Below are 115343 nucleotides of genomic sequence, written 5' to 3' on the forward strand. Positions count from 1 at the left end.
AAAAGCAGCAGCTGACAAACGCAAAGCTGAAGAAGAAGCGCTTAAAAAAGCAGAAGCTGAGCGCAAAAAGCGTGAAGAGGAAGCAAAAGAGCGTGCTGCTGAGGCCGAACGTAAACGCCAGCAAGCAATGCAAGAGCAAATGTTACAAGAGCAACTTGCCAAAGAGCAGGCTGCCCGTAGTAAAATACGTCAGCAACAAGTGGTGAGCGAAGTTGATAAGTACCGTGCATTAATTATGGCGCGTATTCAGCAAAACTTACTGATTGATGAAAAAATGAAAAACCAACAGTGCCGAGTTAATATTCGTTTGGGCTTTAATGGTTTAGTAACGCAAGTTAAATCATTAGGTGGCGACAAGTTAGTATGTGAAGCTGCATTAAGAGCAGTGCGCATGGCTGACACATTACCGGTATCTAAAGATAAAGACGTATTCGAAAAACTTAAGAATATTAATTTAACAATCAAGCCAGAATTTTAAAGGAATGATATGTTCAACAAAATAAAAATAGCCTGTTTAGTTTTACTGTTTGGGTTTACGGGTGTTGCTAATGCAGCGCTTGAAATTGTAATAACAGAAGGTGTAGACGGTGCAAGGCCTATTGCCATTGTACCTTTTAAATACCAAGGTGTTGGTCCAATTCCTGAAAAGCTAAGTGGTGTTATTGCTGCCGATTTAATGCGCAGTGGTAAGTTTAAACCTGTTGATGTGGCGCAAATGCCGCAACAGCCAAGTAAAGATGGCGAAATTGATTATGCGTCTTGGGTTAATAAAGGTGTTGAAGCTGTTCTTGTTGGTGAGGTTGAACAACAAACTGATGGGCGTTATTTAGTTCGTTATGAGTTAGTTGATGTGATTCGCGGCCAAATTACCGGTGGCAATACGCAAATGATGAGTAACGGTAAGTTAGTTAAAAGCCAAGATCATATTTTAGAAGCGCGTGAAAGTGTTATTGGCGAGAGTGGTTTTCGTCGTTATTCACACCGCATTAGTGATGTTATTTATGAAAAGCTAACGGGTGAAAAGGGCGCGTTTTTAACTAAAATTGCATATGTAATAGTACGTGATAACGAGCCTAAACCTTATCAACTAGTCGTTGCTGATTACGATGGTTTTAACGAACAGGTATTACTTCGTTCAAAAGAACCATTAATGTCGCCAGCATGGTCACCAAATGGTACTAAACTAGCGTATGTAACGTTTGAAAACCGTCAAAGCCAAATTTACATTCAAGATATATACACAGGTAAGCGTGAAATAATAGCAAGCTACCGTGGTATTAATGGTGCACCGCAGTTTTCGCCAGATGGTAAAAAGCTATTATTAGTGCTTTCTAAGGATAAGACGGGTGCGACAGAAGTTTACATGCTTGACCTTGCTACACGTAAAGAAACACGCTTAACAAATCATCGTAGCATAGATACTGAGCCATCTTGGTACCCTAATGGCCAAGATATTGTGTTTACATCTGAAAGGGGTGGTAATGCTCAGATTTATAAGTTAAATTTAAAAACAGGTAGGTCACAACGACTCACCTTTGATGGTGATATGAACCTTGCTGGTTCTATAACACCAGATGGAAAAGAATTAGTGATGGTTAACCGTACCAACGGGCAGTACCATCTTGCTAAGAAAGAGCTGGCTACAGGTGCGTTTCAAGTATTAACGAGAACACGCCTAGATGAATCACCGAGCATAGCGCCAAATGGTTCGATGATTATATACAGCACGCTCCATAATAATAAACAGGTACTTGCGCTAGTATCGATGGACGGCCGCTTTAAAGCACGGTTACCTGTGCTAGACGGACAAGTAAAGGCACCAGCTTGGTCGCCATACTTACAGTAATATTACTGGTTTACTCAAAATAGGAATCTACTCAATGCAACTTAACAAAATACTTAAAGGCCTGCTAATTGCTGTGCCAGTAATGACATTAGCAGCTTGTAGCTCATCTTCTGATATTGATGAAGGTGCTGCAAACCAATCAAATCAAGGCGTTGTTGAGCAATCAACTAACACTGATACAGTTGAAGTAGCTACAATCTCTCCTGAGCAACAAGCAGAAGAGCAACTTCGTCAAAAGTACGAAGCACTACGTCAAGAGCAAGTAATTTACTTTGACTTTGATAAAGCGACTGTTGAAGGTAAGTACGCTGATTTACTTCGTGCACATGCTGAGTTTTTAGTTCAAAACCCATCAGTTAAAGTACTAATTGAAGGCCACGCAGATGAGCGCGGTACTCCAGAGTACAACATTGCACTAGGTGAGCACCGTGGCCAAGCAGTTGAAAAATACCTATTAAGCTTAGGTGTTTCAGCTAGCCAAATGTCAGTGGTAAGCTACGGTGAAGAGAAGCCAATGGTTAAATCTCGCACTGAATCAGCTTTCGCTAAAAACCGCCGTGCGGTACTAGTTTACTAAGATAAGAGATATTATGAAGCCGAAAATTATTTTGGCAGCCATGATATTGAGCGGGAGCACCCAGTTAATGGCTGCTCCCGCTCCTGTTTCAGAAGCTGCAAGTTCACAATCAAGTATTGAGAAGCGATTAGCGTCGCTTGAGAATATGATGCAGTCGCGTAACTTTTTACAAGTAGAGTTACAGCAACAACTTAACTTGTTACAAGACGAAGTAAGTCAAATTCGCGGTGTAACTGAAGAGCAAAGCTACAAACTTGAAAAAGTACTGCAGCGTCAGCGTGAGTTGTATCAAGAGATTGAAAACCGCGTGAGCCAGGCTTATACACAGCCAACAGCAGCTCCAGTAGTCGATCAGGCGCAGCCAAACGATGCACAGAGCTACAGCAGTGACTTATCTGAAAATGAAGCGTACGAGCGTGCTGTTGCGTTAATAATGAAAGATAAACGTTATGATCAAGCGATTCCTGAATTTCAAACGTTTTTGACTACCTATCCAAACTCTGTATATGCGTCTAACGCGCATTATTGGTTAGGGCAGTTGCTTACTATTAAAAATGATGGCGTAAAAGCGGTGGAGCATTTTAAAGTGGTTGTTAACGAATTTCCAAATTCTAATAAACGCCCTGATGCAATGCTAAAGTTAGGCACACTTTTACAAGATCAAGGTTCAGCGGCGCAAGCACAAAAAATATTGAGCGATCTTATCAATCAATACCCAAGTACTACCGCTGCAAAACTAGCAACTGATCGTTTGGGAAACTAAAGTTCACCAGCGATTAAATTTCTAGTTAAGGCGAGCAAACTACATGGAAACTCTCGAAGAATCTTGGATTTGCATGTAGTTTGAGCACAAACGGTTTAATTTTGTGCATCTAGACATAAAAACTTAAAAAAAGAGACAATTTCGGTTGCACTCATTTTATAAATAAGTATTATAAGCGCCCGCAGCAAACGAATGGTTACCCCACTCGAAATGCGACAAAAAGAGCGGGTTATTAGCTCAGTTGGTAGAGCAGTTGACTTTTAATCAATTGGTCGATGGTTCAAATCCATCATAACCCACCATTATTTGAATGGTCTTTTATCGGCGGATTTACGTACAATACTAAGTTGTTATAAAACGCAACGTCAGAGCGGGTCATTAGCTCAGTTGGTAGAGCAGTTGACTTTTAATCAATTGGTCGATGGTTCAAATCCATCATGACCCACCATTCTTTATTCCTTGTGAATACGGTTTGGCATCAATCGGCGGATTTACGTAAGCTTTAACTTAGTAATAAGTTAGCAACTGGAATGGGTTATTAGCTCAGTTGGTAGAGCAGTTGACTTTTAATCAATTGGTCGATGGTTCAAATCCATCATAACCCACCATTCTTTATTCCTTGTGAATAATGATTGGTTCCAATCGGCGGATTTACGCAAAGTAGTAAGTTGCATTTAAACGCAACAATAGAGCGGGTCATTAGCTCAGTTGGTAGAGCAGTTGACTTTTAATCAATTGGTCGATGGTTCAAATCCATCATGACCCACCATTCTTTATTCCTTGTGAATACGGTTTGGAATCAATCGGCGGATTTACGTAAGCTTCATTCATAATTGAATAAGTGCATAGAGCGGGTTATTAGCTCAGTTGGTAGAGCAGTTGACTTTTAATCAATTGGTCGATGGTTCAAATCCATCATAACCCACCATTCTATGAAAAGTTATATAAGAGCGGGTCATTAGCTCAGTTGGTAGAGCAGTTGACTTTTAATCAATTGGTCGATGGTTCAAATCCATCATGACCCACCATTTTTTATTCCTTGTGAATAGGGTTTGGCATTAGTCGGCGGATATACGTAAGCTTCATTCTTAATTGAATAAGTGCATAGAGCGGGTTATTAGCTCAGTTGGTAGAGCAGTTGACTTTTAATCAATTGGTCGATGGTTCAAATCCATCATAACCCACCATTCTATGACAGTTTAATCGGCGGATTTACGCAAGCTTTTTACAAAGCAGATTTATATTAGAGCGGGTCATTAGCTCAGTTGGTAGAGCAGTTGACTTTTAATCAATTGGTCGATGGTTCAAATCCATCATGACCCACCACTCTCTAATACTTTCCTTTATATTCTTTTTTAATTTCCCACTTTATTTTTTATAAACAGCCTTACTAGTTCGCTGTTATTTGCTTTCATATTCTCGTATAATTCGCCCTAATTAATGCACTGTAGATAAGTGGTCGAGAACATGAGTCTAGCTCAAACTATTATGCCTGAAGGTTATATTTTTCCCCCTAAGCCAGCACCGTTAACACAAGACGAGCAAGGCGAATATAAAGCGCGTATAAAACAATTACTAAAAGATAAAAATGCAGTACTTGTTGCCCATTATTATACCGATCCTGAAATTCAAGCACTTGCTGAAGAAACCGGCGGCTGCGTTGCCGACTCGCTAGAAATGGCGCGTTTTGGCGCACGTCACGATGCAGATATGATTATTGTTGCGGGCGTAAAATTTATGGGCGAAACAGCCAAAATTTTAACGCCAAATAAAACGGTTGTTATGCCAACGCTTGAAGCAACATGTTCGTTAGATATTGGTTGCCCGATAGACGAGTTCTCTGCGTTTTGCGATCAGCACCCTGATCGTAAAGTAGTTGTATATGCAAACACCTCTACGGCTGTTAAAGCACGTGCAGATTGGATTGTAACTTCATCATGTGCACTTGAAATAGTAGAGCACCTCGATGAGCAAGGCGAAAAAATCATTTGGGGCCCAGATAAGCACCTTGGTAGTTATATTCAAAAAAATACCGGTGCTGATATGCTTATGTGGAATGGCGCATGTATTGTACATGACGAGTTTAAAACAAAAGCACTTAAAGACATGAAAGCGCTACACCCAGATGCAGGCGTATTAGTTCATCCTGAGTCACCAGCAGAAATAGTTGCTCTTGCCGATTCGGTTGGATCTACGAGCCAATTAATCAAAGCAGCGCAAACAATGGACAACAAAAAGTTTATTGTAGCAACCGATCGCGGCATCTTTTATAAAATGCAGCAACTATGTCCAGATAAAGAGTTTTTTGCGGCTCCTACGGCAGGTGAGGGCGCTTCATGTAAAAGTTGCGCACACTGCCCTTGGATGGCAATGAATGGCTTAAAAGCGATTGAGGAAGCCCTCATAAGCCCTAAAGGTAAAGAAGTATTCGTTGATATGGATTTACGCGAAGGCGCACTTAAATCCTTAAATCGCATGCTTGAGTTTACTGCGAGCATGGCTAAGTAACTTTTAAAGTATAAATTAAAAACGGTTAAGTCTTAGATTTAGCCGTTTTTTTGTGCCTATAGGTAAGTGTTGCTTGATTAGTAAGCATTTGAAGGCCCAAATTTAAAAATGCCTTGCACCTTAAGGGTCTATTTCATACTATAGCGCGCTGTTGCATTACACAATTGCAGCACCGTGGAGGGATGGCTGAGTGGCTGAAGGCGCACGCCTGGAAAGTGTGTTTAGGTTTATCCCTAACGAGGGTTCGAATCCCTCTCCCTCCACCATTATTCTTAGAGCCCAGTTATTAATATCGAAAGGTAACAATAACTGGGTTTTTTAATGCCTTCAGAATGACTAATTATTTACTAAGCAAAGTGTCGATAACATGCCGACAAGTTCATGTTTCTCGATTGGTTTTGAAACGTAACCATCAAATAACCGCCTGTATATTTCTTTTTGTTCTGTAAAAACATTAGCAGTTAATGCAATAACAATTTGTTCGCTATTAAGCGTCTTAATTATTTTACATGCCTGAAGACCATCCATTTTTGGCATTTGAATGTCCATAAAAATAATGTCTGGTTTGTGTAACTCGTATAATGAAATCGCTTCTAAACCATTGTTGGCAATAATAATGGTGGCTTTAGTTGGTTCAAGCATCGCAGCTGCAACAAGCTGATTTATTTTATTATCTTCAGCTAATAAAATAATTTTTCCAGATAGGTCAGGAAGCTCAATATTTTTGGTTGTTAATGTGCTGTCATCCACCTGCGCTTGTTTTAATGGTAAGTACACATAAAACTGACTCCCTGAACCTAACTGGCTTGTTACTTTAATTTCGCCATTCATAAGGCCTATTAATGATTTAGTGATGGGTAAGCCAAGGCCCGTACCACCATATTCACGCGTGGTTGATTGCTCAGCTTGTTCAAAGCGCTCAAACAATCGATCAATTGCTTGCTCAGAGATTCCAATTCCGGTGTCTGATATACAACAACATATTTTTTTTTCGTCGGTTAGCCTAAACGTTACTGTAACGCCACCTTGAGATGTAAACTTAATCGCGTTAGATATTAAGTTTAAAAATACCTGTCTGAGTCTAACTGGGTCGCCCACCCAATGCTTGTGCTCAATATCAATCACAAATTTAAGGTAAATGTTTTTATCTGTTGCTTGCACACCTAAGTCTGACTCTAAGTGATGAATAAGTTCAAAAAAGTCAAAAGGCTTATTCTCTAATGAGAGCTTGCCGGCCTCTATTTTAGAAAAATCAAGAATATCGTTAATAATGGTGGTGAGTGCTCGAGTTGAATATAGTGATTTTTTTAAATACTCTTTTGATTTTTCATTAAGCGGTTGTTCTTGTAATAGTTGTAATGTGCCAAGTATACCGTTCATCGGGGTTCGTATTTCGTGGCTCATATTTGCTAAAAATTCAGACTTTGCTTGCGATGCTTGCTCAGCAAGTTCTTTTGAGTGACCAAGGGCTTGCTCGTGGTCAATTTGTTCTGTTAAATCGTAAGCAATACCTAAGTAGCCAACGGTGTCTCCTTCGTTATTTAACAACGAAGTGACACTTAAATTAACTTGTATTTGCTCGCCTGTAGAAGAAATGTATGTCCATTGATTAATATCTGGCTCTGTTGCTGTTGCTTTTAAGATAAATACTTCAAAACCAGGGGTGACGGGTTTATTTAATTCAGCACTAAGTAGTTTAGCCTTTTTTATAATTTCTTCTTTTAAATGAAATATGCCAGGGTTTTTAATGCCAATAACATCTTGCGCTTTGTAGCCTAATAACTTTTCTGAGGCGGGATTAAATAGAGTGATTAAGCCGTTTGTGTCGGTCGCAATAATTGAATAACTAGCACTGTTTAAAATACTTTGTTGGAGCATGCTCATATCGGCTATTTCTTGCGTACGTTGTTTAACTTCGCTTTCTAGTTTTAAATTTGCTTGCTGCAATGCGAGTTTATTTTTTTTAGCCTGAAGTGTTTTTCTCTTAATTCTTTGGTTTCTTCTAAAAATAAACAATTGCATTAAAAAAACTACAAACATACAGCCAATAGTGGCGAAAGAGCCATTAACAATGGCTTGATACCGACTAGGGAGATGAAGGTTATAAATAAAGGCGTCTGAGGCATCAATGGTAATTTTCCACGTTCTACCCATTAATTTTATAATTTTAGTTAATTGATAATCGTTAGTTTTGCTTTTTATGCCATAACTAAAAAAATCAGTCTCAGTATTGTTATTGATATCACTTATCGTTAGTTGATTTTCATCAAGGTGTGAAAGTGAGTCTAAAATTTTATCAATTAACAACGGCGAATATGCCCAACCTAAAAGCTCATTAAGGCGCTGTTTTTTATTATCAGAAATAGTAATGGTTTTATATATTGGCACTAATATTAAAAAGCCTTGTTGTGAGAGTTTATTCGCTTGTACTAAAGTCAGTGGCGCCGTTAATTGGGTTGTATTATTTATGGCAGCATTTAGTGCTGCCTGTTTGCGCATGCTCTCAGATCCAATATCTAATCCAATTGCTTGTAAGTTTTTTTGCTCAGGAAAAATATATTGAATTATAAAATGCTCATCACTAGTCGCTACGAGTGTATTCAAATTAAATGTCTGATCGGGTCTATCGTTTTTTGCATCATTCAAAAATTTATTTAATTGCTCAACGCCAACTTTTTTTATATAGCCAATACCATTAGCTCCAGGGAATTCTTTAGCGTAGTTACGGCTCCCAGAGTAGTTAGTTATGGCTTGATAGTTTAAGTTATTTGCACCTATCCCATGTACAAAGCCCTTTAAACCAAATAGCCCATATTGATACAAATCGAGCCTACTGTTAATACCTGTAGAAAGCGATGATAGGCGGTTATCAAGCGCATTGTTTATTTTATTTTTTATGGCTTCTTGGTGTTTAATATGAGCAAAGTAGGTAAGTATAATGCCCGCAACTAATAAAATGACGTGAGGAAGCAGTGAGATTAATAACCCTTTATTAACCGGTCGTGCTTGAATCATTAATTAATCCTTTTTCATGAGTCGCAGTAAGTGTGTTTCTATTTTAATAACGTGATAAATATAGCACCTATTATTCAAGACACAACTTTGTTATTAATTGGAATGTATATATTTTATAGAGGTTTAGAGTAGGGGGAGTCTAAAAAGTTGATTTTAAGCCTCAAGATAAAACTAAAGTGCATATAAATATAATAATTTATAAATTCTGCATCACTTTATAGATACCAACAAAAGTAGTAGCAAAAGGTGCTGGTTTTTGTACTTATTGATTTTAGAAGAAATCAGCAGCTCATAACTTTACTTAGGTAAGTTTAAATCAAGTAAAATTAAATTAATATTATGATGTTTTTTTAAATAAAATTAGCGACTTAGATACGAGTGAGCAAGAGGTAATCTTTACCAATTTTTACAATTCATCCGAAATAAAACAAACTCTTACTATTTTATAATATAAAAATTAAAACATTATAAATTTATATTGTTCTATATTTATTAGCATGAAAGAAAGGTAATTACTTGAAATGTAATTACCTTATGACATGTTTGCCGTGTAGGTCAAAAAGCATACACATCCCTATGTGCTGCACAGTAAAAACTTCAAAAACAAGGTAACGGAGATAACTATGGCTCACCGAGTATCTAAATTACTTGCGGCAACAGGCGCAGTATTAACATGCATTTCTATTCCTTCGTATGCTGCTGTTAATGGGCTGACAGAACAAGATGAATTTAATATAAAACTTAGATCAATTTATTTCGACCGTGACTACGATAACGACGCAAGTGACGATTCAACTTTTGCTCAAGGTATAGAGCTCAATTACACATCAGGTTATATAAATGATTTATTGAATGTGGGTGTATCGACTTACACCGTAATGAATATTAACTCTACAGGTTCAGCCGCAGGTAATATTTTACCAGCAGGTAATGAGAGTGGTGGAGTAGACGATAGCTTTTCTAAATTTGGTCAATATTTTTTAGATTTTAAATTGGGCAAAAACGGTCACGTTAAAGTAGGTGGGCAAAAAACCAAAAGCATGCTTTTAAAAAGCTCAGGCAGCCGTGCTATTCCTAATACTTTTCGAGGTGTTTTTGGCGACTATAAAATCGGCAACACTAAATTATATGGTTACGTATACGATAAATGGAGCCGTCGACATGATGATAGATGGGAAGACTTTTCTACCGACCAATCGGCACCTGGCGCCATTAGCGTAATTTGGGGCGTAGGTGCTACGCATAAAAAAGACGACATAACATTAGAGGCTGAATATTTAAATTCGCACAATTATCTAAGTAAAATGGGATTAAAAATCAGTTACGACATTAAACTTGAGCAAAGTAAGTTAACCCTTTCAACTGGCATATTTACCTCACAAGATGATGGTGATTTATTTGTAACAGGCGCAGAGGGCGGCGATTTAGATGATGAAGATGCAACTGGCGCATTAACAGGTTTAACTAAAAGTGAAAACGATGGATTTGCCTATTACTTAGATGCTGATTGGAAAAAAGATATTTGGAGTGTAGGTGCGGCATTTACTAAAGTAAGTGATGCTTGGATTGAAGATAACTTTAGTGGCGATCATGGTACAAACCCATTTCCAACTCGCTCATTGATTGGTGCCGATTTAACAAATCAAAACGAGGCAACGTGGCAGGCACGTTTTGGCATTGATTTAAAAGCAGTATCGCCAGGTTTAACAACAAAGTTTTACTACACAAGCGGTAGCGATGCGGAAAACTCTGCGCTGGGTAAGTTAGCTGGCACAGCTGATGAAAAATATTGGGCTGTAGATACGCGCTATAAAGTTGAGAAAATAAAAGGCTTAAGTTTGCGCTGGTTATTTGTAGATTATACAACCGAAAAATCAGGCAGCGTTGATGGTGTAAAAGGCGACAGAGCCGACCACCGAGTTTATGTAGATTACACTATTAAATTTTAAAATAACGTTTAATAAGCCAATGCAAATTTATACATTGGTTTTATTTCCTTTATTAATTACCACTATGATAAAACTAACAAATAGATAATAAAAATAAAGCTAATATATGTTTTCTCTTCAACAGTGGCAATCGCAGGGCCAATTCACTCATATTTCTGGCCATCAAATATTTACAAAAATAGCTGGTGATATAACTAAGCCTGCGCTGCTTTTAATACATGGCTTTCCAAGTGCTAGCTGGGATTGGGAAGGTATGTGGCAAACGCTTAGTGAACATTATTTTGTAATTACGCTCGATATGCTAGGTTTTGGTTTGTCAGATAAACCAATAAACGCTACCTATAAAATTACCGAACAATCCGACTTATATACCCAATTTTTAAAAACGTTAAATATTAATGATGTACATATTTTAGCTCATGACTATGGCGATACTGTGGCTCAAGAGTTATTAGCAAGGCAAGTGGTTAGCCAAAGTGACTTTAAAATAAACAGCGTGTGTTTTTTAAATGGTGGGTTATTTCCTGAGGTGCATAAACCATTATTTATACAAAAGCTTTTACTTTCAAAGCTAGGTTGGATAGTGCCAAAATTAATGAATAAACAAAAATTTGCCAATAATTTAGTTACTATTTTTAGTAAAAGTACACCGCCCTCAAAACAAGTGGTAGACACACTTTGGGAGTTGCTAATTTATAAAGATGGTTTAGCCGTTATGCCTAAACTCATTAGCTATATAAAGCAGAGGCAGCAAAACCGAGAACGCTGGGTTGGTGCCATCATAAATAGCAATATACCACTTACGTTTATAGCAGGCGCAGAAGATCCTATCTCTGGTAAGCACATGATTGAACATTATAAAAAGCTTATTCCGAATGCGCGCGTACAAGAGTTTGTAGAGCTTGGGCATTATCCGCAAGTAGAAAATCCAGATGCTATTACGCAGGCTTATTTGGATTTTAGAAATTGCCAATAAAAACGCGGCACTAAATTAAGTGCCGCGTTTATAAATTAATAACTCTGAGTATTTAGGCTTTGAACCTTAATATTTTTTCTTCGGTGCTTTTAATTGTTTTTCAAACTCGTCTGAAAACAATATCGTGCCGTCGTCTTCCTCTGTAGGAAAGGCTGCAATAAGTAGGTCATCTTCTTCAAGGCCTGGTGTCCAGCGACTAAACCAGTCAGCAAGTGGAATTGCTTTAGCGCTGCAGCCAGCCCATTCGCCAGTTGCCCATGCTTCTGCAAATTCGCGAGTTGGCCAAACTGGCACACAGTCGTCATCTTCGTTGGCAAGCATAACGCAGCCATCATCGTCGTTTAAAATCCATACTTGTTTAAATTGTTGTACGGTTTCGAACATATAGGCTAGGCGTTTTTTTGCCCCAAGCCCTAAAATTACAGCTTGTTCTTCGCTTAAATTTGGCGTTGTCATAATTAGCTCACTCTTAATTACTATATCTAAATTATATGCACACAAGTATATCGAGTTATATGACAGAGTGTTGAAAAGTTGCTATTTAATTTCAGCAATGCAGATCTAATTTGTATATTGAACAGTATAAGTCACAACTAATTTGAGCGATCATTCAAAATAAGCTTGAATGTTTGTAAAAAGGCCACATTGTAGTAAGCATATACTTAATGAAGGATTGAAAAATGACTACTGATCTACTTGCTCCGTTTAAACTAAATAATACGATTGAGCTTAAAAACCGCGTACTTATGGCACCATTAACGCGTTGTATGGCTGACGATAACTTAGTGCCAACACAAGATATGGTTGAATATTATGCTCGCCGTGCCGAAACCGGTTTAATTATTAGCGAAGCAACTATTATTCGTCCAGATGCGCAAGGTTACCCAAATACACCTGGTTTATTTACCAGTGAGCAAATTCAAGGTTGGAAAAAAGTAACTGATGCAGTGCACGCTAATGGCGGCAAAATGTTTGCACAGCTTTGGCATGTTGGCCGTGTTGCACATCCTCACTTTTTTGATGGCGATGTACTGGCACCATCGGCAATTGGCGTTGAAGGCTCTGTACCTCGTATGCGTGAGCTTACATACATCACACCAAAAGCAGCGACTATAGATGACATTAAGGGCCTAGTAGCTGATTACGCAAAAGCGGCAGAAAATGCGATTGAAGCGGGTTTTGACGGGGTAGAAATTCACGGTGCTAACGGGTATTTGATTGACCAGTTTTTACATTACGCTGCAAATACACGCAGCGACGAATACGGTCAAACGCCTGAAAATATGTCGCGTTTTGCACTAGAAGTAACCGATGCAGTTATCGCCGCTGTAGGTAATGAGCGTACTGCTTTACGTGTTACACCGGGTGCTTATTTTAATATGAGCGAAGATAGCCGTGATAAAGCGGTATTCGATTACTTATTACCAGAGCTTGAGAAGAGAGATTTAGCATACTTACACGGCGGTATTTTTGACGACAGTACAACGTTTGAATCGCTTGAAGGTAAAACGACGTCTGAATTTTTACGTGCAGGCTACAAAGGTACATTAGTAGGCGTAGGCAGCTATACTTTTGAGTCAGCAAAAGAGGCAATTAACGATGCTAAGTTTGATTTAATCGCTATTGGTCGCCCACTTATCGCAAACCCAGATTACATTAGCAAAATTGCAAACGGTGAAGAGTTAGTACCTTACAGCGATGAAATGCTAGCTGAATTGAAGTAACAGCTAAATATTATATTTAGTTATTAAGGCACCCAAAGTTAAATCTTTGAGTGTCTTTTTTTGTACATATTCCCGCCATAAATCTTCCATATTTGTTTAACCTTTATGTAAATAAAGTTCATCCTCGTTGTCATGTTTAAAATCCATACTGTGCTCGTTTTCATATTTCATAATTAAAACTAAACGGGACAACAATGTACGCTTTAAAAAACAAATCGCTATTGAGCATGGCTATTGCTATGGCGGTATCAACATCTACTTATGCTAACGACAACACCATAGAAGAAGTAACCGTGGTTGCTAAACCAACGAGCTACGCTAACAATGTTATTGAGCCTGCAATGCTTGAGCAACAAAGTTCGGTATCGAGCATATTATCGGTTATTGATAATTTACCAGGGATTAGCATAAACGAAGGTGATGCATTTGGTGGCGACGATTGGTCTACTACAATCACTATGCGTGGTTTTAGTATTGATGGGAACCAACAACAATTAGGTATGACCGTTGATGGCATTCCCAATGGTGGCTCTAATTACGGCGGTGGTGCTAAAGCTAACCGTTACTTGGAGAGTGAAAATTTAGCAACGGTAGAAGTAGGTCAAGGTACCTCTGATATTAAGTCGGCTTCACTTGAAGCACTAGGCGGGACATTTAACTTTGTAAGTAAAGACCCAAGCCTTGAAAAAGGCACTACCTTTGCTTATACATCAGGCAGCCACGATGCCACGCGTTATTATATTAAACACGAAACAGGCACTGTTTTTAATAACACACAAGCGTACGTAAGTTACTCGCAAACAGATACAAGCCGCTGGATTGGTTCAGGCAGTAATGGGGGCAAAGACAACCAACACGCTGAGCTTAAGTTTGTATCTAATTTTGACGATTTAACACTTACTGGTCGTTTATCTTACGATGATGTAAGCGAGACAAACTATAACAGCGTAAGCCTTGAGCAGTTTGAACAAACTCCAGACTGGGATCAGCTAACATGGAATTGGACGGGAGTTCCGCACTTTGACCAAATGTTTGCAGAAGGTTGGGGAACGCTTCGTGAAAATACCTTAGGCTATTTAAAATTTGAATACGCTATTTCACCAACTTCATTATTAACTGTTAGCCCTTATTATCATAAAAATTCAGGTCGCGGCGATTGGATCCCACCTTATTTAACAACACCTGTTGATGAAAATGGTGACCCAACAACCGAGGGTGGCACTAATGCAGGCTCTTATGGTTTTGCTGATAGTGAAGGCAACCCGCTTGCACCCAATGCCGATTGTACGCAAAGTTTGAGCTGGCCATGGGAGTCGGGTCCTGGTTTAAATCCTGCGTGTTACGATGCAACAGCAACGCCGGTTATGTCTTACCGCCATACGCATTACAACAAAGATCGTTTAGGTGTAACGGCAAATTACCAAGCTACATTTGGTGATCACGATATAGAAGCGGGCTTTTGGTATGAGCAAAGTGAGCGTGATGAATCGCGTGATTGGCACAAAGTAATTGACGCGCGTATTTATCATCACTTTGATAGCACGCCTTACTGGACACAATACAAAAACACTTTTGATACCGATACATTCAAATGGTACTTACAAGACTCGATTAATTTTGGTGACTTAACATTAAATATTGGTGCAAAACAGTATTTAGTTGAATTACAAAAGTATGACCACTTTGCTAACGAAAGATCAGATAAAGTAGATAGCGACTCAGACGTGTTATTTAGCGGTGGCGTATTGTATCAACTAAATAACAGCACAGAATTATTTGCTAGTTACAGCGAGAATTTTTCAGCAATAAAAGACGGTGTGCTTGAGCGAGATAGCTCAACACTTACAAACATAGAGCCAGAAACTGCCGACAACATCGACTTTGGTGTACGTTACCAAGCCGACAGATTAACCCTTACAGCAACGGCTTACAGTGTTAAGTTTGATAACCGCATTACCTTTATTGCCCCTGGTAGTGGCACAGACGGCATTGATTACACCATTGGTACAAATGGCTCGTACGTAAATGTAGGGGGGATTGACTCAAATGGGCTTGAGCTTGCAGCAAGCTATATGTTAACACCAAGCTGGAGTGTGTACTCGTCGTATACAAATAGCAGTTCTGAGTATTCATCCGATGATCCAAATGCATACGATTCACAGGGTGTAATATTAAGAGATGAAAGTGGTAATGAGGTAGCACCGAGCTTTAGAAAAGGCGACAGCATAATAGATTCATCAGAAAATTTATTTGTGGTATCTACCGATTACTTTAGCGATGGCTTTCGTGTTGGTTTATCCGCTAAATACACCGGTGAGCGCTTAGGTGCATGGCAAGACGAAGACACTCGCACCCGTAATAAAGTAGACGGCTACACTGTACTTGATTTTAATGCAGGTTATTCAACTGACGTAGATGCAGGTCCGTTTAAAGCCATTGACGTATCGTTTGTTGTTTATAACGTTACTGACAAAAGCTACTTAGCAGGTGGTACTGGTAACGGCGCTACTTATTACATTGGCGCGCCACGCACCGCAGCAGTTACATTTACCGCTGACTTTTAAGTTAAAGTTTAGGGTTAGTAACTAAATTAAAGCAAAGCCCATCACTGATGGGCTTTTTGACTGTTTAATGACTAACGTATTGATTTATTAGAACCAAATTCAGTGAATAGCTACCCCTAATATTGAAAATATCTTACACTGGTTTTATCTCAAGCAAGGCCAGTGTTATATGCTAAATATTATTCAATCAAACCGGATGGAAGCCCTGCAAGCGCAGTTCCACCAGCTGTTAAAAATAAACCCATTGCAAAGCCCGTTCGACAAAGAAGTGGTGCTAGTGCAATCGCCGGGTATGTCGCAGTGGTTAAAAATAGGTTTGAGCGAAAACTTAGGGGTTGCAGCGCAGGTAGATTTTCCGCTGCCGTCGAGCTTTATTTGGCAGTTGTATCAGCAATTACTGCCAAATGTCCCTAAAGAGTCGGCATTTAATAAGCCCAACCTTGCTTGGAAACTGTTTGCAATTTTACCAACCTGCATTGATGAACCGCTTTATTTGCCGCTAAAAACCTATTTAGAGGGCGATATTGACGGGCAAAAAACCTTTGCGCTATGCGAAAAAATAGCCGATGTGTACGACCAATATTTAATGTACCGACCGCACTGGATAGCCACATGGGATAGCGGCAAAGATGAGCTTGATGACGTAGATGTAGCCATTGCCCCATGGCAACCTGATTTATGGCGACGCATTGTAAAGCTAAGCCAAGAACTTGGGCAAAGCCAATTTCATCGCGCTAATATGCAAGGGCAATTACTTGCAGCGCTTGAGACTATGGATAATAGCTTACTGCCACAACGCATTAGCTTATTTGGTATATCGGCGATTGCCAGCTCCCAGCTTGAGGTGTTTGAAGCACTGAGTAAAAAAACAGAGGTTATATTATTCTTTTTTAACCCAAGTGAGCACTACTGGGGCGATATCATAGATGAAAAAACAGCAGCTAAAATAAGCGCTAAATACGCCAAAATGCCGCTGGTGGAAGCGCAACAAAAAAAACAAACCAATCCAGATGAAGAATACTACTTTATTGGTAATCCGTTGTTATCGTCGTGGGGTAAATTAGGCCGCGACTATTTTGAACAACTTGTACAGTTAGATGCCCGTTGGATTGATGGTTTTATTGATGTGTTTGACGACACCTTACTAGGGCAAGTACAAAGCGAGATTTATCAGCTTGCGTTTAAAGGCGAATCGCTGACCGATAACAAAGAGTGGTTTATAAACGACGAAGGTAAGTTACCAATCAGCGCAACCGATACCAGCATTACGCTCAGCGATTGCCATACACCGCTCAGAGAAGTTGAGCGCTTGCACGACTACTTACTTAACTTATTTAATCAAAACCCAACGCTTACCCCCAAAGACATAATTGTCATGATGCCCGATGTAGGCACTTACAGCCCTTACATTGAAGCCGTATTTGGCGGGGCACAAGGCAGCCGCTTTATTCCTTACGCATTGGCCGATTTAGCCATAGAGCAAGAAAAGCCCGTGCTTAGCTCATTTGCGAGTTTAGCTAACTTACCGTTTTCGCGCTTTGGTGTGTCGGATATTCTCGATTTATTACAAGTGACGCAAATAGCCGAAAAGTTTGGGCTTGAAGCGCACGAATACGAGCAAATTCAATATTGGCTTGAACGTGTAGGGGTAAAATGGGGTATAAACGCAGCGCATAAAAGCAGCTTTGATTTACCCGCTATCGATTTAAATACCTGGCAACATGGGCTCAACCGTTTACTGCTTGGTATAGCCATGCGCGACGAGCAATGCCCGTTTAATGGTATTTACAGCGCCGATGAAGTAGAAGGCATGGCGCTTGATACACTCAACAAGCTCGTGCACTTTATTGATGTACTGCAAAGCTTTAAAGAGCAGCTAACGCCCGACGATACGCTCACTAATAAAGCGCATATTTTAAGTGAGCTATTAAACGCTATATACGAAAGTGAAAGCGACGACAGCTGGGATTTATTAGTACTTCAAAACGTGCTTGAAGAGTTACAAAAGCACCACGACAACGGCGATTACAGTAAAGCGGTTTCGCAGCGTATTGTTAGTTACTTAATTAAACAAGGCATTCAAGAAAAAGGCGTGGGGCAGCGGTTTTTAGTAGGCCAAGTCAACTTTTGTACGCTTATGCCCATGCGCGCCGTGCCATTTAAAGTGGTGTGTATGCTGGGCTTAAATGATGCCGACTACCCGCGTAACGTACAGCCTATTGGTTTTGACTTAGTGCCTTATTCTAAAAAGCAAAAAGGTGACCGATCACGTAAATTAGATGACCGCTACTTATTTTTAGAAGCACTACTGAGTGCCCGCGACAACTTATACATGAGTTACATTGGTCGCTCGTGTTTTGATAACCAACCGCGTATGCCATCAACCCTTGTAAGCGAGCTGTTAGAATATATTGGGCGTAGCTTTGTATTAAGCGATAAAAGCGAAAAAGCACTGCCAGAATGTCTAATCAATCAGCAGCATTTACAGCCCTTTAATAGCCATTATTATTTAGCCGATGAGCAAGCCAATACTGTGCTGAGTAACCACAGTTACAATCCAATTTGGCTGCCAAGTGAGTCAATTAAACCACAGCCGGTTATTGCGCTTGATGTTGTTGTGCCAGAGCAGTTAGATCTTGATGTGTTTATTAAAAGTGTGTGCAGCGCACAAGAGAGCTTTTATCAACAAACATTGGGCTTACGCCTGCCACAATTTAACGAAGTAGCAAAAGACGAAGAGCCATTTAGTTTAGATGCACTGCGCCGTTATTTTTACCTTGATGAAATACTTAAAGCCAATATAAACGAGCAACCGCTGAGTACAGAGCAAATACTGCAGCGAGGTGAGTTACCTCAAGCCAATGTAGGCAGCCTCATATTTGAGAGTATGGAGCACCGAGTTGATGCGCTTGCAGGGCAAGTTAAAGAGCACATTAAAGGCGGGAAAAGTGAGCCGATAGAAGTTTTGCTTACCATTGAAGGCACCAAAATAGAAGGCTGGCTCAATCATGTTTATTTGCAAAAACAAGTGTTTTACCGCAGTGCGAGTATTAAAGCGAAAGATTTAATTAAAGGCTTTATTTATCACCTTGCAGCGCAAAGTATGGAGCATCACGTAGAAACATTGTTACTTGGGCTCGATAAGCAAATTACCTTTGCGCCCATAAACAAAGCCGATGCGGATGCACTATTGGCCGATTGGTTTGAGTTATACAAAGCACTCCGCGCAGAGCCTGTGCCATTTTTTCCGGTAAGTGGTTATGAGTACGTTAAAAGTGGCGGCGATATAACAAAAGCGATGAGCAAATTTAGCCCGCAATACATAGGGCGAGGAGAGGGCGAAAACCCGTATATCCGCTTAACGGTGCAATCGCTAAACGACTGCCAAGAAGAATTTATAAAATGGAGTGATAAATTGCTCACGCCTTTATTTGAACACGCAAAGGAGAGTGACCATGCAAGCGCTTAATCCTCTTACTATGCCGCTCATTGGTCAAAGTTTAATAGAAGCCAGTGCGGGTACTGGTAAAACTTATACAATTACGGGGCTGTATTTACGTTACTTACTAGGTATGCAAATAGAAGGTGAGTTAAATACGCCGCTCAGTGTTGAGCAAATTTTGGTAGTAACCTTTACCGACGCTGCCACTCAAGAAATTAAAGACCGCGTACGTAGCCGAATTATTGCTGCGCGCGACGCATTGCTTGGGCAAGACCCAAACGACGAACTCATTGAAGGCGTAATTGCCAAAATTGATGATAAGCACCGCGCGTTTGATTTGCTCGATGCAGCTGCTAAATCAATGGACGAAGCCGCTATTTTTACTATTCATGGCTTTTGTCAGCGGATGCTAAAACAACATGCGTTTGAGTCGGGAGTGGCGTTTAATCTCGAATTTATTTTAGATGAGCGCGACATACTGCTCGAAACCATTAAAGATTTTTGGCGTGCGTTTGTATACCCACTTAATAAAGAACGCACCGATGCTATTTTAGATGTATTTGCCGCACCAGAGTCTTTATTCGCTCAAGTGGCGAGCATTTTAAACAAAGCTAATGCACACATTACACCACAAATAAATTTAGATGATGTATGGAAAGCCCGTGACGAGTACATAACCCGTGTGCCTGCATTTAAAAAAGCGGTGTTAGAGCAAGAGTTTATCGGTGCTATTAAAAGCTCGGGTTTAAGCGGGTCTAAAACGCCAGCGCGAAAAGGCAGCCTTGGTGCGCTTGAAGCATTTTGTTTAGGGGGTGATTTGTTTTTTGAATTTGGCACTAGCAAGTATTCGTTTGAAGTGTGGAGTACAGAAAGCTTAAGCGATGTGAGCAATTATAAAAAAAATCAGCCATTATTTGTGCATCCATTACTGAGTCAGTTTGACGAGCTTGCCGCCCTTAACAACACCATAAACCAAGGGCTCAAAATAGCGGTTATACAACATGCAGCACGCTGGGTAAAAGCCGCAATAGTTAAGCGCAAGCAAGAGCAAAGCGTTATCACCCCAGATGACTTATTGACCAATTTACACAGTGCGCTTAATAACGAGCAAGGCGACGTACTAGCGCAAAAAATTGCACAGTTGTTTCCGGTTGCCATGATTGATGAATTCCAAGATACCGATCCGATTCAGTACGGTATTTTTAGTAAAATTTATGGGCAACAAAATACCACGCTTGCCATGATAGGCGACCCTAAACAAGCTATTTATGGCTTTAGGGGCGCAGATATTTTTACCTATATTGGCGCAAAAGAAGCTGTACAGACTGATCAGCAATTTACGCTGGGTACTAACTTTCGCTCAAGCACCGATATAGTCAATAGCGTTAATAGTTTATTTGGCAAACACGCTAACAGCTTTATTTATAACGATGCCATCCCCTTTAACGCAGTAGCTGCTAAAGGTAAAAAAGCGGAAGACTCTTTTTTAATTGATGGTAAACCCGCGACCGCATTCGAATTTAATGTATTTGTGGATGAAGCCGCAGACGAAAAAAACAAACCAACCAATAAAGGTATAGGGCAAGCGCATTTAGCCACTCACTTTGCTAATAAAATAGTCACCCTGCTTGAAAAAGCAAAACAAGGGGATGCGTGTATTGGCAGTACCCCTGTAAGCGCTGCCGATATTTGTATATTAGTGCGCGACCGTGTTGAAGCGCAAATAATGAAAAAAGCGCTAGATGATGCCAAAATAGCCAGTGTGTATTTATCGCGCGAGAGCGTTTTTAGCCAAGAGCTTAGCCATCACCTACTTAACTTTTTAACAGCGCTGCATGGACAATATGATGAGTCATTGCTGCGCGGTGTTTTAGCGGGTCCGCTATTTTGTTTAAGTTATAACGAAATACATGCACTCGCTGATGATGAAAATAAATGGCAAGACTACTTAAACTTTTTTGCACAACTTAGCCACATTTGGAACAAGCAAGGCGCTATGGCCATGCTTGAGCGCTTAATGAGCCATAACCAGCTTAGCGCTAAATGGCAAGGGTTAGGATATAACGTTGAGCGTTGGCTGACGGACTTTAGGCACTTGGGCGAAATACTTCAGCAAAAACAAATAGAGCTTGAAGGCACGCTGCGTTTACTGCGATGGTTTGCACAAAAGGTAAGCCAACAAGACGGTGAAACAGTTCAGGTACGCCTAGAAAGTGACGCCAACTTAGTTAAAATTGTCACTATGCATGCCTCAAAAGGGCTTGAATACCCTTTGGTATTTATGCCGTTTGCCAGTGGCTATCGCGAAACAAAAGAAGCGCTTTATCATGATAATGGCAAGCTAGTTTACGATTTAAGTAAAGACGAAGATGCCCTTCAAAAAGCAGAACAAGAACGCCTAGCTGAAGATTTACGCCTGCTTTATGTAGCACTTACTCGCGCCGTACATTTTTGTGCGCTTGGTGTTTATAACATAGGGCAAGGACAAAGTAGCCGCTTGGCTATGCAAAGTAGTGCACTTGGGCATGTTTTATTTGCAGGGCTTGAACTTGCCAGTAGCCAAACATGGCGCACGCATTTAAGTGAGTTTTGCGACGCTAACAGCGCGATGAGCTATCAGCAATTTACCTCACAAACATTATTAGAGCAGGGAACACTTTGTTTTAATAACAGTGAAAGTGCGCAGCAAGCGTTAAGTGTTAATAAAGTAACAGCAAATATTGAACGTAACTGGCGAGCAACCAGCTTTAGTGCGTTGAGCTTTAAAAAGCACAGCGACCAATTAGCCCCAGGGCGAAGTGATGAAGATCACGAAAAAGACGAGTTTGCAGTGCAAGAGGACGAACTACCATCACCTTATAGTTTTCCTAAAGGGGCAAAGCCTGGTAGCTGTTTACACGAAATATTTGAACAAATAGATTTTACTAGCCCAATAGTTCACCCAACTAATACCGAGCAAAACTTATCTGAAGTAGTTAAGCGCAGCCTTGAAAAGTACCACATAGGTGATCAATGGCGAGAAGTGGCTGAAAAGTGGGTACTTGATGTTCTTGCGTGCCCCCTAGATAACAGTTCTTTAGAAAAAAGCCTTCTTTCATTGGGTGTGCTTACACCCAGAGATTGCCTAGTCGAAATGGAATTTAATTTACCTCTTGAGAGCTTAAGTGCACCAAAGCTAAACGAAATGCTGGTTAAACATTTTGGTTTTACACAAAGTAAGCTTGAATTTTCGCACGTAAAGGGCTTGTTAAAAGGCTTTGTCGATTTAATATTTTGCTACCAAGGCAAATATTATATTTTAGATTATAAGTCTAATTATTTAGGCAGCACGCCAGCTGATTACGAGAGCGACATGCTTGAGCAAGCGATGAGCAGTCATCAGTATCATTTACAGTATTTAATCTACACGGTAGCGCTGCATCGTTTATTAAAACAACGTATAGCTGATTACTCAATAGAAACCCATTTAGGCGGCGTGTATTACACGTTTTTACGTGGGATGCCGGCAGGGCAAGGCGTGTACTTTAAAAAGCTAACTGAAGAACAAGTGATTATTTTAGATGGCTTATTTAGCCAAGGAGCCATGCTATGAGCGATTTAAATGAGCAACCTGGCTTGTTTGACGATATAGACGAGACACTTAATAATGAAGCCGTAGAGCCTCTTACTTCAAAAAATGTAGCACATGATGTCCCATTAGAGGACATTGTGTTAAATAATACTATTATCGAAGTCCCGTTACTTGAATATTTATTAGCGCAAAATAGACTACGTGTGGTTGATGTTAAACTCGCTGAATTACTGTGTGCTAATGACATTGAGCAAACACATAATGAGCTGTTTTATATTATTTTATTACTGTGCTTATCGCAGCAAAGTCAGCATAGCTGCCTAACTTTAAATGAGGTTGACTGGAGCAATCCTTTTAACTTGCGCAAAAGCGACTTTAATAAACTAGATGGCAATGTACCCAGTACGCTAAGCCCGTTTAGTGATGACTTTAATGTACATACAGCGCTCAGTTATTTACAAAACCATGAAAGCGTGGGCGAGAGTAAACCACTGCAACTGTTTAAAGAGCGACTTTATTTTGCGCGCCTTGCCGGTTATGAGCAAACACTCGCTGACAGATTATTAAGTATGAGCGAGCGAAAGCTCAATATTAATAATGAAATATTGGCAGAACTTTTAAATACCTATTTTCCTGCTGATTCTGCAATTGAAACTGATTGGCAAAAAGTGGCGTGTGCGATTGCTGCCACCAAAGGCTTTAGCGTGATCACGGGTGGTCCAGGTACCGGTAAAACTACCACAGTGACTAAGTTGTTGGCTATTTTGCAGTCACTTTATAAAACCGCGCCGCTTAGCATTAAGCTGGTGGCACCGACAGGTAAAGCCGCTGCACGTTTAAGTGAGTCTATTTTAGGCGCTAAAAATAAGCTCACAACGATTCCTGATGTTATAAAAACGCTGATACCGCAAAACGCTCAGACTATTCATCGCTTATTGGGCGTAAAACCGTTTACTAATAAATTCAGACATAACAAAAGCAATCCACTGCATTTAGATGTGCTGATTATTGACGAAGCCAGTATGGTCGATTTATCGCTGATGGCTAAATTAATAGAAGCACTGCCTGCGCATGCGAGATTAATACTCCTAGGTGACAAAGACCAGCTGGCCTCGGTAGATACTGGCAGCGTAATGAGCGATTTATGCCAAGGTTTAACACTTGGGCAAACGCCACGCTACTCGCAAGCACGTTGTGATGAGCTAAATAGCTTATGTTTTAATAATGAGCCTAAGCTCGTAGCGCAAAGCGTGAGTGAATTTAAACTCGCAGATTGCGTTGCCTTTTTACAGCACAGTTATCGATTTGATGCACAAAGCGGCATTGGTCAACTCGCACTTGCGGTAAACACAAATAACACCGGTATTTTAAATTACGTTGAGCAAGAAAGTACCGAAGGGCGTTTTAACGATGTAATTTTAGATTACGACTTTGTAGCGAAACCAATTGAAAAGCTTGTTAAAAGTGCAGCAAGTCATTATGCAAAATACCTTAACTTAATTGCCCAAGGTGCAGATGTTGCTCAGGTGCATGCTGCTTTTGCTAGTTATCAGCTTTTAGCTGCGGTACGAGAGGGCGATTACGGCGTGCATAGCTTAAATCAGCGAATAGAGCGCGTATTGCAACAGCAAGGTTTAATAACAGTTAGCCCTAATACTCATCATTATACAGGCATGCCCATTATGGTGAGCCAAAACGATTACCAGCTTAAGTTATTTAACGGCGATATTGGTATTTTAATGCCCGATGAAAGCAATCAGCTCAAAGCCATATTTATTGACGAGCAAGGTAATCAACGAGCATTTTCGCCAGCACGACTCCCTGCACACGATAAAGTATACGTAATGACTATTCATAAATCACAAGGTTCAGAGTTTAGTTACACCGCTATGGTACTGCCACCGCTAAAACAAGCGCGCATGGGTATTAACAGGCAATTAGTGTATACGGGAATAACCCGCGCTAAAAATAAGTTTGAGCTGGTGGCTGACAAAAAAGTACTGCAACTAGCAATGAATAAAAGCGTATCAAGAGCATCTGGTTTATATGAAAGGTTACAATTTTAAGCTTAATTTGAATTTTTTATTAATAATTTAGCTTCAAACTGCTTGTTATTTATCGCGTTATTATAAATGTCTTCTATACTAAAGTTAATTTTATATTGAATGTATTCGGGCGTGTTGATCTTTGGTGGGTGAATTTGCAGTAGTGTGTTTGGTTTTTAGGCAAGGCAGAGCCTATGTAGTGTGGTATTTCCCATAAATAGGCGATAACGTAGTATAAATACCAAACATACGCTGCCCTTTGGGTTCTTTCTAGGGACGATTAACTCTTTGTTGCCTACATGGATGTAGGTAAGGGGCGTGAGCAGGACGCGGAAGCTTTGCTCGGTTTTTACTTATTCTTACATGGATGTAAGCCATTAGAATAACGCAGGAGCAGTTATCGAGCCCACTAGGTTACAAACCTCGCGCCGTGATTTAATCGCCCCTAGATTGAACAAATTTCAATCCACAAAGGTCAACACGCCCAATTAAGGATATTAATGTTTTTTTCTAAAAATAAGCAAAATGAAATAGCCTCTTTAAAAGCAGAACTCTATCCGTTACAACAAGTGTGGGAAGGGCTTTACCGAGAGATGTTAGTTGTTAATATTCTTTATGATGGGCGTATTTCGCACGCCAATGATAGGTTTTTAGAAAACTTAGGCTACAACGAAGACGATCTTACTAATAACTCTTTTGATGATTTTATTACTGAGTCATCTCGTCAATCTTCAGAATTTAAAAGCCTACAGCAAGCTATAAAAAAAGAAGGACATTGGGGCGGTGCATTACAAATTGCGCGCGGTGATGGTAAAGCTGAATGGTTACGTTTAATAGTACATCCTGTAAAAGGGGAGCAAGATCAGTTGCTCTACTTTTCTATATTCGGGAGTGTGCTTACAAAAACAATTACGGCTTCCCGCGAGCAAAGCGACACTATCAAAGCGATATATCGCTCTATGGCAGTAATTGAATTTGATTTAGAAGGCCATGTTTTAAAAGCAAATGAGCAGTTTTTATCAGCAATGGGTTATCAAGAAAGTGAATTAATAGGAAAACACCATCGCACATTTTGTGAAGCTTCAGAGTATAATTCCCAAGAGTATCAACAGTTTTGGGCTAAATTAAGAGAAGGACAGTTTATAGCGGAGCGCTTTAAGCGTGTTGATAAATACGGCAATGTTGTATGGTTAGAAGCGTCATATAACCCAATCTCAAATGACGCAAATGAGCTTTATAAAGTGATGAAGTTTGCCACAGTTATTACTGAACAAGTAAATCAAGAAATTGCAATCTCACAAGCGGCCGAGATTGCTTATAGCACCTCAACCCAAACGGATAAAAAAGCAGAACAGGGCGCGAGCGTTATACAAGATACGGTTACAGTAATGACCGAGCTTGCTATTAACATGGAGCAAGCTGCAAGTGAAATTTCAGCGCTTGATCAGCAGTCGCAACAAATAGCGAGTATTGTACAAAGTATTAGTAGTATTGCAGAACAAACTAATTTATTAGCATTAAATGCCGCAATTGAAGCGGCTAGAGCTGGCGAGCAAGGTCGAGGCTTTGCTGTGGTTGCAGACGAGGTTCGACTGCTTGCATCTCGTACATCAAAAGCAACAGAAGAAATAGTAGAAGTAGTACAGCGTAACCAATCACAAACCCAAAATACGGTGGCTGTAATAGAAAAAGGTAAAGAAAAAGCAGAGCAAGGTTTAGCACTATCTAAAGAGTCGGGTGATGTGATGCAGGAAATTCAGCAAGGCGCACAAGAAGTTGTAAATGCGATTGGGCAATTTACCAGTGAACTCAAAGCTAACGGCTAGATTAGTTACGTCCTTATTCTAAAGCGGGCACCTTTACCGGTACCCGCTCAACCTAACCCCCCTCAATATTACTCTCGAAACATCCCTGATAATTTTAAATTTAACAACTATTCTTTATTAACCCATTAAATAACAAGTAATAAGTTTCTTCATCCCTATAAATGATAATAAATTGTTGCATTTTTGTTCTTTGTTCCTAATACTGATGAACGCCAAGGCTGACAAGCCCTAGTATGAATACCTTAAATGATAATAAAATATTACGTACACAACATTAAGGAATTGTATGAACAACACTAAGCGCACACACACATTAATTAAACCAAGTCACCTAATTGGTGCTGGGCTTGCTATGCTAATGAGCTTTTCTGCTGCGAGTAAAGACTACAAAATTATATTAATTCACGGGTTACAAACTTCGCAAATAACCAATAAGTCGGGTAGTGATGTAATTAATGACGGTGAAACATATTGGCAATCGTACTGGAATAATCGTGCAGATGAGCGAATTGATTGGCCTGCTTATGAGCGAATTGAAGGTAAAATTGCTACCGATTGGGTGTGGCCAAAGTTAAAGCAAATTTCACGCTCTAATTTATGCAGTGATGGCTGTGTATTTGTAACACATTCAACAGGCGACTTAGTTGCACGCCATATTATTGATAACCAAGAAAACTGGTTAGAAAACGCAGGCTTACAGCCGCTTAATATTGTTGCGACGTTTGATTTAGCAGGCGCGGGTGGTGGAAGTGAGCTTGCAGATGTAGCCGTTAGTGCTTTAACTGGCGCATCATGGAACTTTGCGGTCGATGCAGCACTCAAATGGTGGCTAGGGAGCGATGTAACCGAAGCTGTTGGTGTATTACACGATTTAAAAGTGAATAATGCCCGTAAAATATCGCCATTTCCTGATGCACGTACACCTAGATTACGCTTTGTGGCAGATGGTAATGCGTATTTAGGTTTAACAGGTGGATTTTTAAAAGGTAATGATGATTCGGTTGTAGCATCGCACTCTTCATGTGGTGCAAGTTCGGCTGGCTCGTTTGGAAGTTGTAGCAGCAGTATTGATACAGATGGCCATTTAAAATCGCAAGGTGATGCTGTTAGTAGCTTTATGCCAAATCATTATCCAATGATGATGAGTGACAGTTATAGCCATAACGAAATACATAACGCGCAGCGTAAAGGTAATGTCACAATAGCCATGAATAACGTAAATGTTGAAGGTAATAACGTAGGGTTTAATACGTTTGATAAAACTACAGGTAGTTGGTTTTGGAAAAAACAATATCGTTATATTAAGGATTCAAATAATTTAAGTGCATCAGCACTTATTTATAATGTGATTCCATAACATAGAAGGCGTGTAGTTATACCAATCTGCATAAATCTTTGATCAATTTAACGAATTAAATTCCACTATAACGTCGTTAAAAATTTTTTATTTACGACTGCATGGATGCAGGAGGTAGAGCAATGCAGGGAGCAATTGCCGAGAACAACTAGATACAAAAATTTTTGCCTAGTTCTAGCGTAATTTTCTTGACGTTAAATAGACCCATATATAAGCAGATTGGTATTAAAAACTATACGCCTTATAAAAGATTGAAATATAAAAATGAAAAAATTTTATGTCGTTGCTTTAATTATTAGCACTATTTTATTCTCGCTATGGTTTACTGGTAAAAATGATGCTCATAAAGTTGCTGAGCCAATAAAACCACAGATTAAACACAGCGCGAACGCACCTGACTTATCGCCTGTAAAAGTGATCCCTATAGATGTGCCTAAAGCTAAAAAACCACAATCAAAAAAGCAAATTGCGTTTAATGAAGACCTAACAAAAGCAGCGCAGCAAGTGGTGATGCAATACGAAAGTGCACTTAAGTTTCCTCCTTATTCTCAACCTTTGAGTCCTTTAGATGAAGATCGATTAAAGCCAAATCAGTTTTATCCTGTGTCGAGCCCCATAGGTGAAAGCGGCGATGCTTTAACGGTAAGCCTCAAACAATATCGTTTTGTATATCCAGAAGAAATAACAATAAAGGTAAGCGCTCAAGGGCTTGGTAAAGTGGTCGTTGAACTTGCAAATACTGATACAAAGGAAGTATTAAATACCCATACGGGCAATGCGCGTGAAGGTGAGGCAATTATTACATTTAAAGAAGATGAAGATTACCCTCGTAGTTTGCAAGTGTATGTGCAGGGCGATGTTGACGGCAAAAAAGTACCCGTAGTTGCGCAAATTCAATATATGCCGCCAAGTGCTACTTTGACAGGTTTTGAAATTGCTTATGCTCAAAATGAAAACATGATTATGCCAGCTAATTTAACGGTGATAAAAAGTGGTTTGTATCGTGTTAGGGCGAATTTATATAGTGGTGATACACCACTTGCTCATTTGGTATCTAAGGAACGCTTAACACAAGGGAGCCAAACCGTAGACTTAAAAGCTCATTGGTCAGTATTACCTAAGGGCGTTACCGATATGCGCTTAAGTGACTTTGTAATAGAAAGAATGTCGCCAAGCCCAGGTGAGCGTAACAGCTTTGGGAATAGTGAAATAAGCCATTTTGATATAAACGATTTCTCGTACGACAGTTTACAGCAGTTGCCGTATCAGACTAATGCACAAGAAAAGTTAAGTTTAGAGTTTTTACAAGGCCTAGCTGAGAGTTAAAAAGACAACGTAAGGCTGAATTGGTAAATTTAAGGGGGTTGTACATAAATACAACCCCTTAAATTTGTTAGCCTAGATATGTTAGCTTAGATTTATAGTAACTACACTTGGCGCTTCTTGTTCATCAAGCTCATTAGTAACAGGCACTATAGGAATGTCTGGCTTATCAAGAGCTATATCGCCACCATCAATGACTTCACCGGTTTGTAAGTTTTTAAAATCAAACAAATCAGCATCAGCTAAGTGTGAAGGCACGACGTTTTGCATTGCTGTAAAAATACTCTCAATACGACCTGGATGCTCAGCATCCCATTTAGCGAGCATTACTTTTGTATGTTTACGCTGTAGGTTTTCTTGCGAACCACATAGGTTACACGGAATAATTGGATAACCTTGTGCAAATGCGTATTGGCTTATATCGCTTTCTTTACAGTATGCAAGTGGGCGAATAACCATGTGCTCGCCGTTATCACTCATTAATTTAGCCGGCATACTTTTTAGTTTTCCACCGTAAAACATATTTAAAAACAACGTTTCAATCATGTCGTCACGATGGTGGCCAAGGGCTATTTTAGTTGCGCCTAACTCATTTGCTGTGCGGTATAAAATACCACGACGCAGTCGTGAGCAAAGTGAACAGGTTGTTTTACCTTCAGGAATAATGTCAGTAACAATGCTGTAGGTATCTTCTTCTACAATTTTGTATTCTACATTTAATTTATCAAGATACTGGGGTAAAACGTGCTCAGGAAACCCTGGTTGTTTTTGATCTAGGTTTACAACAACGAGATCAAACTTTATAGGTGCTACACGTTTTAAATGTTGAAGCATTTCAAGCATTGTGTAGCTGTCTTTACCACCTGATAAACACACCATTATACGGTCACCTTCTTCAATCATATTGAAGTCCATAACGGCTTGACCAGTTTGGCGACGTAAACGCTTTTGTAGCTTATTTAAGTTAAATTGAGCTTTAGCTTGATCTGAGTGTGACAATTACGCCCCCTAGTAAAACAATACAGCAAAGTTATTTGCTAAAAATAAAGGGGCGTATTATACCCAAACCACCTGAATATGCGAGTTTAGGATGTAATTAAACACGGTATTTTTAGCAAGTAACAAACTGGATGTTACTTGCTAAATTTTTAATTAATCTAGTTTCTTTGCCATCGGGCTTACGTAACCATCGGGCTTAAGTGCTAGTACATCGCAGTCAAGGCTATCAATTACATGCTCTGCTGTATTACCTACTAAAGCGGCACTTAAGCCTGTACGACCAACGGTACCAATAACAACTAATTCGCTATTTAACCGCTTAGCTACATCAGGGATTACATCCTCAGGTAGGCCTTCTTCAATAAAACATTGCTCTTGGCTTAAATTAAACTCAGCAGCAAGTGCATTGGTTGATTCAATGTGGTGTTTTTTAACTGATTCGTTATAAAGTCCAGGGTTAAACTCAGGAATTTCGATTGCTATATTTATGGGCGTTGCAGGATAAGCATTAACTAAATTAAGTTTTGCGTTGGCAAGTTCACATAAAAATTGTGCGTCTTTAATTACCCGTTTATTAAGTGCTACATGTTCTTCGTTTTCACTAACCGCATTCACAGCAGCTAAAATATTACCGTTTTCTGGCCATGCCATTTCTTTAACAAACAACACAGGGGCAGGGCATTTTCGTACTAAATGCCAGTCGGTAGGGGTGAAAATAACGGATTTAAGTGCACCATGTTGATGTGTGCCTTTAATTACTAAATCGTACTTTTGATCAAATACAGTATCGATTATGGCTTCATAAGGACGGTTATGCCAAACCACTTGGGTGTCAATATTTATATCTTTGTAAGGTGAAACCAAATCGTTAAGCCATAGCTGGCGATCTTTTAGTACGGCATCACGCATTGCTTCGCGTTCATCGCCAGATAGCATCGTTGTCATTTCATAAGAGAAGTCGTAAACCGTCATAAAGGCGGTAATACTTGCGCCAGATTTTTTGGCTAAGTCTATTGAACGTGATAAACCGTGTTGATCGTCTTTGGTAGGGTCAATAACCGCAATAATGCGTTTAATAGTGTTCATATGCTACTCCATTTGCCTAACGGGTGTACAATTAGTGTAACGCAAATATAAAACAGTTAAAGGGGTAGCATATAAATTGTTGTTCTAAATCAAACTATTTAATTTAGCGAGGCTTAACGATTGCTGCCGTTTTAGCTAAGGCATCATTATCTAAAATTGTAATAAATTTACCTTCTACTTTTATTAAGTCGGCTTTTTGAAAACGGCTTAATAAACGGCTAATGGTCTCTACGGTAAGGCCTAAGTAGTTACCTATTTCACCGCGAGTCATGGTAAATCTAAATTCTTTGCGTGAAAAACCACGTTCACCAAAACGCTCTGATAAGTTATAAATAAAACTAGCTAAGCGTTCTTCTGCTGATTTTTTATTGAGTAATAACAGCATTTCTTGATCGTATGTAATTTCGCTGCTCATCAAGCGCATTATTTGTTGACGAAGTTTTGGTAATTTACCAGCAAGTTCGTCAAGGGTATCGAATGGTATTTCGCACACCATTGACGTTTCAAGTGCTTGTGAAAAACTCTGGTGCGCCATTTTACTTATCGCGTCAAAGCCTACTAAGTCACCCGCTAAATGAAACCCGGTTATTTGCTCATCACCTTGCTCTGATAATGTGTACGATTTAAATGAGCCAGAGCGTACAGCATAAATAGCCTGTAAAGGTGCGCCTGATTCAAATAGATAATCGCCTTTATGGAGTGGTTTTTTTCGCTCAATAATTTCGTCTAGCTTATCCATTTCTTGGCCATTGAGAGAAAATGGCAAGCACAATTGACTAATACTGCAGTTATTACAGCTAATAGCACAATTACCTTTAGCGCGACTTTGAGAGAAATCCATAATTTAATCCGTTTAAATTTTTATACACACGACTGCAAAATAACCATAAAAGGTTAATACTGCGAATAGGTTATTGTATCAGCTTGTCAGTTGCAATTATCAATAAGTAGATACCATACCAGATTATAACACTGCCCAATACAATTCGGGTCCAAGGGTGGTTAATAATACTATTTAGTTTTTGTGCGGTAACGCCTAACGTGATCATTGCGGGGAAAGTACCCAAAGCAAAACAAAGCATCACTAAAGCACCGTCTAGGGCACTTGGGCTAGTCATCGCCCATGTAAGTGCTGAGTAAACAAGTCCACATGGAAGCCATCCCCACAAAGCACCGTAACCTAGGGCTTTAAATGGTGAGTTAATAGGTATTAAGTATTTATTTAGCTTAACAATGTGTTGCCACACTAAGGTTTTACCAATTTTTTCTAACCATTGCAACGTAGGGCCTAAGCGCATTATATACACGCCGACAAGGAGCATAAAAATAGCTGCAATGAATGAAAGTGCTAAAGAAAAAGATGTGTTTTGCCTAGCAAATTGGCTGCTAATACCAGCAACAAGTGCACCTGCTGCCATGTAGCTCAGTGCACGTCCGGTATTATAGGCAAATGAATAGGTGAATGCTTTGCGTTTATCACTTGCCAGTTGTAATGAGCTTGCAATACCGCCGCACATCGCAATGCAATGACCGCTACCTATTAGCCCCATTAAAAATGCGCTGGTGTAAAGAGGGTCAATCATTACTTTTGTTATGTTGCTCTTTGTCGTCTTCAAACAAAATACTATGACCTTGCTTATTTAAATCAGAAAACTGCTCACTTTTTACGGCCCAAAAGAAAACGCCTATAGCAATAATGACAAACAAAATGGCAATGGGGATCAAAATGTAAATTATGCTCATAACTTTAATAGCCTTAGTGAATTACTAATCACAATAATTGAGCTGGCAGACATACCGATAACGGCCATCCACGGGTCAACAAGCCCAAGCGCTGCAAGCGGTAAAATAGAGGCATTATACAACAAAGACAGCGCCAGGTTTTGCTTAATGATTCGCCTAGTTTGCTTAGCAACATTGAGTAGGTGCGCAATAGAGGCTAAATCACTGTTTAACAGCACTACATCGGCACTGTTTTTAGAAATGTCGGCACCGGTTTCCATTGCAATGGATAAATGGGCACTGGCAAATACAGGGCTGTCGTTTACGCCATCGCCGACCATTGCAACTACTTCGTTTTGTGACGCCCATTGTTCAACAGCTGTTTGTTTATCTTGTGGCGAACACCCAGATTGCACACTTTCAAGGTTAAGTTGTTTAGCTACTTTTTGCCCAGCATCTGACGCGTCACCGGTTAACATATGACACGTTAAGTTTTGCGATTGAAGTGAGTCTATAAGCTTTTTAGCATCGTTTTTTACTTTATCAATAAAGTAAAAACGTGCAACAACCTGCTTATTTATATACAAGCTTGCTTGTGCATTTGATTTTTTGCTATCAAACCAACCACTTTTACCAATTGCATAATGATTAGTTGCATCTTGTGCGCTAATTCCCAGACCTGGATGCACTTCAACGTTATTAAGATTGTGGTGAGCAGGAGTAATTTCATCAAATGCGCTGGCGATAGGGTGCTCAGAATAACGCTCTAACATAGCTGCCATATCTAGCACTTGCGCTTTTGTGTATTGCTTATCGAGTATATCTACTTCATCTAGGCTAAATTTACCTTGAGTAAGTGTGCCTGTTTTATCAAAGGCAAATAACGTAATTTGTGAGAGTGTTTCGAGCACATGCGCTTGTTTTATTAATACGCCTTTACGGGTCAAGGTTGCAACCGCGCATGTAAGTGCGGTTGGTATGGCTAAACTCAGGGCACATGGGCAGGTAGCAACTAAAACCGAAATGGTGATCCAAAATGCGTGTTCAGGGTCAATTTGGTACCAGCCAATAGCTGTAAGTGAAGCAAATATAAGCAGGCACGCTATAAACCATTGCGCAACTTTATCTGTAATTTCAACCAGTTTAGGGCGTTTAGTTAATGCGTTGTGTTGCAAGCGGATAATTTGATTTAAAAGCGTATTTTGGCCAATTTTATTGATTTTTATTTCAATAACACCGTCATGGTTAACGCAACCGGCGTAGACATTGTGGCCGATAAATTTTGTAACGGGTTGGTGTTCGCCCGTCATCATTGATTCATCAACCGTAGTTTTACCCTTTATAAGTTCGCCGTCGGCAGGGATTGTTTCACCCGCTTTAATGAGTACTACGTCATTAAGTTTTAGTTTTTTGGCTGCAATTATAAGTTCTTCACCACTTTCGTTAATGGTGCGGGCTGTTAATGGCAATAATTTTTGTAAGTTGGCAGTAAATTCGCTCGCTTTTAAACGCGCTCTAAATTCAAGGTACTTACCTAATAAAAGTAAAAAGGTAAACATGCACACAGACTCAAAATATACTTCGCCGACTTGCATAAATGTGGCGTAACAACTTGCGCCAAACGCACCAAAAATAGCCAGCGATACCGGTAAATCCATATTGAGCTGTTTTGCTTTTAAGCCATTTATGGCGTTGGTTAAAAAGGGCAGTGCGCTATATAAAATAACCGGAGAGGCAAGTACTAAGCTGATCCATCTAAAATACTGCTCAAAATTGCTGTCCATCCCGGAGAACATGCCAAAGTACATGGCAAACGCAAACATCATAACTTGCATGGTCATTAAGCCTGCAACACCTAAGCGGCGAATATAGGCTTTGGCAGTTTGTTGCTTTTGTTGAGCTTCAATATCTGATTGAAATGGGTAGGCTTTATAACCAATTTTGGCAAGTGCGGTAATAATTTCACTCAATGGGGTGTTGGTTTTATCCCATTGGATCATCGCGCGGTTGGTGGATGTATTTACATCAACCCGTTTTACAGTCTTTAAGTTTAAGAGTTGTTTTTCGATAAGCCATGCACACGCTGCGCAGGTTATACCTTCAACACTCAACAATACCTCTGAGATATTGTCGTTAGTGGCTATAAATTCGTCTTGAATGTCTTCGTTGTCATAACTTTTTATAAATGCGAGTTGCTCAGGTACCAGTTGCTCAACCTTGCCTGCGCGAACAGTTCGGTATTTATAATAATCAGTCATACCTTGATCAACAATATTTTGCGCAACTGCTTGGCAGCCAATGCAACACATTGGCTGGGCAATATCGTCAATTATAACGTTTGCGCTAAATCCGTTTGGCACACTTTCAAGGCAATGAAAGCAAGAGTGAGACATAGTAATGATTACTTATAGTTAGGAGTAACTAAAACGGTTTCAGCCGTCGGTAGAACAATGTTTTCTTTTAGTTTCCAGCTGCCATCAATTGGCTCAATAAATACAGAATATGCACCTGGCGTATACTTATCAAGTAATGCAGTAAATTCTTGATTGGCATTAGGCGTAAGTGTTGCCTCAAAGTCATGCGCTTTAATAGTACGGTGGTAAAACGAAAGTTTTAAAACATGTACGTTGCTACTGTCACCTTTTGTAAACTTAAAGCTTACACGCTCGTTGGTTACATTTAATTCGCCATGTAAGTAAAGTGCTTTTGCTTTTTCAAACTTAGTCAGTTCTAAGTTTATTGCTTTACCTTTTTTGTAGTAGTCGTCAACAACCATATCTGGGCCGTTACCTATTGCCGTAATAAATAAGCTAATACAGCCAATAATGGCAACTAACGGAAAAAAGATTAAAAACCAAGGCCAAAAATTTTTATACCACGGAGTAGGTTGCATAGTGTCTCTAAAATTAGTTTAGGAAGCGTTATTTTATAGGAATTATACGTAAAAGACTAAAAAAAAGCCTCCGACTGGAGGCTTTTTTGATCTGGATTAATCTATTGAATTAAATAAATTAATTTATAAACATTTTATTAACCGCGTGCTTATTTATCTTGCGATAAACTGTAAACGTAGGCTGTTAATAAGTGAATTTTATCTTCACCTAAAATGTCTTTCCAAGCAGGCATTACACCAGCACGGCCGTGGTTAAGTGTTTCTTCAACAGCACGTTGAGAACCACCGTATAACCAAATGTTATCAGTCAGGTTAGGCGCGCCAAATGGTAGGTTATGTGCAACCGACCCTTTACCGTCAGCACCGTGACATGCGGCGCACATTGCAAACTTAGCTTTACCTGCGGCAGCATCTTTTTGGTTAACAGTACGACCAGAAAGGCTCAGTACATGCGCTGTCATTTCTTTAACGCCTTGCTCACCAAGAGCATCGCCCCAAGCTGGCATTGCAGCTATACGACCATTAAGCAGTGTTTCTCTAATTTTGTCTGGTGTACCGCCATATAACCAATCTTTATCAGTTAGGTTAGGGAAGCCTGTTCCACCACGTGCATCAGAGCCGTGACATTGCGCACAGTTTTGTGAGAATAAACGCTGACCAATTTCGATGGCTAGTTGACCATCTGTTTGTTCATGTTTGTCACCATTTTCAAGAGCAACTTGCTGCGCTGCGTCACCTTCAAACTTAGAATTAACTAAATCTAAAACCGGCACTTGTGCAAGTCGATTAAAAATAGGACCAAAGCGTTCTTCTGCAGTTTCATACTCTTTATCAAGTTTAACAAAACGACCTTCTGCTTTGGCCTCTGCAACTGCTTTTTTAGATTCAGCTAAAGACGTAATACCTTGGTTAGAACTAGTCCATTTACCTAAACCTTCCCAGTTGCCTAAACCTGGGTAAGCTGCAAGGTAATATACTGACCAAATAAAAGTTGCGAAAAACATGTAGGTCCACCATTTTGGTAGTGGATTATTTAGCTCTTCAATGCCGTCAAATTCATGTCCACAGCTTTCACCTTCTTTTACGCCAGCATAGTTTTTTAAGTTCCAAACTAATAGGCCAAAGATGATGCATAAGCATGCAAGGGTTAATACAATAACCCAAATACTCCAAAAGCTAGTCATTTTTCAGACTCCTTTTCCTCGTTAGAGAGTGTGTTGTTATGTTTTTTTTCATCTTCAAAAATGGCATTAGCAGCGCTGTCAAAACGATTTTTGCTACGCTTGCTGTATGCCCATACAACAATCACAATAAACAATACTAAAATTACCAGAGTCAAAATGCCTCTGTATGTTCCGTAATCCATAATAATTTACTTCAAGTGGGTACCAAGTTGCTGTAAATACGCGATTAGAGCTTGGATTTCTGTTGCGCCTTCGCCGTTATTCATAGCGTTAACTTTTTCAACATCAGCTTTAAGTTCTTCGTCGCTGCCATAACCTAGGCCCGGGTGTTTAGGGTTTTCTGGGTTAATAGCAAAAGTATCACGGAAAATTTGTAGTTTTTTCAGAGTCAGGCTTGTGTCTACCTTATCCTCTGCTAACCAAGGAAAACCTGGCATATTCGACTCAGGAACCACAGCACGTGGGTCAACTAAGTGAGCATAATGCCAATCGTCCGAGTAACGTTTACCAACGCGAGCAAGGTCAGGACCAGTACGTTTAGAACCCCATTGGAAAGGGTGATCCCATACTGACTCTCCTGCTACAGAGTAGTGACCGTAACGCTCAACTTCATCACGAAAAGGGCGGATCATTTGTGAGTGACAGTTATAACAACCTTCACGTACATATATGTCACGGCCTTCCATTTCTAAAGCATTAAGAGGGCGTAGGCCTTCTACTGGTTTAGTTGTGTCGTCTTGGAACATTAGCGGAGTAATTTCAACTAATGCACCAAAGCTGATAGCAAAAACAGTCAGAATAGCCATAAGGCCAACGTTCTTTTCTACTATTTCATGTTTGTTTTGTGAATTTTTATTGCTCATCATCTCACTCCGTTATGCTAATTGTGCTTGCGCGTCTAACTTCAGAGATTCTTTCTCAGCTGAAATTGTACGGAAAACGTTATAAGCCATAACTAACATGCCTGTTACGATGAATACACCGCCTACAAAACGCATAATGTAGAAAGGATGCGACGCTTCTAAAGACTGCACAAAGCTGTACATTAATGTACCGTCGGCATTTACCGCACGCCACATAAGACCTTGCATTACACCAGAGATCCACATTGCAACAATGTATAAAACAACACCTACAGTGTGTAACCAGAAGTGGGTATTAACTAATTTAACGCTATACATACGACCTTGCGCAAATAACGCAGGAATTAAGTGGTAAATAGCACCAATTGAAATCATAGCAACCCAACCTAGTGCACCTGAGTGTACGTGGCCGATTGTCCAATCTGTGTAGTGAGATAACGCATTTACAGATTTAATTGCCATCATAGGGCCTTCGAACGTAGACATACCGTAGAAAGACAATGAAACAACTAAGAAGCGTAGTACTGGATCAGTACGCAGTTTATGCCATGCGCCTGATAGGGTCATAATACCGTTAATCATACCACCCCAAGACGGTACGAATAGGATAATAGACATAACCATACCTAAACTTTGCGTCCAATCAGGAAGCGCAGTGTAGTGAAGGTGGTGAGGACCTGCCCAGATGTATAATGAAATTAATGCCCAAAAGTGAACTACCGATAAACGGTATGAGTAAACTGGGCGACCTGCTTGTTTTGGTACAAAGTAATACATCATACCCAAGAAACCAGCAGTTAATAGGAAACCTACAGCGTTATGACCGTACCACCACTGAACCATAGCATCTACCGCACCTGCGTAGATTGAGTATGATTTAGTTAACGACACAGGCACTGCCATGCTGTTTACAATGTGTAGTACTGCAACAGTAATAATAAAGCCAGCATAGAACCAGTTAGCAACATAAATGTGCGACACTTTACGCTTGATTAAAGTACCAAAGAATACAATAGCGTAAACAATCCAAACCACAGCGATTAAAATATCGATTGGCCATTCAAGTTCTGCGTATTCTTTTGAGCTAGTAATACCAAGTGGTAATGTAATTACTGCTAATACAATAACTAGCTGCCAGCCCCAAAATGAAAAGGCGGCGAGTTTGTCTGAGAAAAGACGCGTTTGGCAAGTACGTTGTACGACGTAATAAGACGTCGCAAACAGTGCACTAGTACCAAATGCGAAAATTACTGCGTTCGTGTGTAACGGACGTAGTCGAGAGTAAGTTAACCATGGTGTATCAAAGTTAAGTGCTGGCCAAGCTAATTGGGCAGCAATCAGAACCCCAATACTCATGCCAACGATGCCCCAAATCACTGTCATAATAGCGAATTGGCGTACAACCTTATAGTTATACTCAGTTTGTGATGCTACTGTTTGGCTCATTTTCTGGCTTCCGCTGCAATAAATGCGTTTAGAAATGAATTACCCACTATTAAAAGTGGGGCCTACTATTTTTCTCAAGCGTGTTACCTAAAACTTTCAATACATGAAAACTTCAGAAAAAAACTTGAGAAACCCTTATTTTTTGCGGGTGAAATGATAAATTTTTTGGCCTAAAAAAGATAGGTCAATTACATAAAATTATGACATCAATCAAACTTTGTGAGCTTGTTGTTTATTTTTTGATACAGTTTGTGCCTAATTTGGCCTAATAGTAACACTCGCACTTGTTATTTACAGTCACGATTATTAGTATTTGCTTTTCTTTAGTGCGAAATTGTTATGCTTATATATAGGTTAAGTTTATTCACTGTGGTGTTTTTTTTATTAACAGCGTGTGATTTTTCTAAAAATACAGATGAAAAATTTCTTAAAAATGCCCAGTGCGAAGCCAATTTGCCTTGTACTTTTTCAAATGATGTTAAAGTATGGTTAAGCGAGAAAACCCTTTCCCCCGAAACCCCATTTACTATCTTTAGTGACTTACCTGCAAACGTTACAATTGAAGATGCCAAGCTTAAAGGCATCACTATGTACATGGGTTACATTCCCCAAAAATTTAAAAAACATAATGATCTTTGGCAAAGTAATACTATGGTTGGTATTTGTTCAGAGCAAAATATGCTTTGGAATTTAGAACTAACCGTTAAAGATAATGCCACCTCTGTAATACAAACACTCAATTACTCTTTTTACGTAACGTATTAAAGTTGCGACTACAAACTCTTGTATACAGCTTACATTTTTGATGTGAGTTCGTTTTCTTATACATACGATTATTTGAGTGACAAGATCAATAAAATTGCCTTTTTAGGTTTTAATACTGACAAAACTTCAATAGTGAATAAGTGCTCTCAAAAAGTTCAACTTTAATTACGACTGAATAAAAAAATCTAATCAAAAAACCTTCCAAAGAGGCTAAATAAGACTATTTAAGCATCAAGTATGCATAAATATGGTTATTAATTAACATTTAGTTTTGCGGTTTTAATAATGTGCTGTGATTAAGTTGTTAATTTGTCTGTTTTTGGTACGTAGCTCAGTTAATTACATTTGATTACAAAGTGAATCACTTTGGTTTCAGGTGTGTTTCTAATGTTTCCTTGTCTTTTCAAGGTATTGTTTTTAAAGTGTATTTATTAATTAACACTGAAACATAATGTAACCTATGTACCTACTATGGTTATTCCATTTTATTTCTTGATATAAATTGAGCTGCCATTAAGTTTTCGTTCAGTTAAAAGCGCCTAAGTTGCCCACCTGACTCACTATTCTAATAAAAAGTGAGCATTACCAATAAAGGTAAATTTCCAACAAGTAGGGTTCTTTCATGAAAAAATCAACTCTTGGTTTAGCTGTAATCGCAGCAATACCAATGTTCTCAAGTGTGCAAGTTTTAGCGGCTGACGAAGCAGCTACATCAATTGAAAAAATTCAGGTAACTGGCTCTCGCATTAATCGTACTGATATGGAAACATCAAGCCCAATCACAGTTATCGGTGATGACTTCATTGCAAAAAGTGGTTTCACATCGGTTGCTGACATACTTTCTACTCAGCCATCAGCTGCTGGTATTAGCTTAGGCGCTTCAAGTAATAATGGTTCAGGTGGTTCTGCGACAGTCAACCTACGTGGTATGGGCTCGCAACGTACACTGGTATTATTAAATGGTCGTCGTATGGTTTCTTCAGGAACCGGCGCAGATTCTTCTGTTGATTTAAATACCATTCCTGTAGCAATGATCAAATCTATAGAAATCTTAAAAGACGGCGCGTCTGCAGTATATGGCTCTGATGCTATTGCTGGTGTTGTTAACATCATAACAAAGAAAGATTTTGAAGGTTCAGAGCTTAACGTTGAAGGCAGCCGCACTACAAAAGGTGATGGCAATAATTACGGTGTTAGTTTATTACACGGAATGAATATTGCCGATGGCAACTTAGTTGTTGGTGCTCAATACTCAAACCGTGGTGAAGTAATTCAGTCGGATCGTCGTTTTGTAGAGCCTGGCGAGTCTTCATTTATCCCTGAAGGAACACTGGGCGGCAGAACTTACCAGGGTAATGGTGTTTTTGCAGATAGAACTACTTCATACGATTTCACAACATCAAGCTATGCTCAAACACCTAATGAGCTATACAGCTTATTTACTAGTTTTGACAAAGAGCTAGACTCAGACACTACATTTAATGTTGATTTGATGTATACACGTCGTGAATCTAACCAACAACTTGCACCACAACCAGCAAGTATTGATTTAAGTACTTCTAGCTTGGATTCAACTTACACAGATAGCTTCCGTGACGCAGATACAGGCGATCTTGCTGACTCTTTAGAGTACAGAAGAAGAATGGTTGATGCTGGTCCTCGTATTTATGAGCAAGAAACTGACACTTACCGTGTATCTGTTGCATTACAAGGTTTATTAGATAACGATGCAAGCTGGGATGTAAGTGCAACTTACGGTCGTAATGACTCAAAAGATAAAGTTCAAAACTCAATTAATGCAAGTCGAGTTGAAGAAAGCATTTATGCAAACCAAGCTCTTTGGTTTAGCGGTGATTCTTTAGATCGTAGCTTATTAACATCTAACGATTCAATTTATACTGAGTCAAACGAAGGTGGTAACGAGCAATTTATTCTTTCAGCTGGTTATAGTGCAGTAACAGAAAGTGATATTGGTTACGCAATCGGTGTAGAAAACCGCTTTGAAAGTGGTTACTACACACCAGATCTAATTACTCAGCTTGGTGAGAGCACAGCTGCACAACAAGATCCAACTGAAGGTGATTTCTCAGTACAGTCTATCTACTTTGAAACATCTATGCCGGTATTAGAGACTGTTACCCTTGAAGGTGCTGCTCGCTACGATAACTACTCTACCTTTGGTGGCGAAACAACGTGGAAACTTGGTGCAACGTGGAATGTAACTGAAGAGTTTATGGTTCGTTCTGTATTAGCTACTGGCTTTAGAGCACCAAACGTATCAGAACTGTTTGGTGGTAACTCAGGTTCGTACGATTACCTAGCTGATCCATGGGGCAACGAACAAGATGCTCAAATACTTGTAAACTACACAAGTGATAACGATCTTAAAGCCGAAGAAAGTCGCTCTTTCACTTTTGGTATGGTTTGGGAAGTAGCTGACGGCTTATCAACAACTCTAGATTACTGGAAGTTTGATATTACTAATGCGATTACTCGCTTAGATGTTCAAAACGAAATGAATAGCTGTTTTGCAGGTGACTCAGAATCATGTTCATCAGTAAACATCACACAATCTGGTGACTTATCTAACCTAAGTTCAGCACTAACTAACGTAGGTTCTCAAGAAACATCAGGTGTTGATTGGAATATTAGCTACTCTGCAGATAACTATCGTATAAACCTTGATACAACTTATTTAATCAAGTTTGAAGAAGATGACATTAATTACACTGGCACTATTGATGGCAACATCGGTGGATACTCTAAAATTAAATCTAATCTATCTGTAAGCTACGATATAACTGATGCATTTAATGTGCTTTATAATGCACGTTTTCTCCGTGGTATGGACGGCGATTACTACGGTGAGTCGTTTAGCACAGATAACGTTATTTACCATGATATTTCTATGAGCTATAACATCAATGATGCACTTCGTGTTACCGGTGGTATGAACAATATCTTTGATAAAGAGCCAGAAGAAGTTCTAGGCGGCAATGATATGGGCACTGTTCCAGAAATTTACGATGTAGTTGGTTCTCGCGTGTTTGCAAGTGTAAACTACAAGTTTTAACTAGCACATTAATCTTATTAAGGCTCAGTATTTACTGAGCCTTTTTTATTGAACAAAATAAAGGAGACAAGTACACTAAAACGATATTTTAGAAGGAGAACTGATTGTTAAAACAAGATGAAAACTTATCTTTTGTCATTGAACCAGAACTAACACCTCGTTCTGAACAGCGCATAGATCTGTATTTTTCAATCCCTAATGAAATGGGGATCAATCCGCAAACACTTACCGAAGAATCTTATTTTAATAACCACTTTAAATCACACTTAGCGTATAACGCTAATAATATACACTTGCCTTTAGTGCGAAGCCGTTTTGTTAGTAAAAACAAAGGTGAGCAACAAGATTACCGGCAAAACCTTAATTTATTTTGTTACCAAGTACGTTTAGCCCTTGATGCCGATATAAAAGACGCGTTAAAAATTGATGAAGCAGAAGATTTTTATAAACGTGCTAACGAGGTATATGAGCAAAGCGAAGGGCTTTTAAAAAAGCTGCGTCGCTACACACCAGATGACGAAAAGCTACTGCCATTTTTTACCAATGCTGATAACTATTTAAGTTGGCATGTTGAGCAATCTTTTTTAAAGCTTTTAGATGAAGGCCCACGTAGTAGCGATTATGCAAAAGAGCGTAACGATTTACTGCAGTTTTGTAAAAGCGAAAATACGTATCGAGCAGAGAAAAGCTACAACTCTGAAACAACCATGCAAGACGCAAATCGAATAACAAATAAAATGCGCTTGTTACAACGCTTAATTGAGCACGGCGTAATATTACAGCGTCAAACGCGGTTTCTTAACAGCTACCTTAAGCGATTAGTTAAAGGCACTGTTACAGCCGTTATCATGGCATTTGTGATGGTTGTAATACTCAATGCTCGCTCAACGTTTACTGAAGTCACCGCGACACTTATTTTAATTTTAGGTGTTATATACGGGCTACGTGAAATATTTAAAGAAGATATTACACGTATGATTTGGCGAGCCATTGTACAAGGGCGACCTAAGTGGCGATTTAGTTTTAAAAATAGTATTACCAAAGACAAAGTAGCGAGTCAGCTAATTTGGCTTGAATACATGCGCTTTAAGAAAATACCTAAAGAAGTGAAATCTATTTTTTCAAAACGTCGTCAACAAAATAAACAAGCTGCGCAGTGGTTACACTTTGCAAGTGAGACACGTGTTAGTGCGAAAGAATTTTTGCCCGGCTACGATACGCTACAGCACACGCTACAATTTAATCTTGCACCATTTGCACGTTATTTAAAACGTGGTGAAGGGAAGCTATATCATTTAGACAGTAATAAAATTTCTAAGCAGGCTGTAGAAAGGCGTTATCAATTAAACATGGTACTTGTGCTAACTGAGGAAGATAAAACACTTTATCAACGCTATAAAATAACGTTAAATCGCAGTAAAATCGTTAATATTGAGCTTATCTACTCCAAAAAATGAGTTTAATTAATTTTAAAAGGGGCTGATACAATCAGCCCCTAATATTTGGTCACTTTATTTATTAGCTAAGCCATGTTTGCTATATAAAGTTACTTTGTCTGATACTAGCGTGATCTCGATATTTTTTGCTTCATCGCCCCATACACAGTTTGTATGTAGTGTTTTTTCAACACAGTTATCAGCACTGCCTAAAATAGTTTCAACTTCAGTCTTATCCATGCCTACTTTAATTTTTTCATAATTTTCAAGACTTACCTTAGAACAAGCCGCAAGGCTTAATGTAGCTGCGATGATAAGGAGTTTTTTCATTGTTATATCCTACTTAATATTAATGTTTGAATTTTCTGATCTGGACAATCATGCCCATTCGTGGATGGTCAAAGTAATGTACTTCACCACTAATTACACGTCTAAACTGAGAAAAACGGGCTGACTCTATATCGCCGTTTTCTAGCTTTTGGCTAATATCAAAATTAGCTGTTATGTATAAATAATGTCGTAAATGTATTTTAAATAAACCGTCTAGTTCCCATTCTGCTTTTGATTGATCTGGGTCGTTAAATAGCGCCGGTTGTGAATTCAATAAACTTACAAAATCAGGGTTTGAATAGCTAGGTGTTACATTGGGTTCATTTTTAAGATGCTTACCCGCCATTAAATGCATGCTTGGGGCGCGTGACTTGCTTGCACCTTCAAAGCGCCAGCCAGTATGTAGAATAGGTGTTAAGCCTTTGCGGTCCAGTTGCCTATATTGCGCTTTAAATTGCAGCTGTTGCGGCGCTAATAAATAGGTTTGCTGCATATCATCTTTAGCGGGTGCTAAAGGCGTTACAGGTAGCTCATCGTAGCTTTGTAGGTAGTCAATACTGTTGTCACATACACCTGATTGCGGGTTTGAATTAACTAATGAATCAGTAAAAGTGCGTTTTTGAAAACGCTCATCGCCATCTATGCAGGCCTGCATTGCTTGTTCAGTGTAAAGAGGGGTCAGTAAGTCTAGCGTATTTTTATCTTCAATAGCTTTGTGCTTAAGGCTAAAGTCTTCTTGTAAATACGGGGCAGGGCGCTGTTTAAATACAAGCACCTCAACCTCAAACCAGCGTTCTGCAAATGCAGTGCTGCTAAATAAGCAGCATAAAACAATAAGCGATTTTTTTAGCAACATTAATGGCTAACCTTTTTTTCGAAATCTGCAATCATTGCAGTGACCATTTTTAAGCGTTCGCGGGCATTTGCCTCACTAATTGCAAAGCGCAGTTTATTTGCGCCATCCATTTTGTACACCTTAGGTGCACTTTGTATCAAGCCAATGATGAAGCTAGGGTTAACCTTGGTATCTTGGCTAAACTCAAAGTAACCACCTTTTGGGTTTGCCTCAATTTTAGTTATACCTAAACTACTAGCTTTCATTTTTAATAATTGTAGGCTAAATAGGTTTTTAGCAGCATCAGGTAGTAAACCAAAGCGGTCTATTAGTTCCACCTGTAGTTCATCCATATCATCAAGGTTAGCACAACTTGCAATTCGCTTATACATACCCAAGCGTGCATTAACATCGTGTATGTAGTCATCAGGTAATAATGCAGCCAGCTTTAAATCTACTTCGGTTTGTTTTTGAAGTAGGTTTTCAAGCGTTGGCTCTTTACCTTCGCGCAGCGCATTTACGGCTTGTTCGAGCATTTCCATATATAAACTAAAGCCAATGGTTTGCATTTGGCCTGATTGATCATCGCCAAGTAGCTCACCCGCACCACGAATTTCTAAATCGTGTGTAGCGAGGGCAAAACCTGCACCTAAATCCTCTAATGATTCAATTGCTTGTAAGCGTTTACTCGCATCTTTAGAAAGCGCTTTAGGATCACCTGTTAGTAAGTAGGCATACGCTTGATGGTGGCTTCGCCCAACTCGTCCACGTAATTGGTGTAACTGGGCAAGGCCGAGTTTATCTGCTCTGTCCATGATAATGGTATTAGCCGTAGGCACATCAATACCGGTTTCGATAATCGTGGTACATACCAGCACGTTGTATTTTTGATGGTAAAAGTCAGTCATTATTTGCTCAAGCTCTTGCTCGCGCATTTGGCCATGGGCTGTTGTCACACTGGCTTCAGGTACCCATTCACTAATTTCTTGTGCAACACGCTCGATAGTTTCTACGTTGTTATGTAAAAAGTAAACTTGGCCACCGCGTTTAATTTCTCGCAGTACCGCTTCGCGTATTAGTTCTACATCGCGTTGGCGTACAAAGGTTTTTACCGCTAAACGTTTAGCCGGTGGCGTTGCGATTATCGATAAATCGCGCATGCCGCTCATGGCCATGTTGAGTGTACGAGGTATTGGTGTTGCAGTCAGTGTGAGTATGTCTACATCGGCGCGCAGTGCTTTAATTTTCTCTTTTTGGCGAACACCAAAGCGATGCTCTTCATCAACAATTAACAAGCCTAAATCGTTAAATTTAATGTCTTGTTGAATAAGTTTATGCGTGCCAATAACTATATCGAGCTTACCGTTGGCCATTTTTTCAAGTGTGTCTTTTTGCTCTTTAGTGGAGTTAAAGCGCGAAAGTACACCTACTTCAATAGGAAAATCAGCAAAACGGTCTTTAAAGTTTTCAAAGTGTTGTTGAGCGAGCAAGGTGGTGGGCACTAAAATGGCTACCTGTTTATCATCGTTAACTGCTACAAAAGCAGCGCGCATGGCCACTTCTGTTTTACCAAAGCCTACGTCACCACACACTAAACGATCCATCGCTTGTTTTGATTGCATATCACCTAATACGGCTTCTATGGCGTTGCGCTGATCGTCAGTTTCTTCAAACGGAAAGCTATCGCTAAATTGTCGATATGCGGGGGCATCTAGAGTAAATTTATTACCAGGTTTTGCTTGGCGCTGAGCATAAATGTCGAGTAACTCTGCGGCGACATCGCGAACTTTTTCAGCAGCACGTTTTTTTGCTTTTTCCCATGCATCTGAGCCAAGCTTATGCAGCGGGGCGCTGGCTTCTTCACCACCAGAGTAACGACTCAGCATATGCAATGCAGACACTGGCACGTACAATTTAGCTTCACTTGCATAAGTAATTGTTACAAATTCAGTAACTACACCTGCAGCATCAATTGTTTGCAGCCCCTGATAACGGCCAACACCGTGATCAAGATGCACAACAGGTTGACCTTCTTTAAGCTCGGCTAAATTACGGATTAGCGCATCTTGGCTGGCTTCGTACTTGTGCTTGCGGCGTCTGCGCTGAGATACTTTTATACCTAGCAGTTCTTGCTCGGTAATAATAGATAGGCTTGGTTTAGTGCCAAGTACGACACTTTGTTCAAGCGGGCTTACTATTAAACCTACATCACTCGCGCTTTTTGTAAATTGTTCGAGTGTTTCAAATTCTTTAAATTTTAAACCGCTTGGTTTTAAAATGCTCAGTAATGATTCGCGACGACCGTCCGATTCAACACTGAGTAATATGCGGCCTTTTTTCTTTTTTTGCTCTGCTACATAATTTATAAACGCGCCATAAGGTTCATGCTGCTTATGATCAATTCGAATAGCAGGCAGCTCGCTAACGCTTAAGTTTTTATTGCCCGCTTTAGTACCAAGCTTTGCAAGCGATAAACGAATACGTGCAAAATTGCCTAAATTAGAAAACAGCTCTTCAATAGGCTGATAAAGCGCATTGGGTTCTAGTAATGGGCGAAGTGGGTCAACTCTGCGGTTCTCATAGCGTACATTTACATCGTGCCAAAAGTTATCTGCCGCGTGCTCTAAATCGCCCAGTTGCATAACGGTAGTTGTTTCTGGCAGGTAGTCAAAAATAGTCGCGAGCTTTTCAAAAAACAACGGCATGTAGTATTCAATACCGGCAGGCCAGTTACCTTTGCTTACTTGCATGTATACAGAGTCTTGCTGCGAGCTTGCACCAAATTTTTCACGGTAGCTTATTCTAAAACGTTCAATATCAGCGTCGTTAGTAGGAAATTCATGTGCTGGAAGTAGCTCAATTTTATCTACTTTTTCATCAGAGCGCTGTGTTTCTACATCAAATAAGCGAATGGTATCGAGTTCGTCATCAAAAAAGTCGAGTCTAAATGGGTGTGGGCTACCCATTGGGTATAAGTCAACGATAGAGCCGCGTATAGCGTATTCGCCGTGCTCCATTACTTGTTGAACATTTAAATAACCAGCTTGCTCTAAGTTGTCACGAAAGTTATGAGTGTCTAGTTTGTCGCCCACTTTAAAGTTTATTGTTGAACCGTAAATAAATGAGGCCGGGGCTGTGCGCAACATTAAAGTAGATACAGGCACAATTAACACACTTTGTTGTTCTTTTTTTAAGGTGTTTAAAGTGGCCAAACGGGCTGAAATAATATCTTGATGGGGAGAAAAATGATCGTATGGCAGAGTTTCCCAATCAGGAAATACCATGACTGGGTTATCGGGTAATAAATATTCTAATTCTGTTTCAAGGCGCAGTGCACTTGGTGTATCCGGCGTAACAATTAAGACTAAGTTATCTTGTTGTTTAACGCCTTCAGCAATAGCAATACTTAAACCACTTCCGCTTAGCTGGCCCCATTGAATTTTATCTTTATGAGATTTTACCCAAGGCAAGGCTGCCCATTGCTCAAACGCCATTGATTACTCCATTTATAGTTGGCTCTTAGCAAGTAAGAGCCATCTTGAGTTAAGGTTACTTAGTCTCGGTATATTTTTGTTAGGTCTTTATAGTGATCAATTCGTCTATCACGTAAGAAAGGCCAAATACGTCTTACGTTTTCTGAGCGTTTTTGATCAATTTCTACTACTAAAATTTGCTCATCAGTATTATTAGCCTCTGCTAATAGTTCACCTTGTGGGCCTGCAATAAACGAATTGCCCCAAAACGAAATACCATCGCTTTGCGCACTAGGGTCACTTTCATGGCCAACGCGGTTACAGCTAATTACCGGCACGCCATTGGCAACAGCATGGGCACGCTGGCTAATAACCCACGCATCTTTTTGACGAGTTTGCTCAGCAATGTCGTCGTTAGGATCCCAACCGATAGCGGTTGGGTAAATTAATACCTCAGCGCCAGCCATTGCCATCAAACGTGCAGCTTCAGGAAACCATTGATCCCAACATACTAGCACGCCTAATTTACCCACCGAGGTTTGAATAGGCTCAAAACCGATATCACCTGGGGTAAAGTAAAATTTTTCGTAAAAACCTGGATCATCAGGAATATGCATTTTGCGGTATTTACCTGCAATACTGCCGTCTTGCTCTAATACAACCGCAGTATTGTGATAAAGGCCCGTAGCGCGCTTTTCAAATAAAGACGCGACAATAACAATGCTTAGCTCTTTAGCAAGCTCACCTAAGGCATTACTGCTAGGGCCTGGAATGGTTTCGGCTAAATCAAATACGTCAACATTTTCGGTTTGGCAAAAATAGAGGCTTCGGTGTAGCTCTTGGAGTACAACCAGTTTTGCACCTTTTTGAGCGGCTTCACGAATGGCACTTATTGATTTTGCCATATTGTCCTTTGCGTTATCGGTATTGCTTTGTTGCACTAACGCAACGGTTAATTTTGCAGGGCTTGTCATTGTGCTGCTCCAGCTAAAAATCCACGAGGTAATTGCATTGTAATACAGTGCAGGCTGCCAAATTGTTCAATGATTGGTTGGCAATTTACGCCAATAATAGTGTGTTGTGGGTATGCTTTTTGAACTTGTGCAAGAGCACGTTCATCATTGGCATCATTATACGTTGGCACAAGCACAGCATTATTAATAATTAAGTAGTTAGCGTAGGTAGCCGGTAAGCGTGTTTGCTCATCGTCATAAGCGGCTTTTGGCCACGGTAACTCAATTAAGTTATATGGGGTGTTATCGGCAGTTTTAAAGGTTTTTAGTTGTTTTTCCATCGCATCAAGTGCGCTAAAATGCTCATCAGTTTTATCGTCACACTGCACATATACAAGGGTATTATTTGGTGCAAAACGCACTAAGGTATCAATGTGGCTGTCGGTGTCATCGCCCGCTAAATAGCCATGTTCAACCCATAAAAAACTCGTCGCGCCTAAGTGCTCTTTTAAAAGTGCTTCAATATCATTTGGGTTTAAATCAGGGTTACGGTTTTTATTAAGCAAACACTCACTGGTTGTTAGCAACACACCGTGCTCGTTTATTTCAATACCGCCACCTTCAAGTACCATATCGAGCGCTTGATATTGGTTGTTTGTGCTACTTAGCTCTTTTACCAAAGTACGATTAATTTGATTGTCTAATGTGCTTTCAAACTTATTGCCCCAACCATTAAAAGTAAAATCATATACTTTTAATTGTTCTGTTGAATCAATAGCGGCGCAAGTAAGCGGACCATGATCGCGCGCCCAGGTATCGTTAGTAGGCGTTACTACAAAATGAACACGATTAAGAGAGACGTTAGCACTATTTAGTAATGCTGTAATATGCACTTTTAAGGCACTGTTATGCGCCACAATAACAAGCTGTTGCTGCGTTGTTATGTGTTTAGCAAGTTCAATATATACAGGTTCTACACGCGCTAAGTTGTCGGCCCAATCGGTGTCTTTGTGAGGCCATGTAAGCATAACAGCGTCTTGCTCGGCCCATTCTGGTAAAAGTCTAAAGTTCATGAATTTTATATACTAATTAAGATGGCGCTAGTTTAGCATTTTACATAAAGATGTCAGCTAATTATCACTGTTTAGGTCGCCTTGGTTTTGATCAAGTTCTTGACGTTTTTTAAGTTGGCGGGTTTGAGCATGTAAACTCGCTCTAACAATAAGTTCTTGGTCAGTGGTTCTAATTGCGGTAAAGAGCATAGTGTATTGGTAGTGTTCGCTATCTTGTTTTTCTACTGCCACAACTTCGGTGTAACAATAAACCGCAGAGGCCTCGTGGTGCAAAAACAGTTTGGTTCTAAATGCTTGGCCAATTGAGTGTACTTCAGGTGATGTAAAACGAATACCGCCACCGCCGTAGCTATCACATTGTATTGCGTTATCTTGGGCTTGTTCTGAGGCCAAAATATGGCTCATTATTAAATCTATTTTACGTGACTGCGCTTGTAAAAAAGTAGCTAGCTCTTGTGCTATATCGCCTAAGTTACGCAGTGGGCGTAACGAGCTTTGCTCAAGCTCACTTACTTCATTTGCTAATCTAAATAGTGGGGGAATGTCGTCTTCAAGCTCAAGCTGCGATTTAGGAACTTGTCCGTTTGATACGGGAAATAAATTTACTCTTATACTTTCATTAATTTGAAAGTACTGCTCAAACTCACCTAATCTTTCACTATTCATTATGTTCTCCACCACGTATTTATTTAATAGTAGCGTTGTGAGTACTAAATTGCTAGCAGATAAAATAACGCATAGCGGGCTAAATGCTTTGTTTACATTCAATTTTTAACATACTAATTATGATAATAAATACACTAAGAGATATTTAGGGGTAGTTACAAAAAAGCGGCCAATGTCATCCTAACATTGGCCGCTTGGGTATTGATTCATCAGCGTGTACTTATTTAAGTAGATCGGCTAATTCATGTAAATCTTTCACAACGTGATCTGGTTTTTTAGCTAATGGGTAAAGTGCTTTACCTGGGCGTGCTATAAAAGTGGTTTGTAAGCCTGCTTCTTTTGCACCAGCAACATCCCAGCCATGGGCTGCAATCATCATTGCTTCATTTGGTGCTACGTTTAGCTTTTTAAGTACCCACTCATACGCACGTAAGTCTGGTTTGTAAATTTTAATATCTTCAATGCTGTAACGCGCATCAAAGTAAGACATTAAACCAGCGCTTTCAAATTGTGCCTTTACACCTTTGTTTGAAGAATTTGTAAGGCTTACTAACTTATAGCCCTGTGCTTTGAGTTTTGCCAGTCCTTCTTTAACATCGCTGTGGGGAGGAAGCGTTAAAAGAGGCGTAACAATAGCTGTTTTAGCTTGTTCACTTGTAATATCAATGTTGTTGTTTTGAGCAACCATAAGAAGTGACGCCACACCGATTTGCCCAAAGTCGTGGTAACTACCGCTTACTGTATCTACTAATGAATGATGCAGCATAGTTGAAAACCACAGTGGTAATAAATCTTCACGTCCGCCTAGCGCTTTACCAATAGAGGTACGCATTGACGTTAAATCAAGTAGGGTTTCGTTTACATCAAAAATAAGCACTTTAGGTTTTGCTTGTTCTTTTGGTTCATCAGCGACTGCATAACCAGATACAAGGCTTGTGCCCAGAAGTAGTGAAAGAGTAAGTGTTTTTAACGATTTTAAAATAGACATTAATTATTCTCCGATTCAAGTGCTGTCATAACATCAATAGGTTCTGCGCGTAGGGTGTAATCTTCGCTTAAAAATGCGTATGTAATAACACCTTCTTGGTTTATCACATAGGTGGCCGGTAGCGGTAATTTAAAGCTTTTATCGCCGTAGTAGTGTTCAAAATCAATACCAAATTGTGTATATAACGCTTGAATACGCTCATCAAGTGTAAACAATAAACCAAATTGCTCAGCTACTTTATTGCTCACATCGCAAAGCACGTCAAATTCAAGGTCGTTTTTTTGTGCAGTTGAGAGAGTTTCATCAGGTAGTTGTGGTGATATTGCGACTAACTGAGCACTTTGAGTTTTAAATTGTGGTAAGTAGTCGTTAAGTGCTTTTAGTTCTAAATTACAATATGGGCACCAGCCACCACGGTAAAAGCTAATAATTACCGGGCCTTTTTTTAATAAATCTGCAAGCTCAATGTTTTCGCCGTTATGGTTGGCTAAGCTAAAGTTTTCTACTTTTTGACCAATTTGCAATGCATTGTCTTTTATATGCTGTGCAATTAGCTCTTCGTTTGTAGTGTTCATTAGTGCCAAAACGTCAGCTGGCAATTTGGCATCTTTTTGTACGTTATAGGCATCTATTTGCGCTTTTAAACTCATGATTGAACCTCAATAATTAGACTATTTGCAATTATAGTGTTTTACATATTTAAATAAACATTGCAATACTGAAAGCTTCATTCGAAAATATTAAACATTGAAAAGTGCACAATGGCATCTTTATGTATAATTTAAGCGACCTAGAAACATTTATAGCTGTAGTTGAAAACAAGGGCGTACTTGCTGCTGCCCGCGAGCAGCGTTTATCGCCTGCAACGGTGAGCCATCGCTTAAGTAAACTAGAGCGTGAGCTTGCTACAGTACTTGTTTTTAGAGATAGCAGGCGAGTACGGTTATCTCCCGCAGGTGAAATATTTTATACGCGTGTGGGGGCTATAATAGAAGCTCTACACGATGCTGAACATAGTATTGGCGCGCGTAGCTCATCGGTGAGTGGTTTACTACGCGTGACCATGCCGCCTTGGGTTTTTTCAAAATACGTAATGCCTAAACTCAATGAGTTTGAGCAAGCTTACCCTGAACTAAAGCTTGATTTTTTAATAACGGATCATTTTGTAAATGTAGTTGATGACGCGCAAGATGTTGCAATTAGGGTGGGAAAGTTAAATGACTCAGGATTACTTTCTCGTAAAATCGTAAACAATAGTCGCATACTTTGTGCAGCCCCTAGCTATATAGAAAAGTACGGCATGCCTGAAAATTTAACGCAATTGAGTGAGCATTATTGGGTTTGCCTGCCGTGGCAACGCCAGTTAAAGCTTTATGACGAACACAAAAAAATACATACCTTTAATGCTAAAACCCGTTTTACTATTTCAAACTCCGATAATATGACACAAGCTGCTATTGCAGGTCATGGTATTGCTATTAAATCAAAAATAGCGATTAATGAAGATCTTAAAAACGGTATTTTGGTTGAAGTTATGCCAGGGGTAATGGCACAAGATGATGCACCGGTTTGGTTTTTACGTCCGCAAAATAGTTTAACAACCCGCAAAACCGATGTATTTTATGATTTTATGAAATCACTATTTTTGAGCTGCGAATAAGCGTTTAAATGAGCGTTTTACTCCAATTAAAAACAAATAACCAGTAAGCTCTGCAAGCAAGGCAACAATTATGGCTGCAACAATGGCGGCTATAATAGAGTCTTTTTTCAAAATGATTTGACCTTCAAAGCGTTGCCATACTTGTTGCTTTATATCGCTCATGCCACTGATCATAGTAAATATATACGGAGATTTCTCAAACCTATTTACGGCTATCTGTAAATCTTGCTGTCGCTCGTAAAGAGTACTGATATTACTTGCCCCTTTGTTCACAATTTCATCATCAATATTTTGATAGTGTTTTATTAGCTTAGTTAAATCATTATTGAAATACTTAGCTGCATCGCTTTTAAAAGGCGCAACGGCATTATTAGCTTCAATTAACTGGGCTGATAATGCTTGGCCAAAGTCACTTACAAATGCAGGTATTTGCACTCCAAGTAGTAAACCGAATGCAAAGAAACTAAGTCGTATATAATCTAAAAGTTTACTCATTTATCTTCCTATGCATTTAAATAACCCAGAATTAACATTTGAGCTTGTTTTTATGTCAAAAACTCGTAATCTATTGGGGCGTGTTAACCTTTGTGGATTGAACCCAAAGGGCAGCGCATGTTTGGCATTTATGCTGCGTTATCACTTATTTATGGGGAGTAACCACACTACATAGGCTCTGCCTTGCCTAAATACCAAACGTACTGCTGCAAATTCAACCACGAAAGGCCAACACGCCCTAATAATAAAAATAACAACAGGTGGATGTTAAGGATGACGAAAAAAGTAAAGTTCACGTCAACATTTGTTGATATTTCTAAACAGCTCAAACGTTTTGTATCGCGCATTGTTCAACCCGACGATGTAGAAGACATTGTGCAAGAAACTTTTGTAAAAAGCTATGAAGCTGATTTAAAACAAGACATCCAGTTTACCCGCAGTTATATGCTAAAAACAGCAAAACATCTAGCACTCAACCATATAGCTAAGTGGGACAATAAATTTAATGATTCGTTAGAAAACGATAACGAATTGCCCGTATTACTCAAATCAATGAAGCTCGAAGACGAATACACATCTAAAGAGCGTTTTTTACTTTTTTGTAGAGCTACTGAGCAACTAAGCTCATCGATTCGTAAATGCTTTATATTAAAAAAAGTTTACGGTATGAGCCAAAAAGAGATTGCAGACCAAATGCAGTTAAGCCAAAGCACTGTTGAAAAACACATTGCCAAAGGATTGTTACAAACCATGTTATACATGCGTGAACATGAGCAAAGCCCTCAAACGAACCTTAAAGCTCAAGCACATCCTATATCAGTTAAGAGGGTCGCAGAATGAGTAATGTTCATCAATTTAATTCAAAAGATTTAATCTTAGAAAAGTCATGTGATTGGATAAGCGCGATTGATCGTGGTTTAACTGATGATGAAAAAGAGCAATTTAAATTATGGATGATGCAAAGCACCGCACATCAAGACTCTATATACGAGCTTGCTCAGCTTTGGGATGAGCTTTCAGTATTAAACGAATTAAGTCATTTATTTCCTCAGCGCAACAATACTAAAACATCAAAAAACAAGTGGATGTTTTCTTACTCAATTGCAGCGAGTTTGTTTGCAGCGTTAATGGTATGCAGCTACTTATTAATTAACTTAGAAAATGGCTACAACCAAGAGCTTGCTAAAGTTAATTACACTAAAATTTACAAAACAAAAGTAGGCGAGCAAGCAACGTATGTATTGCCAGACGGCACCATAGTGCAGCTTAATACTAATAGCTTACTAGAAGTTGCTTATAGTAAAGGCCGCAGGCAGTTATTACTTAGTCGTGGAGAAGGGCGCTTTAATGTAGCAAAAGATGCCACGCGTCCGTTTAGTGTTATGGCTGGTGATAAAAGTTTTACCGCGTTAGGCACGGTATTTAATGTACAACGCAATACTTCATCAGATTTAGAACTGGTGGTTACTGAAGGCAAAGTGATGATCACCGATCCAAGTGTAGCGGTTGATGCGAATGACTTTAAAGATTATCAACTTGCAGATAATAGCACGAAAAAAATTCGTCAAATTAATGCCAATATTGTTACCTCAGGCGAAAAAGCAGTTATTGAGCAAAGTGTTACAAAACCAATTACGCAGCTTTCAATGAACGACGTACAACGCGATTTGGCATGGCAAAACGGGATGCTTATTTTTAATGGAGAAGAGCTAAGCGATGCTTTAAATGAAGTAAGCCGCTATACAGCCACACGTTTTGAGCTTTCATCAGCTGAGCTTGCCAGTATTAAAGTCGCTGGAGTATTTAAAGCCGGTGACGTTGAAGGTTTACTAGAAAGTTTACAAACTAACTTTTCGATTGATCATGAGCGTTTAGGTGAGCATGTAGTAACGCTAAAACACCATACAGAATCATAAGTAGACGTTATGCAAATCAAACTAATGTTAGGTAAAGTTACATCAATAAAGATTGAACGTAAAAAAAACATTAAAAAAAAGAAACAAACCCATAGAGGATTTTTGTTTGTCAGCTGTTTATATAAGTTGCGCAGTAACCAAACGCATTTATTGAGTGGATTTAGTGTGCTTGCACCGGCTATTTTTAGTTTAAGTGTACAAGCAGCAACACAAACCACTGGGCAAATGGTGCAATTTGATATAAAAGCGCAGCGAGCAGACAAAGCCTTAATTGAATATGCTAAACAAACAGAGCAAACCGTGGTGTTTTCTTATGAGTTGGCAAAGCAGTATGACGCAAATTCAGTTTATGGATTTTACACTCAGCTAGATGCTCTAGAGGCATTATTAGGTGGGACTGAGCTCGATGCGGTTGTTGATCAAAATGGTTTACTGAGTATAAAACTCAAACAAATCAACAGGAATGATAACAACATGATGAAGCTTTCAGCGGTCAGTGCAGCAGTATTACCAGCTTTACTTGCAGTAAATTCGCAAGGTGTAAACGCAGCAGAAGAAGTCGCTCAAGAAAAAATTGAAAAAATCGCTATTGTAGGTAGCCGTGTAGCAGGACGTTCAGTTGAAGATTTACCCGTTCCAGTAGATATCCTAAGTGCAGAAGCGCTTGAAAATACAGGCCAAACAGAAGTTGGTCGTATGCTACAGTCTATCGCCCCTTCATTTAACTTTTCAAGCTCTGCAATTAGTGACGGTACTGATGCTTTAAGACCTGCGACACTTCGCGGTTTGGGCCCCGATCAAACATTGGTGTTAATTAACGGCAAACGTCGTCACCAAGCAAGTATTATTCATATTAATGGCTCTGTTGGGCGTGGTACCGCAGGTACTGACATGAATGCAATTCCAGCCTCTGCAATTAAACGCATTGAAGTATTACGTGATGGCGCTGCTGCTCAGTATGGTTCTGATGCAATTGCAGGTGTTATTAATATTGTACTTAAAGATGGTAGCGAAGGTGGCAAAGCGGCTATTAACTACGGTCAATATTCTGAAGGCGATGGCGAAACCATTAACCTTGATTTTAATAAAGGCTTTGCGCTAGGTGATGACGGTTATTTAAATACAACTATTAATTACCGTGACCGTGCACCGACTAACCGTGCAGGTTTACATGGCTCTTGTCAGTTTTATGGTTGTACAGAACTAAGTGACGGCACTTTACTTGCTGGCGATCCGCGTGAGCTGACAGCCGATCGTGATACCTTTAGAATTGGTGATGCTGATTCTCAGCAGTTTGGTTTAACAATTAATACCGGTTACGAGTTAGGTGATGGCGAGCTTTACGGCTTTATTACTTACTCAACACGTGAAAATGAGTCGGCTGCATTTTTCCGTCATAATGCAAATGCAGGTGGTAACCCAGTACTACAAGATAACGATGCGACGATTCCGCTAGGTTTCTTACCAAAAATCAACACAACTATCGATGATATCTCGTACAACTTTGGTTATAAAACTGAATTTGATAACGATGCAAGCCTTGATTTATCTTACACCTATGGCGAGAACAGCATTGATTACACTACAAGTGACACTATCAATGCCTCATACGCTAACTTTTTACGTTATGACCAAGGTTTAAGTGCAGCTGATATTCGTACAACTATTCCACGTGAAGCGTACGCTTACGGCATGGAATTATCACTGCAAACAATCAATATTGATTTTACACAAAATTTTGATGATTATTCGTTAGCGATGGGTGCTGAAATACGTACTGACGAATACCGTATTTTAGAAGGTAATGAATATGCGTACCGCGATTACGATACATTAAATGGTGTAAGTATTTACAGCGGTTTAAGTGGCGGTGTTGGCTCTGAAGATGCATCAGGTGGTTCACAAGGTTTTGGTGGTTCCTCACCTGCGTCTTCAGTGGATGAGTCACGTGATGTAATTTCATTTTACGTAGATGCAGAATCTTATGTAATTGAAGATGTGATTTTATCTGGTGCACTTCGCTACGATAACTACAAAGGTTTTGGCGATACAGTAAACTTTAAACTTGCAGGTAACTGGTCTATTACCGACGATATTTCATTACGTGGTGCATTAAGCTCAGGATTTAGAGCGCCTTCAATGCAGCAGCTTTACTTTAATAACGTAAGCACACAATTTGTTGTTGATACTAATGGTAATTTAGTTGCAGAAGAAGTTGGTACATTTAGAAATGATTCAACACTTGCGCAAAGTTTAGGTATTCCAAAACTTAAAGAAGAAAAATCACAAAACCGTAGTTTAGGTATTGTGTATAACGTTACCGATAATATTAATGTAACCGTTGATTACTACTCGATTGATATTGACGACCGTATTGTAATTAGTGATCGCTTAGGTAAAGGGTTATCTACAAGCCTTGATGCAGCACTAAATAGTGCAGGTGCTGGCGTAGGGCAGTTTTTCTTAAATGGTGCTGATACAGAAACTCGTGGTGTTGATTTTGTAGCAACGTGGAACACTGAAGGTTTAGGCGGCACGCTTGATTTTACACTTGCAGCTAACTTTACCAAAACAGATGTTGTATCGTTGTTCTCTCCTGCTGGCTCAAGCCTTGAGACGGTAAAAGTAGAAGATATATTCTCAGCTGAAGACATCTCTATTATAGAAGAGTGGCAACCAGAGGACCGTATTAACTTAAGTGCGCTTTATCAACGTGATGATTGGACTGTTAACCTGTCACTTAATCGTTTTGGTGAATACACAGTAGAAGATGGCGGTCGTCAAACGTATGGCGCAGAAATTTTAACTGACGTTAAAGTTAACTACTTCGTTACTGAAGATTTATCAGTAAATATTGGTGCAAATAACTTGTTCGATGTTTACCCAGATAAAAATGAAATAGGTAACTCTCGCTCAGGTACTATTGTGGATGCTAGTGGCAACACAGTAATAAGTAGCTCAGGTGTGTTTGACTACTCACGTCGTTCGGCTCCATTTGGATTTAACGGTGCTTACTACTACGTAGGTGCAGAATACCGTTTTTAATTAATAACCTCCCTTTTGTTATTTAACTCAAAGGGCCGTAAGGCCCTTTTTTTGGTTTTAGCTTGGGCTGATTTTATTTAGAAATCAAACTTATTGGATAATCATCGTATTGCTTAATATTATTCATTACATTCATTAAAGTATTATGTGTACTGTTTTCATCTGCGGTTATAAGTACCGAACTTATTTCATATTTAGCCGCGAACATAGCTAAGTTAGTCGCAACTTGCTCTAAATCAATTAACCTCCCAGAAAAATATACTCCGTTACTTTCATCAATTCTAAATAAAGCATTTTTAACAGGCTTATCTATTTGAGGGCTGTCGAGTGGTCGGTTTAATTCAATACCCACAGGTTTTACAAAAGATGTAGTTACAATAAAGAAAATTAGTAATATGAACACTATGTCTAACATCGGGGTCATATCTACATCAGCATTATTTTGTAGTTTGGTTAGTTTACTTTTCATATTGGACCTTATTTTTAATTAAATGCTGCGGCGCCACAGCAAGGTTTTAGGTACCTATTAACAAAATTAGCACAGCAAAAATAAAGCGTGGTTAAATAAATATTCTAATAATATTAAATATTTGTACTAATTATGTATTTAAAATGTGGCGAAATAAGGTGGTGTTTATACCGATCTGCTTAAAAATGGGTCTATTTAGCATCGTTATAATGTAATGCAATTTGTTAAATTGCTTAAAAAAATATGTAGATTGGTATTAGGGGCAATAAAAAACCCAGCTCGAGGCTGGGTTCTAGTTATGCGCTATGTAAGCTTAATGCTTTTGCATACGGCTCATTTCTGCATGGCAGCTTTGCATTGTTAATAATGTTTTAGCCAGTGCAGCTTCGCAGTCAGCTGGTTGCGGTTTATCCATTGCTGCTTTAATTTCTTCAAGGGTTTTATCTTCTACCTCTTCAAGCTCTTTTACATACGTGCTGTCGTTGTGTGAGGTGAAAGTAGTCAATAGGGCTGTGTACGCACGTCGTGCTTCAACTGCGAAAGATGAGCCATCTTCGCGTTCGCCTTTTTCATTAATTGCATATGGCTGCAAGCGCTCAACACTCACTTTTCGGGCATCTATCATACGCTGAAAAAGTGCACCAATAGCAGGGTCTTCAACTTTTTCCTGTGCTTTTTGATAAAAATCGATGCCGCTGTTCATAACTTGAATGATGTCAGTAATATGATTTACTTCTGATCCTTGATGGGTGTTCATAATGACCTCTTTAATTAAATGAATGTATAGTTCAATTTAATAAAAGCAATGTATGTTCCACGTTTCAATTATTATGTAGTCATTTGATTTTATTGGATTAATTTTATTTCAGCAGGGTGCTAAGCTAACAGGCAGAAAATTAACCTAGCAATTTTTACATTATATTGTGTAATAAAGTTATTTTAGCTCTTCAGCTACTTCAGCTACTTTTTGACGTAACCAAATGTGACTCGCATCGCGATGCAACAGTGGGCTCCAAATCATATCAAGCTCAAAAGGAGGAATTGGAAATGGTGGCTCTAAAATTTTAAGCCCCGGATCATCCAAATATATGTTCGCGGCTTTTGAAGGAAGGGTCGCAATCAAATTTTTCTCTTTAGCTAAATGAATTGCTACATGGTAGTTACGCGTAAAAGTGGCAATATTACGATGCTTACCAAAGTGAGCAAGTGCTTCGTCAACCCAGCCAAGTTTTTGCACATCTTTAGGGTCCATGCCCACACCTACACCAAAACCTGTTTTACTCACCCATATATGGCGTGCTTTTAAATAGCTGTCGAGGCTAAAGTTTTCAATTATAGGGTTATCGGCTTTTACTAAGCAGCAAAAACTATCTTTCCAAATACGTTTATGATGAAAAGACTGCGGTAAGTTTTCAAAACGGTTGATTGCCATATCTACTTTACCGTTTTCTACATCATGAAAGGTGACATCACTTGGTGTGAGTATATCTAAAGTAGTATCGGGGGCTTCTTCGTGCAATTTACTTAAAAGCTTTGGTGCTAATGTACTTGCAGCGTAATCACTGGCCATTATTCTAAACACACGCTTACTTTGGCTTGCCTCAAATTCTCGATTAGGTGCTAGAGTTTCTTCAAGGGTCATTAAAATGCCACGAATAACGGGTTGTAACTCCAAAGCACGCTCGGTAGGTACCATACCATCGCTGGTACGAACTAAAATAGGGTCGTTAAATAAGTTACGAAGACGTTTAAGGCCATTACTCATTGCAGGTTGCGTTATACTCAATTGATTAGCAGCGCGTGTTACGTTGCATTCTCGCAGCAATGTATCGAGGTAAACGAGTAAATTTAAATCTATTTTGCTTATATTCATTGTGTGTGTCCTTTAGCGCTTACCAGTGGTGAATAAAGCGCTGTGCTGTCGGGTATGGGTAAATATGACTTACCTGACCATTTTTTATATTTTGTTGTGCCTGCTTCCAAAAGCTAACATCTATAAGCTCTGGGTGAGTGCTGAGTAAAAACTTTTTATACATAGGGTTTGGCATTACAAATGTACAAAGTTGCTCAGGAAATACGTCCTGTGGTGCAACAGAGTAACTTTGTTCATCCATTAAATAGTCGTCATAGCTCTTTGCTTTTGGTAATGTTCTAAAGTTCATATCGGTTAGATATTGGACTTCATCGTAATCGTAAAAAATAATACGTTTGTGCTTACTTACACCAAAGTTTTTTAAGAGCATATCACCAGGGAATATATTAACAGCAATCATTTCTTTTAGGGCTTGCCCATATTCTTCAATTGCGTCGGCGACACTTTCTTCATCAGCATTTTCTAAAAACAAGTTAAGAGGTGTCATGCGCCGTTCAATATACAAATGCTTGATGATCAACCAATCGCCCTCAATTATCATTGATGAGCCAATTGTTTTATGTAATTGCGCAAGTAAATTACTATCAAAACGCGCTAAAGGAAATACGACGTTAGAATACTCGATGGTATCGGCCATTCTGCCAACGCGATCATGATTTTTTACCAGTTGATAACGCTTTAATACGGTATCACGGCCAAAGGGTTTACTCTCACCAAATTTGTCTTTTATTACTTTAAAAACATAGCCAAATGAGGGGAGGGTAAATACCATCATCACCATACCGGGAGTCCCCGGTGCAATTGTAAACTCATCACTAGAGTGAGATAAATGATTTAAAAACTCTCGGTAAAACTCAGTTTTACCCTGCTTATGAAAACCCACTGCGTTATAGAGCTCAGCAAGTGTTTTGTTTGGCATAAGTTGATTTAAAAACCGAACAAGTGCTGAAGGTGCGTGAGTCTCTACCATAAAGTAGGCGCGGGCAAAGCCAAAAATAACACGCATTTGAGATGACTTAGTTAAAAGTGCATCTAAATATAATCCGTTATCTTCATCGTGTAATACAGCGATTATAAAGGGCTGAACCCCACTTTTTGAAACAACACGACCAACAATATAGGCTGCTTTATTACGATAAAAAGGTGTGTGTAAAATATCAAAGCGCATTTGCCAAGGTTGGTGATGTGTATCGGGGGCTTGTTTATAAAAAGCTTTAACAAGGAGGCGGATATCACGCTCTAAATTTACAAATGGGGCTTTAAAATCAAAATGACTAATAATGCGTTTTATTGTTGGTTTGAGGCCATCAACTACAGGAAAGTATGTTCTATATTCTGCTTCTACAGGCACTGAAGGAGCATCTTTTAAGGTTGCTTCTACAAATATAAAGTCATTATGAAAATAGCGCCTATGGTACAGCCGGCAAAATACAGAGTTATAAAAAGTTTCTGCGAGCTCTGCTTGGGGATGAAAACATAAAAAATGCTGATATACCTTTTTAACTTCAAGCCATAGGCTTTCATCGAGTTGTTCGGTTGGGGTTTCTTTTTTTAGCGCTTGCGTGGTTTCGTTAACACGATCATCATAATAGCTGATACGCAAACGGCTGATATCATTAATTGCTTGCCAATCTTTTTTTGCAAAGGCAAGAGGGGCTTTGGCTGTTGTTTTTTGAAATAACTGATAGTGCCTTTTAAAACCCGTTAAAATTAATTCAGCAATATGGCGAGGTTGCATTTGCACTCCTTAAAAGTCCCTAGAGTTTATACTCTATTGTGTTAAGGGTATGTTATTTTAAGTTTAAAACCAAGATAAATGTTACTTACTAACTAAGAGTAACTTATTGGAATTGAGCTATCTTTTTTTCGAGAATTTTAATTTGTTTAGTCACAGCCGATACGTTTTTCTTATATGTTTTATTAATTATTTTTAGTTTTTTAGTAATGTCTTTAGTAATACGCTTTTTATCATCAATGGCTAAGATATGATTTAACCGCTCTTGTTGTTTGTATTCAGCACGCTCTTTATTACGATCAAGTATTGTTAGTTTATGGTTATTACTGCGAAGCTCTGCCTGTAAGCCAGATAGAAGCCTTTCACGCTCAAGTTCGTTTAGTTGTTTAGTGTAGTCAACCTTAGGACCAGAATACTGATTACCCGTTGTGTTAACTTTATAAGTCGTTGCTTCGTCGTCACAGGGGAGTTGAGAAAAGACAGTGCCTTTTTCTGTTACACATTTGTAGTAAGTGGTATCGCTAAAGCTAAAAAAACTGATAAGTAAAAAGCTAGAATGGAGAATATAACGAGAAGTTTTAAACATACATGTCATCCTTGTTTTTTATATCTAACAACAATATAAAACTATAACCTAGCTTGGTGGTATATCAAGCTAGGTTAGGATAACTGTTATTGGGTAAAGGTTTTGAGCTTTTTAATACTCTGTACTAAAAATGGTATATCTAAACCTTGTTCAATAGAAAAACCTTCAGCGGCGGAAATGTTTTTAAAGTTACCATCTGAATCTATTAAGGTAATCCTATCTTTTTTATAGGCTATAACAACACCCTGAGAGTAGTTCACGCCCATATCGTCTTTTTTCTTGTATAGATTAACGCCTAGCATTGTTTGCTTGGCAATAGCTTTGCAATTTAAATATTGCCCAACGCTTGTTGCAATTAAATCGCTAGGTTGAATTAGCCCATCTACCTTAGAAATACGTTTGTCAGAGCTGTATAAAGTTGAGGTGGTTACTACTTCTTGCTTGTTATTGGCAAGACTAAAAGCAAAAACCTGTGTTTCATCATCTCGAACAGTAGGGGTATCACTCGCTTTAATTACTCGAATAGCACTAGAGCTATGTGCTTGATCATTAATAAAGCTTAGTTCTTCAATGCCAGTTACTTCAATGCTACGGCGCTGACTTTGCCAAACTGGAAGTGTCTGCTCGGTTAAAATTGCTGCTTTATAAAAAGCGGGTAAACCATACACTAAGCTAAATAACGTATCGTCATGATTTGTTGGCTGTAAAAACTGCTCTGTTTTGTTCATGTTTTTATTCTCGGCAACAAACTTTTCGAGTTGTTGTTGAGTTTCAAATACAAATATATCTACATTGGCTTGTGTGTAGTCCTCGCATTTTTCAAGCTGGCTTGGCATTTGATAACTAATATTTTGGTTATTAATTTTTACGTTGTGTGCTTGCTCGTAGCTTTCTATATCTAGCAGATCATTTTTAGCTAACAAGCTTTTAGCAGTAGTAGGGTATGAAAGTGGCAAAACATTATCTTGTTTTGTTACATCAAAGTTTAAATTGGCGTCAGCCCAAATATGAATACTGTGGCTAAGCGAAAAACACACGATTAAAAAAGAAATTGCGTAACGTGCAAATTTATATTGCTTTAAACGCTCAAGGTGGTGCCATGTGTAATTACTAACAAGTAGCTGAAAGCCTAAAATAACAACAACAATACCACTGGCTAAAATGGTTGTTAAAGCAGGAGAGCTTGTTAAACGATGCCACAACAATGAAATGATCTCAGGTAAGGCAGATATACTTAGGTGATAACCTAAATTAACATACACATAAGCATCAAGAGTAAGCAATGATGCGCCTACAGTGGCTATTACAGCGGCCATGCCACGAATGTGTCGTGGGTAGGGGAATATTAAACTAAGCGGAAATACCGTCAGCACAAACGCTAAAAAGGCTATAAAACTAGTGTGGCTTAGCCAAGTAACTAGCATATAGGTAATGCCTAAAAAGCTTGTAGGTGGCGAGTCTGCAAATAAATAGCTTAAGCTAATAAGTAGGGCTAAGCCGATATTGGCAAAGGTAAACCAATGCCCCCAACTTAGCAGCTGACTCGCTTTTGATGAAAATTGATTGTGCTGCGATAAATTCATAAATTTTATTTAACCGACTGCGCGAGCGCTTTTGCAAAGTTCTCGGTTACAGCTTGTCTTTTCCCTGTTGGTACATGCTCTTTTAAGATATGCGTGATAGAATTTCCTAAACACATAAGACTTAAATCAACCGGCGCATTGTGTTTAGTTAGCACATCAATAAGCTGATCGACGATTTGTTCTACTTCTTCATTAGAGTATTTTGATAAGATTGGCATTAGTTGGTTCAATAAAATAGTTATATTCTCGTATTTTAACACTAGAGGCGTGAAAAACAAAGATGACAACAGACGTTAAAAAATTAGTCGTTCACTATGTAGACAAAAAAGACGACGATACGCAAATTCACCTTCGAAATGATGAGATGGTAATTAACGATAAAGTAGCCGTTTTTATCGAACAATTACATCATGCATACAATGGTAAACCTGGTAAAGGTTATTGTGCTTTCAGTGGTGACAAAAACAGTGTTGTAGCATCTGCAATGCAAAGTTACCGTAATGATGAGTTAGGCTTTTGGCATATGACCGAGCAAGCCTCAACGGTTTTAAAAGAAGAGCTTGATAAGTATGCATTTAGTGAAACAGGCTATTTAGTATTTTGTCATTACCAGTACGTTGCAACTGATTACATGCTAATTGCGATGATTAACATCAAAGAGCATTATTCTATGACCTCAGAGCTTGATTTAGCCGCTTCTCGTCATTTAGACATATCACGCATGCAACTTGCTGCTCGTATCGATTTAACAGCGTGGGATACACAAGCTGACGACAACCGTTATATTTCATTTATCAAAGGGCGAGCTGGACGTAAAGTTGCTGACTTTTTCTTAGACTTTTTAGGTTGTGAAGAGGGTATTGATTCAAAACAGCAAAGCCAAGTAATGCTTAGCGCAGTAGAGGATTATTTATCTGAGCAACAATTTGATAAATCAGAAAAAGACGATTTACGTAAACAAGTTTTTGACTACTGTAATGACTGTGTGACAACTGGTGAAGATGCCAGCGTAAGCGAGCTATCTGCAACACTTACAAAAGGCGATGACAGCCCGTTTGATAGTTTTTGTAAAGAACAAAGCTATGACTTAGAAGAAACTTTCCCTGTTGATAAGAAAACCGTAACCAGCATGGTTAAGTTCTCAGGTCTTGGTGGTGGTGTGAGTGTAAGCTTTGAACGTAAACACTTAGGTGAGCGCGTAACTTACAACGAGGCAACGGACACGCTTGTAATTAAAGGTATTCCACCAAACTTAAAAGATCAGTTACAACGTTTTATGGAAAGTGAAAGCGAGTAAATTTCACAAGTAAAAAGCTGATTTAAGAGTGCGGTATTTATATCGCGCTTTTTTGTATCGGTATATAAATTCGTTGCATCGGAAAAAAAACCTTAAAGATTTATTTCACATAGAGAAGTGAAAGAGGAGTAAATGAGAAACACAAGCTAATCTTATTCACGGTGTTAAATTTCGGCTGTAGGCGTAAAGCTTGCTTACGCGAGAAGCAACGCTTCTGTTTATTTAATTTCTTTGCTAACAAAACCACTAAAAGATCTATTGCACAAAGAGAAGTGAAAGAGGAGTAAATGAGAAACACAAGCGATGGTTTGCTAGCGGGGCTTATTTAAGTTAGCAAGACTTAGACTTAGACTTATTACTACCTCTAAAAGCGCAGCGTCTCTTTACCTCTTTGTGAAAAAATTACTTTTTACGGGCGTGAAGTCATTTTTCTGATTATTCAAATTATATAAACAAAAAAGCCCCGCTATTTATTAAATAGCGGGGCTTTTAAATGAATGTTAGTTATTAATCAACACTCATTGTTTTAGTCATTGCAGAGCTTGCACGACCAGCAGGTTTGATTGAACCTGCACGTAAACCACTGTCTGGAACTAGTTCACGTTTATCGTGAGCCATTGCTACAGACGTATGTTTCACTTCGCTATCAGCTACAGGAGTAGGTTGTGCCATTGGCGCACTTGCTGACCCTTGAGTAACCGCTGTTTTAACATGCGGTGCTGATTTTTCAGTTTTCACTTTTGCTTCAACTTTAGCAGGCTCTTCAGTTGCTACTGGTGTTTCAACTTTAACTGGCTCTTCAGTGGCTACTGGCGTTTCAGCTTTAGCCGTTTCTTTAGCTTTTACTGGCTCTTCTACAGCTTCAACTTTTGCTAAGTCTTCAACCGCAACGGCTTGTTCAACTTGTTGCGACGCATCTACCGGTGTTTCTTCTGATTTCGCTTTAAGTTCTGCTTCGTATTCTGCAGCAGCTTGATCAGCAACTGGAATAAATGCAGGGGCTTCATCAGATTTAACTTCTGCTTCACCTTCAGGGCGACGACGACGTTGACCAGATGCACGAAGATGACGAGGAGAACGACGTGAACGTGTACGTGTTTGCTCTTGTTCGTCTTCAGTAGTTGCTGTTTCATCGTTAGAATCAACAACATCAACTTTCTCTTCTTTAATGTGAGCTGTTTTTTCTGCCGGAGCTTGCTTTTGCTTTTCTACAGCAGGAGCTTGCTCTTGAACTTGTGAAGTTTCAATTACAGCCGTTTGCTCAGGTGCTTGCTCTGTTGAGTTAGCTTGCTCAGCTTTTTCATCTTGCAGACGTACTTTTTTACGTATGTTACGACGTTGACGGCGAACTTTAGGCTTCTGTTCTTTAGGCTCTGCAGCTTGTGCTGGCTTAGAATCAGTTTCTACTTCCGCCTTTGCAGGGGCTTCAGTTTTAACTTGATCTTTTTCTTGGTTTTTATGCTCTGGGCGCTTACGAGAGTTAGGGTTACGACGGCGCTTGTTGCGGTTCTCGCTTCTCTCTTGAGTCTCGGTGCTTGCTGCTGAGTCAGTTTTAGCTTCCTCTTCAGCGGCTGGACGCTCATTGCGCGGCTTGTTAGTGCGTGGGTTATTATTACGACGACGTTGATTGTTATTACGACGACGATTATCGTTACCACGACGCGCATTATTGCGCGTTTCTTGCTGCTCTTTTTCTACAGCTTCTTTTTTCTCTTCTTCAGATTCACTTGCAAATAACGACTTAAACCAATTACCAATAGCAGCTAGTAAGCCACCTTCAGTTTTAGTTTGTGCTACCGCAGCAGGCTCTACGGCTTTAGCTGGCGCTGCTTGTGGAGCAGGAGTAGAAGGCATTACCACGCCTTTTAGCATCGGCTCTTCACGGACTGGCGTACTTGGAGATTTTGACATCTCGAATACTTCAGGCTCTGGTGCAACAACTTGTCCGTAACTTACAGTTTCAAGTGTTTCGTCTTTACGTAAGCGCATAACTTCATAATGTGGTGTTTCCATATGTTGATTTGGAATAATCACTACGTCACATTTATGATGTTTTTCAATGCGATGAACACTACGACGTTGCTCATTTAATAAATAAGCGGCAACAGCAACAGGCACTTGTGCATTTACTTGTGCTGTATTGTCTTTAATTGCTTCTTCTTCAATTAAGCGAAGAATTGAAAGTGCTATTGATTCGTTTGAACGAATAGTACCTTGGCCACTACAACGTGGACATGGGCCTTGGCTTGCTTCACCTAATGAAGGACGCAAACGCTGGCGCGACATTTCAAGTAAACCAAAGCGTGAGATTTTACCAATTTGAACGCGCGCACGGTCTGGGCGCGCTGCATCTTTTAAACGATTCTCTACTTCACGTTGATGGCGTGGAGGAGTCATATCGATAAAGTCGATTACAATTAAACCACCTAGGTCACGAAGACGTAATTGACGTGCAATTTCATCGGCCGCTTCTAAGTTTGTATTAAGTGCTGTCTCTTCAATATCGCCGCCTTTAGTTGCCTTAGACGAGTTGATATCAATAGATGTCAGTGCTTCAGTAGGGTCAATTACAATTGAACCACCAGAAGGAAGACGTACTTCACGCTGGAATGCAGACTCAATTTGGCTTTCAATTTGGTAATGTGTAAATAAAGGCGTGTCACCTTGATAAAGCTTAACACGGCTCATAAAGTCAGGACGAAAACGCTCAATGTGCGCTTTAGCTTCTTCAAAAACACGTGGTTTATCAATTAAAATTTCGCCAATGTCACGACGTAAATAATCGCGTATTGCGCGGAAAATCACGTTGCTTTCTTGGTGAATCAAAAACGGTGCTTTAGCACTATCGGCTGCTTGTTTAATTGCATCCCAATGTACTAATAGTGCTTTTAAATCGTAGTTAAGTTCTTCAAATGATTTACCAACACCCGCTGTACGAACAATTAAGCCCATACCTTTAGGTAGTTCTAAACGACCTAATGCTTCTTTAAGTTCAGTTCGCTCATCACCTTCAATACGACGAGAAATACCGCCAGCACGAGGGTTATTAGGCATAAGAACTAAATAGCTACCAGCAACACTGATAAAAGTAGTTAACGCTGCGCCTTTTTGGCCGCGTTCTTCTTTATCAACTTGTACTATTACTTCTTGACCTTCTTTTATTACGTCGCGAATGTTAGGGCGACCATGAAAAGTGTAACCTGCAGGGAAGTAAGTACGTGCAATTTCTTTTAAAGGAAGGAAACCATGGCGGTCAGCACCGTAATCAACAAATGCTGCTTCAAGAGATGGTTCAATGCGAGTGATTTTGCCTTTATAAATATTGGCTTTTTTCTGTTCGTGACCTGGGCTTTCGATATCTAAATCATAAAGGCGCTGGCCATCAACCAGTGCTACGCGCATTTCTTCTTGCTGCGTTGCATTGATTAGCATACGTTTCATATTGTTACTCTACTTATTTATGTCGCTGACATGACGATGTTTTTCTCGCCTGTTCAGTTGTCCCTATTTTTAGAATGTGCAGCCTCACGACTGGGTCTTTAACGGAACGGCTCTGTATCTCGTATGCAGTATTTTAAATGCTGGCAAACAATAGCGATTATTACCGCTATTAAATTCTTAATGGTGCTAAAACTGTCGGCTTTTCAGCTACGTTTACAAGTTTTACCCAGAAGTCGGCCTGTCATATTAATCTTACTAAATATCATTCATATTAGGCGCGTAGGGCTCATTAAGTTGGTGAGCAATACATACTGATGTATCGCTAATATCCGTTTTAAGAGCAAAAATCGCTGCCGATGTTAATGAACGCTTATTTATTAGATTTTTTTAATTCTAAATAAGCTGCTGTACGGTACTACAATAATTGAGCTAGTGCTGAACGACGTTTTTTACGTCGTCACTATCAGACAAATTATCTGTTCATTGCTTTCTCTAGCACATTAAAAATCGCTTCATGTTCAAACTTAACCAGCAATATATTACGCGCATTGCCGTTAATTGATCGCACGTGTTAACTGAGGAGGCATAAAAGCTTTGGAAAACTTAACTCGGATCTGTATGATCGGCTACCCAGAATGTGCATCACGAATGTTTTAATGTGTTAAAAAGCACCGTTGTTATTTGCAAATACTAAATATTTGCGCTGCTGATTATCCCACTATTATTACAGTGTTAGCAACTAAATTATTTTACTTAAATTAGTGATTAGGCAATGTCAGAAAAAAACGACTTACAAGTAACTTATGTCACGATCAATGAAGACCATTTAGGTCAGCGTATTGATAACTTTCTTATTACCCATTTAAAAGGGGTGCCTAAAAGCGCTATTTATAAACTTTTGCGCAAAGGTGAGGTACGCGTTAATAAAAAGCGTATTAAGCCTGTATATAAACTACAGCTTGACGATGTACTACGTATTGCACCTATCAGAGTTGCTGAGCGTGAAGAGTTTGTACCATCAAAGTTAGACAAAGTAACTCGCCTAGAAAACGATATTTTATTTGAAGATAAATACCTTATCGTCATAAATAAACCTTCAGGTATGGCTGTTCATGGTGGCAGTGGTTTAAGTTATGGTTTAATTGAAGCGCTGCGCGCGCTTCGCCCAGAAGAGCGCAATCTTGAGCTAGTTCACAGGCTTGACCGTGATACATCGGGCTGTTTACTTATTGCAAAGCGCCGTTCGGTGTTAACAGCATTGCATGAACAGCTTCGTGAAAAAACCATGGAAAAAAATTACTGGGCACTTGTAGAAGGGCAGTGGGACTCTAAAACTAAAAACGTTACCGAAGGGCTGCGTAAAAATACACTTAAATCGGGTGAACGCGTAGTACGTGTAGATAACACTGAGGGCAAGCCTTCGCATACGCGTTTTAAAGTACTTGAACGTTTTAACGATTGCTCACTTGTACAAGCATCACCTGTTACAGGTCGTACGCACCAAATTCGTGTACATACGCAATGTAAAGGTCATCCTATCGCGTGCGATGATAAATACGGTGACCAAGGGTTTGATGAATCTATGCGTAAAGTTGGGTTAAACCGATTATTTTTACATGCACACGATTTAAGTTTTTATCATCCTAAAAACGAAACAACGATGCGTATTGAAGCGCCCCTTGATAAAACGCTTAAAAATACATTACTAAAATTACGAGACGCAAAACAGTGATTGCAGTGACGCTGATTAAAAAATATAAGCTCGTCATTTTTGATTGGGATGGCACCGTTATGGATTCAGTCACTAAAATAGTTAACTGTATTCGTAGTAGTGCTGAGTCACTTAATTTAGTGGCGCCAAGTGATTTAGCAATTAAAAATATTATTGGTATGTCGCTTGAAAAAGCAATTGATGTTTTATTTCCCGATAATGTCGCGCAGCATCAAGCGCTAATTAAAGGGTATAAACACCAATATAGTGTTGATACCACGCCAACTCCTGTATTTGATAATGTTGTCAGCGTTTTAGGTGCCTTAAAAGAGCAGGGCATTGTTTTAGCGGTTGCAACAGGTAAAGGTCGAGATGGATTAGAGCGTTTGCTTGATCAAAGCCAACTTAGACATTTTTTTAGTGCAACACGTACAAGCGACGAAGCGCAATCAAAGCCGTCTGCGGATATGCTGTATCAATTACTTGAAGAGCTTGGAATAAGTGCTCAAGACGCTGTAATGATTGGTGATACCCAAATAGACATGACAATGGCAAAAGCTGCAGGCATGGATAGAATTGGCGTAACAATGGGTGTACATAACGCACAGCAGCTAAATAAGCTTAGCCCTGTTGCAACGGTAGATAATTATCTGCAATTGCAACAGGTTTTGCTTGGCTAATTTATTTAACTAGAACTTGTTTTGAGCAGTAAGTACATCAATACCATACTCAGCCAGTAATTGGCTGAGTTTAATTAATGGTAATCCAATTAAGCTATTAGGATCGTCTCCGCTTAGTTTTTCAAATAAACAGATACCCAACCCTTCACTTTTAAAGCTGCCAGCACAGTTATAAGGCTGCTCTGCGTCGCAATAAGCACTAATTTGTGCATCACTGAGTGTTTTAAACGTCACATTAAAAGGTTCTACGCAGGTTTTTTTTGTTCCAGTTACAATATCGTAAACACAAAGCCCAGTTAAAAATGTTACAGTATTACCGCTAAATAAATTTAGTTGTTTTAGAGCATTTTGTTTATTGTGCGGTTTACCTAAAATTTGATTGTTAAACACAGCGACTTGGTCTGATCCAATTGCTAACCCTTTTTTAAAGTGTTTATTAGCTGCTGAGGCTTTTAACTCACTTAAACGCTTAACCAGTTCAGTAGGTGTTTCGCATTCAAGTGCTGATTCGTCAACGTCGGGTGAAAACGTATCAAAGGGTAAATTAAATTTTTGTAATAAAGACTGCCTAAAAGGTGAGCTTGACGCTAAAATGAGTGGAAGCTTCATGGACTGTTTTCCTACGATAATTCAGATTGAGTTAGGATAAATCAGATCCGAGAGTAAAACACGTTAAAAACCAAGTAAAAATGGTTTTTTACTTTGACTAACAAACTAACTATCTATATGATGCAGCCCCTATGCAAAAGGTGAAAATTCCCATCACTCTTCATCCAGGCAAAGCAGCGCAGCACCGTTTAAAGTATGACGGAATTGTACCGCTTGAAAAACTTACTCGTTTAGAGAAAGTTGTGCAGGAAGAAGTAGGTGAAATAGCGGTAAAAATACATTGCAAAAACGATGATCAAGGTTTCGCTGTGATTAGAGGCAATTTGTCCACACATGTTACTGTCATTTGTCAACGTTGTAATGGTGATTTAGGGTTGGATTTGGTTCAAGACTTTGCATATTCACCAGTAGGTGAAGATACAGAGTTAGATATTTTTCCTGAAGACTACGACGAAGTAGCACTTGATGAAAATGGTGAAGTTAACGTTTTTGATTTAATTGAAGACGAACTAATTTTAGCAATTCCATTAGTGGCTACCCACAACGAAGCTTCATGCAGTTATTCAGCAAAGCCTGCCAGCTTTGGTGTATTAAAGGCGGAAGATGATAAACCTAATCCATTTGATATTTTGAAACAACTTAAGAAAGATTCTTAGGAGAAGACTATGGCTGTACAAAAAAGCAAAAAGTCTCGTGCAAGACGCGGCATGCGCCGTTCACACGATGCGATCAGTGGTCCAACTTTAACTGTAGATCAAACATCTGGTGAGACTCATCGTCGTCACCATGTGACTGCAGATGGTTACTACAAAGGCGTTCAAGTAATTTCTAAATAAGAGATTACTTATATGCTGAAAGATCTAACCATAGCGTTAGATATGATGGGGGGCGATTACGGCCCCCGTTCATCTATTCCTGCTGCCGTTCATGCGGTAAACGCTCATGCCAATTTAAGTCTCATTTTATGTGGCAATGAAGACGTTATATCTAAAGAACTCGAATCACTCGATTCTTTATCTCATCCGAGACTCATAATTCGTCACTGTAGTGAAATAGTCACTAACGCCTGCGAACCTGCAATTGCTGTACGTTCAAAAAAAGATTCATCTATGCGTGTTGCCCTTGATTTAGTTAAATCGGGCGAAGCACAAGCGTGTGTTAGCTCAGGTAATACCGGCGCTTTATTTTTTATGGCTCACTACGTATTAAAAATGCTGCCAGGTGTTAAACGTGCCGCACTCATTTCATCTGTTCCTACAGAAAGCCAAAACCCAGTATATTTACTCGACTTAGGTGCTAATGTGCATTGCGATGCGCAAATGCTCTATCAGTTTGGCATTATGGGCTCTGTAGTTGCTGGTCAAGCACTTGGCTGCGATAACCCTCGCGTTAGCTTATTAAATATTGGCGCTGAGGACATTAAAGGCCACGACGACATTAAACAAGCTGCACAATTGATGCAGCAAAGCTCACATATTAATTACATTGGTTATAGCGAAGGAAGTGATATTTTTTCTGGCAAAGCTGATGTTATTGTATGCGAAGGGTTTGTGGGTAACGTGGCGCTTAAAACATGCGAAGGCATTGCCAAGCTTATTATGAATAAGTTTACAGCTGCGCTCGAAAAGCACCTTTTGTATAAATGTATGGCGTTTATATTGCGTCCAATAATAAAAAAACTCTATAAAAGGGTGAACCCCGACCAGTATAACGGTGCTTCTCTGGTAGGATTGCGCGGTATTGTCGTTAAAAGTCATGGAAATGCGTCAGCTAAAGCATTTCAAGCAGCAATTGATGAAGCGGTAAAAGAGGTTGAACGTCAACTTCCTGATAAAATAGCCGCTATTTTCGAAAAAACACATTCTAAAGACACGGCGGTTAATCAATAATTGATGTGCCGTGTATTTCATTATTTATTTGTTTAATTAAAAAGAGCAAAGTATGGCACAAAAAATTGCACTTCTATTCCCAGGTCAAGGCTCGCAAAGCGTTGGTATGTTACAAGAGCTACTAGAGAGTTCTGACATTGTTAAAGCAACATTTGCAGAAGCATCAGATGCACTGGGTTACGACTTAGCAGAGCTAGTTCTTAATGGCCCAGAAGAAAAATTAAATCAAACTCATCGTACACAACCTGCATTATTAACTGCAAGTGTTGCTATTTACCGTGATTGGCTTGCAGCAAACCCAGATGCAGACGTTGTTATGGCCGGTCACAGCTTAGGTGAATATTCAGCACTAGTATGTAGCGACGTAGTAAGCTTGAGTGAAGCTGTTAAGCTTGTTGAAAACCGTGGTTTATACATGCAAGAAGCTGTACCTGCAGGCGTAGGTTCAATGGCTGCGATTATTGGCTTAGGCGATGAAGAAATAAAAGCGGCATGTGCTGCCTCAGCGCAAGGTGAGGTTGTATCTCCAGTTAACTACAATTCTCCTGGTCAAGTTGTTATTGCAGGGCATAAAGCGGCAGTAGATAGAGCATCACAAGCATGTAAAGATGCTGGTGCTAAACGCGCATTACCACTTTCGGTTAGCGTACCTTCACATTGTGAACTAATGAAGCCAGCAGCTGATAAGCTAGCGGTAGACTTGGCCGCTTTAACATTTAATACACCTAAGTGTGATGTAATTAATAATGTTGATGTAAAAGCTGAATCGACCGCTGATGCAATTAAAGATGCACTAGTACGCCAGCTTTATAGCCCAGTTCGCTGGACAGAAACAGTACAAGCCTTGGTTGCACAAGATGTAACGCAAAGCTACGAATTTGGTCCTGGTAAAGTATTAACAGGGCTTGCGAAAAGAATTGATAAAGCAATGGTTTGTGGCTCAGTAAACGATGCCGCTTCAATCGCTGCAGCTAAATAAGAGTATATAAAATGTCTAATTTATTTTCTTTAGAGGGCAAAATTGTCCTAATTACTGGCGCTAGCCGTGGTATTGGTAAAGCAATTGCAACAACATTAGTTGCGCAAGGTGCAAAAGTTGCAGGCACAGCTACAAGCGAGTCAGGCGCTGCTAAAATCAGCGAGTACTTAGGTGACAATGGTAAAGGTTATGCATTAAACGTAACGGATCCTGCATCTATTGAAGCGACACTTGCCGCAATAAAAGCTGATTTTGGCGATATTGACGTACTTGTTAATAACGCAGGTATCACACGTGACAACCTATTAATGCGTATGAAAGAGACTGAGTGGGACGATATAATCGACACTAACTTAAGCTCGATTTTCCGTTTATCTAAAGCGGTACTTCGTCCAATGATGAAGAAAAAGAAAGGTCGTATTATCAATATTGGCTCAGTAGTGGGCACTATGGGTAATGCAGGACAAGCTAACTATGCAGCGGCTAAAGCAGGCGTAATTGGTTTTTCTAAGTCACTTGCACGCGAAGTGGCATCACGTGGTATTACAGTAAACGTAGTGGCACCTGGTTTTATTCAAACTGATATGACTGATGATTTAACTGACGAGCAAAAAGCAGCAACACTTGCAAATGTTCCAGCAGGGCGTTTAGGTCAACCAGACGAAATTGCAGCTGCGGTATGTTATTTAGCATCTGACGCGGCTGCGTACGTATCAGGTGAAACTTTGCATGTAAATGGCGCGATGTACATGGTTTAATAACCATTGTACCCACATTGTTACTTAATAAAGTTAAGTAAGTTACCTCAAAAACATTGAATTATTTGTGAACTTGCTTTAAACATACTTGAAATCGCTGCGAAAATAAGCGATAAAAGACAAAACACACACTCAGAGGTTTGACCAGACAATTATTTATGGTCAAATCATTGAATCAGAGAATTATGCCGCGTAAACTACGCGGCAATCTGAAAATAACGCATCGGCGTTTTTAATAAAGGAAAGAAGAATGAGCGATATCCAAGAACGCGTAAAGAAAATTATCATTGAACAACTAGGTGTTAAAGAAGAAGAAGTTAAAAATGAATCTTCTTTCGTAGATGACCTAGGTGCAGATTCTCTTGATACTGTTGAACTAGTAATGGCTCTTGAAGAAGAGTTTGATACTGAGATCCCAGATGAAGAAGCTGAGAAGATCACTACAGTACAAACTGCTATCGATTACGTAACAGCACACGCTGAGTAATTAATCGCACGTTAAAGGCAGCATCCGCTGCCTTTAATTTTTTATATCCAAACCACCTCAAAGTTCGTGATTCAAAACTTAAGCCTCAATGCTCAATTTTAGCTAAAAATTAATTTTGATTGTGTTATGCGTTTTTAATCTATTTTGGGACTAGCACTTTGAGGTAGCTTGGGTATGATCATCCCCTTGTAAATATCCCTTATTGGAGGCAAACCGTGGCTAAACGTCGAGTCGTCGTAACTGGCTTAGGAATGTTGACGCCGCTAGGTAATGATGTTCAATCAACCTGGCAAGGCTTATTAGATGGCAAAAGTGGCATTCAAACAATAACCCACTTTGATACATCAAAATTTGGTACTAAATTCGCTGGTTTAATAAATGACTTTGATGCAACTGCATACATGTCAGCGAAAGATACTAAAAAAATGGACTTGTTTATTCAGTACGGCATTGCAGCGGGTGTTCAAGCCTTTAAAGATTCAGGCCTTGAAATTACTGAGCAAAACGCAACACGTATAGGTGTCGCTGTGGGCTCTGGTATTGGTGGCTTAACGCTTATCGAAGAAAACCACATTAAGTTATTAAATAGTGGTCCGCGCAAGTTATCGCCATTTTATGTGCCGTCTACCATTATTAATATGATCTCAGGTCACTTATCAATGATGCATGGACTTCGTGGTCCAAATATTTCAATTGTAACTGCCTGTACTACTGGTTTGCATAATATTGGCCATGCCGCGCGCATGATTGCCTACGGTGATGCAGATGCAATGGTTGCTGGCGGTGCAGAAAAAGCCTGTACCCCAATTGGTATGGGTGGCTTTAATGCTGCACGTGCACTTTCAACCCGCAATGACGACCCACAAGCGGCTTCTCGCCCTTGGGATAAAGACCGCGATGGCTTTGTGCTTTCTGACGGTGCTGGTGTTGTTGTAGTTGAAGAGTACGAACATGCTAAAGCACGTGGCGCTAAAATTTATGCTGAGCTTGTTGGCTTTGGTATGAGCGGCGATGCGTACCACATGACATCACCACCAGAAGATGGTGCAGGTGCTGCCCTTGCAATGCAAAACGCACTAAATGATGCGCAAGTAAACGCTGAGCAAATTGGTTACATTAACGCACACGGTACATCTACAAATGCAGGCGATAAAGCAGAAACTGCCGCTGTTAAGTCTATTTTTGGTAATGCAGCTAAAGATGTAATGGTAGGCTCGTCTAAATCGATGATGGGTCACTTGTTAGGTGCTGCAGGCTCGGTTGAATCGATTATTTCGATTTTATCACTGACAGATCAAAAAGTGTCGCCAACTATCAACCTTGATAACCCAGACGAAGGGTGTGACTTAGATTATATTGCTCACACTGCACGTGATGCAAAGTTAGACTTTGCACTGTGTAACTCGTTCGGTTTTGGTGGTACTAATGGCTCGTTGCTATTTAAAAAGGTATAATCTTTTTTAACAACGAATCAAATTATAAGAGCTCAGTTGTTTAACTGGGCTTTTTTTATATGCCAAATAAAATGCAAACAATAATAGCAGTAGATCAAAACAGCACTTTAAGCACGCGTGACAGAGGCTTAAATTACGGTGACGGCTTTTTTACAACGGCTAAAGTTGTTAATGGGCAAGTACAGTATTGGGCTCATCATAAAGCGCGTTTGATTGAATGCGCACAGCGTTTGGGTTTTCCTGAGCTAGATTTTAATCGTCTTGAAAACCAAATTGCTTTGCATATAAAAGCTGCACCACTCAACGTGCTTAAAATACTTGTAACGCGAGGCGAAGGCGGACGTGGTTATGGGCTGCCAAGTGAGTGTAATATTACTATTTTATTGAGCATATTAGATTACCCTAGTAATTACGAAGCGCTTGTTAAAAAGGGTGTAAATCTCGAAGTAAGCCCAATTAAATTAGCAGCACAGCCTTATTTAGCGGGTCTTAAAACACTAAACCGGCTAGAGCAAGTACTAGTTAAAAAAGCAATGCAAACGCAAAACTGCGACGATGTGTTAGTGCTTGATTACAATAACAATGTAATTGAAGCTTCTGCAGCTAATATTTTTGCGATTGAAAATAAGCGTGTGTTTACGCCATTGCTTGATGAGTGCGGAATTAAGGGCGTTTATCTACAATCGTTATGTGATAAATTGCCTGTTGAATTTAAACGCGTGAAAGTAGAAGACTTAACCCAAGCAGACGCCGTATTTGTGTGTAATAGCTTAATGGGAGCAGTACCTGTAAAACGTATTGAGCAACAGGTATTTAATACAGACGAAAGCCACGCATTACTAACTAAATTATTAGCCAAGGAGGCTGAGTGTTAAAAGTTATTTTATCGGTACTTTTTTTAGCTGTTATAACCACTGCTGTTGGTTACCAGCAATTACAAGCAACAATAAATAGCCCGTTAAAGGTAGCACAAAACACACAATTTGAAGTTAAGCATGGCACTGGCTTTAATAAGTTATGCCAGCAATGGCAAGCTAAAAACTGGGTAGAAAGTTGTTGGCGTTATCAGGTAATTGCCAAGTTAGATCCCACTCTTACCGACTTAAAAGCGGGGCTTTACGAGCTAACAGCCGATAGCGTTATTAATAACGTAAAAAAAATTAACCAAGGTCAGCAAATTAGTTTTAGTTTTACCATAATTGAAGGGCAAAACTTACGTGAAGTACTAAGTGCTATTAAAAAAGCTGATAATTTACAAAACGATTTAAAAACTGACGAACTAAGTACTCAAATACTGGGTAATAACACGCACTTAGAAGGCTGGTTATTCCCCGACACTTACCATTATCATAATAACGATACTGCAAGCAGTGTATTAAAACGTGCAGCACAAAAAATGCAGCAAACGTTAGATGATGCTTGGCAGCAGCGCGCCGCTAATCTACCCTATAAAACAGCATACGAAGCACTAATAATGGCTTCAATTATTGAAAAAGAAACAGGCCTTGCCAGCGAGCGTCCGTTAATTGCATCAGCGTTTGTTAATCGATTAAACACCAATATGCGCCTGCAAACCGATCCAACCGTAATATACGGGCTAGGCGCTGACTTTGATGGTGATATTAAACGTAAAGATTTGCGCGATTATACGCCTTACAATACGTATCGTATTAATGGTTTACCGCCAACACCGATTGCAATGCCATCAAAAGCCGCTATTTTAGCTGCAGTTAATCCGCCGCAAAGTGAATATGTTTACTTTGTATCAAAAGGCGATGGTAGCCACCAATTTTCAACCACGTTAAAACAGCATAACGCAGCAGTTAAAACGTATATATTAAATAAAAAGAATTAATATTTTATGAAACCAAAATTTATAGTAATAGAAGGGCTAGAAGGCGCGGGTAAATCAACCGCTATTTCGTTATGCCAAGACTTTTTAAACAAACAAAAAATAGACTTCATTAACGTCCGCGAACCTGGCGGCACGCCACTGGCTGAATCGCTTCGTACGCTTGTAAAAGCAGAGCACGAAGAAGAAATTGCCTTTGAAACCGAATTGCTTATTATGTACGCAGCTCGCTCGCAGCTAATGCACAATGTTATTACCCCAGCGCTTGATAAAGGCCAATGGGTACTTGCCGATCGTCATGATTTATCGTCTCAGGCGTATCAAGGTGGTGGGCGTGGTATTAGCTCAAATACATTAGCTTCACTTTCGTCAATGGTGTTAAAAGGCTTAAAGCCAGATTTAACTATTTACCTTGATATTGACCCAGTAATAGGCCTTGAACGTGCAAAAGGGCGTGGTGAGCTTGACCGTATTGAACAAGAAGCCATTGAGTTTTTTCAGCGTACACGTATGCGTTATGTTGAACTTGCTAATGACGACAACACAATTAAAACCGTTGATGCAAACCAAAGTATTGATAAAGTACATCGCGATATTACCAATGTACTGCATTCATTTTTTGAAGGTCTAAAATAATATGCCATTGCCTTGGCTACATGATACTCAAGCACGTTTAGCGAAAAGTTATCGCGCAGAGCGTTTTCATCATGCGCAATTATTTTGTGGGCCTGTTGGCGTAGGTAAGTTTGAGCTAAGTGATGAGCTTGGGAATGCTTTGTTATGCCAAAATATAGCTAAGCAGGTAGCTGTGCAAAACAGTATGCTAAAACCTTGCGGACAGTGTAAAAGCTGTTTACTTAACCTAGCTGGCACTCACCCCGACAAACGTTTAACGCAAGTTGATGGGCAAAGTATTGGTGTAGATGATATTCGTGGTATTAGTGATTTTATGAATCACTCTGCAGCGCAAAATGGCAATAAAGTCGCGATAATCGAAAATTGCGAAAAAATGACCACAGCAGCAGCTAACGCATTATTAAAAACACTTGAAGAGCCAACTAATAGCCGCTTTTTAATATTAACCACAAGCCAACCACAGCAGCTCCCTGCAACTATTTTAAGTCGATGCGCTAAAAGTGACGTAAAAATAACTAATACAGCACTTGCTCAGCAATGGCTAGAGACATTAGATATTCCTAACTATAGTTGGTTAGCACTTTTTTATAACCAACCGCTGCAAGTAAAGCATTGGCAACAGCAAGACCAGCTAAAAAATATTGATACACTTTATAAGTTTGCAACTGAGTTTAAACAAAGCCATAATTTCAAAGCGTTAGTCGATATAATAAATAAACAGCCTGAGCTTGTTCGAATATTTACTTTATTTTTAAGCGTGCAACTAAAGCAGAAATTACTGCAAGGTATGAGTTTTGACGCTTATCAAAGTGCGCAAAATGCATTAGGCGAGTTTTTACAAAATAACACACAAGTACTTGGCCTTAATTTACCGCTTGCTGTATCACGATTAGCATACACATTGCGAAATTCTTAAAAGGATTAATCATGCAAGAACTACTAGTAGACATAGACGATTTAGACGAGTTATACCGTTGTTATATGCCTTACTTAAAAAAAGGTGGCTTATTTGTACGTACTAATATGCGTTACGAAGCAGGGCATTCATTAGCGCTTAGAGTCACTTTGCCCGATGCCTTAGAAGATGACGTAGTGACAGGTAAAGTGTCGTGGATCACGCCACAAGGTGCACAAAGCTCTAATCCTCCAGGTATTGGTATTAGTTTTTTAGATGATAAAACAAACCTAAACGCTAAAATCGAAAAGCTGCTTGGGACTATGTTAAACTCAGGCGATCAAACATATACCATGTAGTTATAGGGTCGGTTTTTCATTGAGATTAACGCCGCCCTATATTGGGTTCTTTTAATTGCTAAGATAATAAATTAAACGAACAAATTTAAACCCTGAACATAATACAGGCCTTATAGTGATTGTAGATTCTCATTGCCATTTAGACCGTCTTGATTTTGATAAACTAGACTTAAACCTTGACCAAGTTCTTGATAAAGCGCGTGCAAAGCAAATAGAGCACTTTTTATGTGTAAGCGTAACGCTTGATCAGTTTCCAAGCATGCTTGATAAAATTAAGCATTACGACGATGTATCAGCCTCATGCGGTGTACATCCACTTGATCAAAAAGACGCCCTTAATAAACAGCAACTAATCGACTTAGCTTCACACGACAAAGTCGTTGCTATTGGCGAAACGGGTCTTGATTACTACTATTCAAAAGATACTCATGCAGTGCAGCAAGCAAGCTTTGTTGGGCATATTGAAGTGGCTAACGAATTACAAAAACCGTTAATTATTCATACACGTGATGCCCGCAGCGATACCATTAATTTAATGCGTGAGCACAAGGCCGAAAACTGCGGTGGTGTATTACATTGCTTTACCGAAGATTGGGATATGGCAAAAAAAGCCATAGACATGGGCTTTTATATTTCTATTTCGGGCATTGTTACCTTTAAAAATGCTATTGAGCTAAAAGAAGTAGCAAAGCAAATACCGCTAGATAGATTATTAATAGAAACCGACTCGCCTTATTTAGCACCGGTACCGTATCGTGGGCAAACAAACCAGCCAGCATACGTAGAAGATGTAGCTTATTACATTAGCGAACTTAAAGGCATTAGCTTTAATGAACTTGCTAAAGCGACTACCGAAAACTTTTATTCTTTATTTAAATTAGCAGCTAAAGGCTAAATACATGATTACTCACACGGCAAACCTTCCTATTTTACTAATGGGGCCAATGGTGCGCCGTGCAGAGCAAACTGGAGTTTGTATTCAGTTTGCTACCTCCAAGCCTGCAAACTGCCAAATAAACTTATTAAATGTTGAGTGTTATAGCGATCAACATACTGTTTCTTTGGGCGAACATTTATACCTGCATTTCGTTATTATAAAGCCAATAGACAACAAACTCCCTCTAGATAGCTTATTAAGCTATGAGCTTGTAATTGACGACACAGCAATCGATTTATCGCCTTGGTGCTATAGCAATCAAACAACGCCTGCATTTGTAATCCCCGATAAACTGAGTGATATTTTGCATGGCTCGTGTCGTAATGCACATCATCCAGCAAAAGACAGCTTAGTGTCTGCAAGTCACTGGCAAAATACTCAGCGCGGTAATAATAATCAAGGCGCACAATTGCTATTACTGAGCGGTGACCAGGTTTATGCCGATGATGTAGCAGGCCCCATGTTATTAGCTATTCATCAGTTAATTAAAGCCTTAGGTATCTATAAAGAGCAACCACTTGCCATTGAGCTACCTGATGATATAAATGAGCAACTTTATAATCGCCATTTGTTTTTACCAAAAACGCCTTGGCAAAAACGCTCAAAGTTAGGTGTAGGTTACTGGCTAAAAAAAGATGAACCTCATTTTTCAAGCGTAAAAGCCTACAATCACCTTATCCATTTTGAAGAATACATAGCACTTTATTTATTAAATTTTAGTGCTGCTGCTTGGCAATGCGTTGATATACAAAACACAACGTATTCAGGTCAAAACAAGCAAAACAAAACTATTTTTGACGCTGAAAAAACAGCACTGATTGATTATGCAAAAGGCTTAAGTGAAGTAGAGCGATTGTTTGCCAATGTATCGACATTAATGATGTTTGACGATCACGATGTAACCGATGATTGGAACCTCACCGCTGGGTGGGAGCAAGCTATAAATGAAAACCCAAGTAGTAAACGGATCATCAATAACGGCTTAATTAGTTATTGGCTTTTTCAGGGAATGGGGAACGATGCGCTAAATAAAACAGGCGAGTTACTAACACCTTTTAAGCAAAGCCGTACTGCTAATAATTTATGGCAGTTTAAAGCTTTTGATAAACCACTAAACGATTTTAGTTTTTGGCATTATGAGTTAACTACAACCCCAAAAGTAGTGGTGCTAGATACACGTACGCACCGTTGGCGAAATGAGCAAAACTTTAATGAGCCTTCAGGTCTACTTGATTGGGAGCGCCTCACAGAGCTTGAAGAAAGCCTACTAAGCCACGATCAGGTTATTATTGTATCGCCAGCCCCCGTATTTGGTGTTAAATCAATAGAAGCCATTCAAGCCATGTTTAATATTTGCGGGCAACCGCTTATGGTTGACGTAGAAAACTGGATGGCGCACGAAGGATCAGCCAAAAAGCTACTCGATACCTTTAGACGAACCGACACCCCAAACGAGACCCTTATTTTATCGGGAGACGTACATTACTCATTTTGCTTTTCGGTGCAAAAACGTTTTGGCGATCATCCCAATCGAATTTGGCAACTTACCGCCAGTGGTATTAAAAACGAGTTCCCGCGTAAGTTAATAAACATACTCGATAAGCTCGACTCAATTTTATACGGCCCAAAAAGTCCTTTAAACTTTTTTACCAAACGTTGGCATATGGAAGTAGATAAACACCAAACCATAGGTGAAGGGCAAAAATACTTAGTAAGTGACTCAGCTATTAGTTTAATAACACTAGAGCAGGGGAATTTAGCCCGCTACCAACTTATACACGGTGAAGGGCATTTGACCGAGTTCGATTTAGAACATAAGTAATAAGTTACTCATAAACGTAAAAGCGAAGTTTCTTATTACTTAAAAATGGATCCCACCACTGAGAGCACAGAGGCGCTTTGCGCTACACAGAGGAAATACTAGTAATGATTGGTCAGTACTCCTTTTCTTCTCAGTGTTCTCTGTGGTGATTTAATCAGTTGTTTACTAATGAATTCAAATGTTAAAGCGCAGTTTCTTATTACTTATAAATGGATCCCACCACTGAGAGCATAGAGGCGCTTTGCGCTACACAGAGGAAATACTAGTAATGGTTGGTCACTACTCCTTTTCTTCTCGGTGCTCTCTGTGGTGATTTAATTTCTTATATATTTTATTACTTATATTTTGTATTTAACCATGCTCTTTTCTGCTTCGTTTAGACGCAGGTAACTTACTACTCAATATTGCCAAGCATAAAATAGTTATAAACAACATTGAATTTGCTCCAGCTTGTAAAGAATAATCTACCAACGAATGCAGCAGCATATCTATAATTGCAATGGCACAGCCAAAAGCAACGCCCTGAAACAGCGCTGTTTTACGCTTTCGCATAGTCGCTATACATAACCATAAACAATAAAGTATAAGTGAGCCTAGTGCGGCTGTAGTGGGTATACCCAGCTCTACTGCAAACTGTATGTAATCGTTATGGGCATTATCGTAGTAACCAGAATACGGCTCAGACTGATACGCAGGAAACGCAGTATAAAATGTCCCCCCACCAGAGCCCAACAAAGGTTTATCTAAAATAAGGGGTATTGAATCACGTACAACTTCGTCACGGGTTTCTGATGAAATACTGGTTTCGCTTATACGCTGTTTAACTTTTTCTACATCAAATATAGCGCCAATAATAATTAAATCTATTATAAAAAAACTAACTATAAGTAGTTTAAACGCTTTAGGTTTTTGCCTGTAAATAAAAAACGCGAGTAAGCTAACAACCATTAATGCAATAAAAAACGCCGAGTTACCCATACGGCTACGGGTTAAAATTAACGCAACAATAATAATAATTAACGAAATACGTAAAATTATTTTTGAGCTTAAAAGTATCTCAGTCCACGCACGAAGCGTTTGTTTTAATGTTTGTTTATAATCGCTAGTAGAGCGCTTTAATTCGCTAACTAAAACACCAATACCCAAACATAAACATAAAGCTAAAAAGTTAGCCAAAAAATTAGAGTAAGTAAACGTACCAATAGCACGGTCGGTATGCTTATAACCAAATAGTGGGCTAATAATATCGGGCGACAAATTTAAATAAGTGGCATATAAAGCCTGAAACACACCTGCACTTATAATTGCATACATTAAATTTTTAATACGCTTTTCAGTATTACAATAAATAAATAATAGCCAACAAAATAAAACCATAAAACTTGTTTTTATAAGCATTTGTTTTGTTTGAAACGGGTCAAGGCTAATGCTAAATATTTGTATAAAGCAAATTAAAACAACAACACCAAGAGCAACAAATAAAGGCCAGGAGTATAAAGGAGGGTAGAGGGGCTGCTTATTGTTTATAGCGCTATTAATTAAATGAATTAAAAAAGTGGCACCAATTAACAAACCAATAGCTAAAATAGCCCAAGGGCGGTAGCTACCTAAGGGAATAGGCAGCAAAAAAAGTATTGCACATAGCAAAATAAATATAAAACGGTTCAATTTAAACTCATAAAGTAAAAACGCAGCCAAAGGCTGCGTTTGTATTATATTTGAGGAGGGTGCTTAGTTACCAACTTCTGATATACCAGCATCACCACCAGTACCACCAGTACCTTGAGGTACAGTAGTTGTTGGTAAAACAACAACAGAAGGAGCTGCAGTTGGGGTATCATCAGTAGGACCCGAAGCAGTAGCTTCAGATGCAACTGTGGCATCTATACCAGCAGTAATTGCAGCAATAGTTACCGCATCACTATCAGAACCAGCAGTTACTAAGGCTGCTAAAAAGTCAGAAATTAACGCATTATCGGCACCTAAAGAAGCAACAACTGCGTTAATTAATATATCAAGTTGTTCAGCGCTACACGAACCGTTTGCAATAGGAGAATCGAGGTCAATAGGACCCATATCTTGGCAAAATTGCTCAATAGCAGCAACTAACTCATTTTGTAGTTCCTCAGACGAAATATCATCCGGAGCATTATTTAAAATATTAAGTAAATTAGTAAGGCTGTCAGATTGTACTACAACATCAGAATCTGCTTGTGAGTAAACAGGTGAAACAGTAAAAGCCATTGCACCTATTAATAAACTCTTTAAAAAAATCGATTTCATCTTGTGTCCCTTTAAGTGAGTATCTAATTACAGAATTTTAGCGTGTCTGCGCAAAAAGTAAACTCTTTATTAACGTTATCACGGTTCTTGCCTGTAAGTACTTTAGAAGGCTCCATAATTAAATTACCTTGTACACCATCACAGCCTAAATTTTCAAGCATTTTTAATGTTTCGGGCTTTTCAATTAAGCATGCCAACACTTTAATACCAAAACCATGACAAATATTATTAACGGTTTGAATAAAAAACTGGCTTTGAGAATTATCTAACAAGTCTTGAATATAACTGCCATCAATTTTTACATATTCAATATCAAGGCCTTGTAAATACCTAAACGACGTTAAACTTGTTCCAAAGTGCTCTATACACACGTTAATACCAATATCTTTAATTGCATCTATGTGCTTTGAAGCTATATGTACATTATAAAGTAAACTAATTTCATGTAATTCAAAAATGAGGTTAGTTTTAATAACGGGTTTCGTGTGCGCATAAAGCGTTAACCATTGTATGAAATCAGCTGAATATAAAGATGCCTTACTTACGTTTAAGGCAAATACGTCATCAGGGTATTGTTCTTTTATATTTACAAAGTTACGAATTATTTTTTTGTCTAATTCTTCAGTTAAATTAAGTTTTTCGGCCATAGCAAATAAATGGCCATTGTTTATCTTTTCACCTTCATGGGTAAAGTGGGCAAAGGCCTCAAAGTAACACTGCTTGTTTTGAGAGTTAGCCCGTTTAACTGGCTGCACCGAAAAGCTAACCTCACCAGAGTCAATAATCGATTGAATAAGTGTACGCCATTGATTAACACTAAATAGCGTATCTTTATCTATTTTGTTAGTGTCTATTGTATCGCCAATAGTACTACCTGTATCTAAAGCAGATAATACACTACCAATAGACGAGCCTTTATTAACTTCCAATATTGCAAAATTAGCAAACCCATTAACGTGTAAGCTATTTTTTTGTTTACTAAAAGCATCTGTAATTTCTAAACGGGTTCTGTTTAAAAACTGCGTATCGTAAGGAATCAGCGCAATAAAAGTACTACCGTTTAACCTAAATATTTTAGAGTTAGTAAGGTTACCAATAATTTTAGTAAGAATAACACTTACATCTTTTACGTGGGCGTCACCATCTTGATAGCTAACACTTTGGTTTATATTTGTAAGTGAAGGTAGAGTAATCATCATTGCGGTAAGTGGAGCATCAGTGGTTATTGTGTCAACAACCGAGCTAAAGTGATTTTCAAATAACTTTCGGTTACCTAACCCTGTTAAAGAATCAATATAAACTTCTTCTGTTAAGGCTTGGGTTTGTTTAGTTAAAGAATCAAAAGTACTTTGTAAGTTAATAACCATATTGTTTATAGCTTTAGTTACAGTGCGTAGCTCTCGTGCAATAGGTATTTCTTCGTTTAATGTAAAGCGTTTACGAGTAACAAGGTGAGCTTGATGCTCAACTGCTTTTAAAGGCTTAAATACTTCACGTAATATTAAAAAGGCAACTGCAAGCGAGGCAATTAGTATTAAAAAAGAACCATAAAAACTGCGTTTTGTATGCTCCCACAACGTTACATAAGACTGTCCAGTATGGCTTGTAACCTCAAGTATACCCGCCATAATCCAACCATTATTTAGTTCCGACTGCATAGTGGGTGCTTTTAAACTACTTAAAGCAATAAACCAATTAGGCACAGACTCAACACGCTTAGGATTTTCCAGATCAAATACAACTTGGCTTTGTGAATTTGTAAATTTAATTTCTTTATAGTAACCAGAATCAAAAATAGCAGTAGCCATTGTTTCTGCTATTACTAGGTTTTCTGGCTCTAAATAAGGCGAAATAGAAAGTCCTAAGCTAGTAGCAGTGTCTTGGGCATGGCTTCCCATTTGGGTTTGTAAGTAATCACGGGTGGTTTCAACATCTGTAACTACCCTAACCACAAATGAAACAACCGAAATAACGATTATTAAACCGTAAACTTGGGTTTTAAGACTCAATCCATTTTTAAAAAGTCGAGACATAACTGGTAGTTCCTTTAATGTTACTTTTAATGGGAGCAAGCTCACCTTGTTCAATTCGCTCTAGCATAGTATTCCAAGCCGACACACCACGGCTATTTTTTACCTTATTGCCTAACCCTTTCGATTTTGCTAACCAAAGTCCTTGACCATTAAAACTGTAAATAGGCGTTAAATCGGGGCGCTTATTTGCGGGCAGCAGTTTAGTATTAAAGTTACCTAAAACAAAGGGAATTCTGTTTGGATCTTCTATATATATAAGTACCATGTGGGGCTGGTTTACTGTGCGCTGTCGTACATACATTAAACGAATTTTATCCTCCGGAACACCTAGCGCTATTAACGTAAAGTATTTAGCAATAACGTAGTCTTCGCAATCGCCCATACCAACACCTAAACTCTCTAGTGGGGTAGCCCAGTAATCTTTTTGCTGCCAAAGATCTTCATCGCTTTTGTATTTAATGTTTTTATTAAAAAAATCGTTAACAAGGTGAATTTTTTTCCATTCGCTTTCATCAGCCGAGTCATCAATAAAGTTAAGCCAATCTTTAATTCGTTTATGACCTTCGTTGCCATACTGTTGCTGTGCACGGGTAATAATATCGCTATTACGCAAATACAAAAGCATATCTTGTGCGCATACAAAAAACGAGACAATAAATAAAATGCAAAGCCCTAAGCGCACAAATGTTCCTTAAGTTGGTAATCCCTAATAAACGACATTAATCAGTATAGTATTATTACTTTTAAAAAGGTAGATCATCATAAAGAATGAGATGCCCCAATATGACTCAATCCGACCAGTTTGGTGCAACATAAAGTTAACAAAAAAACAACCTAAAAGGATGTTTTATTTATTGAGTCAAATAGTATGGCGTGTATAATAATCCTAACACAAGGTATGTGAAGCACGTTATATGGAAGTAAACTTTAGTTTCTTCTTTATATATTTACAAAATAATAATGAAAGGAATTAAAGTGAAAGTTTTAAAAGCCGTATTACCTGTAGCTGGCCTTGGAACACGTATGTTACCAGCCACAAAAGCCATTCCAAAAGAAATGCTGCCTCTGGTAGACAAACCACTTATTCAATACGTAGTTAATGAAGCCGTACAAGCAGGTATTAAAGAAATAATACTTGTTACTCACGCTTCAAAAAACTCAATCGAAAACCATTTTGATACTAGCTTTGAGCTAGAAGCCACACTAGAAGCACGTGTAAAGCGTAGCCTGCTAGAAGAAGTGCGCTCAATAGTACCAAAAGATGTAACCGTAATTTCGGTTCGTCAATCTGCTCCACTTGGTTTAGGCCATGCTGTTTTAGCGGCGCGCCCAATAGTAGGCAACAACCCATTTGCAGTAATGTTACCTGACGTAATTATTGATAAATATAAATCAAACCCAAAAACCGATAATTTAAGCCAAATGATCGACCGTTTCGACCAAACAGGCCACAACCAAGTAATGGTAGAGCCAGTACCAAAAGAGCAAGTACACCAATATGGTGTGGTTGACCTAGCGGGTATAAAAATTAACGCGGGCGAAAACGCAACAATTAAAAACATGGTAGAAAAACCAGATACCGATGAAGCGCCAAGCAACCTAGCTATTACAGGCCGTTATGTTGTATCGCCTACTATTTGGGATTTACTAGAGTACACCCCACCAGGTGCAGGCGGCGAAATACAACTTACCGATGCTTTACTCCAATTGCGCCACTTAGAAACACTCGAAGCATACCACTTAAAAGGCCAGTCGCACGATTGTGGTTCTAAATTAGGCTATATGCTTGCCAACGTAGAATATGCAATGCAATCAAGCCATATGGGTGAAGAGTTTACCAAAGCAGTTAAAAAACTAGTTTCGTAACTTGTTTTTATAAATCACAACCAAATTTAATTTGTATTTAACGGTAATATTTAAAAGCCAAAATAGCAGTGCCTGAAATTAAATAAAGTAAATTTAAAGGATTCTTACAAATGAAATATCTTGTAACTGGTGCCGCAGGTTTTATCGGTAACTTTGTGGCTGAACGCTTATGTAACGATGGCCACGAAGTAGTAGGTCTAGATAACCTAAACGGTTATTACGATCCGGCATTAAAACATGCAAGGCTTGAGCGTATTAAACACCTTACGCAATTTCGTTTTGTAAAAATGGATTTAGCAGACAGAGACGGCATAGCTAATTTATTTAAAGACGAAAAGTTTGACCGCGTTATCCACTTAGCAGCACAAGCTGGCGTGCGTTACTCAATAGAAAACCCAATGGCATACATTGACTCTAATTTAGTAGGCACTGCTACTATTTTAGAAGGGTGTCGCCACAATAAAGTACAGCATTTAGTATATGCATCATCAAGCTCTGTTTATGGCATGAACGAAAAAATGCCATTTTCGACTGACGATGCAGTAGACCATCCGGTATCGCTTTATGCGGCAACTAAAAAATCAAATGAGTTGATGGCGCATAGCTATAGCCACCTATACGACCTGCCAACAACAGGGCTGCGCTTTTTTACAGTGTATGGCCCTTGGGGTCGCCCAGATATGGCTCCTTACTTATTTACCGATGCAATATTAAATAACCGAGAAATTAAAGTATTTAATAACGGAAAAATGAAACGCGATTTTACCTACATAGACGACATTGTAGAGGGCATTATTCGCATTCAAGACGTAGTTCCAAAAAGAGACCAGTCAAATAGCAACACCTCGCCAGAGTCAAGTAAAGCACCATACCGTGTATTTAATATTGGTAACAACGAACCTATCGCACTAATGACCTTTATAGAATCAATTGAAAAAGCAGCAGGTAAAGTAGCTGACAAAAACTATATGCCAATGCAAGCAGGAGATGTTCCAGCAACATTTGCAGATATAGATAGCCTACAAAAAGAAGTTGGCTTTAAACCTAATACTAACATTGACTATGGTATGCAACAGTTTGTTGATTGGTATAAAAAATATAGTAAATGATAATTCATCAACGTCTTGAAAAAATAACTAAGGAAAGAATATTTTGGCTGAAGTGAAGTCTGTTTTTTCAAGTATTGGAGTGATGGCAGCGCTAACTATATCATCAAAGCTAATTCGTCTTATTATATTAATGATTACTGCAAGGTTCCTAACATCAGAAGATTTTGGAGTAGTTGCAGCTTTTACAATGGTATATACATTAGCTTATGTGATTTCAGAAATGGGAATAGTGAGAACTATAATACAAAGACCTATCATATCCGATAAGCACATTGGTAGCGCTCTATTTATATCATTGACAATCTGTATATCAGTATCAATTAGTTTATTTTTATTTAGTGGTTATATTGCTGCGTTAGTAAACATTCCACAAATTATTTTGCCACTGAAAATATCCTCTTTAATGTTTCTTATACTAGGGTTTAGTAATGTCTGTTCTGCTATTTTTCAGAAAAATAACCAAATATTATTGATAGGGAAATTACAGGCATATGGGACAATATTCGGGAATGTATTTGTTACTGTGCCGCTTCTTTATTTTGATTTAGGTTATTGGTCAATTATTATTGGGTTATGGGTTTCGGAGCTTTTGTCAATAGTAGTAATTACATTTTTAGGTTGGAAATTATTATCATTTAAAATGCGTATTAATGAATGCATGGAAATAATAAAGTACTCGATTGCCTTCTTTTTTAATCACACACTTACCGTTTTGAGCCAACAAATAGATATAGCTATAGTTAGTCGCTACTTTGGGGTTGCTATTTTGGGGAATTATTCTAGAGCAATGCAGCTTATAACTTTCCCAAATCAAATTTATATGTTGGTAGTAGATAGGGTCGTTTTTCCTGTTATGGCAAAGATGGAATCGGATAAAGAGAAGTTAGTTAATTTTTTTACTAAAACTTTTTCAGTTCTATCGTTAGTTTTATGTATCGGTGTACTTATACTTGTTTTTGGCGCTAAAGAAATTGTTGTAGTTATGATGGGTTCTGGCTGGGAAAGAGTATCAGATCTTTTGAGTACTTTAGCTTATATTATTATATTTAGGGCATTAACTTCTTACATGAATTCATTTCTAGCTGCTTATGGCTTAGTTAAGCTTTTAACTTATAAACAGATTTTATCCTTGGGTTTAATGTGTTTAATAATATATTTTCTTACCCCTTATGGAATTGATTTTCTTGCTTATGGAGTTGTAGGCTCATCAATGTTGCAGTTTTTTATTACAGTTTTTTGTATTGTTTATTTCACTGAATTTAAAACATCCTATTTGATAGAAGCTTTACTTCCTACGGTTTTGACAACAATTTTCATAATAAGCCTTTATTCATTTTTTTATTATACATTTGCTTTAAGTGGTCTCCTTAATGTATCTATAACTTTAATTACATATACCTTGATAGGCTTTTTTGTACCAATTAATATTGTCTATACAAAAAAAGGGAATATATTCATCTCAAAATTTCAAAGGAATAATTAATGCCTAGTAACAAAAAAATACTGATATCAACATATACTTATCTTCCAGACATTGGTGGTGTAGCCAAGAATAAATCTACGTTAGTTGATGCTTTTTTACAAAGAGGTTATGAAGTAATAGTAGTAACAAGTACTCGTGGTGATTTAAGTGTTATTGATGATAGGTATGAGATAATAAGGTGTCCTAACATATTTAAATTAATTAAATTATTTTTTTGGGCGGATGCAGTCATATTTTCTAATTTATCAGTTAAGTTAGGATGGCCTGTTATATTTAATAAGCTTTACAAAGCTAAATTAGGTCTTTGCCATCACTCTTCCTCCGCATTTGAGAATAAAAAAAATGGATTTTTAAAACGTTTTATCGGTAATAAAATAATCAAAGAGTCAGTGCATTTTGTTAATAGTAAATACACTATTCAAGATGGAGGCGACTTTTTTAAAACACTTCGTGCTGAGGTTACTTATCCGATTGCTAGTCGTAAAGAAATACCTATAGAGGTCGTAAGTAATTTCAAAAATAAAAAAAATGCGATTTTTGTAGGCCGTTTATCTAAAGAGAAAGGGCCTGAGTTTCTAGTTGATAATATTGATTTGATTAAAAAAAAGCTACAAATTGACAAGTTATATATAGTTGGTGATGGTGAACTTATAGATGTACTGAAGAGTAAAGCTTCTTCAGATGTAATCTTTTTAGGAGCTGTGGCACTAAGTACGGTTTACAATGCGATGGATGAGAGTGAATATGTTTTTGTACCATCCATTTGGAACGAACCGTTTGGCAATGTTGCTGTTGAAGGCTTAACTTCAGGTGCTATTGTTATTTCTTCAAATAACGGTGGTCTACCAGAAGCTTGCGGGGACAATGCTAAATTGTTTGACTTTAAAGTAGATGGAAGCTTTGAAAATGCTCTAGTTTGTGCAAAAAAAATGAGAGATGAATTATTGGAATCAGATATATCCAGAGAAGACTACTTTAAAGCAATTGCAAAACACTTAAAACAGTTTCAAGCAAGTGAAGTTACTGGAGTCATGATAAATAGTTTATACAACTGAAGTGTTTATAATAAATGGTTAGCTAGCGAATTTTAATTTATACGATCTATTACCAATTCAATTGATAAGCCCAAGCTATACAAATTTTATTTTTAATAGGAATTGAATATGATATTAAATAAAAAAATAGTAAGTGGCTCAATTTGGGGTTTCATAGGAAGTGTTTTTTACCAGCTATCTGGTTTGGTTATTTTTGTTGTGCTATCTAGGCTGTTGACCCCTATTGATTTCGGTACAGCAGCGCTAGCAATTGTATTTGTTGAATTAACAAATACAATTGTCAAATACGGATTAGTTGAGGTTGTTGTACGAAATAAAAGTAACGTGAATATAGAGAATAGTATCTTTTTTGCTACTCTTCTAATTGGAATAGCTTCGTCTTTGTTTTTTATTATTGCATCACCTTATTTAGAAGTGCTATTTGAAGCTCCGAGCCTTGCAATATCATTACAAATTCTTTCAATAGTACCAGTAATGCAGGCTTTATCTACAGTACCTGAAGGGCTACTTAAACGCGACTTTAAGTTTAAGGCACTTGCTGTAAGGCTATTATTCTCTTCATTATTTTCAGGTTCAATAGCAATATATCTTGCTTATGCAAGTTATGGCTTTTATAGCTTAATAATTCAGAAAATTATATCTGTTTTACTGCTGTTAATATTAGTGTGGAAATCTATTAGCTGGCGACCTAGCTTTAATTTATCTGCATGTGATATTTTAAATATATTTAAGCAAGGTCAACCTATATTACTAAGCTCTTTAATTGGACAAGGTATATTTAGATTTGTTGAACTTATAATAGGTTTTTTTCTAGGGGTAGCTGCATTAGGCTACTTTAAAATTGCAGGTAAATTACTCGACGTTATTGTACAGTTTACGGTTAAACCAATTGTGGATGTTTCTTTTTCAGCATTTGCTACTTTACAAAGCAATACTAGTGAATTAGAAGCTTGTTTTACTAAATTTATCACAACTACGGCATTATTTGCTTTACCTATATTTGTTGGTGGCTTTGTTATCGGTGACGAAATGGTGTACTTAGTTTTTGGAGATAAATGGTCTGAAAGCGGAGTTATATTTTCTATCTTGTGTTTAAGCGGTTTTAGTGCATCACTAAATTACTTTTTTGCTCCGTTGTGCCATTCAACACATAACTCAAGTATTCCGTTTAGGTTACGTATAGTCGAGTTTATAGTTGTTATTGGGCTTGTTAGTGTTTTTTCTCAGTATTCAATTTATCATGTAGCGTATTCTAATGTTGTAACAACAGCAATATTGTCTTTGGGTATGTTATTAATTTTAAATAAGAAGTTCTGTTTTTCTATTGATGTCATTATAAAAGCATTATTACCTTCGATAGTGTCCTCACTAATGATGGGAGGGCTTTTGTACATAGTATTGTATTTATTTTTTACCGATACAACCCCAACCCTTAAAGTAACTTTATCTGTGCTTATTGGCTGTTCTATATACTTTTTAATTTATAAAGTGATATTCCCTGAAAGAGTGCAGGAAATATTAAATAACCTGAAGAACTTAAAAGGTTGACCTTATGAATAGTGAATAAATTAAATATTTATATTTGCTATAAACTGAACTTTTTTTAAATGCTTTGTCACTGTTTTAGAGGGATTATGAAATTATTGTCTTTACAATTTTTGAGAGGGTTAGCTGCAATTATTGTAGTTTTTTACCATGTTCACGGTTTAATTATTAAACGACACGCCGAGCTAGGTGCTGAGCATTCTTTTTGGCTTACAGAAAACCAGTTTGTAAAGATAGGGGCAATAGGGGTAGACATATTTTTTATATTATCTGGCTTTATTATTTTTTATACATCAAGAAATACAAATGATATAGGTTTATACCTTAAAAAAAGAATTGTCAGAATATACCCTATTTGGTTTGTCGCAATATTTTTTATGAGTTTGCTGGCCTTATTGCCAGGATCTTCAGCTGTGTTTGACGGGCTGCATGTGTTTTATTCATTACTATTGATTCCACATATTTACGAAGGGGCGATTGTTCCTTTTTTAAAAGTAGGTTGGACTTTAAACTATGAAATTATATTTTATATGCTATTTGCACCCACATTGTTGATTGCTGCGTCAAAAAGGTTAGAAGTAATTACTGTTTTTATAATGATACTTTCTATATTTGCACATTTAACTGATTTAAATTTAGCTATTATAACCTTATTAAAAAATCCAGTCTTATTTGAGTTTGTAATAGGTGGTTGGCTAGCAAAACTATACTTATCGGGTTATAGGATATCGAAAACTATTATGCTTGTAGTGGTTATATTTGGGTGTTTATGGTTATTTATGTACTTTATAACCCCCTATTTATGGGAGTACACGTCTTTAATATCAAGAGCACCCATAGCATTATCTGTTTTTATTGTTGCAGTACTTTATACGCCAATAAAAGATATGAAAATTCATAAGTCATTTGTTTACTTAGGTGATTCCTCTTATTCAATATATTTATTTCATATGTTTCCAATAATGGTTGTTAGTGGTGTTTTGGGGCGAAATTTAACTCCTCAAATACAGCATATACCAATAGTAATTACTTGGTTTAGTATTACTTTAATTAGTGTGTTATTTGGGTGTTTTATTTATAATATTATCGAAAAAAACATTAATGTTAGATTAAGGGAATATATATCTAAATGAAAATTTTAATGCTTACATGTCAATATATGCCAGATGTGTTTGGCGGAGCTGAAAAGCAATGTGGGCGAATTTCTAAAGGAATTAAAGCTGAGGGAGTTGATGTACACGTATTAACATCACGTCAAAAGTTTATAGGCAAAGCAAATGAGGTAATGAACGACGTGCCTGTAACTCGGTTATATTCACCAATAGCCCCTGACTTACTTGGTCGCTGGTTACCATTTTCGGTGTATTGGTTAATACGCGTATTAATTTGGGGTATGTTCAATAGCAAAAGCTTTGATGTAATACATTGTCATCAAGGTAAATTTGGTGCTTTTGTGGGTTGTTGCTTGTCGCGTTTTTTTAAAAAGCCAATATTAATTAAGGTAGGCAACTCTAATCAATATATGGATTTTAAGGCTTTAAAATCTAAAAAGATTGTTGGGCCTATAATGGCTTGTTTTGTATTAAAAACTAACCCTACGATAGTCGCAATATCGGGTGTTATCGCGCGAAACTGTAAAGAGTTTGGCTTTAAAAATATTATTAATATACCAAACAGCATAGATAAAAGCTTAATTAACACTGACAGCCCAATTTTAAATGATAAAAATGATTCTGTAATAAATCTTTTTTATCATGGTAGGTTAGAGCAAATTAAAAAAGTAGATGTGCTAATGGAGGCATTTGCATTGCTTACTAAAAAGCATAAGCAAGTACATTTTCATTTAATAGGAAGTGGTAGTGTGCTACCTGCAGCAAAAAAATACATTGAAGAAAATAACCTGCAAAACAAAATAACATTTTATGGTGAGGTTGACGATCCGGTAAACTTTATTAACCAATTTGATATTTTTGTAAATGCTTCTGAGGCTGAAGGTTTTTCTAACTCATTACTTGAGGCTTTATTAGCAGGAAAGGTACTAGTGTCGACACCTGTAAGTGGTGCTGGTGATGCTATTTTCACAGATAAAAACGGTTACATTGCTACAGATTTTAGTGCAGCTGAAATTGCTAAAAGTACAGAAGATGGTATTGCATTACATTATAAAAATAGTGGTGAAGTACAAGCTTTTTCTGAGCAGTTGATTACATCTAACTTTACAGTAGACGTGATTGCTAAAGAATACGTAAAACTTTATAAAAAATTACTTGGAGCTTCTTAGATGAAGGTTTTAATAGGGATGACGCGTTCGGATACTATTGTATCTGGTTCATATAAACATATTTGCCAAATAGGCGAAAAGTTTAGAAACGAAGGTGCCGAGGTTGTATACGCACTAGGTGGTGATGGCGATGCTATAACTAAGTTGCGATCGGCTGGCTTTAAAGTGCATGCTTTAACTAATTTAAAAAGAGATTTAAGCCCGCTAAGCGATATTTGGTCATTGTTAAAATTAATATGGCTGATTATATCGGAAAACCCACAAGTTTGTTCTTGGCATACAGCTAAAATAGGTGCGCTTGGGCGTATAGCTGCAATGCTTACTTTTAAATGCTCTTATTATGTACCCCATGGTGTGCCTTTTGTTAACACACCTGAAAATAAAGGCTTTAAAAAATATGAGCGACTTGAAAAGTTACTTTCGTATTTACCTTCAAAAATTATAGGTGTGTGTGAGTTTGATAAAAATGAGTATTTACGAATAGGCGTGCCCGACAAAAAGCTGTTAGTTATACGTAACGGTATGCTTGGTAAATTTAACGATACGTGGGAACTAACCGACAAACCCGTCAACTTTATTACCGCAGCTCGTTTTGAAGATCAAAAAGACTACACCACGCTCGCTCAAGCGTGTGGCTCTTTATTAAGTCAAGGCAAACCATTTACGTTAAGTATATATGGCGATGGCCAGTACGAAGCTAAAGTAAAGCAGTTGTTTAACAACTTTCCTGAAGGGGTAATAAACTTTTGTGGCGTGGTTGATAACTTTGCTGAAAAACTAACTCAAGCTGATGTATTTATACTCTCTAGCTTTTGGGAAGGCTTACCACGCAGCATTATTGAAGCAATGGCATGTAAAAAAGCAGTAATTGCATCTGATGTTGGAGGCTGTTCTGAGCTAATAATTAAAGGCGAATCGGGCTATTTAATCCCTATTCGTGATGCATCTACAATGGCTATTGCTATGTGTGAATACATTAATAACAAAGCCAAAACAGTGTCACATGGTGATGTTGCTTATGAACTGTATAAACAAAAATACTCGCTACCTGTAATGCTTGAAAGCTACGCAAAAGAATATGGCGTACTAAAAAGTGGTGTAAATAATTAATATGCCTATTAAATTATCACTCATATGCCCTGTTTATAAAGTAGCTGAATTTATACCTGATTTAATGCAAAGTTTGCAGCAAGGTATTAATAGCGAGCATGTAGAGGTTATTTTTGTTGATGACTGCTGCCCTGAAAACTCAATAAGCCTTTGTGAGAGCTTTATTTTAGAGCATAAATCAGACATAAAATTTAATTCAACAATAATTAAGCAACCCATTAATAAAGGCCAAGCTGCTGCCCGTAATGCCGCATTGCTCATTGCAAAAGGTGAGTATATTGGCTTTATAGATTCTGACGATGCAATTGCCTCCAATTATTGGGATGTACTCTCACCTTATGTAACAGCGGCAACAAATGACATAATTGAATTTAGTTTTGAAGAGTTTACTTCTGTTCTCCCCGCTAGGTCTACTCTGGTACTAACCGAGTTAGAGTCATCAAATTTAAACCCGTTTTATAGTGGTTTTTTTGTTTGGACTCGTTTATACAGAAAAAGCATGTTGAATGGTCTTATTTTTCCTGAAGGTATGATTTACGAGGATGTTTTTTATAATGTCCAGGCTTTTTCGAAGGCCAGTACAACAGTGAAAATATCTTCTGTTTTGGTTTATTACAGAAAAAGGGCTGGTTCTACAACTAGCTTACGCACTTCTACTTATTCTCAATTGTTACTCAACTTAGTTAATTCAGTTAAAGACACTATTGAGCTTTTCGATCGTAAAAATATTGTTACTTCAGAGGTTGCTAGGTTCTCTTTACTAACAGTATTAAAAGGTTCTAAAATTAAAGATAGAAAAGACAGACATCTATTTTATAGGCAATGCTTAAAAATAAATGATTCGTTTAAACCTTTATTCCTTAGATATAATGACTCTACTATTGAGCGTTTAAAATTTAATTTCACCTATTTTTGCTGTTTCATTGGGCGAGTTTTGTAATTTAACTGCGTATTTAAAATTAAAGCTTATTATGGATAATAAATGAAAAAAATAGTACACATTACAAATGATCTACAGCGTCTAGGTGGTGTTCAGCGTTTACTTGTTGATTTAATGACGCTACAAAACAGTGATTTTAAGTTTGAGGTGATTTTAACACGTGGTAAAAACGAATATGTTGATGAGTTAAAAGCTTTAGGGGTAGAGGTATTCCATAAAAACGACTTAGGTTTTTTAGGTGTTATAAAGCGTTTAAATGCAGCGGATTTAGTGCATGCCCATTTATACCCATCAATTTATATTGCGTACTTTACAAATACGCCAACAATAGTTACAGAACATAACCCGCATTACAGGCGCCGAGATTTACCCTTTATAAAAAGCCTTGAAAGTATTATTTACAAAAAATTTAAAAAAATAATTTGTATATCGGAGGGCGTTAAAACTAAATTTTTAGAAAGCATTAAAGCCGATAGTTCAAAGGCGTACGTTATAAATAATGGCGTTAATTTAGAGCGATTTTCTCAAACTGCTAAAACACTAAGCGCCGATTCTAAAGTGATAAATATAGGCATGGTTGGTCGTTTTGCACCACAAAAAGATATAAAAACCTTATTAAAATTAATGACATTGCTTGATGAACGGTTTGTACTTAATTTAGCAGGCGATGGCGAATTAAGATCAGAGTACGAAGATTATGCTTTAAGCCTAGGTGTAAGTAACAAAGTTAAATTTTTAGGGCAAGTTAACGATATACCCACTTTTTTAGATTCATTAGATGTATATATACAATCTTCCCACTGGGAAGGGTTTGGTATTGCAGTAGTCGAGGCAATGGCAGCCGGGTTACCATCATTTGCTACTAATGTTAAAGGTTTAAATAATGTAGTTGTTGATCAAGGTTTATTTGAAGTGGGCGATACACATACTTTAGCTGATAAAATAAACACGCTGGTTAATGATACTAATTATTATAATGAGCAGTCTGTAGCAGCGCTTAAAAAGGCAACAAGCTTTTCAATTAAAAATACAGCTATTGAGCACACTAAAATTTATAATAGTGTGTTAAACAATGTTTAGTATTAAAATAAAAACCCTTGAATGTGTGCTTTTTTTAATCAGTGCTATGATAATACCATTGTACTTTACTGATTTTAGATTAGATGCTGGCGGTCTTATTGTAAGATTGTCTGATATTTTAGCCTTATTTTCGATTTCTATTTTTTTATTACTACTATTAAAAAATAAAATACTTATTAATTACCCCGTCGGTTTTAACTATATATGTATATTTGTAATATATTGTTTTTTTAATGCCCTAGTGCAAGTAGGTTTGACTAAAGCTATTATTGCTACTGTACAGTGGATGCTAATTCTTTTCACTTTAGTTGTGGTATATACAATTGCTGTCAAAAATCCTGAAAAATTTAGGGTAGTTTTTATAAAAACTCTGTTAGTTATTTGCTTTGTTACCTTGATTTACCACCTCATGCATGGGCAATTAACTCGGTATAAGCTTTTAGGTGATGCTAAATATGTTTTTGCATTAACAGGTGTGATACTTATTAGTTGCGCTTATTACTTTGACGATAAAAGCTACTTAAAGCCCTTGATTTTTTTGTACCCGGTGATATTACTCTCCTTAGAGCGAAAAGGGATTTTGGCATTTCATATGGTTGCCTTTTTTTATATCTTCATCACTATAAAACCGTTAAATAAATTTATAATGCTGGCCTTATGTAGTTTAACTGTACTTCTATTGGCACTATTTTATGATTTATCGTTTTTAAATAATTTTACTTTTTTCGAATATTCAGACCTCGAAATGCTCTACCTAGATGAAGAGCAAGCTTTGTGGATCTCCAACCTGCATAGGCAGTCATTATTAACAAATGGTTGGGATATACTTACTACCCACTTTATTTTTGGTGTAGGACCTAAAATGCTCCCCGTTTACATGGGTGATTACTTTATTAATCAAGGGCTTGCTTTATATACACATAACGTTTTTTTAGATACTTTAATTGAGCAAGGAACAATTGGCTTGTTTTTATTAATTTTACCTTATTTTGTTTATGTTATTCACAGTGCAGAGCTAAGAAACCGAAAAGATAAAATGGTTTTTATTGCTTTATGCTTATACTCTATTTTTATGTTGTTTTTTATGTCTGGTGGTGCACCTTCAATGATTATTTTTTACTTACCAATTTTTAAAGGTTTTATTGCCAACAGGGCGAGTGATTAGCTTGTTACATTTATTTAAATATATAACAACGTGGAGTAGTTAATGCCTACTTTATCTGAAGACCCAGCAATAAGAAGTTTATTAAATAGAATGCCTCAAGGCGTACAAAATAGCTTTAGCGAAGAGCAGTTATCTCACCTGAAAATAGCTATTGGTGCCAGGCAGTGGGGTGCCCATTCAGTTGATTGCAGAGGTGTTGTTAGATTATTTAAGTACAGATATTACTTTGTATTATTAGCTGGTCGAAATAGGCGGCAATTAAGTGCTACCGAAAAAAAAGCCTCTGCTATAGCACAAGCCACTGTAGTGACTTTAGGTTTTTTTATACTGTTATTATTTATTTATTTATTGAAGTCGGCGTTAGGTATTAACCTGTTTGAAGGTTTTTCATTTGGTATATGGAGTTATGTAAAAAGTTTATTTTTATAGTTTAAGTATAAACAAAATTTAAATGTTTATATTTGTTTATATTTTATCAATCGTAGGTTAATTTGATTACGGCCTGTTACACTAATTTAAGTTTTTAAAAACGACATTATTGAATACAGATAAGTAATACGTTAATATTAATTTATAACTATGTGGATATTTATTCACTGTACTTTACTTAGGGACTAAAAGTATGAAGTCGTCAAGGACGTTTAAGCCTAATAGCTCATCCGATGCTAGTTTTTATCGTTTGTTCGATATATTTGCGTTATTTTTAGCCTTTCAATGCTCTGCACTCTTTTATAGTTTTGAGCTGACAGCTCATTATATGGTGGCGGTTTTAACCGTTGCTCTAAGTTTTTTATACTGCGCCGAAATATTCTCTGCTTATCGCTCTTGGCGTGCTGGCAAATTTAAAACAATGGTCTTATGTGCTTGGGGGTCATTGTTTATTGCTTTTAGTATTTTATTTGTCATATCTTTTATGTTTAAGTTTACTGAATCGCTTTCGCGTATTGGCTTAGGTTTGTGGTTTTTACTTAGTGTGGTTTATTTATATATATGGCGCTTTGGAGTGCAATTATATAAACGGAATCGCCGTAGTTTAGGCATGAACTTACGCAACGTTGCTATAGTAGGGGCTACAGAGTCCGCGGTTTATTTGTATGACGAGATTGAAAAAAACGATGAGCTTGGTTTTAAGTTTTTAGGTTTTTTTGACGACCGCAAACCAGAGCGACTATTTAATAATGTAAAAACGTACGAAATATCTGGAACTATTCAAAATGCAATATGTGCCGCCCGCGAAGGCAAAATCGACATACTTTATATAGCACTCCCAATGAAGGCCGATAAGCGTATAGCCGATTTGTTACTCCAACTTGGCGACACCACGGTCGACGTACACTTTATACCTGACTTTTTACTCTCAAATTTAATACATGCCCGTGTTGAACACGTTGGCGATGTAGACACGCTAAGTGTTTTTGAATCTCCTTTTATTGGTGCTCGTGAGTTTATTAAACGCACCGAAGACATAATAGTATCGTCAATTATTTTACTGCTTATATCTCCTATGCTTATTGCTATAGCGTTTGCTGTTAAGTTTACTTCTAAAGGGCCTGTAATTTTTAAGCAAGACCGATATGGGCTTGATGGGCGTAAAATTAAAGTATGGAAGTTTCGCTCAATGTCGGTAACCGAAAATAGTGCAGTGGTCACTCAAGCCACCAAAAACGATGCCCGTATTACAAAGTTGGGTGGTTTTTTGCGCCGTACTAGCCTTGATGAACTACCGCAATTTATAAACGTGTTAAAAGGTGATATGTCGATAGTAGGGCCACGCCCACATGCCGTTGCCCACAACGAAGAGTATCGTAAAAAAGTTGAGTTTTACATGTTTAGGCATAAAGCTAAACCAGGCATAACCGGATGGGCACAAATTAATGGTTGGCGCGGCGAAACCGATACGCTTGATAAAATGGAAAAGCGCGTTGAATACGATTTACATTACATAAAGCATTGGTCTTTATGGTTAGATGTTAAAATAATTTTTATGACAATTTTTAAGGGATTTAAAAATGCAAATGCATACTAAAAAATCAGTTATACCTTGTGCTGTAGTTTTACTGTCGGCAACGTTGTCAGCTCCTGCATTGGCCGAATTTACGCCAGGCAGCTTTATGACCAAAGATGGTGCCGAAATTACCCCAGTTTTGCAAACGGGATTAAGTGTTAACGATAACGTTTTTAATACGCCAACCGACGAAGAGTCGCGCGTAATTTGGACTATTTCGCCAGGTGTTGCAGCGGTAATAGACGATGGCCCCGATAGCTACAAATTAAACGTTGGCACCAGTAGCTCTTTATATAATAAAGATTCTGTTGATAACTTTACTCAAGTTAATTTGGGTGCCGGCATACATAAAGAGCTTACCAGCCGACACGTTTTTGATATTAACGGCACTGCTGATTGGCTGTACGAGCCACGAGGTACTGGTTTAACGCAGGGCTTGGGTGATATTGTTGACGAGCTAATAAAATACCAACAACAAGATATTACTGGTACTTATAAATTTGGTTCGCAAACATCTAAAGCACAATTAGAGTTGGTGTCTGGTTTTTACAGTAAAAAATACCAAAATTTTAGAGCTACATCACAATTTCGTGATTACGATAAAACGTTAATTGGTGCAAAAGGGTATTATAACACGCAAGCTGCAACACGATTGTTTGTAGAAGTAACCCGCGATGACTTCCGATACGACGTTTTAGAGGCTAGTGGTGTTTCACGTAACTCTGACGATATTAAAGTACTTTTTGGTATGGAGTGGGAAGCAACGTCACTTACCTCTGGCACTTTTAAACTTGGTTACCAAAATAAAGACTTTGATGATAACCAACGTGAAAGCTTTAGTGGCTTAAGCTGGGAGGCTGGCATTACTTGGCAACCTTTAACTTACTCAACATTTGATTTTACAACCAGTAGAGCGGCAACCGACCCTCTGCTTGAAGGCGATTATATTAAAGAAAGCACCTACGGCGTTAAATGGAAACACGATTGGAGTGACTATTTAGCCTCTGTAGCAAGTGTGAGCTATATAGATGAACAATACACTGGCGATATTGGCCGTAATGATAAAACAAAAAGCGCTCGACTTGGTTTAAATTACCAAGCTAATAACTTTGGTTTAATTTCGACCTATATTGACTTTATTGATAAAAACTCAAACCAGCCATTAATTGAGTTTGATCGTGTAATAGTGGGTGTTAACTTTACGTTTGCTTTAAAGGCTAATTAATGAACTGTAAATTTTTTTTTAGTGCTGTTTGCTTGTTGCTAAGTGGAGCTTGCTTTGCACAAACGGCGCAAGACTATGTGTTAGGCCCTGGTGACAAAGTAGAAATAAAAGTATTTGGTGAGCCCGATTTAGAGGTTACTGCATTGTTAGGTAATAGTGGTGAGGTTAATTACCCATTTTTAGGGGCGCTTAAACTTGCTGGGCTAACTACCTTTGAGGTTGAAAAGTCAATTGCTAGTGGCTTACAGCCTGATTATTTAAAAACCCCGAGTGTATATGTTCAGGTTGTTGAGTATCGACCTTTTTATATTCATGGCGAGGTTAAATCTCCTGGTGCTTACCCTTATCAGCCAGCTATGACAGTTAATCAAGCCGTTGCATTAGCGGGTGGTTTAACTGAGCGGGCATCAACTGATAAAATTTATATTTTTAAAGAGCAAACTAAGCAGCAGCAACAAAAAGGCACCCTTAATAGCCAAATTGCAGCAGGCGATACAATAAAAATAGAACAACGCTTGTTTTAAGCAGTTTTAAAGGCAGTAAATAATGAATAAGTTTGAGAAGAATTCAATTGATAGCGAAGACGTTATCGATTTCACTGTTTATCTAAAGGTTTTACAGCGTGCTAAGTGGCGTATTATTGGCTTTTCGGTAGTTGTTACGTTGTTAACAATAATGTTTGCTTTAACACTTGTGCCGCAATATACGGCATCTGCTACTTTACTTATTGAATCAGAGCAATCTAAAGCGGTTAGTTTTGAAGAAATTTATGGTCTTGATACTACAAAAAAAGAGTATTATTTAACACAATTCGAAATACTTAAATCTGACAGTATTGGCCGAGAAGTAATTACCAAGCTTAATTTAGAAGAACATGGCGATTTTATTCCTAAACCTAGTTTAATGGGGGAAGTTAAAGGCTATGTAAAAGGTTTACTGCCTTTTTTAAATAAAAATGAAGAAAGATATTTATCTGCAGAAGAAAAAGCAGAGCAAAAAATGCTTTTTTTATTGAGTATTTATAAATCTAAGCTAGGTATTGAACCAATCAGAAATACCCAATTAGTAAATATAAGCTATGAGTCGAGCGATCCCGCTTTAGCCGCTTTAGTTGCTAATGCTGTAGGCGATATATACATAGAAAGCCAAATGCGCGCGAAAATGGGAATAACTCAACAGGCTTCTAGTTGGTTAAACTCGAGGTTATCGCAACTTCGTATTCAGCTCGATAACTCAGAAGAGCGCTTACAAGACTTTAGAGAAGATCAGCACCTTATTGATATTGAAGGTATAGCAGGCCTTGCAACACAAGAACTTGAGCAAATATCGGCTCAGTTAATTGAAGCTCGAAACGAAAAAAACAAGCTTGAGAGCATTAACAGAGTTATAACCGAATACGGCAACAATAACCTTGAGTTATTAGGCAGTATGCCTGAAATAACATCGCATAATGTTATTCAAAACGTAAAGCGTGACGTAGTTACCGTTGAGCGTAAGTTAAGCGAGTTAAGCGAAGTTTATGGCCCTAAACACCCTAAAATTATATCGGCAAGTGCTGAGCTTGTTACCGTAAAAAATAATCTTAACAAACAAATTAAAGGCCTAATTACGGGTATTGAAAAAGAGCTTAATAGGGTAACAAGAACCGTTGGTGCCCTTGAAAATGATTTAAATAATATTAGGGCGCGTTACCAAGATATTACCCGTAAAGAAACTCAATATAACCAGTTAAAACGTGAAGTAGAAACTAACCGCAATATATTTAATACGTTTTTATCACGTTCTAAAGAAACTGAAGTAACAAGCGATTTTACCTCTGCTGCAGCGCGTTTTACCGATCGAGCTTATGCTCCAAATAACCCAAGTAAACCTAATAAAAAGCTTATTGTTGTGCTTGCGTTTGTAGCGAGCTTTGTTTTTGCTTTAGTTATGAGCTTTATTTTTGATGCCCTTAACGATACCGTTAAAACAAAACCAGACGTAGAAAGCAAGTTAGCTCAGCGAATGCTTGGCTTATTACCACAGGTAAGTTTACCTAAAAAAAGTGTATTGCCTATGCATGCATATCTTGACGAAACCTACAGGCGCTTTGCAGAGTCAGTACGCACATTTCGTACAAGTTTACTTTTAACTCAGCTTGATAAACAGCATAAAATAATTGCAGTTACCTCTACATCGCCAGGTGAAGGTAAAACAACAACATCTTCTAACTTAGCCATATCGTTAGCTCAAATGGGTAAGGTACTGCTAATTGATGGTGACTTACGTAAGCCAGCTATTGCTAAGCGATTTGAAATACCGGTTTATCACCCTGGTTTAACCAATTTAATAGTAGGTACCGAAGAGCTAAGTGAGTGTGTTCACATTGATGAAAAATCAGGTGTAGTAATAATGCCAAGCGGGCAAATACCAAGCAACCCACTTGAGTTATTATCAAACATTAAGTTTACACAGTTGATTGAACACCTTAAAACTCAGTATGACCATATAATTATTGATACACCACCAACACAAGCTGTGAGTGATGCATTAGTAATAGCCCAAAGTGCTGATTCGGTAATATATGTTGTAAAATCAGACGTTACCCGTATAAAACCAATTAAAGCTGGCCTTGAGCGTTTATTTGAAGTAAAAGCGCACGTAGCGGGTGTTGTGCTTAATCAGGTGGATATGAGTAAGTCTAACGATGAACACAGCTATGGCTACTACGACTACCACGATTACTCTAAAAAACCTGAACCAGAAAACACTTAAACGGCTTATTAAATTGTGATTGATATACACTCACACATTTTGCCAGGTATTGATGATGGCGCTAAAGATTTAAACGAGTCTTTAGCGCTATTAAAAATGGCGCAAAGCGACGGCATAACACATATTGTTGCTACCCCACATATTCATTTAGGCCGGTATAATAATTCGGCTCCTCAACTATTGAACGATTTCACCTACTTAAAAGAAGCTTGCCTAGCCCAAAATATTAATATAAATATTGCAGTAGCTGCTGAGGCTCGCCTTGATGTTGAGTTAATGCCGCTTATTTTAACTAATAAACTTCCGTTTATTGGCAAAAAAAATGGCTTTAATTATTTATTGTTAGAACTACCTCATTCACATGTGCCTCAAGGGTACGATAAATTTATTACCTGGCTTGCTAAACAAAATATTAAAGTGGTTATTCCGCACCCAGAGCGAAACCGTGATATTCAGTCAAACTTATTTTACATCGAAAAACTAACACAGTTAGGATGTGAGTTTCAGTTAACAGCGTCTAGTATTGAAGGGCTTTGGGGAGAGAAAGCTCAATACATTAGTGAACATATGCTTAAAGCTGATTTAGTGAGTTACATTGCATCTGACGCGCATTCGGTAAAGCGCAGGCCACCTATTTTAAGTAAGGCAAAAAAACGAGTAACCGACATGCTTGGTGAAAGTAAGTCGCATGCACTGTTTGTAACAAACCCTAAGTGTTTAACTGAGGTATTGTTTAATGTTTAATCGGCTGGCTTTTAAGCGGTTACAACTTACTCTGTTGGCAATAGTTACACTCATTATTTGTTATTTTAGTGTGCAAAGTATGCGCGCTAATGCTTGGTATTTTAGCTCACTAAATACAGTACAAGAGCTCAGTAACACCTCACCCCTTGATGCACCCGAGGCTTATAGTAATGAGCTCAACAAAGCCCAAAATGCTATTAAGTTAGCCATAGAGCTTGAGCCCGAACATGCCCATTATTCACATTTTTTAGCGTATATTAAGCTTCTTGCTTTAGCTAATACCGATCAAACTGGGCAAAGCAAGCTCAATACTGAATATAAAGAGATTCAATCGCTTTTACTCCATTCTACCCAGATTAGAAGCTCATGGGCTGAAACTTGGATTGAGCTTGCTAAAGTTACTAGCTACCAACAAGGGCCAAGCAAGCAAGTTTTAAAGTATATTGATCAGGCAAAAAAAGTAGGCCCATACAAGCTTGATGTGCATTTGGGTATTATAGAAATTTCATTAGCAAATTGGCAGCACTTACCTCCTGAGTATAAAGCACTGTACATAAACTCTTTAAGTATGGCTGCCCAGTATGGTTATCGATTTAACCGTATTTACACTATTGCTAAACAATTAAATCAACTACCTACTTTGTGTATGTCGCTACAATTTGGCGCTGCGTATACAAAACTTAAACAGCGTTATATTTACACACAAAACTGCAAATAAAAACGCCCAGAGGCTTATAAAAAACCTCTGGGCTATAAAGTGACTCTAAATTGAGCCTAGCGTTAACTAAAACACTTTCTTGGTTCGTTAGGGAGAAGAAGAAAGTATATTAAGCGTAGCTTACCTTAAAGATTTGTACAGTTTATTTTAGTTGGTGAAAATTATTGTTCATTAGTCTGTGTGAAAAACTATTAATTTATATGCGATTTTTGAAGAAATATTTAATTTCTCAATGGCTTAATGTAGCACTAATAATTAAAATTTTGTCTACCTCTATTCCTGTTCAAGTCTTAGCTTCCACCAGCGGTAGCTTTTTCCAGATATAAATAAAGCTGGAGTGTTATTTTCAAGCGGGTGCTTATTATCAGCTACAATGGTTTTTGCAATTGTTATGGGGTGATCAAAAAAGATACGCTATTAATTTCTTAGTATTTGGTATTGCATGTGAATTTCATTCAAAAATATTTATACTCAGTCTATTAATGTCACTATTTATGCTATATACGGAGAAATAAAATGTATTTGAGAACTAATCTTGCAGTTGTCGTAGTGTTATATAAAAAAGAAATTTTAGACTCTAAGACACTATCAGGTTTGGTAGAGTCATCAATTGATTTTCAAGGTTCTAAATTAGTTATTTGGAATAATGGGCCTTCAAAATTGAAATCACACAATGTAACTGATTTGTTGAATAAAGGCTTGGAAGTAGAAATTAAAGAAACAGTAAAAAATGAATCATTAGCTAAAATTTACAATAGATTTATAGCATCTAATTGTGCTGATAATTACATGATTTTAGATGATGATACAGAGTTAAATGAATCTTATTTGAAAAAATCTCTAGCTTTAAAGTCCTCCCAACTTGGCGTGCCCTTAATCTTGTTTGATGGAAATATAAAAGGCCCAAGAGTTAATAACTCGATCGTTTCACACGAGCATTATAAGTGTAAGTCGGTGGATAAAGTTTTAGCTGTAGGAAGTGGCTTGGTAATAGGAAGCCAATTCGCTCAGTTAGTAAGTAGTAAATATGGAAGTGTATTTGATGAACGTTTTTATCTGTATGGGGTTGACACTACTTTTTGCTTTCGAGTTAATAGTTTATCGTGTGGAGATAAAGTTATCCTCTTACCTTCGTTAAATCATTCTTTATCAAGGTTAGAAGTTGAGTCTAGAAGTGTTGTGGAATTTAGGGTTAAAGAGAGAGGGTATGATATCGGGCTTCAATGGAGATATTATTATCCCATTTATAAGTGTGTATATAAAATATCAAGAGCTTTCATAATTAATACACTTATATTCCTTAAGCTAAAAAGAGGGCCGTTAAATCTTAAATATATTTTAAAATCCTTTTTTTTAGGTGCTCATTACCGAAGTGAAAAATAACTCGTTATGATTTTTTATGGTGATATTTGTTAAATGTTAAATTCTAAACTAGTTAATAACCAAGGATATTTCTAATAGTGAAAATGATTTCAAAACTATTTACTAATAAATTAATAAAAACAGTATTTTTCGTAGCCTCCGGTACTGCTGGAGCTCAGTTGATAACAGTTTTATGCTCGCCCATAATAACGCGACTATATGGCCCTGAGTTATTTGGATTACTTGGGAGCTTTATTGCTATGGGCAGTATGATTTTACCAATTATGGCTTTTAGTTATTCTATGGCTATTATATTACCTAAAAAGAATCACACCGCAGTTCAGTTATTACTCTTATCAATTTTTCTTTCCATAAGTATTTCATTTTTAATTTTTTTAGCTTTATATTTTAATTCTTCTTTTATTCTTAACTTTTTTGCTTTAAGTAATCTTCAATGGATGGAGTATATAATTCCTTTATATCTACTTTCTCTTGCTGTTTTTGAAGCTTTCACATATTGGGCATTAAGAAAGAAAATGTTTTTTACTAATTCAAAGTTGATTTTGTTCAAGTCTATTTTAAGCAATGGTTTAAAAATTTATGCGGGTTATTATGCTAAAACTCCTGTTACATTAATAGTAGTAACTACAGTTGTTACACTAATGACTATTTTTCTTTATATGTATGTATTTAGAAGCATACTGTTTAAAGGTACAATAAAGGTTATGAAATTTAGATATTATAAATTATTGGCGTTTTCTTATTCTGATTTCCTTGTGTATAGAACGCCACAACGCCTTTTATCAGGTATTAATCAATCTTTACCTATAATTATGTTATCTTCTCTATTCAGCCCTAGTGTAGCGGGTTATTTTACCCTATGTAGAAGCATTCTAATGATGCCACTTAACTTAGTTGCAAAATCAGTTAGTGATGTACTTTTTCCAAATGTTAATGAGCGTTATCTTAATGGTCAACCTATATTTCCTCTTTTATTAAAAGCAACTTTTTTGTTAGCATTAGTTGGCTTGATTCCTCTAATAATTATTGTTTTATACGCACCTCCACTCTTTATGTATATCTTTGGTGAGCAGTGGTATCAATCTGGTATTTACGCGCAGTGGTTTAGTATTTGGTTGTTTTTTAACTTTATTAATAGACCTAGCTTAACTGCAGTTGCAGTGTTGAAATTTGAAAAGTTATTGTTACTTAATAGTACATTGAATTTTATTTTAATATTTTCAGCCTTATACTTTGGGAATGTTATTGGCGATGATATTATTACTATTGCACTATTTTCTTTAGTCGGGGTAATACCTCAATTAATAATAATCCTAGGTGTCCTTACAAAGGCAAGGAACCATGATATATATATAAAAGGGATTTCGAAATGAAAAAAATTGTTTTATTTGGAGCGTTTGATCGTTATAACTACGGTGATAATTTAATGCCTATACTTTTCAATAAATTTATTGAGAAATATCGGCCTGAAATCCTACTAAGTTATGAAGTTCAATATGCGGCGATAAGTAGTTCTAAACTTTCACATTATGAATGTGAACCTAGTAAAAAAATGAATGAATTATTAAATGCTCTTGATGAAGGTTCTGCAGTTATAGTAATTGGTGGTGAGGTCTTGTGTGCAAAAAACTCAGTTATGTATTTACATATGCAGAATAGTTTATTGCATAATAAAATACTTGGTTATATTAAAAAATTAACAAAGAAGTATTTTTCTTTATATTCAGATCTCATTTATTCTACTAAATGGGAATACCCTTTTATTGTTGATCCAGCAAATTTCAACTCTTCAGTGAAAGTTATATATAATACTGTTGGAGGGAGTATTTCTGAATTAAACTCTAAAGATAAAAGAATAATAATAAATCGTTTAAATAAAGCGAGTTATATATCTATTAGAGACACTAGAACGAAAGAAGAACTTGAGCAAATTGATAATACAGTTTTATCTCCAGACTCTGCTTTTTTAATGTCAGATTTAATTGATAATAGTACTTTTTATTCTTTAATATCAGATGAGATCAAGCTTGATTGTGATAGTGATTATATAGTATTTCAAGCTGCACCAAAGAAAGTTGGTAGCTCAATGAGTTATATTGTTGATAACTTAAATAAATTATCAGAA

At 38.2% G+C, this 115343-nt stretch carries 95 protein-coding genes and 9 tRNA genes (1 of these 104 running past the window's edge); 69 read left to right on the forward strand and 35 right to left on the reverse strand.

Translation table 11 applies throughout. The annotated features are described in order from the left end of the window. From tolA to H5090_RS04190, 14 genes are all read left to right on the forward strand, one after another. Positions 1-478 (forward strand): cell envelope integrity protein TolA (gene tolA / locus H5090_RS04125; protein WP_182695091.1); only part of this gene is annotated, 478 nt, incomplete at its 5' end. A 9-nt stretch (positions 479-487) separates the two neighbouring features. After that, a complete protein-coding gene (gene tolB, locus H5090_RS04130; protein WP_138488837.1) occupies positions 488-1846 on the forward strand; it encodes a Tol-Pal system beta propeller repeat protein TolB in 1359 nt (452 codons plus the stop codon). A gap of 34 nt (positions 1847-1880) precedes the next feature. Beyond that, complete coding sequence (pal, locus tag H5090_RS04135) at positions 1881-2423, forward strand: peptidoglycan-associated lipoprotein Pal (protein ID WP_002960636.1); 543 nt, start codon at positions 1881-1883, stop codon at positions 2421-2423. Positions 2424-2436: 13 nt separating this feature from the next. Next, a complete protein-coding gene (ybgF, locus tag H5090_RS04140; RefSeq protein WP_033021320.1) occupies positions 2437-3186 on the forward strand; it encodes a tol-pal system protein YbgF in 750 nt (249 codons plus the stop codon). A gap of 226 nt (positions 3187-3412) precedes the next feature. Then, a tRNA-Lys gene (locus H5090_RS04145) sits at positions 3413-3488 on the forward strand. Between the two features lie 70 nt (positions 3489-3558). Beyond that, positions 3559-3634 (forward strand) — tRNA-Lys (locus tag H5090_RS04150). An 84-nt stretch (positions 3635-3718) separates the two neighbouring features. Next, positions 3719-3794: transfer RNA gene (locus H5090_RS04155), tRNA-Lys, on the forward strand. An 85-nt stretch (positions 3795-3879) separates the two neighbouring features. Next, a tRNA-Lys gene (locus H5090_RS04160) sits at positions 3880-3955 on the forward strand. 83 nt (positions 3956-4038) lie between these two features. Then, positions 4039-4114, forward strand: a tRNA-Lys gene (locus H5090_RS04165). A 24-nt stretch (positions 4115-4138) separates the two neighbouring features. Then, positions 4139-4214 (forward strand) — tRNA-Lys (locus H5090_RS04170). Between the two features lie 83 nt (positions 4215-4297). Continuing rightward, positions 4298-4373 (forward strand) — tRNA-Lys (locus H5090_RS04175). A 63-nt stretch (positions 4374-4436) separates the two neighbouring features. Beyond that, positions 4437-4512: transfer RNA gene (locus H5090_RS04180), tRNA-Lys, on the forward strand. Positions 4513-4653: 141 nt separating this feature from the next. After that, complete coding sequence (nadA, locus tag H5090_RS04185) at positions 4654-5694, forward strand: quinolinate synthase NadA (RefSeq protein ID WP_002962419.1); 1041 nt, start codon at positions 4654-4656, stop codon at positions 5692-5694. A 176-nt stretch (positions 5695-5870) separates the two neighbouring features. Continuing rightward, positions 5871-5960 (forward strand) — tRNA-Ser (locus H5090_RS04190). 70 nt (positions 5961-6030) lie between these two features. On the opposite strand, the gene H5090_RS04195 is transcribed toward H5090_RS04190, so the two are convergent. Next, positions 6031-8709 (reverse strand): CHASE domain-containing protein, encoded by a 2679-nt coding sequence (locus tag H5090_RS04195; protein WP_182695092.1) that lies wholly within the window; start codon positions 8707-8709, stop codon positions 6031-6033. A gap of 623 nt (positions 8710-9332) precedes the next feature. Between H5090_RS04195 and H5090_RS04200 the strand changes: the two genes are divergently transcribed. Next, the gene (locus tag H5090_RS04200; protein WP_024595955.1) at positions 9333-10658 is read left to right on the forward strand and encodes an OprD family outer membrane porin; all 1326 of its coding nucleotides are present in this window, start codon (positions 9333-9335) and stop codon (positions 10656-10658) included. 106 nt (positions 10659-10764) lie between these two features. Continuing rightward, positions 10765-11634, forward strand: a complete 870-nt coding sequence (locus H5090_RS04205) for an alpha/beta fold hydrolase (protein WP_182695093.1) — start codon at positions 10765-10767, stop codon at positions 11632-11634. 66 nt (positions 11635-11700) lie between these two features. Here the strand turns inward: H5090_RS04205 and H5090_RS04210 are convergent, their stop codons facing one another. Beyond that, a complete protein-coding gene (locus H5090_RS04210; protein ID WP_002962412.1) occupies positions 11701-12090 on the reverse strand; it encodes a DUF2750 domain-containing protein in 390 nt (129 codons plus the stop codon). Positions 12091-12314: 224 nt separating this feature from the next. Here H5090_RS04210 and H5090_RS04215 point away from each other — a divergent pair, with 224 nt between their 5' ends. The 8 genes from H5090_RS04215 (at position 12315) to H5090_RS04250 (ending at position 29489) form a co-directional block, all read left to right on the forward strand. Further along, positions 12315-13358, forward strand: a complete 1044-nt coding sequence (locus H5090_RS04215) for an alkene reductase (protein ID WP_165723927.1) — start codon at positions 12315-12317, stop codon at positions 13356-13358. A gap of 194 nt (positions 13359-13552) precedes the next feature. Beyond that, positions 13553-15922, forward strand: a complete 2370-nt coding sequence (locus H5090_RS04220) for a TonB-dependent receptor domain-containing protein (RefSeq protein WP_182695094.1) — start codon at positions 13553-13555, stop codon at positions 15920-15922. A gap of 169 nt (positions 15923-16091) precedes the next feature. Continuing rightward, on the forward strand, positions 16092-19391 hold the full coding sequence (recC, locus tag H5090_RS04225; protein ID WP_182695095.1) for an exodeoxyribonuclease V subunit gamma: 3300 nt from the start codon (positions 16092-16094) through the stop codon (positions 19389-19391). Beyond that, positions 19378-22956 carry an exodeoxyribonuclease V subunit beta gene (gene recB / locus H5090_RS04230; protein WP_182695096.1) on the forward strand — a complete coding sequence of 1193 codons (3579 nt, stop codon included), beginning with the start codon at positions 19378-19380 and terminating at the stop codon, positions 22954-22956. The genes recC and recB overlap by 14 nt, the downstream gene beginning before the upstream one ends. Then, positions 22953-25001: an exodeoxyribonuclease V subunit alpha gene (gene recD / locus H5090_RS04235; protein WP_182695097.1), complete on the forward strand. Its 2049-nt coding sequence runs from the start codon at positions 22953-22955 to the stop codon at positions 24999-25001. Before recB ends, recD begins: the two co-directional genes overlap by 4 nt. Positions 25002-25480: 479 nt before the next feature. Next, entirely contained in the window at positions 25481-26806 is a 1326-nt protein-coding gene (locus tag H5090_RS20995) for a methyl-accepting chemotaxis protein (RefSeq protein ID WP_182695098.1), read from the forward strand. Positions 26807-27092: 286 nt separating this feature from the next. Further along, positions 27093-28163, forward strand: coding sequence for a hypothetical protein (locus H5090_RS04245; RefSeq protein WP_039490101.1), 1071 nt, complete (start codon positions 27093-27095; stop codon positions 28161-28163). A gap of 264 nt (positions 28164-28427) precedes the next feature. Beyond that, the gene (locus tag H5090_RS04250) at positions 28428-29489 is read left to right on the forward strand and encodes a hypothetical protein (protein WP_165723935.1); all 1062 of its coding nucleotides are present in this window, start codon (positions 28428-28430) and stop codon (positions 29487-29489) included. Positions 29490-29570: 81 nt separating this feature from the next. Here the strand turns inward: H5090_RS04250 and ttcA are convergent, their stop codons facing one another. From ttcA to ccoN, 11 genes are all read right to left on the reverse strand, one after another. Beyond that, a complete protein-coding gene (gene ttcA / locus H5090_RS04255) occupies positions 29571-30485 on the reverse strand; it encodes a tRNA 2-thiocytidine(32) synthetase TtcA (RefSeq protein WP_182695099.1) in 915 nt (304 codons plus the stop codon). A 153-nt stretch (positions 30486-30638) separates the two neighbouring features. After that, positions 30639-31571 carry a universal stress protein UspE gene (uspE, locus tag H5090_RS04260; RefSeq protein WP_182695100.1) on the reverse strand — a complete coding sequence of 311 codons (933 nt, stop codon included), beginning with the start codon at positions 31569-31571 and terminating at the stop codon, positions 30639-30641. 103 nt (positions 31572-31674) lie between these two features. Beyond that, entirely contained in the window at positions 31675-32412 is a 738-nt protein-coding gene (locus H5090_RS04265; protein WP_002963069.1) for an FNR family transcription factor, read from the reverse strand. Positions 32413-32482: 70 nt separating this feature from the next. Then, on the reverse strand, positions 32483-33154 hold the full coding sequence (locus H5090_RS04270) for a sulfite exporter TauE/SafE family protein (protein ID WP_182695101.1): 672 nt from the start codon (positions 33152-33154) through the stop codon (positions 32483-32485). Then, positions 33147-33314 (reverse strand): cbb3-type cytochrome oxidase assembly protein CcoS, encoded by a 168-nt coding sequence (gene ccoS, locus H5090_RS04275; protein ID WP_002963071.1) that lies wholly within the window; start codon positions 33312-33314, stop codon positions 33147-33149. Before ccoS ends, H5090_RS04270 begins: the two co-directional genes overlap by 8 nt. Further along, positions 33311-35686, reverse strand: a complete 2376-nt coding sequence (locus H5090_RS04280) for a heavy metal translocating P-type ATPase (protein ID WP_182695102.1) — start codon at positions 35684-35686, stop codon at positions 33311-33313. Before H5090_RS04280 ends, ccoS begins: the two co-directional genes overlap by 4 nt. Positions 35687-35694: 8 nt before the next feature. After that, positions 35695-36186, reverse strand: a complete 492-nt coding sequence (locus H5090_RS04285) for a FixH family protein (protein ID WP_002963075.1) — start codon at positions 36184-36186, stop codon at positions 35695-35697. A gap of 149 nt (positions 36187-36335) precedes the next feature. Further along, a complete protein-coding gene (ccoP, locus tag H5090_RS04290; RefSeq protein ID WP_182695103.1) occupies positions 36336-37370 on the reverse strand; it encodes a cytochrome-c oxidase, cbb3-type subunit III in 1035 nt (344 codons plus the stop codon). After that, positions 37367-37552 (reverse strand): CcoQ/FixQ family Cbb3-type cytochrome c oxidase assembly chaperone, encoded by a 186-nt coding sequence (locus tag H5090_RS04295; protein ID WP_024597380.1) that lies wholly within the window; start codon positions 37550-37552, stop codon positions 37367-37369. Before H5090_RS04295 ends, ccoP begins: the two co-directional genes overlap by 4 nt. A 6-nt stretch (positions 37553-37558) precedes the next feature. Then, positions 37559-38233: a cytochrome-c oxidase, cbb3-type subunit II gene (gene ccoO / locus H5090_RS04300; RefSeq protein WP_024597379.1), complete on the reverse strand. Its 675-nt coding sequence runs from the start codon at positions 38231-38233 to the stop codon at positions 37559-37561. Between the two features lie 12 nt (positions 38234-38245). Then, entirely contained in the window at positions 38246-39679 is a 1434-nt protein-coding gene (ccoN, locus tag H5090_RS04305) for a cytochrome-c oxidase, cbb3-type subunit I (RefSeq protein ID WP_002961515.1), read from the reverse strand. A gap of 339 nt (positions 39680-40018) precedes the next feature. On the opposite strand from ccoN, the gene H5090_RS04310 reads away from it, so the two are divergent. The 3 genes from H5090_RS04310 to H5090_RS04320 all read left to right on the forward strand — a co-directional run bounded on the left by H5090_RS04310 (position 40019) and on the right by H5090_RS04320 (position 44974). Next, positions 40019-40444, forward strand: coding sequence for a hypothetical protein (locus H5090_RS04310; protein WP_039490088.1), 426 nt, complete (start codon positions 40019-40021; stop codon positions 40442-40444). A 622-nt stretch (positions 40445-41066) separates the two neighbouring features. Next, the gene (locus tag H5090_RS04315; protein ID WP_138488891.1) at positions 41067-43517 is read left to right on the forward strand and encodes a TonB-dependent receptor; all 2451 of its coding nucleotides are present in this window, start codon (positions 41067-41069) and stop codon (positions 43515-43517) included. A gap of 104 nt (positions 43518-43621) precedes the next feature. Next, positions 43622-44974 carry a hypothetical protein gene (locus tag H5090_RS04320; protein WP_024597376.1) on the forward strand — a complete coding sequence of 451 codons (1353 nt, stop codon included), beginning with the start codon at positions 43622-43624 and terminating at the stop codon, positions 44972-44974. Between the two features lie 54 nt (positions 44975-45028). Here H5090_RS04320 and H5090_RS04325 read toward each other — a convergent pair whose 3' ends face one another. The 8 genes from H5090_RS04325 to H5090_RS04360 form a co-directional block, all read right to left on the reverse strand. After that, on the reverse strand, positions 45029-45283 hold the full coding sequence (locus H5090_RS04325; protein WP_024597375.1) for a lipoprotein: 255 nt from the start codon (positions 45281-45283) through the stop codon (positions 45029-45031). A gap of 19 nt (positions 45284-45302) precedes the next feature. After that, the gene (locus H5090_RS04330) at positions 45303-46139 is read right to left on the reverse strand and encodes a peptidoglycan binding protein CsiV (protein WP_165723939.1); all 837 of its coding nucleotides are present in this window, start codon (positions 46137-46139) and stop codon (positions 45303-45305) included. Continuing rightward, entirely contained in the window at positions 46139-49612 is a 3474-nt protein-coding gene (gene mfd / locus H5090_RS04335; RefSeq protein ID WP_182693198.1) for a transcription-repair coupling factor, read from the reverse strand. The genes H5090_RS04330 and mfd overlap by 1 nt, the downstream gene beginning before the upstream one ends. A gap of 59 nt (positions 49613-49671) precedes the next feature. Next, on the reverse strand, positions 49672-50565 hold the full coding sequence (locus tag H5090_RS04340; RefSeq protein WP_024597239.1) for a carbon-nitrogen hydrolase: 894 nt from the start codon (positions 50563-50565) through the stop codon (positions 49672-49674). Then, on the reverse strand, positions 50562-51617 hold the full coding sequence (locus tag H5090_RS04345) for an agmatine/peptidylarginine deiminase (protein WP_182695104.1): 1056 nt from the start codon (positions 51615-51617) through the stop codon (positions 50562-50564). The genes H5090_RS04340 and H5090_RS04345 overlap by 4 nt, the downstream gene beginning before the upstream one ends. Before the next feature lie 57 nt (positions 51618-51674). Beyond that, positions 51675-52283 carry a PilZ domain-containing protein gene (locus tag H5090_RS04350; RefSeq protein WP_002961502.1) on the reverse strand — a complete coding sequence of 203 codons (609 nt, stop codon included), beginning with the start codon at positions 52281-52283 and terminating at the stop codon, positions 51675-51677. Between the two features lie 220 nt (positions 52284-52503). Beyond that, the gene (locus H5090_RS04355; protein ID WP_182694434.1) at positions 52504-53271 is read right to left on the reverse strand and encodes a haloacid dehalogenase type II; all 768 of its coding nucleotides are present in this window, start codon (positions 53269-53271) and stop codon (positions 52504-52506) included. After that, complete coding sequence (locus H5090_RS04360) at positions 53271-53921, reverse strand: peroxiredoxin-like family protein (RefSeq protein ID WP_039490073.1); 651 nt, start codon at positions 53919-53921, stop codon at positions 53271-53273. Before H5090_RS04360 ends, H5090_RS04355 begins: the two co-directional genes overlap by 1 nt. Before the next feature lie 122 nt (positions 53922-54043). Between H5090_RS04360 and H5090_RS04365 the strand changes: the two genes are divergently transcribed. Next, positions 54044-54931: a LysR family transcriptional regulator gene (locus H5090_RS04365; RefSeq protein ID WP_165723944.1), complete on the forward strand. Its 888-nt coding sequence runs from the start codon at positions 54044-54046 to the stop codon at positions 54929-54931. Here the strand turns inward: H5090_RS04365 and H5090_RS04370 are convergent. After that, positions 54911-55426: a DUF2937 family protein gene (locus H5090_RS04370; protein WP_165723945.1), complete on the reverse strand. Its 516-nt coding sequence runs from the start codon at positions 55424-55426 to the stop codon at positions 54911-54913. The two genes, H5090_RS04365 and H5090_RS04370, sit on opposite strands and share 21 nt — an antisense overlap. Positions 55427-55699: 273 nt before the next feature. Between H5090_RS04370 and H5090_RS04375 the strand changes: the two genes are divergently transcribed. The 3 genes from H5090_RS04375 to H5090_RS04385 are packed head-to-tail and all read left to right on the forward strand — an operon-like array spanning position 55700 to position 60387. Next, complete coding sequence (locus H5090_RS04375; RefSeq protein WP_024597233.1) at positions 55700-56266, forward strand: RNA polymerase sigma factor; 567 nt, start codon at positions 55700-55702, stop codon at positions 56264-56266. After that, complete coding sequence (locus H5090_RS04380) at positions 56263-57342, forward strand: FecR family protein (protein ID WP_024603563.1); 1080 nt, start codon at positions 56263-56265, stop codon at positions 57340-57342. The genes H5090_RS04375 and H5090_RS04380 overlap by 4 nt, the downstream gene beginning before the upstream one ends. A 9-nt stretch (positions 57343-57351) precedes the next feature. Continuing rightward, positions 57352-60387: a TonB-dependent siderophore receptor gene (locus tag H5090_RS04385; RefSeq protein WP_182695105.1), complete on the forward strand. Its 3036-nt coding sequence runs from the start codon at positions 57352-57354 to the stop codon at positions 60385-60387. A 73-nt stretch (positions 60388-60460) separates the two neighbouring features. Here H5090_RS04385 and H5090_RS04390 read toward each other — a convergent pair whose 3' ends face one another. From H5090_RS04390 to H5090_RS04420, 7 genes are all read right to left on the reverse strand, one after another. After that, positions 60461-60856, reverse strand: a complete 396-nt coding sequence (locus H5090_RS04390) for a biopolymer transporter ExbD (protein WP_182695106.1) — start codon at positions 60854-60856, stop codon at positions 60461-60463. Between the two features lie 313 nt (positions 60857-61169). Further along, positions 61170-61613 carry a PA2169 family four-helix-bundle protein gene (locus H5090_RS04395; protein WP_002961486.1) on the reverse strand — a complete coding sequence of 148 codons (444 nt, stop codon included), beginning with the start codon at positions 61611-61613 and terminating at the stop codon, positions 61170-61172. Positions 61614-61790: 177 nt separating this feature from the next. Further along, on the reverse strand, positions 61791-62729 hold the full coding sequence (locus H5090_RS04400; RefSeq protein WP_002961484.1) for a LysR family transcriptional regulator: 939 nt from the start codon (positions 62727-62729) through the stop codon (positions 61791-61793). Between the two features lie 19 nt (positions 62730-62748). Beyond that, the gene (gene aceK, locus H5090_RS04405) at positions 62749-64467 is read right to left on the reverse strand and encodes a bifunctional isocitrate dehydrogenase kinase/phosphatase (RefSeq protein ID WP_182695107.1); all 1719 of its coding nucleotides are present in this window, start codon (positions 64465-64467) and stop codon (positions 62749-62751) included. 103 nt (positions 64468-64570) lie between these two features. Further along, positions 64571-65050, reverse strand: coding sequence for a DUF4124 domain-containing protein (locus H5090_RS04410; RefSeq protein ID WP_024596961.1), 480 nt, complete (start codon positions 65048-65050; stop codon positions 64571-64573). Positions 65051-65136: 86 nt separating this feature from the next. After that, entirely contained in the window at positions 65137-66633 is a 1497-nt protein-coding gene (locus tag H5090_RS04415; RefSeq protein WP_182695108.1) for a DUF3413 domain-containing protein, read from the reverse strand. Positions 66634-66638: 5 nt separating this feature from the next. Then, on the reverse strand, positions 66639-66851 hold the full coding sequence (locus H5090_RS04420; RefSeq protein ID WP_002961475.1) for a DUF1414 domain-containing protein: 213 nt from the start codon (positions 66849-66851) through the stop codon (positions 66639-66641). A 62-nt stretch (positions 66852-66913) separates the two neighbouring features. Between H5090_RS04420 and yejK the strand changes: the two genes are divergently transcribed. Further along, a complete protein-coding gene (gene yejK, locus H5090_RS04425) occupies positions 66914-67930 on the forward strand; it encodes a nucleoid-associated protein YejK (RefSeq protein WP_002961473.1) in 1017 nt (338 codons plus the stop codon). 507 nt (positions 67931-68437) lie between these two features. On the opposite strand, the gene rne is transcribed toward yejK, so the two are convergent. Further along, positions 68438-71371, reverse strand: a complete 2934-nt coding sequence (gene rne / locus H5090_RS04430; RefSeq protein WP_182695109.1) for a ribonuclease E — start codon at positions 71369-71371, stop codon at positions 68438-68440. A gap of 772 nt (positions 71372-72143) precedes the next feature. Here rne and rluC point away from each other — a divergent pair. Then, complete coding sequence (rluC, locus tag H5090_RS04435) at positions 72144-73103, forward strand: 23S rRNA pseudouridine(955/2504/2580) synthase RluC (RefSeq protein WP_024596136.1); 960 nt, start codon at positions 72144-72146, stop codon at positions 73101-73103. Further along, a complete protein-coding gene (locus H5090_RS04440; protein ID WP_310736303.1) occupies positions 73100-73762 on the forward strand; it encodes an HAD-IA family hydrolase in 663 nt (220 codons plus the stop codon). The genes rluC and H5090_RS04440 overlap by 4 nt, the downstream gene beginning before the upstream one ends. 9 nt (positions 73763-73771) lie before the next feature. On the opposite strand, the gene H5090_RS04445 is transcribed toward H5090_RS04440, so the two are convergent. Beyond that, a complete protein-coding gene (locus H5090_RS04445) occupies positions 73772-74371 on the reverse strand; it encodes a nucleoside triphosphate pyrophosphatase (RefSeq protein WP_182695110.1) in 600 nt (199 codons plus the stop codon). A gap of 131 nt (positions 74372-74502) precedes the next feature. Between H5090_RS04445 and yceD the strand changes: the two genes are divergently transcribed. The 14 genes from yceD (at position 74503) to H5090_RS04515 (ending at position 86439) form a co-directional block, all read left to right on the forward strand. Further along, a complete protein-coding gene (gene yceD / locus H5090_RS04450) occupies positions 74503-75027 on the forward strand; it encodes a 23S rRNA accumulation protein YceD (protein ID WP_007375269.1) in 525 nt (174 codons plus the stop codon). A 9-nt stretch (positions 75028-75036) separates the two neighbouring features. Further along, on the forward strand, positions 75037-75207 hold the full coding sequence (gene rpmF, locus H5090_RS04455; protein ID WP_002962381.1) for a 50S ribosomal protein L32: 171 nt from the start codon (positions 75037-75039) through the stop codon (positions 75205-75207). A 12-nt stretch (positions 75208-75219) separates the two neighbouring features. Beyond that, complete coding sequence (plsX, locus tag H5090_RS04460; RefSeq protein WP_024603493.1) at positions 75220-76260, forward strand: phosphate acyltransferase PlsX; 1041 nt, start codon at positions 75220-75222, stop codon at positions 76258-76260. Positions 76261-76312: 52 nt separating this feature from the next. Continuing rightward, the gene (fabD, locus tag H5090_RS04465) at positions 76313-77239 is read left to right on the forward strand and encodes an ACP S-malonyltransferase (RefSeq protein ID WP_002962379.1); all 927 of its coding nucleotides are present in this window, start codon (positions 76313-76315) and stop codon (positions 77237-77239) included. A gap of 11 nt (positions 77240-77250) precedes the next feature. Then, on the forward strand, positions 77251-77997 hold the full coding sequence (gene fabG / locus H5090_RS04470) for a 3-oxoacyl-ACP reductase FabG (RefSeq protein WP_002962378.1): 747 nt from the start codon (positions 77251-77253) through the stop codon (positions 77995-77997). 250 nt (positions 77998-78247) lie between these two features. After that, positions 78248-78484: an acyl carrier protein gene (gene acpP, locus H5090_RS04475; protein ID WP_002962377.1), complete on the forward strand. Its 237-nt coding sequence runs from the start codon at positions 78248-78250 to the stop codon at positions 78482-78484. A gap of 215 nt (positions 78485-78699) precedes the next feature. Continuing rightward, positions 78700-79938, forward strand: coding sequence for a beta-ketoacyl-ACP synthase II (gene fabF, locus H5090_RS04480; RefSeq protein WP_002962376.1), 1239 nt, complete (start codon positions 78700-78702; stop codon positions 79936-79938). 59 nt (positions 79939-79997) lie between these two features. Then, positions 79998-80813 carry an aminodeoxychorismate lyase gene (pabC, locus tag H5090_RS04485; RefSeq protein WP_182695111.1) on the forward strand — a complete coding sequence of 272 codons (816 nt, stop codon included), beginning with the start codon at positions 79998-80000 and terminating at the stop codon, positions 80811-80813. Then, positions 80807-81793 carry an endolytic transglycosylase MltG gene (gene mltG, locus H5090_RS04490; RefSeq protein ID WP_154903350.1) on the forward strand — a complete coding sequence of 329 codons (987 nt, stop codon included), beginning with the start codon at positions 80807-80809 and terminating at the stop codon, positions 81791-81793. Before pabC ends, mltG begins: the two co-directional genes overlap by 7 nt. Before the next feature lie 6 nt (positions 81794-81799). Beyond that, positions 81800-82426, forward strand: coding sequence for a dTMP kinase (gene tmk / locus H5090_RS04495; RefSeq protein WP_002962371.1), 627 nt, complete (start codon positions 81800-81802; stop codon positions 82424-82426). Position 82427: 1 nt separating this feature from the next. Further along, complete coding sequence (locus H5090_RS04500; RefSeq protein ID WP_182695112.1) at positions 82428-83342, forward strand: DNA polymerase III subunit delta'; 915 nt, start codon at positions 82428-82430, stop codon at positions 83340-83342. Between the two features lie 11 nt (positions 83343-83353). Further along, positions 83354-83680, forward strand: coding sequence for a PilZ domain-containing protein (locus H5090_RS04505; protein ID WP_002962367.1), 327 nt, complete (start codon positions 83354-83356; stop codon positions 83678-83680). Between the two features lie 115 nt (positions 83681-83795). Continuing rightward, on the forward strand, positions 83796-84575 hold the full coding sequence (locus tag H5090_RS04510; RefSeq protein WP_182695113.1) for a TatD family hydrolase: 780 nt from the start codon (positions 83796-83798) through the stop codon (positions 84573-84575). Between the two features lie 4 nt (positions 84576-84579). After that, positions 84580-86439 (forward strand): alkaline phosphatase D family protein, encoded by a 1860-nt coding sequence (locus tag H5090_RS04515; RefSeq protein WP_182695114.1) that lies wholly within the window; start codon positions 84580-84582, stop codon positions 86437-86439. Between the two features lie 351 nt (positions 86440-86790). Here H5090_RS04515 and H5090_RS04520 read toward each other — a convergent pair whose 3' ends face one another. From H5090_RS04520 to H5090_RS04535, 4 genes are all read right to left on the reverse strand, one after another. Continuing rightward, positions 86791-88107 (reverse strand): O-antigen ligase, encoded by a 1317-nt coding sequence (locus tag H5090_RS04520; protein ID WP_182695115.1) that lies wholly within the window; start codon positions 88105-88107, stop codon positions 86791-86793. A 63-nt stretch (positions 88108-88170) separates the two neighbouring features. Next, positions 88171-88722, reverse strand: coding sequence for a hypothetical protein (locus tag H5090_RS04525; protein WP_182695116.1), 552 nt, complete (start codon positions 88720-88722; stop codon positions 88171-88173). A gap of 23 nt (positions 88723-88745) precedes the next feature. Further along, the gene (locus H5090_RS04530) at positions 88746-90755 is read right to left on the reverse strand and encodes an EAL domain-containing protein (protein WP_182695117.1); all 2010 of its coding nucleotides are present in this window, start codon (positions 90753-90755) and stop codon (positions 88746-88748) included. After that, positions 90739-91437, reverse strand: coding sequence for a transglutaminase-like cysteine peptidase (locus tag H5090_RS04535; RefSeq protein ID WP_154903339.1), 699 nt, complete (start codon positions 91435-91437; stop codon positions 90739-90741). The genes H5090_RS04530 and H5090_RS04535 overlap by 17 nt, the downstream gene beginning before the upstream one ends. Before the next feature lie 293 nt (positions 91438-91730). Between H5090_RS04535 and galU the strand changes: the two genes are divergently transcribed. From galU to H5090_RS04640, 21 genes are all read left to right on the forward strand, one after another. Further along, positions 91731-92621, forward strand: a complete 891-nt coding sequence (gene galU / locus H5090_RS04540; RefSeq protein WP_182694037.1) for a UTP--glucose-1-phosphate uridylyltransferase GalU — start codon at positions 91731-91733, stop codon at positions 92619-92621. A 110-nt stretch (positions 92622-92731) separates the two neighbouring features. Next, on the forward strand, positions 92732-93730 hold the full coding sequence (locus H5090_RS04545) for an NAD-dependent epimerase (RefSeq protein ID WP_182695118.1): 999 nt from the start codon (positions 92732-92734) through the stop codon (positions 93728-93730). A 52-nt stretch (positions 93731-93782) separates the two neighbouring features. After that, on the forward strand, positions 93783-95213 hold the full coding sequence (locus H5090_RS04550; RefSeq protein ID WP_310736304.1) for an oligosaccharide flippase family protein: 1431 nt from the start codon (positions 93783-93785) through the stop codon (positions 95211-95213). Next, positions 95213-96268, forward strand: coding sequence for a glycosyltransferase family 4 protein (locus H5090_RS04555; RefSeq protein ID WP_182695120.1), 1056 nt, complete (start codon positions 95213-95215; stop codon positions 96266-96268). Before H5090_RS04550 ends, H5090_RS04555 begins: the two co-directional genes overlap by 1 nt. Positions 96269-96376: 108 nt before the next feature. Continuing rightward, a complete protein-coding gene (locus H5090_RS04560) occupies positions 96377-97816 on the forward strand; it encodes an oligosaccharide flippase family protein (protein WP_182695121.1) in 1440 nt (479 codons plus the stop codon). 86 nt (positions 97817-97902) lie between these two features. Then, positions 97903-98946 carry an acyltransferase gene (locus H5090_RS04565; protein ID WP_182695122.1) on the forward strand — a complete coding sequence of 348 codons (1044 nt, stop codon included), beginning with the start codon at positions 97903-97905 and terminating at the stop codon, positions 98944-98946. Next, positions 98943-100094, forward strand: a complete 1152-nt coding sequence (locus H5090_RS04570) for a glycosyltransferase family 4 protein (protein ID WP_182695123.1) — start codon at positions 98943-98945, stop codon at positions 100092-100094. The genes H5090_RS04565 and H5090_RS04570 overlap by 4 nt, the downstream gene beginning before the upstream one ends. Beyond that, on the forward strand, positions 100095-101204 hold the full coding sequence (locus H5090_RS04575; protein WP_182695124.1) for a glycosyltransferase family 4 protein: 1110 nt from the start codon (positions 100095-100097) through the stop codon (positions 101202-101204). Position 101205: 1 nt separating this feature from the next. Beyond that, positions 101206-102144: a glycosyltransferase family 2 protein gene (locus H5090_RS04580; RefSeq protein ID WP_182695125.1), complete on the forward strand. Its 939-nt coding sequence runs from the start codon at positions 101206-101208 to the stop codon at positions 102142-102144. A 42-nt stretch (positions 102145-102186) separates the two neighbouring features. Further along, positions 102187-103224 carry a glycosyltransferase gene (locus H5090_RS04585; RefSeq protein ID WP_182695126.1) on the forward strand — a complete coding sequence of 346 codons (1038 nt, stop codon included), beginning with the start codon at positions 102187-102189 and terminating at the stop codon, positions 103222-103224. Further along, on the forward strand, positions 103217-104389 hold the full coding sequence (locus tag H5090_RS04590) for an O-antigen ligase (protein ID WP_259395047.1): 1173 nt from the start codon (positions 103217-103219) through the stop codon (positions 104387-104389). The genes H5090_RS04585 and H5090_RS04590 overlap by 8 nt, the downstream gene beginning before the upstream one ends. Positions 104390-104431: 42 nt before the next feature. Then, a complete protein-coding gene (locus H5090_RS04595) occupies positions 104432-104818 on the forward strand; it encodes a 3-phosphoshikimate 1-carboxyvinyltransferase (protein ID WP_182695127.1) in 387 nt (128 codons plus the stop codon). A gap of 193 nt (positions 104819-105011) precedes the next feature. Beyond that, positions 105012-106415: an undecaprenyl-phosphate glucose phosphotransferase gene (locus H5090_RS04600; RefSeq protein ID WP_182695128.1), complete on the forward strand. Its 1404-nt coding sequence runs from the start codon at positions 105012-105014 to the stop codon at positions 106413-106415. Further along, the gene (locus tag H5090_RS04605) at positions 106399-107619 is read left to right on the forward strand and encodes an outer membrane beta-barrel protein (protein WP_182695129.1); all 1221 of its coding nucleotides are present in this window, start codon (positions 106399-106401) and stop codon (positions 107617-107619) included. The genes H5090_RS04600 and H5090_RS04605 overlap by 17 nt, the downstream gene beginning before the upstream one ends. Beyond that, positions 107619-108143, forward strand: coding sequence for a polysaccharide biosynthesis/export family protein (locus tag H5090_RS04610; protein WP_182695130.1), 525 nt, complete (start codon positions 107619-107621; stop codon positions 108141-108143). Before H5090_RS04605 ends, H5090_RS04610 begins: the two co-directional genes overlap by 1 nt. A gap of 22 nt (positions 108144-108165) precedes the next feature. Further along, the gene (locus tag H5090_RS04615) at positions 108166-110373 is read left to right on the forward strand and encodes a polysaccharide biosynthesis tyrosine autokinase (RefSeq protein WP_182695131.1); all 2208 of its coding nucleotides are present in this window, start codon (positions 108166-108168) and stop codon (positions 110371-110373) included. Between the two features lie 15 nt (positions 110374-110388). Further along, on the forward strand, positions 110389-111117 hold the full coding sequence (locus H5090_RS04620; RefSeq protein WP_182695132.1) for a tyrosine-protein phosphatase: 729 nt from the start codon (positions 110389-110391) through the stop codon (positions 111115-111117). Then, on the forward strand, positions 111110-111835 hold the full coding sequence (locus H5090_RS04625) for a VpsP family polysaccharide biosynthesis protein (RefSeq protein ID WP_182695133.1): 726 nt from the start codon (positions 111110-111112) through the stop codon (positions 111833-111835). Before H5090_RS04620 ends, H5090_RS04625 begins: the two co-directional genes overlap by 8 nt. Before the next feature lie 516 nt (positions 111836-112351). After that, on the forward strand, positions 112352-113218 hold the full coding sequence (locus H5090_RS04630; RefSeq protein ID WP_182695134.1) for a hypothetical protein: 867 nt from the start codon (positions 112352-112354) through the stop codon (positions 113216-113218). A gap of 83 nt (positions 113219-113301) precedes the next feature. After that, positions 113302-114591: a lipopolysaccharide biosynthesis protein gene (locus tag H5090_RS04635; RefSeq protein ID WP_259395051.1), complete on the forward strand. Its 1290-nt coding sequence runs from the start codon at positions 113302-113304 to the stop codon at positions 114589-114591. Continuing rightward, positions 114588-115343 carry the 5' portion of a polysaccharide pyruvyl transferase family protein gene (locus H5090_RS04640; protein WP_182695136.1) on the forward strand. Its footprint extends 435 nt past the window's final position, so the window shows 756 of its 1191 coding nt (coding positions 1-756); the start codon lies at positions 114588-114590; its stop codon lies off the right edge, out of view. Before H5090_RS04635 ends, H5090_RS04640 begins: the two co-directional genes overlap by 4 nt.

The sequence above is a fragment of the Pseudoalteromonas sp. SR43-5 genome, from assembly GCF_014163835.1.
Classification (GTDB): Bacteria; Pseudomonadota; Gammaproteobacteria; order Enterobacterales; family Alteromonadaceae; genus Pseudoalteromonas; species Pseudoalteromonas distincta.

Excerpts from the sequence above, each read along its gene's own strand:
- tolB (WP_138488837.1), top strand. The coding sequence starts at position 488 with ATGTTCAACAAAATAAAAATAGCCTGTTTAGTTTTACTGTTTGGGTTT.
- pal (WP_002960636.1), top strand. The coding sequence starts at position 1,881 with ATGCAACTTAACAAAATACTTAAAGGCCTGCTAATTGCTGTGCCAGTA.
- ybgF (WP_033021320.1), top strand. The coding sequence starts at position 2,437 with ATGAAGCCGAAAATTATTTTGGCAGCCATGATATTGAGCGGGAGCACC.
- nadA (WP_002962419.1), top strand. The coding sequence starts at position 4,654 with ATGAGTCTAGCTCAAACTATTATGCCTGAAGGTTATATTTTTCCCCCT.
- H5090_RS04195 (WP_182695092.1), bottom strand. The coding sequence starts at position 8,709 with ATGATTCAAGCACGACCGGTTAATAAAGGGTTATTAATCTCACTGCTT.
- H5090_RS04200 (WP_024595955.1), top strand. The coding sequence starts at position 9,333 with ATGGCTCACCGAGTATCTAAATTACTTGCGGCAACAGGCGCAGTATTA.
- H5090_RS04205 (WP_182695093.1), top strand. The coding sequence starts at position 10,765 with ATGTTTTCTCTTCAACAGTGGCAATCGCAGGGCCAATTCACTCATATT.
- H5090_RS04210 (WP_002962412.1), bottom strand. The coding sequence starts at position 12,090 with ATGACAACGCCAAATTTAAGCGAAGAACAAGCTGTAATTTTAGGGCTT.
- H5090_RS04215 (WP_165723927.1), top strand. The coding sequence starts at position 12,315 with ATGACTACTGATCTACTTGCTCCGTTTAAACTAAATAATACGATTGAG.
- H5090_RS04220 (WP_182695094.1), top strand. The coding sequence starts at position 13,553 with ATGTACGCTTTAAAAAACAAATCGCTATTGAGCATGGCTATTGCTATG.
- recC (WP_182695095.1), top strand. The coding sequence starts at position 16,092 with ATGCTAAATATTATTCAATCAAACCGGATGGAAGCCCTGCAAGCGCAG.
- recB (WP_182695096.1), top strand. The coding sequence starts at position 19,378 with ATGCAAGCGCTTAATCCTCTTACTATGCCGCTCATTGGTCAAAGTTTA.
- recD (WP_182695097.1), top strand. The coding sequence starts at position 22,953 with ATGAGCGATTTAAATGAGCAACCTGGCTTGTTTGACGATATAGACGAG.
- H5090_RS20995 (WP_182695098.1), top strand. The coding sequence starts at position 25,481 with ATGTTTTTTTCTAAAAATAAGCAAAATGAAATAGCCTCTTTAAAAGCA.
- H5090_RS04245 (WP_039490101.1), top strand. The coding sequence starts at position 27,093 with ATGAACAACACTAAGCGCACACACACATTAATTAAACCAAGTCACCTA.
- H5090_RS04250 (WP_165723935.1), top strand. The coding sequence starts at position 28,428 with ATGAAAAAATTTTATGTCGTTGCTTTAATTATTAGCACTATTTTATTC.
- uspE (WP_182695100.1), bottom strand. The coding sequence starts at position 31,571 with ATGAACACTATTAAACGCATTATTGCGGTTATTGACCCTACCAAAGAC.
- H5090_RS04265 (WP_002963069.1), bottom strand. The coding sequence starts at position 32,412 with ATGGATTTCTCTCAAAGTCGCGCTAAAGGTAATTGTGCTATTAGCTGT.
- H5090_RS04270 (WP_182695101.1), bottom strand. The coding sequence starts at position 33,154 with ATGATTGACCCTCTTTACACCAGCGCATTTTTAATGGGGCTAATAGGT.
- ccoS (WP_002963071.1), bottom strand. The coding sequence starts at position 33,314 with ATGAGCATAATTTACATTTTGATCCCCATTGCCATTTTGTTTGTCATT.
- H5090_RS04280 (WP_182695102.1), bottom strand. The coding sequence starts at position 35,686 with ATGTCTCACTCTTGCTTTCATTGCCTTGAAAGTGTGCCAAACGGATTT.
- H5090_RS04285 (WP_002963075.1), bottom strand. The coding sequence starts at position 36,186 with ATGCAACCTACTCCGTGGTATAAAAATTTTTGGCCTTGGTTTTTAATC.
- ccoP (WP_182695103.1), bottom strand. The coding sequence starts at position 37,370 with ATGACTAGCTTTTGGAGTATTTGGGTTATTGTATTAACCCTTGCATGC.
- H5090_RS04295 (WP_024597380.1), bottom strand. The coding sequence starts at position 37,552 with ATGGATTACGGAACATACAGAGGCATTTTGACTCTGGTAATTTTAGTA.
- ccoO (WP_024597379.1), bottom strand. The coding sequence starts at position 38,233 with ATGAGCAATAAAAATTCACAAAACAAACATGAAATAGTAGAAAAGAAC.
- ccoN (WP_002961515.1), bottom strand. The coding sequence starts at position 39,679 with ATGAGCCAAACAGTAGCATCACAAACTGAGTATAACTATAAGGTTGTA.
- H5090_RS04310 (WP_039490088.1), top strand. The coding sequence starts at position 40,019 with ATGCTTATATATAGGTTAAGTTTATTCACTGTGGTGTTTTTTTTATTA.
- H5090_RS04315 (WP_138488891.1), top strand. The coding sequence starts at position 41,067 with ATGAAAAAATCAACTCTTGGTTTAGCTGTAATCGCAGCAATACCAATG.
- H5090_RS04325 (WP_024597375.1), bottom strand. The coding sequence starts at position 45,283 with ATGAAAAAACTCCTTATCATCGCAGCTACATTAAGCCTTGCGGCTTGT.
- H5090_RS04330 (WP_165723939.1), bottom strand. The coding sequence starts at position 46,139 with ATGTTGCTAAAAAAATCGCTTATTGTTTTATGCTGCTTATTTAGCAGC.
- mfd (WP_182693198.1), bottom strand. The coding sequence starts at position 49,612 with ATGGCGTTTGAGCAATGGGCAGCCTTGCCTTGGGTAAAATCTCATAAA.
- H5090_RS04340 (WP_024597239.1), bottom strand. The coding sequence starts at position 50,565 with ATGACAAGCCCTGCAAAATTAACCGTTGCGTTAGTGCAACAAAGCAAT.
- H5090_RS04345 (WP_182695104.1), bottom strand. The coding sequence starts at position 51,617 with ATGAACTTTAGACTTTTACCAGAATGGGCCGAGCAAGACGCTGTTATG.
- H5090_RS04350 (WP_002961502.1), bottom strand. The coding sequence starts at position 52,283 with ATGAATAGTGAAAGATTAGGTGAGTTTGAGCAGTACTTTCAAATTAAT.
- H5090_RS04355 (WP_182694434.1), bottom strand. The coding sequence starts at position 53,271 with ATGTCTATTTTAAAATCGTTAAAAACACTTACTCTTTCACTACTTCTG.
- H5090_RS04360 (WP_039490073.1), bottom strand. The coding sequence starts at position 53,921 with ATGAGTTTAAAAGCGCAAATAGATGCCTATAACGTACAAAAAGATGCC.
- H5090_RS04365 (WP_165723944.1), top strand. The coding sequence starts at position 54,044 with ATGTATAATTTAAGCGACCTAGAAACATTTATAGCTGTAGTTGAAAAC.
- H5090_RS04370 (WP_165723945.1), bottom strand. The coding sequence starts at position 55,426 with ATGAGTAAACTTTTAGATTATATACGACTTAGTTTCTTTGCATTCGGT.
- H5090_RS04375 (WP_024597233.1), top strand. The coding sequence starts at position 55,700 with ATGACGAAAAAAGTAAAGTTCACGTCAACATTTGTTGATATTTCTAAA.
- H5090_RS04380 (WP_024603563.1), top strand. The coding sequence starts at position 56,263 with ATGAGTAATGTTCATCAATTTAATTCAAAAGATTTAATCTTAGAAAAG.
- H5090_RS04385 (WP_182695105.1), top strand. The coding sequence starts at position 57,352 with ATGCAAATCAAACTAATGTTAGGTAAAGTTACATCAATAAAGATTGAA.
- H5090_RS04390 (WP_182695106.1), bottom strand. The coding sequence starts at position 60,856 with ATGAAAAGTAAACTAACCAAACTACAAAATAATGCTGATGTAGATATG.
- H5090_RS04395 (WP_002961486.1), bottom strand. The coding sequence starts at position 61,613 with ATGAACACCCATCAAGGATCAGAAGTAAATCATATTACTGACATCATT.
- H5090_RS04400 (WP_002961484.1), bottom strand. The coding sequence starts at position 62,729 with ATGAATATAAGCAAAATAGATTTAAATTTACTCGTTTACCTCGATACA.
- aceK (WP_182695107.1), bottom strand. The coding sequence starts at position 64,467 with ATGCAACCTCGCCATATTGCTGAATTAATTTTAACGGGTTTTAAAAGG.
- H5090_RS04410 (WP_024596961.1), bottom strand. The coding sequence starts at position 65,050 with ATGTTTAAAACTTCTCGTTATATTCTCCATTCTAGCTTTTTACTTATC.
- H5090_RS04415 (WP_182695108.1), bottom strand. The coding sequence starts at position 66,633 with ATGAATTTATCGCAGCACAATCAATTTTCATCAAAAGCGAGTCAGCTG.
- H5090_RS04420 (WP_002961475.1), bottom strand. The coding sequence starts at position 66,851 with ATGCCAATCTTATCAAAATACTCTAATGAAGAAGTAGAACAAATCGTC.
- yejK (WP_002961473.1), top strand. The coding sequence starts at position 66,914 with ATGACAACAGACGTTAAAAAATTAGTCGTTCACTATGTAGACAAAAAA.
- rne (WP_182695109.1), bottom strand. The coding sequence starts at position 71,371 with ATGAAACGTATGCTAATCAATGCAACGCAGCAAGAAGAAATGCGCGTA.
- rluC (WP_024596136.1), top strand. The coding sequence starts at position 72,144 with ATGTCAGAAAAAAACGACTTACAAGTAACTTATGTCACGATCAATGAA.
- H5090_RS04445 (WP_182695110.1), bottom strand. The coding sequence starts at position 74,371 with ATGAAGCTTCCACTCATTTTAGCGTCAAGCTCACCTTTTAGGCAGTCT.
- yceD (WP_007375269.1), top strand. The coding sequence starts at position 74,503 with ATGCAAAAGGTGAAAATTCCCATCACTCTTCATCCAGGCAAAGCAGCG.
- rpmF (WP_002962381.1), top strand. The coding sequence starts at position 75,037 with ATGGCTGTACAAAAAAGCAAAAAGTCTCGTGCAAGACGCGGCATGCGC.
- plsX (WP_024603493.1), top strand. The coding sequence starts at position 75,220 with ATGCTGAAAGATCTAACCATAGCGTTAGATATGATGGGGGGCGATTAC.
- fabD (WP_002962379.1), top strand. The coding sequence starts at position 76,313 with ATGGCACAAAAAATTGCACTTCTATTCCCAGGTCAAGGCTCGCAAAGC.
- fabG (WP_002962378.1), top strand. The coding sequence starts at position 77,251 with ATGTCTAATTTATTTTCTTTAGAGGGCAAAATTGTCCTAATTACTGGC.
- acpP (WP_002962377.1), top strand. The coding sequence starts at position 78,248 with ATGAGCGATATCCAAGAACGCGTAAAGAAAATTATCATTGAACAACTA.
- pabC (WP_182695111.1), top strand. The coding sequence starts at position 79,998 with ATGCCAAATAAAATGCAAACAATAATAGCAGTAGATCAAAACAGCACT.
- tmk (WP_002962371.1), top strand. The coding sequence starts at position 81,800 with ATGAAACCAAAATTTATAGTAATAGAAGGGCTAGAAGGCGCGGGTAAA.
- H5090_RS04500 (WP_182695112.1), top strand. The coding sequence starts at position 82,428 with ATGCCATTGCCTTGGCTACATGATACTCAAGCACGTTTAGCGAAAAGT.
- H5090_RS04505 (WP_002962367.1), top strand. The coding sequence starts at position 83,354 with ATGCAAGAACTACTAGTAGACATAGACGATTTAGACGAGTTATACCGT.
- H5090_RS04515 (WP_182695114.1), top strand. The coding sequence starts at position 84,580 with ATGATTACTCACACGGCAAACCTTCCTATTTTACTAATGGGGCCAATG.
- H5090_RS04525 (WP_182695116.1), bottom strand. The coding sequence starts at position 88,722 with ATGAAATCGATTTTTTTAAAGAGTTTATTAATAGGTGCAATGGCTTTT.
- H5090_RS04530 (WP_182695117.1), bottom strand. The coding sequence starts at position 90,755 with ATGTCTCGACTTTTTAAAAATGGATTGAGTCTTAAAACCCAAGTTTAC.
- H5090_RS04545 (WP_182695118.1), top strand. The coding sequence starts at position 92,732 with ATGAAATATCTTGTAACTGGTGCCGCAGGTTTTATCGGTAACTTTGTG.
- H5090_RS04555 (WP_182695120.1), top strand. The coding sequence starts at position 95,213 with ATGCCTAGTAACAAAAAAATACTGATATCAACATATACTTATCTTCCA.
- H5090_RS04560 (WP_182695121.1), top strand. The coding sequence starts at position 96,377 with ATGATATTAAATAAAAAAATAGTAAGTGGCTCAATTTGGGGTTTCATA.
- H5090_RS04565 (WP_182695122.1), top strand. The coding sequence starts at position 97,903 with ATGAAATTATTGTCTTTACAATTTTTGAGAGGGTTAGCTGCAATTATT.
- H5090_RS04570 (WP_182695123.1), top strand. The coding sequence starts at position 98,943 with ATGAAAATTTTAATGCTTACATGTCAATATATGCCAGATGTGTTTGGC.
- H5090_RS04575 (WP_182695124.1), top strand. The coding sequence starts at position 100,095 with ATGAAGGTTTTAATAGGGATGACGCGTTCGGATACTATTGTATCTGGT.
- H5090_RS04580 (WP_182695125.1), top strand. The coding sequence starts at position 101,206 with ATGCCTATTAAATTATCACTCATATGCCCTGTTTATAAAGTAGCTGAA.
- H5090_RS04585 (WP_182695126.1), top strand. The coding sequence starts at position 102,187 with ATGAAAAAAATAGTACACATTACAAATGATCTACAGCGTCTAGGTGGT.
- H5090_RS04590 (WP_259395047.1), top strand. The coding sequence starts at position 103,217 with ATGTTTAGTATTAAAATAAAAACCCTTGAATGTGTGCTTTTTTTAATC.
- H5090_RS04595 (WP_182695127.1), top strand. The coding sequence starts at position 104,432 with ATGCCTACTTTATCTGAAGACCCAGCAATAAGAAGTTTATTAAATAGA.
- H5090_RS04600 (WP_182695128.1), top strand. The coding sequence starts at position 105,012 with ATGAAGTCGTCAAGGACGTTTAAGCCTAATAGCTCATCCGATGCTAGT.
- H5090_RS04605 (WP_182695129.1), top strand. The coding sequence starts at position 106,399 with ATGCAAATGCATACTAAAAAATCAGTTATACCTTGTGCTGTAGTTTTA.
- H5090_RS04610 (WP_182695130.1), top strand. The coding sequence starts at position 107,619 with ATGAACTGTAAATTTTTTTTTAGTGCTGTTTGCTTGTTGCTAAGTGGA.
- H5090_RS04615 (WP_182695131.1), top strand. The coding sequence starts at position 108,166 with ATGAATAAGTTTGAGAAGAATTCAATTGATAGCGAAGACGTTATCGAT.
- H5090_RS04625 (WP_182695133.1), top strand. The coding sequence starts at position 111,110 with ATGTTTAATCGGCTGGCTTTTAAGCGGTTACAACTTACTCTGTTGGCA.
- H5090_RS04630 (WP_182695134.1), top strand. The coding sequence starts at position 112,352 with ATGTATTTGAGAACTAATCTTGCAGTTGTCGTAGTGTTATATAAAAAA.
- H5090_RS04635 (WP_259395051.1), top strand. The coding sequence starts at position 113,302 with ATGATTTCAAAACTATTTACTAATAAATTAATAAAAACAGTATTTTTC.